The sequence below is a fragment of the Kitasatospora sp. NPDC091207 genome, from assembly GCF_044768625.1.
Lineage (GTDB): Bacteria > Actinomycetota > Actinomycetes > Streptomycetales > Streptomycetaceae > Kitasatospora.
Genome location: NZ_JBIVVS010000012.1, coordinates 1 through 114656 on the forward strand (window position 1 = coordinate 1; position 114656 = coordinate 114656).

Sequence of the window (114656 nt, forward strand, 5' to 3'; positions counted from 1 at the left end):
CGCCCGGTTACATTCCGAACCCGGAAGCTAAGCCTCACAGCGCCGATGGTACTGCAGGGGGGACCCTGTGGGAGAGTAGGACGCCGCCGAACAATCATTGTGAAGAACCCCCACCCGATTTCGGGTGGGGGTTCTTTGCGTTGTGCCGGTGACTTATCGCCAGCGCCAGCAGACCGTGTAGTCGAGGTACGGGTAGTCGGGGACCTGCAACGTTGTCCAGCCGTACTGACCGCAGAAGGAAGTGGCGTGGTAGGCATTGGTGCGTCCGGCGACGACGATGTTGGCGGCCGAGCAGCTGCTGACGTTGGAGAAGACCGGCTTGGTCTCACTGCCGGACTTGAGCAGGCAGGCGCCGGTCTTGGCGTAGCCGATGGCGTCCGGGTAGGTGTAGGAGAGACAGAGCAGGACGTCCAGTGTGGAGTTGCCGGGGACGGTGAAGGTCTTCGACAGGTTGTAGTTCGGCCAGGAGTCGCACTTCGCGTGGTCGGTGGTCCCGCGGTAGCTGGCCAGGACGCTGAACGCGCCGCGTTGGCAGGACGTCTTTCCCCAGGGGCCGGTGGAGTTGGGGCCGTAGACGCAGTCGCCCTGATCCGCGTGGAAGGCGTCGCCTCCCGGGCTCAGGTAGGTGAGGCAGAGGACGAGGTTGTGGTTCCGGGACGACACGCTCTCGTCGTAGTCGGTGATGTTCTTGCAACTGTCCAGATTGGTGGTGCCGTTGAAGATCCGCAGCACCTTGAACGCGCCCGTGGTGCAGGCGGTCGGCGAGAGCTTGGCGACTTCGCTCGTGCCGTTGTCGTAGAAGCAGGATCCGACCTCCGCGCTCTCGTACATGTCGGGAGTGGTCGGTGGGGGCGTGTAGGTGGGTGTGTGGACGGGCGCGGGCGCTGTGTAGGGCGGATCGGCCGGGGTGCTCTTCGGGGGCTTGGGACTGGCGGGTGCGGGGAGCGGGACCGTGCTGTAGCTGGTGGTCACCGTCGGGACGGAGAGGTCCGGGTCCGACCCGGAGTCGTGGCGGGACTGGACGAAGACGATCGCCATGACGGCGGCGGCGAGCAGGGCGATCACGCCGATGCCGACGGCCACGGGGGACTTCGGGGTGGGCGTCGGCGGGGCGGTCGGGCCCTGTGGGGTGCCCCCCGGGCCGGCCGGTGGCGGGCCGGGAGGAGGCCCACCCGGACCGGTCACACCCGGTGCGGCGGCGGGTGCGCTGGATGCCGCGACGGCGGCCACCCCGAGGTGCTCCGCCCACAGGCCCGGCGTGGGCCGTCGGGACGGGTCCGGGTCGAGGCCGGCGAGGGCCAGGTCGCCGAGTGCCGGACTGACCGCGGCCAGGGCGGCGGGGTCGGTGGTGGTCTGGTCACGGGCGAACAGACGGATGGCGAGCAACGCCAGCTTGTGGACGTCTCCGGCCGGGGTGGCCTTCTCCTCGCCCGCCGGGAGTTGCCAGTCCGGCGTCTCGGCCTGCGGCAGGACGCTGGCCCCCCGCAAACGCGTCGCGTCGCAGTCGATGAGGAAGCACTCGGGCCGGCCGGCCGTGGTGAACAGCAGGTTCTTCGGGGACAGGTCGCCGACGGTGATGCCGATGCGGTGCAGCCGGCCGAGGGTGGCGGCCAGGTCGGCCAGCAGCAGCAGCCGGTCCCGCTCGCTGACGGCCAGGCCGATCCCGGCGACGTACGCGTCGTCGTTGAGCAGGAACTCCAGGTTGGCGAGCCGGCGGGTGGTGGCGGCCGGGTTGCCGAGGCTCCGGAGGTCGAAGTGGAAGCGGTCGGGAGCGGCCCGCATCAGGAAGCCGCTGGTGCGGCCCTCGTGCCGGACGACGGCGGCCGGCCAGGCGGTCTTCTCGCAGAGCCACCTGCCCTCGCTCCCGCTCAGGTCGCCGAGCAGACCGACCATGGCGGTCAGGGCGTCGGCGTCGAGCACGGGCAGCAGGGCAGGGTCGTACTCCTTGTAGACGACCTCCCAGCCGTCGCCGTCGGCCTCGTTGATCCGCCGGTTGGCCACCCGGTGGACCACGCCCTGGCCGCCCTGCCCGAGGAGGCGGTCCAGCACGAGGGTGCCGCGGTCGACGGTGGGTGCGGGGGCGGTCATCGCGGGGCCGCCGGGTCGCGGGGCCAGACCGCCAGCAGCGTCCGGTCGTCGTCGAAGGTCTCCCGGGAGAAGTCCAGCACGTGCGCGAGCCAGAGCGGGGGCGGCGGTTGGGCGAGGTGGCGGGCGAAGAGCGCGCCGACCTGGCCGTCGCCGTCGCCGAGCGGGTCGCCGAAGCCGTCGGTGCCGACCAGCAGGGCCAGGTCGGGCGTGAGCCGCGCGGTGGCCTGTTCGAGCCGGTCGGGCACGCTGGGCAATGGGGTCACCTCGTTGGAGACCAGGACGGTGTCCGCGCCGGTCTTCGAGGTGAAGAGCGGGCGGTAGCGGCCGTGCGGGCGGTCCAGCAGCCAGGCGCCCGAATCCCCGACCCGGCACAGCTGGACGACCGGCCCGTCGGGGTGCGGGCGGACCACGCCGGCGACCAGCGTGGTCGCGTACAGGCCGGCGACGTCGGAGGGGTTCGGTGCGGGGGTGTTCAGCCGGCCGCGGGCGAGTCGGTGCAGGCGCTCGGCGGCGTGCCGGGCGACATCCTGGAGGTCCAGGGCCGCGGTGCTCCAGGAGAGTTGGAGCAGCATCCGCTCCAGCGCGGCCCGGCAGGCCTCGACGGCGCCGAGCTCGGCGCTCGTCGCGCTGGAGACGCCGTCGGCGACGGCGAACACGACGGTGCCGCTGGACTCGTGCGACACCGCGCGGGCGGTGTCCTGGCGCGGCTTGCGGTAGTAGCGGTGCTGGGCCCCCCGCACCGAGGCGAGTCGCAGGGTGAGGCCGGGGGTGGACCAGCCGTCGCACTCGGTGTCGGGCACGTCGAAGGAGTCCTCGTCGGGCGGGCGCGACTCGAACTCGACACCGGGCGCACCGACTGCGATCCGCCCCCAGGGCGCGGGGCCGGCCGCGGCACCGGGGGGCGACGGCGGCGGCGGCGGGGCGTCGTCACGGCCGTACGGAATCACAGGCCGACCTCGTCGATGGCCATGGTGAACTGGTCCGGCCGGTTGACGACGAGCTGGGGGCTGGCCGAGCTCAGCGCCCGTGTGGAGGCGACCAGGCTCGCGGTGAGCGAGTGGAAGAACTCGGCGATGGCCCGGCCGATGTCGGTGCCCGCCTTGGCCACGAAGGCGAACTCCGGCCGGGTCGCCACCTCCAGCATGGTCCGGGCCTGCGCGTCGCCGATCCCGCAGGCGATGATGTTCGGGGAGGTGGGGGTACGGACCCGGTCGGTCAGGACGGTGTGCGCGTGCCGCCAGGCGTCCCCGTCGGTCGGCTGGCCGTCACTGAGGAAGAACACCACCGGGCGGTGCACCTTGTACCCCTGGCCGCGCAGCCACTGCACGTCGGTCGGGATGCGCTGCAGCAGGTCGTCGAAGACCGCCTGGTACCTGGTCGTGCCCCGGATGACCACCTGCGGCAGGTTGGTCTCGGTGCGCATGTCGGCGACCGCGAGCCGGACCTGCACGTCGTCGGAGAAGCCGAGGACGGCCAGGCGCAGTTTGGCGGCGATCATCGGTTCGGCCCGCAGCCCCTCGCACAGCGAGATCAGACCGTCCGACAGTTCCTGTAGGTAGGGGCCCATCGAGGCCGATTCGTCGGCCAGCACATAGGCGGGCAGCAGAACACCCCTGGTCTCGGCCATGTGTATCCCCCTTCAGGTCGCGTCGGTGACGCGTGGTTGCGATGTCTGTGCGACGGGACGCGCCGACGGCCGTTCCCCGTCCGTCGGCCCGGCGGTCCCCGCCCGAGTCCCGCCCGCGGTCTGCGCGGTCTCCACCGTTCGTGTCGGCCGCGGCCCCGGGCAGCGGCGCTACGGCAGCAGCGCCCGGACCGCCTCGTCCAGGCCCTGGATCTCGGTGGCGACCGCCGTGGTGACGGCCAGGCCCTGCCCGGCCCGGGTCAGGTAGGCCAGCACCTGCTCCCAGCGTCGCGCCGGCGCGGTCACCGCCTGCTGGAGGTCCGCCGCCGTCCGCGCGGAGGCCGGGTCCGGGCTCTGCCGCAGCTGTTCGGCCAGGGCGAGGACCCGGCGGGCGAGCGCCTCCTCGTCGACCGGCGCCGACGAGGTGTGCACGGTGGCCGAGGAGTTCTCGCCGGCGGCCACCCCCGACCCGGTGATGGTGACGTTGGCGTTGCCGCTGACGTGGAATCCACCGGTGATGCGACGGTCCTCGGTCATCAGCCTTCCCTTCTCCCGCCGGCCGGTGCTCGGCCGGCCCGGTTCATGATCCTGCTGGCGGCTCCGGCGGCCACCGAGGAGTTGACGAAGTTGACGGTGGCGTTGCCGGAGGTGAACACGCCGCCGTTGTAGATCACGTTCTGGCGCTCCCGGAGTTCGGAGATGTCCACCTGGTGGGCCGCCAGGAAGTCGGTGAGCGTGTCCAGGACGCGGCGTTCGACGATCTTGGAGTACATCTGGCTGTCGACCTGCTGGAAGTACCGGTGGAACTGGGGGTCGCTCGCCGTCTCCCGAAGGCTCAGCGCGGCGCCGTAGTTGAACGCGCCGAGGGCGATCTGCCGGCGCTGGTCGCGTTCCTTGCGGCTGTCGGCCAGGCGGCCGGCCACCAGGGCGAGCACCTTGAACGGGGCGGTCGGCAGCCGGAACGGCACGGCGGCGGCGGAGCCGCGCAGCAGGGCCAGCAGTTGCCACCAGGTGGGGCGGTCGAGCAGGTGGTCGACCTGGTGGTAGCGGCGGTGGAGCGGCGGGAGCAGGGAGACGGCGCCCTCGACGAACAGCAGGTCCCGGGCGGGGCTCAGTGAGAAGCGGACCGTCGTGCTGGCCACCAGTTCGCTGTTCCAGCCCGAGACGGTGGTCACCAGGTACGGCCGGGCCCGCCCGGAGCCGTCGTCCCGCAGCCGGTCGAGGACCGCGGGCCCCAGGGCGATCTGCGGCCGGCCCTCGGGGCGGGGGAGCAGGAGCGGGCGCAGCGCCGGGTCCAGGCCCTGGGCCAGGTCCGCGCCGCTGACGAAGACGCGCTCGGAGATCTCCACACCGGGCAGTCCGAGGGCGGCGACCGCCGCCATGACCTCGGTGTCCAGCGTCTTGAGGGTGAACGGGAGCACCTGGTCGAAGGACTCTCCGGGCCGGTCCACGGCGACGGTGAAGTTCCAGCTGTTGAGCAGCCGGCCGTAGCCGAGGAACGGCTCGTAGCCGGAGAAGACCGAGACGTTCCCCTGCTGGTCCTCGGTGGCCAGCCGGCTCAGCAGGTTCTCGTCCTGGGGCCGGGCGCTCGGTGCCCTGGCGGGGTCGAAGGCGTCCCGGCGCAGTTTGGGCCGGAGCACGCTGTAGAACGTGATGAGCCGTTCGACCAGCACGATGCCCCAGGCGACGGCGAGGAGCGGGAGGCCGAGGGGTGGCAGGGGGAGCGGGACGACGGAGGTCGAGGGGTCGGAGAGGGGCTGGTAGGCGAAGGAGGCCAGCAGGGCGATCGCGGTCAGTGCGAGCAGGACCTGGGCGGTGGTCTGCCGGGCGCGTGCGGCGAGCGCGTAGCGCAGGACGCAGACCAGGTCGACGCCGGGTGAGGAGGCGATGGCGCGGTGCGTCTCCTTGAGGACGGACTCGATGGCCCGGTTGCTCAGGTCGCTCTCCAGCTGCACGGCCGCGCAGAGGTAGCGGGTGGCGTCCGTGGCCAGGTGCGGGGCCTGCGGGTGGGGGCCGGGCCGGGGCGCCGGTGTCCAGCTGCTCGACGGCGCGGGCGCCGCGGTACCGCCGGTGGCGGGGCTCGCCGGGGCGAAGGTCGGGGCCGTCGACGGCATGGGCTTCACGGGCCCCGGCACGAGCGGCCCCGGTGGCGGGGGCAGCCCGGGGGACCCGGGGCCCGGGGTGTAGCCTCCCGGGCCGGCCCCGCAGGTGGGGCAGCGGGTGGCGGCCGCCGAGCAGGCCGTGCCGCAGACGAAACAGTTCCACATGTCGAATGTGCTCATCTGACCATCGCCGACCTTCGCGCGACAACGACTTCCCCGTGGGCCCGCGCGGACGCGTCGGCCGGGTGCGGCGGCGGCGTCGCGCGTGCATGCCCACAGCATGTACCTGCCCGGGATGATCCGGCACCATACGCTTTCGCCGTTACCAAACAAAGACGTGATGTTGCGTCAAAGCTAAATGTCCGCAGGCGAGTTGATCATCGCGGCGGGTCGTCGACGTGGTTCGCCGGCCCAGCTCCCGGGCGCTCTGGGTGGTGGGCGCGCGCGGTGGACGAGGTCGTCGCGGCCGCCACCGCCTTCGACCGCGACCCGGGGACCGGCGCCCTGGTGGTCACCGGGTCGGAGAAGGCCTTCGCGGCCGGCGCCGCCATCAGGGAGACGCGGGCGCGGTGCCGGCTGGTCCACGCCGCCTTCGCCGCCGCCGACCAGAAGCAGGGCGTGGCCGCCTTCGCCGAGAAGCGCCCGCCGGGGCTCACCCACCGCCGACCCGGCCCGGGCGGGGGCGCGGCCCGCCGGCCGCACCCCCGGTCCACGGACGAGCAGCGGACCCCGCCCATTCGGGCGGACCCGGGCCGGAAGCCCCCGGGCAATATCCGGTGACCGGGGAATCCCGGTGGCGGTGGAAAGCCGGGGAAGGTGAAACCCCGGTGAAGGTGAAACCCCGGCCCCGGGCCGGTACGCCGGCCGAATGTACCGGCCGTGCTTCGCCCGGTGAATTCGGCGTGACGAATTCGGGTCGACCCAGAATTCGACCGGCCGGCCGGTCCCGATATCCCGGGGGTTCTTCCGGACCGACGCGCCGGTCCGGAAGAACCCCCGGAGGTGCCGAATTCCGGTCCTACGCGGGAACGGCCCCGGCGGTCCTGACGAGGCCGTCGAAGCCGGCCGGGTCGGTGCCGAGGCCGGCCGGTGTCAGCCAGTCGAAGGGCTGGTAGACCGCCGGACCCAGGCCCAGGCTCTCGGCGACCGTCTCCCGCAGGCGGTTGGAGGTGAAGCCGCCGATGACGTTCATCTGCGCGTCCCGGTAGAGGCGTTCCACCTCGTGTCCCCGGGTGACGCCGGCCGCGCCGTGGATCTGCACGGCGCGGGCGGCGACCTCGACGGCCATCTCGGTCGCGTAGATCTTGAGCATGGCGATCGCCTCCCGCGCCGACCGGCCGGCGGCGAGTTCGGTCACCGCCTTGCGGGCCAGCACCCGGGCGGCGTCGATCTGGGCGCGGGACTCGGCGAGCTGGGTCTGGACGCCCTCCATGTGCGCCAGGGGCCGCCCGAAGGAGACCCGCTCACCCGCGTACCGGACCGAGGCGTCCAGGGCGGACTCGGCGATGGCGATGGCCGAGACCGAGATCAGCAGCCACCCCCAGGCCATCAGCTCGGCCAGCTCACCGGCCAGTTCGCCGAAGGGCACGGGCACCACGTCGGCCTCGGAGACCACCGCCTCGGTGAAGACGATGCCGCCCCAGGGCATACCGCGCAGCCCCATCCGCGGCGTCTCGTAGCGGCGCACGCCGGGCTGGTCGAGGTCCACGAAGGCGAGGCACCAGTCGTGGCCCTCGTCCCCGGGGGCCTTCTGCCGGCGGGCGAGCGTCACGGCGACGTCGGCGTCGGGCGCATTGGTGATCTTGGCCTTCTCACCGCTGATGACGAAGCCCTCGCCGGGGGCCCCGGCGGGCCGCACGGTGGTGGTGTAGGTGCCGGCGTCGCTGCCCGCGGGCGGTTCCACGATGGCGAAGCAGGCCAGCTTCTCCCCGGAGATCAGCGGCTTCAGCAGCCGGTCGTACTCGCTCGGCCTGCTGTAGCGGGAGATCAGCTTGCCGCAGAGCAGGCCGGACACGGTGGCGGTCCAGTAGCTGCCGGGGCAGGCCCGGGCCAGCGCCTCCATCGCCGCCAGCTGGGTGAGCCCGTCGGCTCCGGTGCCGCCCGAGGCCGTCGGGTGGAACAGCCGCAGGTACCCGCTGTCGATGATCTCCGTCCAGTTCGGCGAGGGCATCCGGCCCTGCGCGTCGGTCTCGGCGGCCCGGGAGGCGGTGCCCGGGAAGCTGAGGACGGTGCCGTGCGGTGTGTCGGTCATGTCGGTATCAGTCCTCACATCAGCCGAGCCCGAGCAGGGACGCGGCGATCACCGGACGCAGCACCTCGGTGCCGCCGCCGGTCTCCGCGAAGAACAGCGCGTCGCGGTGCGCCCGCGCGATCAGGTGGTCGCTGGTCAGGGCGGCCGGCCCGGACAGCCGGGCGGCCCCCTCGGCGACCGCCCGTGCGGCGGCCGCCACGAAGAGCCGGGCGGTGGCGGCGTCCTGGCGGGTGGGCCGGCCGCCGGAGTCGAACTGCCCGGCGGCCCGGTAGAGCAGCCCGGACGCCAGCTCGCACCGGGTGGCGAGGTCCGCCAGGGTGAACCGGACGGACTGGGCGTGCACGAGGGGCCGGCCGAACACCTGGCGCTCGCCGGCGCCGTCGACCGCGTCCCGGACCAGCGCCCGCATGACGCCGACCCAGGGCGCGCTGGAGAACACCCAGTCCAGTGAGGCCAGCAGCGGCTCGACCTCGGCCCCGGCGCCGCCGACGGTGCCCAGCACCGCCTCGTCCGGGACGTGGCAGCCGTCCAGGACCAGCCGGCCCCAGGCACAGGTGCGCATGGCCGCCGGCGCCGACTCGGTGATCAGCAGGCCGGGCGTGGAGCGGTCCAGGACGAAGGCGGTCCGGCCGCCGCCCTCGTGGGTGGCGACGACCAGGAAGTGGTGGGCCACCGGGCCGCCGGCGACGAGGTCCAGGTCGCCGGTGAGCACCCAGCCGCCCAGCCCCGGCGTGCCGGGCCGGGCCGTGACGGTCGGGGCGAGGGCGGCACCCTGGGTCTGGCGCAGCGACACCGCGCCGATCCAGTCGCCGGAGGCCATCAGGGGCAGGTAGCGCTCGCGCTGGCGGGGGCTGCCGAAGGCGCGCAGCGGCACGGTGGCGAGTACCGCGTGGACGCCGACGGCGAGGGCGAGGCCCGGGTCGCGGGCTCCTTCGCCCAGGCCTTCGAGGAGGGCACAGGTCTGGGTGGCGCTGAGGCCGGCGCCGCCGAGGGCGCGCGGTACCAGCGGCCCGGCGAGGCCGGGGCCGGGCCGGGCGCCGGCCAGTTCGGCGAAGAGGGCCGGGTCCCAGCGGTGGTCACGGTCGCGCTCGGCGGCGGTCGGCCGGGCGATCCGCTCGGCCAGCTCGCGGGCCGCGGCGGCCGACGACGGATCGCCGGCCCCCTGGACGGTGGGCTTGAGTTCCTGTGGAACGACCATCGGAAGTTCTCTCCTTTCTACGGGCCGTGCTCAGATCGGTAAGAGGTCGCTTCCCCCGGTGGCGCGGGGTGCGTTCGTACGGTTGGACCGGTCCGTTCTCACGGTGCCAGGACTCCGTTCTCGGGTCGTGGGGGTGCGGCGGTACGGGGGCGGTACACCGTCGAGGGCGCTCGAACGACTCCCGGGGCATGGCCGCCGGACTCCCGCCGCTCGGCGCGGATTTCGCGCGCTTATTCAGCGATACAGGCCCCCCTGGAGGCCTGTCCAGGAAATTGTCGGCATGCCTACCAGAAGTCCGCACAGCTCACCGTCCATGACGTTCCATCACAGTCCTTGACAAGCTCCTGACATTGCCGGTGTTGTCCCTTCACAACGCGATCGACCACCATATTCGTCGAGCGCACTACGCATCGCCGCTCTTTCGGCCCTGCTTCATTCGTACATGCCGCATCGCGAGAATTCAGGCCGGAGCCGAGGTCAGCGCGAATGGGAACCCGGCTCGGGAAAAGGAGGGAACGCACATGGCACCAGCAGAGCACTTGAAGGAGAACGTGCCCCCGCAGGGGCTGCCCCATCTGTCCGACGCGACGCTGCGGGACTCCGCGCACATGGCCGGCGTCGAGTTCGGCCCCAAGGACGCCGCCCACATCGCCGACCTCCTGGTCCGCACGGGCGTCGAGCTGGTCGAGGTCGGGATGATCTCCGGTCCGTCGAGCAAGGACGCGGACCTCATCCTCGCCACCCACGAGGCGGTGGGCCCGGAGCGCTCGCTGAGCCTGGTCGTGGTGCGGGACCGCCAGCAGGTGGTGAAGGCCCTGGACGAGGCCAAGCGGCTGGGCGTGCGGTCGGTGATGTTCTCGATCCCGACGTCCGAGCAGCACGCGGCCCTCAAGCTGAGCTCGTCCAGCACCAAGTACCTGATCGCGGTGGCCCGGGCGGCCATCGTCGCCGCCAAGGAGCGTGACTTCCACGTCACCTTCAGCGGCGAGGACGGCGCCCGCACCCCGAAGGAGCGGCTCGTCCCCTATGTCGAGGCGGGCTTCGAGGCCGGCGCCGACCGGTTCCGGCTCGCGGAGACCGTCGCCTACCTGTCGCCGTGGCAGATGGAGGAGCAGATCCGCAGCATCACCGCGATCGACGGCTCCGAGATCGAGATCCACTCGCACAACATGCTGGGCATGGCGGTCGCCAACTCGCTGGCCGCCTACCGGGCGGGGGCGAAGTGGATCTCCGCGACGGCCGGCGGCATCGGTGAGCGCGGCGGCAACGCCCCGCTCGCCGAGCTGCTCACCTCGCTGCGGGTCATCTACGGCGACACCCGCTTCGACCTGAGCCACCTCACCGAGCTCACCAACGCCGCGCTGCGCGGCGCCCGGCTCGGCGACGCCTTCCAGTCCGGCCCCACGGCCCCGCACGCCTTCGCCTACGAGCTGCCCGGCCAGCTGACCCACCCGGAGGCCTACGAGACGCTGGCCCCGGAGATCGTCGGGAACTCCCGCGAACTGCGCGTGCGCACCCGGCTGACCTCGCCCCTGGTCACGTGGGCCCTCGACGAGCTGGCCGAGTCCGTCGACGTGGACGCCTTCACGTCCTGGCTCACCGGGCGGCAGGAGCGGGACGACCGCGACCTGCTCGACCGGGACGCGATCCGCAAGGCCGCCGTCGAGTTCCAGGCCCTCTGACCGGTTCCGCGCCGGATCCCCGTTCCGCGCCGGATCCCTGATTCACCGCCACCGAAGAACACCGAAGAACACCCGAGAACGACTACGGAGATGACAATGTCTGCTGGCACGTTGACCGGCCTGTGCCCCGAATGCGAGACCGATCTGACCACCCCGCCGTTGGTGCAGGGCGAGACCATCGCCTGCCCCGAGTGCATGCTGACGCTCCGTGTGGAGGACGTCGTGGAGGGCCGGCTCAGCCTCCAGATGGTCGAGGTGCAGCTCCGCGATTGGGGCCAGTAACCCCATGGAACGCACTGTTGCCATCGTCGCCGACCGGGTCGGCTGGGAAGAGCGCCGGCTGATCGACGCGGCCGCGGGCCTCGGCCTGCGCGTCGAGTGGGTCAATGACGAGTCCCTCGCCCTGGGAGACCAGGAGTCGGCCTCGCTCGGCGGGTTCGCCGCCGTGCTCATCCGCAGCCGCAGCTACACCCGCGGCGGTCTGATCGCCACCGTGGCGGAGGCGGCCCGGATCCCCACCCTGAACACCGTCTCGGCCATCCAGGCCTGTGAGAACAAACTGACGCTGCGCGCCCAGCTGCGCGCCGCCGACGTGCCGGTGCCCGACTACCGTCTCGTGCTGTCCCGGCGGGACTTCGAGAAGGCGCTGGCCGAACTGCCGCCGCCGGTCGTGCTGAAGCCCGTCTTCGGCGGCATGGGCAAGCGCGTCACCCTGCTGCGGGACGCGGACTCCGCGCACTCGGTCTACGACTACGTCGAGGACCTCGGGCACGGCTTCGAGCAGGCCTCGCTGGTCGAGCCCTACCTGGCCGGCGGCTCCTCGCTGCGCTGCTTCGTGGTCGGCCGCGAACTGGTCGCCATCGCCGAGTTCCACAGCGCGGGGACGGACTGGCGCAGCAACGCGGCGCTGGGCAACCGCAACCGCGCCGTCGACCTCGACCCCGAGGTGCAGAAGATCGTCGACGGTGTCCTGGACGTCCTCGGCGAGGGCATCTTCGGCATCGACCTCTTCGCGACGCCCAACGGCTACGTCGTCAACGAGGTCAACCACGCACCGGCCTTCCGCGCGGTGGCCTCGGCGACCGGGGTGGACATCGCCACGGCCATCGGCCGCTACGTACGGGAGGAGATCGGATGATCCGGGTCGGCATCTTCGGAGCCTCCGGGCTCGCCGGCGGTGAACTGATCAGGCTGGTCACCCAGCACCCCGAGCTGGAGCTCACCTTCCTGGGCGGCAACGCCAGCGCGGGAAGGCGCCCCGCCGAGCTCCACCCGGGTCTGCGGCTGGACCTCGGGCTGACCATCGAACCGGTCAGCACGAACCTCGCCGGCCGCTGCGACGTCGTCTTCCTCGCCACGCCCGCCACCGCCTCGGCGGAGCTGGCGGCGCGGCTGGCCGACGAGGTGCCCTGCGTCATCGACCTCAGCGGCGCCTTCCGGATCCAGACGTCGGAGCTGCACGACAGGTGGTACCCGGACGTGCGACGGGCGGACGGCCTGGCCGACCGGTTCGTCTACGGTGTCCCGGAGCTGATCGGCGACCAGCTGCCCGGCGCCCCGCTGATCTCCCTGCCGGGCTGCTTCGCCACCGCGATCACCATCGGGCTCGCCCCGCTGGTGATCGGCCTCGGCCTCAACCTGAGGACCGTGGTGGTGGACGGCAAGACCGGCTCCAGCGGCGGCGGCCTGTCCCTGCGGACCGCCGACCTGCACCCGCTGCGCAACGGCGCCATCGCGCCGTACGCGCCGTCCGGGCACCGGCACGCGGCGGAGGTCAAGGACTTCCTGGAGCGCAGCAAGCCGGGCGGGATCGACTCGCTGAGCATGTCGGCCTACGGCGTCTCGCACGTGCGCGGGCTGATGGCCAGCTCCTACGTGTTCACCGACGACGAGGTGGACGCGCGCACCCTGAGCCGCGCCTTCCTGCGGTTCTACAAGCAGCACCCGTTCGTGCGGGTCCGCCGGCACAACGAGACGCTGATCCCGGTGCCGGACCCGCAGGCCGTCCTGGGTTCCAACTACTGCGACGTGACCGTCCTGCACGACGAGGAGGGCGGCCGGATCGTCGTCCTGGCGGCGCTGGACAACATGGTCAAGGGCGCGGCGGGCCAGGGGATCCAGGTCCTCAACCTCCGCTTCGGCCTGCCCGAGGAGACGGGGCTGACCATGCAGCCGGTGATGCCCGCATGACCGGGACGACCGCCACCGACACCCCGACCGTCGTCAAGCTCGGCGGCAGCACGGTCGACGACCTCGCCGGCACCTGGTGGGACGACCTGGCCCGGTTCGGCCAGGACCGCCCGCTGGTCCTGGTGCACGGCTGGTCCAAGCCGCTGAAGAACCTCAGCCCCCGCTACCACGAGCCCTCGGCGATCCTGCGCGACCGCTACGGCAACCAGAGCCGGTGGACGACCCCCGAGGTCATCGAGGACATCAAGACCGTCAGTGCCGAGCTCGCCGAGGACGTCCTGCGACGTCTGGAGCAGCGCGGCATCACCGCCGAGCGGGCGCTCGGCAGCGACGGCCTGGTGACCGCCGGCGAGGGCGAGCGCTGGTGGTGGAAGGAGAAGCAGCTCGTCGAACTGGAGAATCTCGTCGGCCCCATCACCGGCGTGGACCCGACGGTGCTGAAGAACCTCAGGCCGGGGCACGCGTACCTGGTCACCCCGCTGGCGCGGGACGCGGCCGGTCGCGAGGTGAACACCGACGGCGACCGGGCCGCCGCCGCCGTCGCGGGCGGGATCGGGGCCGAACAGCTGGTCCTCGTCACGGATGTCGCGCACCTGCTGATCGACGATCAGCCGGTGCGCCGGATCACGGCGGAAGCCGCGGCCAAGTTCCGGGACAAGGGCGCCACCGGCGGGATGCGCAAGAAGTTGCGCGCCGCGGGGGAGGCCCTGGACGGAGGAGTGGAACGCGTCGTCATCGGCAGCGCACCCGTGACCGACCTGATCGCCGAGCGCACCGGAACCGTCATCACACGAGCGTGAGGAGCAGGGCACGTGGCGAAATCCCGTGTGCTAGTCGTCAACAACGGAACGCTGTCGCTGAAGCAGCTCCGCGGCCGGTTCGAGGAACTGGGGTCGGAGACGGACGTCGTCCGTGCCGACTCGGTACCCGCCGACCTCGGCGGCCGCTACCAGGCGATCGTCCTGAGCGGCACCAAGGTGCGGGCCTATGACAGCGACTTCTACCGGCCGCTCATCGACCTCGTGATGGGCGCCGACGTCCCGGTCTTCGGGATCTGCGGCGGTATGCAGATCATCGCCGTCGCGGCCGGCGGCCGGCTCGCCGAGGGGCCCCAGCGCGTCGGCGGCTACGAGGTGCAGGTCGACAAGGAGGAGTCGCTCTTCACCCATGTGAAGCCGACGGTGACGGTGTTCCACCGTCACACCCTCTACCTGCAGGAGGCCCCCGAGGGCTTCCGGTCCATCGGCCGCTCGGAGCACGCCCCGGTGGAGTTCATCCGCTCCGACGACGGGCGGATCCACGGGGCCCAGGCACATCTGGAGTTCCGCAGCGACGGCCTGGAGATTCTGCGAGGCTTCGCACAGTTGTATCAGTGACGGTCCGTCAGCAGACGTGCGCGGCCGCGCCTCCCCGGGCGGCCGCCGCGTCTGCGCGGCACACCGTCGGCTCTCTGAACCCACCTAGGTACCGAAGGACTTCGCAATGACCGTGGAAGAGACCCAGGCACCCGCATTCGCCGTTCACCTGAACGGCAGCGGTGGCGCGATCAAGGGCTGGGTGGTCGTCGACTCCCTCGTCGACGGCCTGGCCATGGGTGGCACCCGGATGACCACCGGGGTCACCGAGGAGGAAGTGGCGGGCCTGGCCCGCGACATGACCGACAAGTTCACCCTCGCCGGGCTGCGCATCGGCGGCGCCAAGGCCGGCATCGTCTCCGACGGCAGCAACCGCGAGGAGACCTTCAAGACCTTCGGCCGGACGGTGAAGCCGCTGCTGCACGGCGGCATCCACCTCGGCATCGACATGGGCGTCACCCCGGCGGACCGGGCCGTGTTCTTCGCGGAGGCCGGCTACGACCCGCGCTTCCGGCTGGGCGCCCCGGACATGCCGATCGACTGGCGCACGTACTACGAGCCGCTGATCGACTGCACCGGGCACGGGGTGGGGGTGGCCGCGGTCACCGCCCTGGAGGAGAGCGGCCGCACCGACTCGGCCCGCGTCGTGGTGCAGGGCTTCGGCGCGGTGGGCCGCGCGGTCGCCCGCTTCCTGGAGGACCGCGGGCACATCGTGGTCGGCGTCGCCGACGTCCAGGGCACCATCAGCGCGGACCGGCTGCCGGTGGCCGACCTGGTCGCCATCACCGACGAGTTCGGCCGGATCGACCGCTCCCGCCTGCCGCAGGGTGTCACCCAGTCTGGTGAGCCGGACGCCTGGCTCGACGTCGACGCCGACCTGCTGATCCTGGCGGCGCAGAAGCACGCGATCAACGCCGACAACGCGCACCGGCTGCGCGCGCGCCTGGTGGTCGAGGGCGGCAACCTCGCCTCCAGCGCCGAGGGCAAGGCCAAGGTGCTGGCCGCGGGCTCCACCGTCGTCCCGGGCGTGATCGCCAACATCGGCGGCGCCGGCTCGGCGGCCCTGGCCGTCACCCGGGTCGTCCCGTTCCACCTGGAGGCGGAGGCCCGCAAGGCCTGGGTCTTCGACTGGGTCGGCGACCGGGTCCGGCAGAACACCCGCGACCTCCTGGAGATCGCCGCCGGCCGCGCGGGCGACCCGCTGCCCGAGCTGCTCGCCGCCCGCCGCAAGGAGCGCGGATGAGCGCCGGCACGCCCGCCCGCCCGGAGCGGGCCCCGGCCCGGGCCGACGCGGCCGAGTACCTGCGGCGCGGCTGGTGGCGGGAGGAGACCTTCCTCGACGACCTGCGCCGGCAGGCCCGGCTGCGGCCGCACAAGCTCGCCGTCGCCGGGCGCCGGATCGGGGAGGCCCGGACCGACACCCTCGACTACTCCGAACTCGCCCGGCTGACCGACCGCTTCGCCCTGGCGCTCGCCGAACTGGGCGTGCAGCGCGGGGATTTCGTCGCCGTGCAGCTCCCCAACCGGTGGGAGATGGTGCCGCTGCTGTTCGCCTGCATCCGCGTCGGCGCGGTCATCTGCCCGATCGACCCGGTGTGCCAGGAGGACGAGCTGCGCCACCGCCTGGAGCTCACCGGCGCCAGGGTCTGCATCACCGTCCCGGAGTGGAACGGCTACCCGCTGGCCGCCCACCTCACCGCGCTGAAGGCCGAACTGCCGCTGGAGCACGTGGTGGTGGTCGGCGGCCGGGACGCCGGCACGCTCTCCTTCGACGACCACTTCGTCGGTGTCCCGTGGGAGGAGCAGCGCGCGGCCGAGCTGGACGGGCGCGAACTCGCCCCGGACGACCCGTTCGTGGTGCTGTTCACGTCCGGGACCACCGGGGTGTCCAAGGGGGTGCTGCACAGCCAGAACACCATCCACGCGGCCGTCCGCGGCTACGCCGACACCTTCCTGCTCGACGACAGCCTGGTCGCGGCCGTCACCACCCCGCTCGTCCACTACTCCGGCTTCGGCCAGGGCATCCTGACCGGTGTCATGCTGGGCGCCACCGTCGCCTTCCAGGACATCCGGCGCAACGCCGCCCTGCTCGACCTGGTCGAGCGGTACGGCGCCACGCTCCTCTACGGCCCGCCGTCCACCCTGGTCGACATCGCGCGGTCCCAGCGGGACGATCCCCGCGACGTCTCCACCCTGCGCCACGCCGTCACCGGCTCCGCGCCGGTGCTCCAGGAGCTGGTGGACGAGGTCCGCGAGACCCTCGGGGCCCGCACCTACTCGGTGTGGGGGATGTCCGAGTTCGGGCCCGTCACCATCACCCGGCTCGACTACAACCAGGACTGGGCGGCCAGCAGCAACGGCGGGCCGATCGACTCCATGGAGCTGCGCATCGACGACCGCGACGATCCGGGCAGGCGCGCCCAGGTCGGCCGGCTGCGGGTGCGCGGCGCGGCGCAGGCCCTCGGCTACTACAAGCGCGAGGACGTCTTCGCCGCCGAGTTCAACGCCGAGGGCTGGTTCGACACCGGGGACCTCGCGCGCGACGACGGCCGCGGCGGTGTCCGCATCCTCGGCCGCGCCAAGGACGCCCTGATCCGCGACGGCGTCGTCGTCCCGATGACGGAGCTCGAAGCGATCATCTCGCGGCACCCCGAGGTGACCGAGACCGCCCTGGTCGGATCCACCGGCCGGACCGACGACCCGATCCTCGCGGTGGTCGTGACCGCCGGCGCGCAGCCCGGACTGGACGAGATCCACGCCGAGTTGCGCGCGGCCGGGCAGGACGAGCGCTTCTTCCCGGAGCGCCTGGTGGTCGTCGACGTCCTGCCGAAGACCCTGACCGGCAAGGTCCGCAAGGCCGAGCTGCGCCGCCGCTACGGCGGGCAGTGACCGCCGGACGGTCCGGACCGCCGCCCGGCCCCGATCGGGTACCGGCCCACCCCGGCTGGTACCGATCACGAGCCGATCCGTACCGACCTGCACCGAACCTGCACCGAACCTGTACCGCCCTGTACCGCCCTGTACCGACCCCCTCCGATCCGTGGAGCACACCCATGCCCGAGCCCGCGAAGGTGACGCTGTCGGCGACGCTGGCCGCCGACGAGGCCCTCGCCCGCAGACGCGCCGCCGGCGAACAGGTCCTGATCATGGCCAGCGGGGAGATCGGCCTGCCGGTCCACCCCGAGCTGAAGGCCCGGCTGGCGGCCGCCGCCGACCGGTCCACCTACGGGCCGGTGGCCGGCAGCCCGGAGCTGCGGACGGCGGCGGCCGGCTACTGGCAGCGGCGCGCGCTGGCCGCCGATCCGGAGCTGGTCGTCGCCGGGCCGGGCAGCAAGGCGCTGCTGTTCGCCCTGATCATGGCGGTCGGCGGCGACGTGGTGATCCCCAGGCCCAGCTGGGTCAGCTACGCCGCCCAGGCCGAACTCATCGGCGCCCGCGTCCTCAAGGTGCCCGTCCCGGCGGGCGAGGGCGGTGTGCCGGACCCGGACCTGCTGCGCGAGGCGGTCCTCGCGGCCCGGGCCGCCGGGCACGATCCGCGCTCCGTCGTGGTCACCCTGCCGGACAACCCCACCGGCGCCGTCGCCTCACCCGACACCGTACGGCGTCTGGGGGAGGCGGCCCGGGAGCTCGATCTCGTCATCATCTCCGACGAGATCTACTGCGACCTGGTCTTCGACCCGGCCACCCCGGCGGTCTCCCCGGCCGCGTTCGCACCCGAGCGCACCGTGGTCACCACCGGGCTGACCAAGAACCTGGCCGTCGGCGGCTGGCGCACCGGGGTCGCCCTGCTGCCCGACGGCGACCTGGGGCGGCGGCTGCACGCGCGGCTGCTCGCCATCGCCAGCCAGATCTGGTCCAGCCCGCCCGCCCCCGTCCAGGTGGCGGCGGCCTACGCCTTCGGCGAGCCGCCGGAGATCGTGGCGCACGTGGCCGCCTCGCGCCGGCTGCACGGGATCGTCGCCCGGGCGACCGCGGAGCGGTTCACCGCCGCCGGGGCCTTGCTGGCACCGGTCCGCGCCACCTGTTACCTGTACCCGGACTTCGAGCCGCTGCGGGAGCAGCTCCGCTCCGTCCACGGGGTGCGCACCGGGACCGAGCTGGCCCGGCTGCTCACCGACCGCTACGGCGTCGGCGTGCTGGGCGCCGAGGCCTTCGGGGAGGCCCCCGAGCCGCTCCGGCTGCGCGCGGCGACCAGCCGGTTCTACGGCGAGAGCCCGGAGCAGCAGCACGCCGCGCTGGCCGCCGCCGACCCGCTGGCCCTGCCGTGGGTCCGGGCCGCCGTCGACCGGGTCGACGAGGTCCTCACGGACCTCACCGCCCCGACCACCACCCGGCTCCTGCCGGGCCGATCGCACCAACGAGCCTAGGAGGACCACCGAGATGTCCATACTTTTCGAATGCGAATACCAGGGTGACCGCTACGTGGGCTTCGAGAAGCCCGCGCCGGGCCAGGCCCTGACGCTGTACCGGGTCAACGACGGCCGGCTGCAGGCCGAGTTCATCGCCGCCGAGAGCGCCGAGGACGTCGTCGCCGCCATCAAGGCCGAGGTCGAGCCGATCACCGTCGAGGGCGGCGAGGAGCAGGTCAAGTACCTGCCGCCGCTGCTGCCGGAGGCCAGCGGGAACGCCCTGCTGAGCGGCTTCATGCGCACCCACAAGTCGAAGTTCGAGGGCGAGCCGTCCGAGGACGAGGAGTTCGTGCCGCCGAACTGGTTCTTCAAGGGCTTCGGTTCCTGGCTGCGGCTGCCCGGCGAGCCCCTCGTCGTCCCGGAGAAGTCGGTGGCGCTGATCGAGGAGCCGGAGCTGGCCCTCGTCTACGTCAACGACGACGCGGGCAACCCGCGGTACGTCGGTTACACCTTCGGGAACGACCTGTGCGACATCGGTCTGCACATCCAGAACCCGGGCTGGAACCCGTACTGCAAGCTGTGCGACACCTCGATCACCCCGTGGCTGTTCCTCGGGGAGCCGCCGGCCTCGGTGACCGGCCGGGTCGTCATCGAGCGCGACGGCGTCTCCGCCTGGGAGGGTCCGTTCGACTGCGGCGAGGACGCCCTGTACTTCCGGATCCAGGACATGGTGGACAACCTCTTCGAGTACCCGGCGCTGCGTCGTCCGGGTCTGGTCAACTACGTCCTGCTCGGTGCCGACAAGGCCAGCTACCACGACGGCTTCCGGATCGCCCACGGCGACCGCATCACCATCGACTTCAAGAGCCACGGCGTGGTCCTGGCCAATGAGGTGACGTTCGGTCAGCCCGACGCCCAGGCCTAGGTGCCGCTGGCCGGTTCCCGCTCTTGTGGCGTGATTCACCTGCCCGGCGGGGCTGTTCGCCCCGCCGGGCAGGCGGCTTCCTGCGAAGTGTCCAGCACGTGAGACGCCCTTCGCCGCCGATTCGGTGGCCGGCGGAGCGCCCGCGCGGTGCTCCGTCCGCCTCCCCCCATCGACCGATCGGCGCCTCCGCAGGTCCATGACCTGCGCGTTTGACGATTCGTCAACTCCCTTGAGCCCCAGGTCGAGCGCGGTTCGCCGTAAGCGTGACGGCAGCCGGTTCCGTCAGAACATAAATAAGTCCATCATCTCTGTGGGAAACGGGATGACCTGACGGCCGGCGGTTGTTGCGGCTGGCAGCGCGCTGCGTGGGGCCGGGGGGCTTGGTGTGCACGAACCGCTCTCCGATCCGCAGTCGGCTCACCCCGTTCCGCAGCGTCCTGAATCCGCATTCGTATGAGAGTTTGAGGTAACAAGCATGGCAACCTCCCAGACCGGGCTGTCGGCAAGCTCCCCTCCTGATACGGGGGAGAATCAGAAGCTCCCACTGTCCCCGCTGCTGGCCCTGGCCACGGCCGCCTTCGTCATGGTGCTCACCGAAGCGCTGCCCGCGGGTGTGCTGCCCGAGATGGCGAGCGACCTCTCGGTCAGCGAGTCCGCGATGGGGCAGGCGCTGACGATCTACGCGATCGCCACCGGCGTCTCGGCCATCCCCCTGGCCGCCGCCACGGCCGGCTGGCGCCGCAAGCAGCTGGTCCTGGTGGCGGTGGTGGCGTTCATCCTCGCCAACACGGTCACCGCCATCTCCTCCAACTACATCCTGACGATGGGGTTCCGCCTCGTCGCCGGTGTGGCCGCGGCCGCCGTCTGGGGTGAACTCGTGGTGTACGCGCGCCGACTGGCGCCGCCGCAGCTGGTCGGCCGGGCGATCGCGATCACCATGATCGGCATTCCGCTCGCCCTGTCCCTGGGCATCCCGGCGGGCACCTTCCTCGGCAAGGTGTTCGGCTGGCGTCTGACGTTCGGTCTGATCACCGCCGTCACCGTGCTGCTGCTGCTCTGGATCATCGCGTCGGTGCCGGACCACCCGGGCCAGAAGGCCGGCCACCGTGAGCCGATCCTGCAGGCCCTGCGGCTGCCCGGCGTGTCGATCATCCTGGTCGTGGTGGCCGCCTACGTGCTCGCCCACAACACCTTCTACACGTACATCGCCTCGTTCCTGGACGAGTACAAGATGGGCGACAACCGTGACGTCGTCCTCCTGGTCTTCGGTCTCGCCTCGATGCTGAGCATCTGGATCACCGGCACGCTGATCGACCGCTACCTGCGCGAACTGACCATCGCCAGCTGTGTCCTGTTCACGGTGGCGGCGGTCTTCCTGGCGCTGACGCCCAGCAGCCCGGTGGCCGTCTACGGGTCGATGGTGCTGTGGGGTCTCGGCTGGGGCGGTCTGGCCACCCTGCTGCAGACCGCGGTCACCAACACCGGTGGCAGTCGCGGCCAGGCGCTGCTGGTCACGGTCTGGAACTCGTTCATGGCCGGTGGTGGCGTGGCCGGCGGGATCCTGCTCTCGGCCGCCGGACCGGCCTCGTTCCCGTGGACCGTCCTGGTGCTCGTGATCCCGCTGATCGCCGTGGTGTTCGCGGCCCGGACGCACGCCTTCCCGGCGAAGCGCGCGGCCTGAGCCTCCCGGACAGACGGCAGTGGCTCCCGCCCTTGGGCGGGAGCCACTGCCGTCTGTCGAACCGTGCGGTCGTTCGCGCCGGGTGTCGCGCTTTCGGGGGGCGCCTCGGCCGTCTTTCCAACGACTGCCGGGGAAACAGCAGTTGACGGTTGGTCGGCTGGCGGGTTGCGCTCACGGGGATCCGACGTCGGGTTCGTCCTTGCGGGCTCTGTCCTTGTGGGGCCTGCCTCTTGGGAGTCCGCTCCCGGTGAGGCCTGTCCTGGTGGGGCTGGTCGGCCGTCAGCCGTGGCCGATGCGGTAGCCGACGCCGCGGACGGTGATGACCCAGCTGTTGGCGCCGAGCTTGGCGCGGAGGTTGCGCACATGCGTGTCGATGGTCCGGCTGGAGTCCACCCAGTCGGTGTCCCACACCCGGGCCATCAGATCCTTGCGTGACATGACGTTGCCGGGGTTCGCGGCCAGGGTGTGCAGCAGCTCGAACTCCTTGGCGGTGAGGCTCACCCGCTCGCCGTGCAAGCGGACTTCACGCGTCCTTTCGTCCACGTGGAGGGGGCCGATGGATAATATGCGGATGGGCGCCGGTCTAGGATGAGCCCGACGAAGTACCGCCTCGATGCGCGCTGTCATCTCGCGTGGACCGCAGGATCGGACGACACAGTCGTCCGCGCCCGCCTGGAGGGCGAGCACTCGATCCAGTTCGGTGTCGCGACCGGTGAGAGTGATAATGGGCTTGTCTCCGCTCGCCCGTATCGAACGGCACACTTCGAGGCCGTCGATGTCGGGGAGATCGAGGTCGAGCAGGATCATGTCCGAGTGCTCATGGGTTCTCAGTACCTCGGCGCCGGTGCTGACGAGCCTTGTGAAGTAGCCCTGTCGTCGGAGGTCATGTGCCCTTCCTTCGGCGACGTCGTCGTCATCGGCGACGACGAGTACCCGGATCGCCTGCGGCTCGGAGGTCTTCTCGGCCCGTCGGTACTGGATCGACACCACGGCCCGGGGCTGACCTGGTAGTTCGGTTCGAGAGGTTGCCGTCAGAGTCATAAAGTCCCCCCTGTACACCAGTTCTACACAGGATGCACCACGGGGAGGCGCCCCCGCTACAAAAATAGTGGCATTCTTTTTTTACGCCTATGGTGCGGGTGTATGAACGCCACATCTGACAGGAGCATGATGATGCAAGAGAGGGCGGCCCGGACGCGACAGAACCTGGTCAGCGCGGCCGCTGGCGAGTTCGACCGCGACGGATACGCGGGGGCGTCCCTGGCGCGGATCGCCAGGTCGGCCGGAATCACCACCGGAGCCCTGACCTTCCACTTCCAGAGCAAGGAGGAGATGGCCTCGGTCGTCAGGACCCAGGGGCACGCCGTGACCCAGGCCGTGGTGGGCCAGGTCACGGCGCGGAGCGAACCGCCGGTCCAGTCGGTCATCTCGCTGACCCTGGCGCTGGCCGATCTGCTGGAGCGGGAGGCCGTGGTCCGGGCCGCGGCCCGGCTCGCCAGGGAACAACCCGGCGAGCCGGACTGGTCGTCGACCTGGGCCCCGGTGATCCAGGAACGTCTGCAGGAGACGCACGAGGCCGAGTTGGGCCCCTACGGTGACCGGACCACCCTCGCCACCCTGGCCGGGTACCTGGTCACCGGCGCGGAGTCCTGCATCCGGCAGCGGGCCTGTCGGAAGGAGCCCCTGGACGGTCAGTCGGTGGAACACATCAGCCGCATCTGGGAGCTCATCGGCTGTGGAGAGCAGTGCCTGACTTGAGCCCCTGGGCGAGAGTCCCCCGGCCGGGGCCGGCCCCGGCCTCGCCGCCCCCGTCAGACGGCGCTGCAGCCGCCGTCTACGGGGACGGCACCACCGGTCACGAACGAGGCCTGGTCGCTCAGCAGCCAGGCCGCCGCGCGCGCCACCTCGACCGGTTCGGCGAGGCGGGGCTGGATGGACCTGGCCACCGCGAGCTGCTCCAGCTGCGGTACCTGCCGGATGGCGTCCTCGATCAGCTCGGTGCGGGTCGTCCCGACCACGAGGGCGTTGACCCTGATGCCGCGCCCCCCGTACTCGGCCGCCGCGGCCCGGGTCAGACCGAGCACGGCGTGCTTGGCGGCCACGTAGGGGGAGACCGCGCCGGTGGCGAACAGGCTGGCGGTACTGGCGGTGTTGACGATCGACCCGCCCGACTCCTGCCGCAGCATCACCGGCACCTGGTGCTTCAGGCAGTTCCACACACCGCGCACGTTGACGTCCATGATCCGGTCGTAGACCGCGTCGTCCGTTTCGTGCAGTTCTGATCCGATCGCTCCCCAACCGGCGTTGTTGAAAGCGCCGTTGAGGCCGCCGAAGGCCTCCACGGCGGTGTGGACGGCCCGTTCGACGTCCGTCGTGGCCGTGACGTCCCCCGGCGCCACCTCGACCCGCCCGCCCGCGGCGCGGATCTCGTCGGCGAGGAGGTCGAGCAACTCCTTGCGCCGGGCCACCAGTACGACGGCCGCGCCCTCGGCGGCGAACAGCCGGGCGGCGGCCGCGCCTATCCCGCTGGACGCTCCGGTGATCATGACGGTCTTGTCCCGCAACAGCCCCTGGCCGTGCTCCATGCGCTTCGCCCCCCTGTCCGCGGCGCCGACAGCCCGCGAACCGGTCCTCGGTGTGGTCGAACTCGGATGTGGATCATTGTCCGGACCCACTGGGGGGCGCACCAGTCGGGTCGGTCGACGATCCGGGAAACAGACCGGCGCGGCGGGCGGAACCGTCGGGGCGCTACTCCGGGCGTCCCCGGCACGACGAGAGCTCGATCCGCTTGGCGGTGCTCGGCGTCGCCACGGCCGGCAGCAGGAGCTGCCAGAACTCCACGACGCGCTCCGGGAGATCGGCGCGCCTGGTCTCGATGAACGAGTGCATCTGGGCGCCGGTACACGCGTACACCACCAGCCGGGAGAGGGCCTGGATGTCGGTGCCGGCCCGCAGCTCCCGCCGGCGCTGGGCGACGAGGAGGTCCTCCAGGATGATCTCGGCCCACTGGCGGTGGGAGTTCTCGTCCGGGGAGTTGAACTGCTCCTGCTCCCAGACCAGTCGGGCTCCCGCTTGAAGGATGGGGTTGTCGAGCAGCTGGCAGGCCCAGGTGAGCGACACGTCGACGACGCGCTGCAGGCCCTCCGAGGGGCGCGGGGTCACCACCCACTCGGGCTGCCGGAAGACGATCTCCCGGGCCAGCTCGCTCTTGTTCCGGAAGTGGAAGTACACCGCGCCCAGCGTCATGCCCGCCTCGTCGGCGATCTTCACGACGCTGGTCCCGGAGAAGCCCTGCTCTCCGAAGAGCTTCGCGGCGGCCTGGATGAGGGCGGCCCGCGTCCGCTCGGCCCGCTCCTGCTTCACTGGGCGTCCCACCATGCGACTACACCTCATGTTGCTTGATAAAGAAGAGTATTCTTCATTTTATAGGCTGGGGGGACGATTGCACCGCTCCCGTCCTCCGCCACACTGACTCCGGGGGGAGACGGCTCACATGGAGTCGCGTCCAACGATCGTTCAGCACTCAGCCACCACCCGGCCGGAGGGGCCGCCGGAGATACCGGCACTGGTCGGCAAGTCCGTGGCCGGCGAAGCACTCGTCACCGACTGGGGCGACGTCTCCGGCGCCACCCAGTGGGTCACGGTGCGGTGGCCGCACGACCACCCCTTCTACGCCGAGGGCGGCCGCTACAGCCCCCTGCTGTTCGTCGAGAGCGCGCGCCAGGCGCTCTCCGTGCTGAGCCATGCCGTCCACGGCGTCCCGCTCGGGTACCGCTTCGGTCTGGAGCGTATCCGAACCTCCGTCAACTCCGACGAGCTGTCGACCACGTCCGGCCCGGCCGACATCGATCTGGCCATCACGCACAGCTCGGTCGTCCGCCGGCGGCTCGGCTCCGCCCACGTCGTCTCCCAGGTCGAGGCCCGGCGCGCCGGACGCCACCTGGGGACCGCCGAACTGCACTACACCAGCCACCCGCCGGCCCTGTACGAGCGACTGCGCGGCCGCTCCGCCGACGCGCGCCAGGCCTTCGCCCGGGCGCTCCCCCTGACCCCGCCGGCCCCCGCCGCCCTGGTGGGCCGCCTGCACCCGCGGGACGTGGTCATCTCGCCGACGGGCTCGCCGGGCCGGTGGCAACTGCGCACCGACACCGGCCACCGGGTCCTCTTCGACCACCCGCACGACCACGTGCCCGGCATGGTGCTGCTGGAGGCCGTCGTCCAGGCGACCCGGGCCGCGCTGCCGTACCCGACGGTCCCGGTCGGCTTCGACAGCACCTTCCTGCGCTACGTCGAGTTCGACCAGCCCTGCCTGCTCACCGTCGCCCCCGAGCCCCCCGACGCCGAGGGCCGCCCCCGCACCCGCGTCGACGCCACCCAACAGGGCCGGCCCGTCTTCACCACCACCCTGACCACCGAGCCCCGGCCCAGCTGACGGTCGTACCGCCCCGCGGTCGACCGAAGGCCGGCGACGACCTCCGGCTGCCGGCTCCTGGGCCGGGCGCCTGAAGGCCACCAGGCGCCCCTTGTGACGGTCCGTCTGATCCTGTCAGGATCTCAGTCCGGTGTTTCTCCCACCCCACGCCGGGCGAGATACTCCCGGGACGAAGGAGGAGGAGGCCGGATGGCACGAGTGAACCTGCGGGCGGCGTTCATGAACGGCCTGGAGTCGACCGTCACAGCGCAACAGGTCTTCATCAACCGGGTGGACGAGGTCGCGGCGTTCGAACGGTCCCTGGTCGAGCTGCACCGGGTGCTGGACCAGGCCGAGGTCTCGCCGGTCGTGGACCGTGCCCAGGCGCGTCGCAATGTCCTGACGTTCTACGGCGTGGGCGGGATAGGAAAGACGACGCTCTCCCACGAGCTGGAGCGGCGCCTCCTCGCCGACGCGGCGGCCGGCGACCGCGACGACGTGGTCGCCGTGCGCCTCGACGTGTCCGAGGACGGCGCCTGCGACATCGAGAACCTGCTGCTGAGCCTGCGGGCCGGCCTGGGCCGGCTGGGGGACCACTGGCCGGCCTTCGACCTGGCACCGGCCTCCTACTGGGCCCGTGCCCACCCCGGGGAGGCGCTGCAGGAGTTCCTGGACGCGTCGCCCGCGCTCCGGCGTGCGGCCCGGAGCATCGGCCTCGGTGACCAGATCGCGGAGAGCGTGCGGCAGGTGGACCCGGCCGGTCTGGGGGGTCTGGCAGGGCTCGCCCACCGGGCGGCGCTGGCCACCTACCGTGCGATCCGGGACCGTGTGCGCGAAGGACGCCTGCTGTCCGACTGCGAGCTGTTCGCCGAACTCGTGGAAGCGGACGCCGACTACGAGACCTTGTCGTACTTCCCCTACCTGCTGGCCTGGGACATCGAACAGCAGCCCCGACGCGGCCGCCGGGCCGGGCGGCCGACCGTGTGCGTGTTCCTCGACACCTTCGAGGTGGTCAACGGCCGGACGGACCGCGCACTGGAACGGTTCGTGCAACGCTGTGTCTATCTAATGCCCAATGTGCTGTTCGTGATCACCGGACGGAACCGGATCGACTGGGCTGACACCGGTGCGGGCAGTGAGCTGGACTTCACCGGACTCCAGTGCTGGCCCAATCTGCACTTCAGCAACGACACGATCGAGCCGAGGCAGCACCTCGTGGGCTACCTCTCGGATTCCGACGCCGACAGCTACCTCAGCGAGGCGCTCACCCGGGACGGCCGGCCCGCGATGTCGGCGGCGATCCGGGACCGCATCATCGCCGGGGGACAGGGACTTCCCCTGTACCTGGACCTCTCGGTGTCGCACTTCGCCGAGCTCCTGGCGCGTGGTGGGCAGCCGGCGGTCACGGACTTCGGCGGGTCGTTCACGGCCGTCGCTACCCGGTCGATCAGGGACCTCCCACGTGACGAGCGCGACCTGGTCCGCACGGCGGCGCTCATCGACCGGGTCGGCGCGGAGTTGCTTCGGGCCGGCCGGCCCGGAGTCCCGGACGGATCCGTGGCCCGTTTCCTGCGGCGACCGTTCCTGACCCACGACGACGCCTACGAGCGGCCGTACGCCCTGCACACGGCGCTGCGCCAGGCCATCGGCGAGGCGGACCGGACGCTGCCGGACGGCTGGTCCGACCGGGACCGCCGGGAGGCCGCCGTCCGGCTGCTGACCTGGCTGGGGGAGCGCGTGGGAGCCTCCAGCGGGCGCGTCGCGACTGCTCAGGCTCTCGAATCGGGGCTCAAGCTGGCCGCCGAACACGGGGTCTTCGACGACTGGATGGCCCGGGCCACGCAGCGGCTCGTCGAGGCGGGCCAGTGGACCGAACTCGGCGCCGGGCTCATCACCGCCCCGGCGGAAGGGCCTGAGTACCAGTCGATCCGGGCCGCCATACAGGGAGTCCGGCTGCGTCGTGCCGGAAAGGTGGAGGAGGCGGTCGCGGTACTGAGCGACGCCGCCGCGGTGGCGCGGTCCGGGAGCCTGACGGCGCAGCTGGTGCGGGTCCACCTCGCACACGCCCTCCGCAACCACGGCGAGTACACGCAGGCCTCGGCGATCTACCAGGGCCTCCTGGGAGGTGAGTTCGACGCGGCGGCCCGGTACTGGCTCTGCGACTACGACTACCTCAACGGCCGGTTCGCGACGGCACTCGCTTCACTGCGCGGGCAGCAGAGCCGGAGGCCGGAGGACGAGGGCGAACGGCTCCGGCTGCTGGGACACATCTGGCGGGTCAATGCCCGCTTCGGCGAGGCGGCCGCCACCTATCGTGACGCCATCGCCCTGGCCCGGTCCGAGGGGCTGGCCGCAGCCGAGGCGAAAGCACTGGCCAACCTCGCCCAGACGGCGTGCTGGTCCGGGGACATGACCACCGTCGCCGAGGCCGCAGCCCGGGCCCGGGAGCTCCTGGACCTGGTGCCCAACCCCGTGGAGCTGGTCAAGATCAGGTCTGCCGAGGCAGTGGCCCATGCGATGGCCGGCTCCTCCGGAGCAGCGCGGGCAGCGGTCGGTGACACCCGGCAGTTGGCCGACAGGATCGCCTACCGGGGCGGCCATACTCTGGCGGACGTGGCCGAGATCCTCCTCGGGGCACTCGCCGGCGACCGGGCCGAGGCCTGTCGCACACGAGCTGCGCTCGACCAGCGCACGCGTACCTCGGGGGGCAACATCTACTGGGTTCCCATCGTGAGCTGCTGGATCGACGGTCCCGCGACCGCGGCGGAGGACGGCCCCGTGGTCGACTGGGTGGACGGGCCGGTGGCGGCGCTCGGGCGCTGGGCCGACGTGGTGGCGGGCCGGTGACGGCTGCCGCCGTGGGCCGTCGGCCGAAACGGACGAGGAGAGCACGGGTTCATGACTGACGCTGTACGTGTGGGGCTGGTCGGGCTGGGCACCATCGCGCGGACCCACCTCGCGGTGCTGGCCGAATGGGACGAGGTGTCACTGGAATTCACCGTCGATCCCCGTCCGGAGGGGCCTCCCTCCTTCAGGGGAGTCAGACCGCCGCACTACGCCGCCCTCGCGGACGCCCTCGAAGAGCACCGGCCCGACCTCGTCGTGCTGGCCACGCCGACCGAGACGCACGCGGAGCTGGCCGGTCAGGCCCTCGTCCGGTCCGCGGCCCGGGTGCTCGTCGAGAAACCCCTTGTCCATGATCTCGCCTCGCTGGCCGGGCTGCGGGCACTGGAGGAGTCCGTCGACCTGCGGGGCCGGCTGTTCACGGCGCACCACTTCGCGTTCTCGCCGGAGGTGGACTGGGCAGCGGAGCTGATCGTCGGACATCCCGAGTGGGGGCCGGTGACGGGTATCACCTCGGCGTTCTACGACCCGTACGTGCTCAAGGGTGCCGAGGCCTTCGCCTCGTACACCTCCAGTTGGACGGACTCGGGGGTGAACCAGCTCAGCATGCTCACCCGATTCGTCGACCTCGGGGCGCTCGGCTCCGCGCAGCAGGCGGACGACGGTGCGAGTGCCTGGTGCACCGCCGAGTACCGGTCGCGGGGCGTGGTCGGGACGGCGCGGTTGCGCAGCAGCTGGCTCACCGGCTCCAGCAGCAAGGAGAGCAGTCTCGTCCTCGGGGACTCGGGCGTGGAGATCTGGATCGACCACACGGCCATGACCGGGTTCGCGGCCCGGGGCCGCGACCTGATCGCCACCTACGGCAATGACGGGCGGACGCCGCGGAAGGTCGCGCACTACCGGCCCCTCTACGAGAGCCTGCTGTCCGGCCGGCCGGACCCGGTGCTCGGCTTCGACGCCACGGTGACCATCACGGAGATCCATCAGGCGATGCCCGGCCTCGGGTAGCTCGGGAGCTGTGCGCGGGCGGCGGCCGCGCGGCCCCACCGGGCCGCCGTGGGGGGAAATCCCTGCTCGGGTGGGTCCGGCTGAGAGGCCAAAGTGGCTCAAAGCTAGCATGGAGGCATTCGCCTAGCTCGAAAGATGGACCTGTGACTGTCAACGAAGACGTGTTCACTAACTGGATGAACCGCGAGGAGATCGCGGAGTCGATGATCCCGATCATCGGGAGGCTGCACCGGGAGCGGGACGTCACCGTTCTGCTGCACAGCCGTTCCCTGGTGAACAAGTCGGTGGTCAGCATTCTGAAGACTCACCGGTTCGCCCGCCAGATAGCCGGTGCGGAGCTCTCGGTCACCGAGACGCTGCCGTTCCTGCACGCGCTCACCGCGCTGGATCTCGGCCCCTCCCAGATCGACATCGGCATGCTCGCCGCGACGTACAAGGCCGATGACCGCGGTCTGTCGGTGGCGGAGTTCACCGCGGAGGCGGTGGCCGGCGCCACGGGTGCGAACAAGCTGGAGCGCCGCGGGTCGCGGGATGTCGTGCTGTACGGGTTCGGCCGGATCGGCCGGCTCCTGGCCCGGCTGCTCATCGAGAAGGCCGGCTCGGGCAACGGCCTGCGGCTGCGTGCCATCGTCGTCCGCAAGGGTGCGGGCGACGACCTGGTGAAGCGCGCCTCGCTGCTGCGGCGCGACTCGATCCACGGCCAGTTCAACGGCACGATCACCGTCGACGAGGCGAACAACACGATCATCGCCAATGGTCACGCGATCACGGTGATCTACTCCGACGACCCGACGAAGGTGGACTACACCGAGTACGGGATCAAGGACGCCATCCTGATCGACAACACCGGCCGGTGGCGCGACCGCGAGGGGCTGTCGAAGCACCTGCGCCCCGGGATCGAGAAGGTCGTGCTGACCGCGCCGGGCAAGGGCGACGTCCCGAACATCGTGCACGGTGTGAACCACGACATGATCAAGCCGGACGAGCAGATCCTGTCCTGCGCCTCCTGCACCACCAACGCGATCGTCCCGCCGCTGAAGGCGATGGCGGACGAGTACGGCGTGCTGCGCGGCCACGTGGAGACCGTCCACTCGTTCACCAACGACCAGAACCTGCTGGACAACTACCACAGCTCGGACCGCCGGGGCCGTTCGGCGCCGCTGAACATGGTCATCACCGAGACCGGTGCCGCCTCCGCCGTCGCGAAGGCGCTGCCCGACCTCGACGCGAAGATCACCGGCAGCTCCATCCGGGTGCCGGTGCCGGACGTCTCGATCGCGATCCTCAGCCTGCGTCTCGGCCGCGAGACCACCCGTGAGGAGGTCCTCGACTACCTCCGGGAGGTGTCGCTGACCTCGCCGCTGAAGCGCCAGATCGACTTCGTCACCGCCCCCGACGCGGTGTCGAGCGACTTCATCGGTTCGCGCCACGCCTCGATCGTGGACGCCGGCCCCACCATGGTCGACGGCGACAACGCGATCCTCTACCTGTGGTACGACAACGAGTTCGGCTACTCGTGCCAGGTCATCCGGGTCGTCCAGTACGTCTCCGGCGTGGAGTACCCGACCTTCCCGGCCCCGGCGCTCTGAGCCCGGTGCGCCGACCCCGGCCCGAAGGCCTCGCGGCCGGGCGCCCGCACACGCGGCACGGAGGCCCGCTCCACCTCGGTGGAGCGGGCCTCCGCCGTCGTGAGGGCGGGCCGTCCGGCGGTCAGGCGCGGCCGGCGGCCTTCTGGGTGCGGCGGGCGAGGGAGTCGACGACCACCGCGGCCAGCAGCACGGCACCGGTGATCATGAACTGGATGGCGTTGCTCAGACCCTCGATGTTCATGCCGGACTGGATCGAGCCGATCACCAGCGCGCCGAGCAGGGCCGACCAGGTCTTGCCACGGCCGCCGAAGAGGCTGGTGCCGCCGATGACGGCGGCCGCGATGGCGTTCATCAGGAGGTTGCCGCCGCCGGAGGTCTGGCTGGCGGACTGGATCTGGGCGGCCAGGAAGAGGCCGCCGATGCCCGCCATGGTGGAGCAGATGATGAATACGCTGATCCGGATCCACGAGATGTTGATACCGGCGCGGCGCGCGCCCTCGATGTTGCCGCCGAGCGCGAAGATCTGGCGTCCGTAGGTGGTGCGGCGCAGGACGAAGTCCAGCACCACGATGAAGATCAGGAAGATCAGCAGGGCGAGCGGCAGCCCCTTGTACTGGTTGAGGGTGTACGCGGCGAGGAAGGCGACGACGGCCAGCGCCGTCGTCCGCAGCACCAGGTCGGCCACCGGCCGGTAGGGCACGCCGGCCGCCCGTCGCCGCCTGGTGTCGTACAGCGAGGCGGCGACGAAGAGCAGCACGCCGGCGGCGGCGGCGCCGTAGGCGGCGAGCTGCTGGCTGTAGATCGTGCTGTAGAGGCGGGAGACGATGTCCGTGCCGGGGAGGTTGACGGTGCCGCTGGCGCCGAGGATCTGCAGCATGGCGCCGTTCCAGCCGAGGTTGCCCGCGAGGGTGACGACGAAGGCCGGTACGCCGACCTTGGCGAAGAAGACGCCCTGGATCAGGCCGACGACCGCGCCGCCGAGGACGGCGGAGAACAGCGCCACCCACTGGTTGACCCCGTGGGTGACGTCGAGGACGGCGTAGATCGCCGCGCACAGGCCGCTGACCGAGCCCACCGAGAGGTCGATCTCGCCGAGCAGCAGCACGAAGACCACGCCGATGGCGATCATGCCGGTGCCGACGATCTGCTGGGACAGGTTGGAGAGGTTCTGGGCGGAGAGGAAGGTGCTGTCCAGGCTGCCGAAGACGGCCCAGATCACGACCAGCGCCAGGACGACGGGCAGCGAGCCGAGTTCGCCGCTGCTCAGCCGCCGGCGGAACTCGCCCAGGTAGCCCTTGAGGCCCTCCTGGCGCACGATCAGCCGCGGGTCCACGGCCGGGGTCGCGGACGCCGCCACCGGGACGGTGGCGTTGACGCCGCCCTTGGGCATGCTGTCCTCGGGCAGGGGGTGGTGGTGGCGGCCTTCGTCGCCGCCCGGGATGTTGTCGGTCACTGGGAGCCCTCCGTGCCGCGGGCCTGTCGGCGGGTCACCGCGTTGTCCGTGGCACCGGTGATGGCCGAGATGATCTGTTCCTGGTTGGTGGCGCGCCGGTCGAAGACGCCGTTGTTGCGGCCGAGGCGCAGGACCGCGACGGTGTCCGCGACCGCCATCACGTCCGCCATGTTGTGGCTGATCAGGATCACGCCGAGGCCCCGGTCGCGCAGCCGTTCGACCAGGTCCAGGACCTGGGCGGTCTGCTCGACGCCGAGGGCGGCGGTCGGCTCGTCCAGCATCACGACCTTGGGCGACCCGATCAGCGCGCGGGCGATCGCCACCACCTGGCGCTGACCGCCGGAGAGCGAGGCGATCGGGATCCGCACGCTGGGGATGCGGATGGAGAGGGTGTCCAGCAGCTCGCGCGAGCGCTTCTCCATCTCGACCTCGTCGAGGACGGTGAAGCGCTTGATCTCGCGGCCCAGGAAGAGGTTCCCGACCACGTCGAGGTTGTCGCAGAGCGCGAGGTCCTGGTAGACGGTGGCCACCCCCAGGTGCTGGGCGTCCTGGGGGCGGTGGATGGACACCGGGTGGCCCTGCCACTCGATGACGCCCTCGTCCGGCTGGTGCACCCCGGCGATCGCCTTGACCAGGGTGGACTTGCCGGCGCCGTTGTCGCCGACCAGCGCGACCACCTCGCCGGTGCGCACCTCCAGCTCGATGTCGGTGAGCGCCTGGACGGCGCCGAACCGTTTGGAGACCCCGCGCAGGGCCAGTACGGTCTCACCTGCCACAGTGACCAACTCCCTTGCCCCGCCTTCGGGGAGAAGGCGGGGCGTGTTCGGCTTCGGGGTGCCTACGGCTGCGAGCGGCCTTCGGCGGTGAGGGGCGGCCGGGTCCCGCGGGTGCCGGGCCGCGGACGGCGCCGGCGACCCCGGGCCCGGCGGCTAGGTGAGGCCGGCGGCGGTGCAGGCGGCGGCGTAGTCGGGCGTGCAGATCTGCGCGACGGTGTAGAGGCCGTCGGCGACCACCGTGCTCTTGATGTTGTCCTTGACCAGCACCACCGGGGTGATCAGGTCGGCCGGCACCTTGTTGCCGCTGCCGTTGGTCACCGTGACGGGCACCAGCGAGGCCTCGGGGGACGCGCCCTGGGCGAAGGCCACCGCCATCCGCGCGGCCGCGTCGGTCTCCGGCTTGAACGGCTTGTAGATCGACATCGTCTGGGAGTTCACGAGGATTCGCTGCACCGCGTCCAGCTGGGCGTCCTGGCCGGTCAGCGGCACGCTGAGGCCGGCCGCCTTCAGCGCGGTCGCGATACCGGCGGCCATGCCGTCGTTGGCCGAGTAGACCCCGACGACGTTCGGCGCGCCGATCGCGGTGATCGCCGCGGAGGCCTCCTGGTTGGCGTTGTTCGGGTCCCAGTTCGGCGTGTCGTACTCCTTGCCGATCTTGAGCTTCCCGTCGATCGCGCTGTGCGCGCCCGCCTTGAAGTCGGCCGCGTTGGGGTCGGTGGGCGAACCGTTGATCATGATGATCGACCCGGAGTTCGCCTTGTCGCCGACGGCCGCCACCAGGGCCTGCCCCTGCAGTTCGCCGACCTTCTTGTTGTCGAACGACACGTACGAGTCGACCGGCCCCTGCGCCAGGCGGTCGTACGCGATCACCTTCACGCCCGCGTCGTGCGCCTTCTGGACGGAGGACTGGATCGACTTGGAGTCCACCGCGTCCAGGATCAGGACCGTGTCGCCCTTGGTCAGCGCGGTGTCCACCTGGGTCTGCTGGGTGGTCGCGTTCTCGTTGGCGTTGTAGTAGTCGATCTGCGCGTTCGGCGCCAGTTCCTTGATCTTCTGCTCGATCAGCGGGCGGTCGAACTGCTCGTACCGGGTCGTCTTGGTCTCCGGGAGCAGCAGTCCGATCTTGACCGCCCCTCCCGCGCTCGCGCTCGCACTGCCCGAGGACGTGGTTCCGGTCGACTGCTTGGCGCTGCCGCACGACGCCAGGCCCATTCCGACCGTCACCACTGCGGCCACCGCGACGACGCGGCGAAGCCCGATGCTCATGAGGATGCCTCTCCGGTTGAGTCCACCCCCGCCTCCGAGTCTGTGAACACCGGGGCCCCGGCACGATCCGGGCTGCGCCGAACGGGTGGCACGTCCGTCCGTCCGGGGGAGTGGGCGCAGTGGAGCGGGTGGAGTGGAGTGGGCGCGGTGGAGTGGACGGCGGGGCGCCGCGGACGGCGCGGGCGGCGCGGCGCCGACGGGTGCGGGGCGCGCGGACCCCCGTGGATGTTGGACGACTGTTAACCCCGCCGTGACCTGCTGCTTCCCGCCGCGCCCCGGCCGGGACGTTCGAATGATCAAGGGGTGGGCGCGGGGCCGGCCGGAGGGTGTCCCAGGTCACGGACGACCGGGAAAATGGTCTATACCAATACGGTACTGTGGCCGTGGAGCTGTCAGAAACGCGGCTGTGGGGGCCTCATGACTGTCCAACATCTTCCTCAACCTCCTTCCGATCAGGAGCTGTACTGGTACTTCGGACCACAGCGCCGCTGGGTGCTGGTTCTCACCTCGCTGGCCTTCGTCTTCACCGCGGCGACCATGTTCACCTTCTCGCTGCGCACCCCGGCCCTCTGGGGCTTCCTCGCCGTCCTCGCGCTCAACGTGGTCGCGCTCGGGCTCTCCTCGGTCAACAGCCTCCGCCAGCGGCGGCTGACCAGGCAGTCGCACGAGGTCCTGGTGCACGCCTGGAACCCCGGTGAGCTGCCGACCGTCGACCTCTACCTGCCGACCTGCGGCGAGCCGCTCGACGTCCTGGAGAACGCCTACCGGGCGGTCCGGGCGCTCGACTGGCCGGGCGCGCTGACCGTCTGGGTGCTCGACGACGCCGACCGCGCCGAGGTCGCCGCCCTGGCGGCCGCGCACGGCTACGCGTACGTGGTGCGCCCCGACCGGGGGCACCTCAAGAAGGCGGGCAACCTCAACCACGCGCTCACCCTGAGCCGTGCCGAGTACATCGCCATCCTGGACGCCGACTTCGCGCCCCGGCCGGACTTCCTGCGGCACCTGGTGCCGTACTTCGCCGACGCCCGGATCGGCATCGTGCAGAGCCCGCAGTGCTTCGACACCGATGAGTCGATGGGCTGGATCCAGCGCGCCGCCGGTTCGGCGCAGGAGTGGTTCTTCCGCTGGATCCAGCCGTCCCGGGACGCCAGCGACGCGGCGATCTGCTGCGGCAGCAACGCGGTGTACCGGCGTGCGGCGATCGACGCGGCCGGCGGCTTCGCCCGGCTCGACCACAGCGAGGACCTCTTCACCGGCCTCGGCCTGTACGAGAAGGGCTACCGGACGCTCTACGTCCCGGTCCTGGTCGCCAAGGGCACCTCGCCCGACAACCTCGCCTCCTTCGTCAACCAGCAGTACCGCTGGGCGATGGGCAACCTGCACCTGCTCGGCTCGCCCGTCCTCAAGCAGATCCGGGCGCCCTGGCGGATGCGGCTCTGCTTCTACGAGGGCATCGTCGGCTACCTGGCCGCCGCGGTGAACCTCTTCGTGGCTCCGCTGCCGCCGCTGGTGATGATGTTCTGGTACCCGGACCAGATCCGGCCCTGGCACGTCCTGCCGCTGCTCGCGCCGCTCTGGCTCTGGCACGTCCTGCTGCCCAGGATCAGCCGGACCCGCTGGCGGATCGAGGTGGTCCGCTCCAACGTGCTGATGAGCGTGGCCGCCGGCGCCGCCTTCTGGCACACCCTGCGCGGTCGCAGCGCGGCCTGGGTGCCCACCGGCGCCGGCCGGGCGAAGCCGGGCGGGCTGGCCCGCCGGGTGGTCCTGGTCTCGCTCGGCTGGCTCTGCGCCTCCGTCGGCGCGGCCGCCGCGGGCCTCGCCCTGGCGGTGGCCCGCAACGGCTGGGAGCCCAACTGGGGCCTCGGCCTCTACCTGGCCGTGCAGTGCCAGATCGGTCTCCCGCTGATCCGCGACCTGGTCGGCGAGCTCCGCCCGGGTACCGGGAGCGCGGCCGCCCCGGCCCGCCCCGGCGCGCTGCGGCGGCTGCTGCCCCCGCGCGCGGCACGGACCGGCATGCTGCCCAGGCGCTGGCCCGAAGCGCTGGCCGCCACCGCCACTCTCGTGCTCACCGCCCTGCTCGCCTCCGGCTGGGTCCGCCCGATGCTGCCCTGGCTGGGTTGAAAGGTCGTCACACCGATGTCCCCGACCACGGGTCCGGACCTCCTGCCGGACACCTACACCATTCCCGGTCCGCCGCGCGGCGGCTCCGGCTCCCGGGGCTCCGGCAGCCCGGGGCCGGGCTCCCGCGAGGCCGGCTTCCGTCCCGACATCGAGGGCCTGCGCGCGGTGGCGGTCCTCGCGGTGCTCGCCTTCCACGCCTCCGTACCCGGACTGGCCGGCGGCTTCGTCGGCGTGGACGTCTTCCTCGTCGTCTCCGGCTACCTGATCACCGGCCTGCTGGTGCGCGAGGCCGTCACCACCGGCCGGATCCGGCTGGGGGAGTTCTTCTCCCGCCGGGCCCGCCGGCTGCTGCCCTCCGCCGCGGTGGTGCTCGGCGCGGTCGCGTTGGCCGGCGCCTGGCTGACCGTCCCGCTGCGCCGCGCCGACCTGGAGCACGACGTGCTCGCCGCGGCGCTCTCCGTCGCCAACTGGCGCTTCATCTCCGAACAGACCGACTACCTCGCGGCCGGGCGCGACCCGAGCCCGCTGCTGCACTTCTGGTCGCTCGCGGTGGAGGAGCAGTTCTACCTGTTCTGGGCGCCGCTGGTCGCGCTGATCGTGTTCCTGGCGGCCCGGGCGGTCCGCCGCGGCCGGGCCGTCCGGACGGCGGCGGCCGTGGTCGCCGGAGCGCTGACGCTGGCCTCCTTCGCCCTGTCGCTGCACTGGACGCGGGGCTCGGTCTCGCTCGCCTACCTCGGCACGCCGTCCCGCGTCTGGCAGTTCGGGGTCGGGGCGCTGCTCGCCCTGCTGCCCTGGCACCGGCTGCGCGGACCGCGCCCGCTGCGCCTGCTCACCGGCTGGGCCGGGCTGCTGGCCATCGGCTGGTGCGTCCTCGCCTACGACGCCGGCACCCCCTACCCGGGGTACGCCGCGCTGGTCCCGACCGTCGCCACCGCCGCGATCATCCTGGCCGGGACGCCCGACCGGCGCGCCGACCGGGGGGCGGCCGCCCCCGGCCACGGGGTGGACCGGCTGCTGGGCCTGCGCGCCCCGCGCGCGATCGGGCGGCTCTCCTACAACCTCTACCTGTGGCACTGGCCGGTCCTGGTGCTCGCCGAGGCCCGGCTCGGGACGCTCGGCTGGCCGGCCAAGGTGGCGCTGAGCGCGGCGGCCGCGCTGCCCGCCGCGGCGGTGCTGCGCTGGATCGAGCAGCCGCTGCGCCGCAGCCGGACCGTCTCCGAACTCCCCAGGCGGGGGCTCTCGTTGGGGCTGACCGCGGTGATCGTCCCAGTGGTGCTGGCGCTGGTCGTCGGCACCGGGACGCTGCGACTGCTCGGCCCGGCCGGACCGGTGGACCTGCTCGGTCTGCCACCCGGTTCGCCCGACGGCACCTCGCTGCTGGTGCGCACCGCCGCCGCGCCCACGAGCGGCCCGGTCGTCCCGGCCGCGGCGCAGGCGCGCAAGGACTTCCCGCCGGACGGCGAGTGCGAGGTGGCGCCGAGCGCCGTCACCAGCCCCGCCTGCCTGTTCGGCGACACCACGAGCCCGGACCGGATCGTCCTGCTCGGCGACTCGCACGCCGGCCAGTGGTTCTCCCCGGTGCTGGCCATCGCCGCCCAGCGCCACTGGGCGCTGGAGGAGCTGGTCAAGCAGGGCTGCCCGCTGCCGGAACTCGACGTGGTCAACCCGCAGTTGGGGCGGACCTACTGGGAGTGCGACAGCTGGCGGACGGCCGCCCTGGAGCGGCTGAGGAGCGGGCCGAAGCCCAAGCTGATCGTCGTCTCCGCGCTCAACCGCTACACCGACGACCGCCGGGTCCTGCTGGACGGCTGGGAGCGGACGCTGGCGCCGCTGCGCGCGCTCGACGTGCCGATCGTCTACATCCAGGACACCCCGATCCCCGGGACGGACGTCCCGGCCTGCGTCTCCGGGCACACCGAGGATCCGGCCGCCTGCGAGTTCCCGCGCGGCCGGGCGCAGTGGCCCGACCCGCTCGCCGAGGAGATCGCCGCCGGGCGGATGCCCGGTGTCCGGTCGGTCGAGCTGAACTCGGTGCTGTGCCCCGGCGCCGGGCGCGGCTGCCCGGCCGTCCTGGAGCGCATCCTGCTCTACCGGGACGACGCGCACCTGACCAACGTCGCGGCCGTCGTCCTCACGCCCCGGCTCGACCGGCTGCTGACCGAGGCCGGGCTGGTGCCCGCCACCGGTGCTCCGGGCGGCGCCGCCACGGGTACCGGGGGCACCGACGGCTGGACCCCGGTGCTGCGGGACGACTTCGACGGCCCGGCCGGCAGCCGCCCCTCCGCCGACCACTGGCAGTACGACCTGGGCACCTGCTACCCGGGCTGCCCGGCCCCCCAGTGGGGCACCGGGGAGATCGAGACGATGACCGACTCGACCGCCAACGTCCGGCTCGACGGCCGGGGCGCGCTGGAGATCGTCCCCACCCTGGAGAACGGCCGCTGGAGCTCGGGCCGGATCGAGTCCCGCCGCTCCGACCTCGCGCCGCCGCCCGGCGGGGTGCTGCGGATCGAGGCCTCGATCGCCCTGCCCGACGTCACCGGGCCGGCCGCGGCCGGCTACTGGCCGGCCTTCTGGACCCTCGGCGGCGAGCTGCGCAACGGCTACACCGGCTGGCCCGCGATCGGCGAACTCGATGTGATGGAGCAGGTCAACGGCCGTGACTCGGTGTTCGGCACGATGCACTGCGGCACCCTGGACGGCGGCCCCTGCCAGGAGCCGAAGGGCCTCGGCTCGGGCGACCGGCCGTGCGGCGCGGACTGCCGCACCGGCTTCCACCGGTACGCGGTGGAGGTCGACCTCACCCCCGGAGCCGAGCAGGTCCGCTGGTACCTCGACGGCCGTGAGCACCACCGGGTGACGGCCGACCGGATGGACCGGGCGACCTGGGACAGGGCCGTCAACCACGGCCTGTTCCTGATCCTGAACGTCGCCGTCGGCGGCAACCTGCCCGCCGCGCTCGGCGCCACCCCCGGACCGGCCACCGAGCCCGGCCACCCGATGCGGGTGGACTACGTCGCCGTCTCGACCCGGGGAGGCAGCCGCCCCTGACCCCCGCCCGGCCGGAGGCCGCCCCAGCCTGTCGGCGGGGGCGGCCTCCGCGCGTTCCGGGCCCGGCCGCGACCGGGCGGTGGGCGGTTCGGGTGACGGGCGGCGGTGTGTCCGGGCTGCGCGCGGGCCCGGCGGCGGTGGCCGCTGTGTATACGTGGCAGTCGGGTCCGACCCCGCACTGACCGCTTCGGAAGGGATGGCCATGACCCAGTCGCACGCCAGGGCCGCGAAGAGCATCGACGAGGTGATCGGGCGGATGCGGGCGATCGAGGCCCGGCTGGACCCGGCGGACGGCGTGGCCTGCTTCAACCGGATGTACCTGCGGGTCGTCGAGCTGACCGGCCGGCAGCTCGCCGCGGGCTCCTTCCAGGACCGGGCGTTCACCGAGGGCCTGGAGGTGTTCCTCGCCCACCAGTACGTCGACGCGGTGGACGCCGCCGACGGGGGCCGCCCGGTCAACGAGGCCTGGCAGCCGCTGTTCGAGGCCCGGGGCGACCGGGCGGTCCGGCCGATCCAGTTCGCGTTCGCCGGGATGAGCGCCCACCTCAGCCACGACCTCCCGCTGGCCCTGGTGGCCACCTGCATCGAGCGCCGCACCACGCCGGACACCCCGCCGGTGCACGCCGACCACCTCAGGGCCGCCGAGCTGCTCGAACAGGCGGAGGCCGAGGCCCGCGCGTCCTTCGGGGCCGAACTCACCGCGCCGGACGCCCGGGCCGCCGAGTCGCTGCGGCACCTCGTCGGCAGCTTCTCCGTCGCCCGCGCCCTGGACGCCGCCTGGGCCACCACCCAGACGCTCTGGCACGAGCGCAATCTGCGCCCCTTCCACGACGCCACCCTGGCCGCCGTCACCGGCGGCGCGGTGCTGGCGGCGCGGCTGCTGGTCACCCCGGTCCTGCCGCCGGTCGAGCCGCCGGCCGAGTCGCCGGTCCTGCCGCCGGTCGAGCCGCCGGCCGACGAGGACTGACCCGCCCCGGCCGCCCCACTCGCGCGGTCGGCCCAGCCCGACGGGCGGCGCCCCGGCCGTGCGGCTGGACTGGTGGGCGACCGCCTCCTCCGAAAGGGCCGCCGATGTCCACCTCGCCCCGCACCTACGACGACCTGAGCGCGCTGGTCGTCAACTGCACCCTCAAGCGCTCACCCGAACGCAGCCACACCCAGGGCCTGATCGACATCAGCACCGGCATCCTGCAACGCCAGGGCGTCCAGGTCGACGTGCTCCGGGCGGTCGACCACGACATCGCCACCGGCGTCTGGCCGGACATGACCGAGCACGGCTGGGAGACCGACGACTGGCCGGTCCTCTACAGCCGGGTGATGGCGGCCGACATCCTCGTCCTGGCCGGCCCGATCTGGCTCGGCGACAACTCCTCGGTGATGAAGCAGGTGATCGAGCGGCTCTACTCCTGCTCCTCGCTGCTCAACTCCGAGGGCCAGTACGCCTACTACGGCCGGGTCGGCGGCTGTCTGATCACCGGGAACGAGGACGGCGCGAAGCACTGCGCGATGAACGTCCTCTACTCGCTCCAGCACCTGGGCTATGTGATCCCTCCGCAGGCCGACGCCGGGTGGGTCGGCGAGGCGGGCCCGGGGCCGTCCTACCTCGACGCGGGCTCGGGCGGTCCGGAGAACGACTTCACCAACCGCAACGCCACCTTCATGACCTGGAACCTGCTGCACCTCGCCCGGATGCTCAAGGACGCTGGCGGCATCCCCGCCCACGGCAACCAGCGCTCCGAGTGGGACGCCGGCTGCCGCTTCGACTTCGAGAACCCCGAGCACCGCTGAACGGCCGCCCCAGGTGGTGGCCTCCGGGACCGGTCAGCCGATGAGGCCGATCCGCCGTCCGCCCCGCTCGTGCAGGCGCCTCAGGAAGGACAGCACGCCGGCGGAGCCGCCGGCCCAGGTGGCGCTCGACCCGGTCAGGCCGGCGTCCGGGAACACCGGGCGGGCCGGGGCGCCGCCGCTGCGGCTCAGGATGATCGAGGCGACGGTCCCGGCGGCGTCCCGGAACTCCTCCGACCCGGACGCCCCGGCGACGTCCAGCAGCAGGTCGCCCACCCCCGACAGCCCGCAGCACTGGCCGGTCAGCGGCATACGGGGTACCAGGGCGACGCAGGTCCGCGCGGCCCGCCGGGCGAGGTCGAGGTGGCCGGGTTCGCCGAGGCGGTCGGCGGCCCGGACGAGCACCGCCCCGATCCCGGCCAGGCCCCGGCACCACGAGCCGTAACGGCGGGTCGCGCCCGGGAGGCCCGCCGCCGCGATGATGCCCGGGGTGAGGGTGGCGAGGTGCGCGCAGGCCTGCCGGGCCCGGCGGACGGCGGCGGGATCGCCGGTCGCGCTCGCGTACTCGACCAGGAAGTAGGCGACGCCCGCCTCGCCGTGCGCCAGCCCCTCGCGCAGGGCGGCGCTGCCGCTCGTGCCGGCGCCCGCGGGCGTCAGCCGGGCCCGGTCGGAGGCCAGCATGCGGGCGCACGCGGTGGCGACGGCGAGGTGCCGGTCGGCGAGCGGGGCGGCGCCGGCCGCGCGGGCGTGCCGGGCGAGCAGCAGCCGGCCGACGCCGATACCGGCGACGCCCTCGATCAGGTCCGCCTCCGGCGGTCCGCCGTCCGGCCCCCGGGTGGGCAGCGCCGGGTGGCCGGTCGGTCCGGCGGTGGCCGCCGGGTCCGCGTCCGCGCTGCCTTCCGCTGTCGCCGCTGCGGTCGATGTCGTCGCTGTCGCTGTCGCCGTCGCCGCCGTCGCCTCGGCGAGGAAGAGGTCGACGCCGGTGCGGCCCGCGTAGAAGCCCGGGGACAGGCTCCGGGCCTGGCCCGCCGTCCACCGGGCCAGGGCGTCGACGGCGTCGCGCACCCCCGGTCGGTGGAGGTGGTGAAGGAGCTCCAGACCGAGCCCGGAGCTTCCGCCGTAGACGTCGACCGGGGTCGGGATCTTCGCGCGGGCGGCGAGCACCGGGTCGGCGATCCGGTGGGCCTCGGTGACGCAGTACGCCGTCGTGTGGTCGATGATCTCCGCGAGCAGGTCGTCGTCGAGCCGGGGCCGGCCGGGCCCTTGGGGCGGCCGGGGAGCCCCGGAGGGCCGGAACACCCGGGGTGCCCCGGTGCGGAGCCGGTCGGCGCCGGCCGTCCGCACGACCGGGTCGAAGCTCGTCAACTCGGCGACGGCCGACCGGATCCAGCGTTGGTCCTCGCCCGGAAGCGCCCAGGCCAGGCCGGCGAGGGTGCGGTCCCGGTTGACGGCGGTGTCGGTGTCGACGACCACCGGGTCCATGCCGGTGGCGGCGAAGCAGAGGGTGGCGCCCAGGGCGTAGTAGTCGTCGGCGGGCTCGGCCGGTCCGGCGGCGCGGCGGACCGGGTCGCTGTAGCCGGGGGTCGAGCCGTCCGGACCGACGCCGGCCAGCGCGCTGATCCCGAAGTCGACCACCCGGCACCGGCCGCGGTCGTCGAGCACGACGTTGTCGGGCTTGAGGTCGCGGACGACCACGCCCCGGAGGTGGATCTCGTCCAGGACGTGGAGCAGCCCGGCGGCCAGCCCGGAGAGCGTGCGGGACGGACGGGCCGGGTCCTCGCGGTACGGGCCGTGCTCCTGGACGTCCCGCCGCAGGTCCCGGTCGCCGCAGCTGCTCATCACCAGGTACTCGTCCGAACGGTGCCGGAAGTAGTCGAGCGCGCGGGGCACCCCGGTGACGGTGTCGAGCGCGGCCAGGACCGCGCGTTCGTTGCGCAGCCGGTCGCGGGTGTCCGCGCCGGACTCGTCCTCGGCCACGAAGGCCCGCGCCTGCTTGACGACCACCGGCTCCCCGGTGACCTGGTCGACCGCGCGGTAGACGTTGCCCTGCGGTTTGCGCGCGATGCCGCGGGTGACCCGGTAGCGGCCACCGCCGAATCCGGGGGAGGCGAGCGGCCGGGGGCGGTGTTCGAAGGGGTCCTCGGCCCAGGGCGGGCACCGGTACGACCCGCCGGCCAGGCCGTCGAAGGCCCGGCCGTCCGGGCCCGTCATGACCGACTCCAGCCGCCCGCTCCGACCGGTCCGGTAGTCACCGGTGAAGGGGCCGTAGCGGTAGTAGACGGGGGAGTCCGGGTCGACCCGCCGATCGCTCACGACCTGCGGACCCTCCCGGCCGCGCAGCACGGCGACGAGTTCGTCGGCGAGCCCGACGACGCCACCGGGCGCCGGGTAGACGGTGACCGCCTTGCCGACGGCACCCGCGCTCGACGCGCCGGAGTTGAGCGCCCGCAGGGTGTCCGGGTTCCTGGCCCATTTCGCGTGGCAGACGTGTCGCAGCAGCACCGGCAGGACGAGGCCGGTCACGGCGTCCAGCTCGTCCGGCCGGGTGGAGACGTGCAGTTTCCAGCCGTGGTCCACCGCCGGCATCCGCGGATCGTTCAGGTACGACCAGGTGTCGTCGGACCACCCGCCGCGGCCGGCGATGGACCCGGTCACCGCTAGGAGTTGAAGTCGCAGGCGAAACGGGTGGTCGCGGTGACCCACGGGTCGGCGAGACACGCCGTGACCTCGTGGTCCTTGCGGTCGTCGTCCTCGAACAGGATGGCCTCGTCGTCGACCACCAGCGGACCCGCGTCGCGGATCTCGTCCATCATGGCTACGGGCATGTGACGCCTCCAGGTCTTGTCGTACGGCGGTACGTCGGTACGGCCGTACGTCCTGCGACGGCGGGGGATCCGGCCGTCGCGAAACCGCCGGGCCCGGTGGGGCCGGGGGTCCTGACCCCCGAAGGTAGGTAGGAATGATTGGCCTGACAAGGGGTCAGGACGCACGAGGTTCACGGGGTCAACACATGCGTGGAGGCCTGGTGTGCACCGTTGGGGCTCCCGGGGCCGCCGCGGCCCCGGCCGCCCCCGCCGCCGATCCACCGTTCGGGACGCAGGCCCGGATCGGCCTCTGCGCCCCGTCCCGGCCGGGTGGGCGGTGATCGCCAGCGGCTCCAACTCCTCCTGCTCCTACCAGGATCTGCGCCACCCCTGACCCGCGCTGCCGGGCGGCCGCCCGGCAGCGCTCCTCAGCGTCCGCCGCAGAACGCCTCCTCCAGGAAGGCCCGCATCGCGGTGAGCTGGGCCTCCTCGTCCTTCGCGTCGCCGCGGCCGGTGTAGGAGAGCGCGACCTGGCGGTCGGCCGTGCCCCAGAGCTGGGTGTCGTACCCGAAGATCCCGCCGTTGTGGCCGAGGACCGGCCCGCAGGAGAGCTGGTACCGGGCCAGGCCCAGGCCGTAGTCGAGCTGGTGCGACCCGGGCTCGGTCGGCACCGCGGAGGTCATCTCCCGCATCAGCCGCGGCGGCAGCAACCGCCCGTCGAGCAGGGCCCGTTCGAAGCGGGCCAGGTCGGCGGTGGTGGAGATCAGCTCCCCGGCGGCGCCGGCCCAGGAGGGGTTCTGCTCGGTGACGTCGACATAGGTCTTCCGGACCGGCGCCCCCTCCTCGACGATCGTCCAGTACCCGTGGGCGTGCGGGCCGGGGATCGTGCTCGCGGTGCCCGGGAACGAGCTGCCGGTCATCCCGAGCGGGCGCAGGATGCGCCGGGTGATCTCCTGGCCGTAGTCGTGGCCGGTGGTCTTCCCGATCAGCAGGCCGAGCAGCGCGTAGTTGGTGTTGGAGTACCGCCACTCGGAGCCCGGCGGGAAGTACGGCGGGTGGGCCGCCGAGGCCGCGACCAACTCCCGGGCGGTGACGGTGCGCTGGAGCCCGCCGTCGGCGTACCAGGCGCGGAACACCGCCGGGTCGAACAGCTCGGGGAAGATCCCGCCGCTCTCGTTGGTCGGATCCCACAGGCCCGAGGTGTGGTTGAGCAGCTGGCGTACGGTGATGTCCGCGCCGCCGGGCACCAGGCCGGGCAGGTGCTTCTCGACGGAGTCGTCCAGGTCGAGGCGGTGCTCGCCGACCAGTTGGAGCACGGTGGTGGCGACGAACATCTTGGTGACGCTGCCGGCCCGGAAGCGGCCGTCGGCACGGGCCGGCGCTCCGGTCGCCAGGTCGGCCACTCCCGAGGCGCCGCGCCAGACCCCGCGGCGGTCGTGGATCTCGGCGATCGCGGAGGCCGCCCCGGCGTCGGTCAGCGCCGTCAGGGCCTGCCGGCGCTTCTGGGCGGCGGAGCCCCGGTCGGCCTGGTCGTCGGCGGCGCCCGAGGAGTCGGCCGGCGGCGCGCCCGCCGGTGCCGCGAGCGCGGGGGCCGCGGGCGCGGCCAGGACGAGACAGACCGCTGCGGCCACGGCGTAGGCGAGACGGCGCTTCATTGGGTTCCTCCCCGGCTGTGGGCGGACCGCGTCCGCCTCCTGCCTCAGCCTTCCGGCCGCCCGCCGCCGGATCGTCACCCTGGCTGAGGAGCCGCCTCTCGGTCTGCGGAGGTATCCGGGTACGCCGCCGGAAGGAGGTCGGGTGCGTACCGACGCAGGTGGCCGCCGTGGACCGGGGAGGGTGGCGGGAGTCCAGCCCGGTCAGCGGTGCGGGCTCCGGGCCGAGTGTGCCGCGTTGCAGGCTTGTTGACGAAAAGTCAGCAAGTTGCCCCGCAATGCCTTGACGGTGCATCGACACGGTTCTACAACGTAGTCAGCTCCCCGATCCCCACCCCGGGAGCAGCGCGCGTTCGCCTTCTCCATTCCCCCTCATCGAGGAAGAGGCCCTGCCATGCGCCTTCGTCGTCACCGTGCGGTCGTCGTCACCGCCGTCCTCGCCGCGACCGCCGCCCTCGCGCTGGGCGCGGCTCCCGCGTCCGCGGCGCCCGGTCCCGTCGCCGCCACCGCGGTGCTGACCGCGGGCGGTACCGCGGTCGGAGTGGGCGACGCGCTCGCCGCGCCGCTCGCCGCGAACACCCGCGCCACCTTCTACTCGACCGCGACCAGCACGACCGGCGTCACCTGCGCCGTCTCCCAGCTCGCCGCCACGGTGCTGACCAACCCGGCCGCGCCCGGCACGGCGACCGAGTCGCTGACCGGGCTGACCTTCGGCTCCTGTACCAGCAACGTCACCGGGGTCACCTCGGTCCGCAGTCTGACGGTCGGCAACCTCCCGCACGTCGTCGCCGTCGACGACGGCCCGGGCCTGCCGGTCACCCTCACCGGCGGAGCCGCCGGACCGATCCAGGCCACCGCCGTGCTCAACAGCTGGTTCGGCACCCTCACCTGCACCTACCAGCTCAGCGGCGCGTTCACCGGCAACGCCGACAACGCCACCCACGGCATGGCCTTCCGCAACGAGCACTTCGCCAAGAGCGGCGGCTCGTCGCTCTGCCCCGCCGACGGCTACTTCTCCGCCGCGTACGCCCCCGTCACCGACACCACGCTGCCGGGTGGCCCCGCGGTCCTGGTCAACTGATCCGTGCCGCGGGCCGCTCGGCGGCCGGCCGCCGAGCGGCCCGCGGCACCGGCAGGCGTGGTGGCCGGCGGGAGGGGGCGAGGACGCTCCTCCCGCCGGTGTCCGGTGGCCGGGAGGGGATTGACACTGGCGGGTAACAAAGCGCAATCTGATCAGGCCCACCGGCGTGGGCGGGGTCGAGCGTGGCTGGTTCCGTGGTCAACACGCTTCGCGGTGCGATGAGTTGTGGCATCGCGCACTCGGCTCACAGGTGGGGGGACGACCGGTTCCGCCTGCCCGCACACGCCCCTGGGGTGTGCGGTGGGGGCGCGTCGAACAGGCGTGCCCCGAGGGGGAGAGGCGCGGGCTGGGGAGCCCGGCGGCTCGACGGCGGTGTGCGGGGCGCGGTCCGACAGGGGCCCGGTCCGCCGCGGCGCGGTGCCCCGGCGGCGCACCGATCGCTTGCCCCCGTCGCCCAGGAAGGACGCCCGTATGGCCGAACCGCCCGCCGCGCCCGTCAAGGGCCCCGCCGCCGTGGCGAGTCCGCCCGCCGGTCCGCCCGTGCGAGCGGTGCTGCTCTGTTGTCTCGGGGCCTTCGTGGCCTTCCTGGACAGCACCATCGTGAACGTGGCCTTCCCCAACATCGCCAAGACCTTCTCCGGCTCCGACCTGCCGACGCTCTCATGGGTGCTCAACGGCTACAACGTGGTGATCGCGGCCTTCCTGATGCCGGCCGGCCGGGCTGCCGACCGGCTCGGCTGCCGGCGGTCGTTCGCGGTCGGGCTCTCGCTCTTCACCCTGGCCTCGGTGGTCTGCGGCCTCGCCGGTTCGGCGGCGGTGCTGATCGCGGCCCGGCTGGTGCAGGCGGTGGGCGCCGCGATCCTGGTGCCGACCTCGCTCGCCCTGCTGATGCCGATGTTCCCGATGGCCCGGCGGCTGATCGCGATCACCATCTGGGGCGCGGCGGCGGCGCTGGCCGCCGGCATCGGGCCCGGCCTCGGCGGGCTGCTCGCCGAGCACTGGTCGTGGCGGGCGGTCTTCCTGGTGAACATCCCGATCGGGGTGCTGGCCGTGTGGGCCTCCCGGTCCCTCGCCGAGCAGCGCGAGCGTGGCGGTCCGACCCCGGACGTACTGGGCGCGGCGCTGCTCGGCGGCGCGCTCGGCCTGCTCGCCCTGGGGCTGGTCAAGGGTCCGGACTGGGAGTGGACGAGCACCGGCACCGTCGGCGCGCTGGCCGGTGGCGCGCTGCTGGCGGTGGCGGCGGTGCTGCGCAGTGGCCGCCATCCGGCGCCGGTCATCGCGCTGGATCTGCTCCGTTCGCGCGGGGCGATCGGCGGCAACCTCGGATCGATGCTGTTCTCGGTGACCTTCTACATGGTCATTCTGAACAACATTCTCTTTCTGACCGGGAATTGGCACTGGTCGCTGATCACGGCCGGGTTGGCCACCACGCCACCGCCGATCGCCACCGCGCTGGTCGCCCGCCCGGCGACCCGGCTCGCGGAGCGGTTCGGCGACCGCCCGGTGGTGATCGCCGGCTGCCTGACCTACGTCTGCGGGACACTGCTGTTGCTCCGGGGCGGTGGCCGGGGGCCCGACTTCCTCGCGCACTGGCTGCCCGGCGCGGTCGTGATGGGTACGGGGGCCGGCCTGGTCTGGCCGGTGCTGGGCGCGGTCGCGCTGGCCGGGGTCGAACCGGCCCGGCTGGCCACCGCGAGTGCGGCGAACGCGGCGTTCCGGCAGCTCGGGGCGGTACTCGGGACGGCCCTTGCGGTCTCCGTGGTGACCGCCTCGGCGGCCGACACGCTCGGTGCGGCGCGCGACACCTGGTACCTGGCGATCGGGTTCGCGCTCGCGGTCGCGCTGCTCGCCGCGGTGACGATCCGCCGGAGCCCGGCCGCGGCGGCGCCCGCCGATCTGGCGGGCGCCGGGTAATTCCGGTCGAATTCCGTGGCCGATTACCGATGCGAGCCCCCCGTTCCGGCCGGGGGCCCAGCGGTGCTGGCATTGGGCGTTTCTGACGATCCGTTAACTTCCTTGTAACTGTGATCACTTGGCCCGTTCAATCGCCAACTTGTATGATTCTGAGCCATGGTGACGCCCGAAGTTGAGACCTACATCCGGCAGAAATTCGGCGAGCACGCCGGCCTCGCGGACGAGGAAGTGTTCGCCGACGACGTGACGCTGGCCGAGGTGATCGGCCGCAGCCCCACGATGACCAACAGCATCGACCTGATGGAGGCGTTCGCCCGGACGGCCAACGGCCTCCGCAAGGACTACGGCGTGCGGGTACGGCTGCCCGCGCTGCCCCTGGACACCCCGACCCCGATGGTGCTGAAGGTGTTCCTGGAGGAGTTCGAGAAGCAGAAGGCGAAGGAGGCGGCCGCGTGAGCGTCACCGAGTCGGACCTCGCCGGTCCGGTCGTCCGGAAGGCCGTCGTCCCCGCCGAGCCGCCGGCCATCATCACCGACCTCTGGGACGCGCTGACGGTGCGCGGGATGTCCCTCGTCGACGTGACCTGGGAGCAGCAGCGGCTTCACGAGTCCCGTCGGTGGAGCGTCGTCGAGATGCTCTCCGCCGTCGACCTGGACAGCCTGACCCCGCTCGACCGCAACCTGGTCTGGAACGCCGGCCGGGCCGAGCTGACCACCAAGCCGGGCGCCGACCGCCTGGAGCGGCAGGCCGAGGCCGAGGTGCGCCGTTGGGAGAAGAGCAATCCGGCGCTCGCGGCGGTCATGGAGTCGTGCGGCACCTGGAGCCGCTACTGGAACGAGGAGGAGGCCCACCACGAGACGGTCTTCAACCGGCTGGCGGACGTCAGCGGGATGGAACCGATCGACGACGAGACCTTCCTCGCGTTCCGCAAGGTGTTCCCGGACGACGACATGCTGCGCACCCTGGTGCTGCTCGCGATCTCCGAGATCACGGCCGCCGTCAACTACGGCCAGTGCCAGCACGTGATCCAGGACGACGGCCTGCGCCGGATCTTCAAGCAGGTCGCGGCCGACGAGATCCAGCACCGCAACTACTTCGTCTCGTTCGCCAAGGCCCTGGTGGACAGCGGTGAGTACCACGCCAAGGACGCCTTCGCGGTGGCCCACCTCTTCCTCCGCGAGGACGGCGAACTCCTGGGCAGCGCCCGGGACCAGAAGGAGGACCGGGGTACCCACGTCAACTGGTGGGACCACCTGGACACGGCCGACACCGGCTACCGCCCCGAGGCGATCGAGAAGAAGGAGCAGCTGGTCTGCGGCGCTCTGAAGAAGATCACCGGGATCGAGGTGCACTCGCGCGAGGAGGTCGAGGACACCTGGATGGACCTCCTCGACAGCTGACGCCGGGCCCCCGCGGCTCCCGCACGGCGCCCCGCGCGCCGAGGGGACCCCGCCGGGGCGCCGGTGGGGGTGCGGCCGCCCGGCTCGGCCCACCCGCACGCCTCCCGGCCGCCCGGCCGGCCGCGCGTTCCCGGCCGCCCGGCCGGCCCTTTCGGCACGATCAAACGGACGGTCCGACGTGTTCTTCGGTGAATCACGCCTCATGCTCCCGGTGCGCCCCAACGACCTCGACGCGCTGGGGCACGTCAACAACGCGGTCGCGCTGGAGTACCTGGAGGCCGGGCGGTGGGACTGGCTCGGCCGGCAGGGGTTCGTCCACGGCGACCGGTTGATCGCGGTGGTCGCCCGCACCGAGATCGACTACCTGGCGGAGATCCCGCGCGGCCGGGTCGAGGTGCGGACCGTGCTCGCGTCGCCCTCGGAGGAGGAGTGGGACGAGGAGGGCATCACCTTCCGGGCCCGGTTCCGGCAGCGGATCCACCTGCCGGAGGCGGACCGGCCGGCGGTGGACGCGCTGGTGACGGTGGCCTTCCTGGACGCGCGGCAACGCTGCCTGGTCTCGCTCCAGGACTTCCTGGAAGCCTCCACGCCGGTCTGACGACACGCCAGGACGGCTTGTCCGCAGGCGCGGTGCAGTAGCCAATCGACGAACGACCAGGAGGGGACCGGTGCTCGAACACATCCAGCGCAACCAGGAGTGCCCGCCCGAGCGGGGGCTCCATCTGTACGAGAAGTACGGCGAGCCGGCGGAGTTCACCTCCTACCGGGACTTCCCCGAACAGATCGCCGCCTGCGCGGACTTCTTCCGGGACCAGGGGGTCGGACCGGGCACCCGGGTGGTCTTCCCGTTCGAGACGTCCGTCCCGGTGGTCTTCGCGTTCCTGGCGCTGATGGAGATCGGCGCGGTGCCGCTCTCGGTCAAGCCGTTCGTGCTGAACACGCCGAAGGCGGGCTACCAGGAGTTCCTGGCCCGGGTCGCGGCGGACTTCGACGCCGCCCGGATCCTCGACGTCCCCACCCTGGCCGACGTCGACCGGCCGGTCGAGGTGCTGGCGATGCCCCCGGCGGGCCTGCGCCGGGCCGGCGCCCGGCTGCGGACGCCCGGCGACGACGAACTGGCCTTCGTGCAGTTCTCCTCCGGGTCGACCTCCTTCCCCAAGGGCATCCCGGTGACGCACGGGCGGCTCCGGGCCAACCTGACCATGATCACCCGTACCGACGGCCGCCGGCCCGAGGAGCGGGTCAGCAGCTGGCTGCCGCTCTACCACGACATGGGGCTGGTCGGCGGCATGCTGTCCTGCTTCGCGGTCGGCTGCGACCTGCTGCTCGCCGAGCCGGTGACGTTCCTGTTCGACGCGCGCGGCTGGTGGGAGCACATGGGCCGGGAGGGGGCCGTCGGCACGGTCATCCCGAACTTCGCCGTCGACTACTCGCTCAAGCTGATGCAGGACCTCGACGCCGAGGAGATCGCCGGGATCGACGTCTCCGGGATGCGGTCGATCTACCTCGGCAGCGAGCCGATCAACCTGCCGAACCTGGAGGCGTTCCTCGACCTGATGGCGCCCGCCGGTCTGCGGCGCGACGTCTTCATGCCCTGCTACGGCATGGCCGAGGCCGTCCTGCTGGTGGCCAGCCGGCCGGTGGGATGCGAGGTCCGGGTGGCCACCTCGCCGTCCGGGGTCCCGGCGATCTCGGTGGGCCGGCCGATGGCGGAGTTCGCCGTCCGGCTGCGCGGCGAGGACGGGCGGGTCTGCGGCGAGAACGAGCTGGGTGAGATCGAGCTGGCCGGCGGCAGTCTCGCGGAGGCCTACTTCGACCGGCCGGGGTCGATCGGGGGGCCGGACGGCTACTACGCGACCGGCGACACCGGCTTCCTGGACGCCGGGGAGCTGTTCATCACCGGCCGGATCAGCGACCGGATCAAGGTCGGCGGCCGCAGCCTGTTCGCCGCCGACTTCGAGCAGGCGGTCGAACAGCTGCCGTTCGTCCGCGAGGGCCGGACCGCGGTCGCGCAGATCGGCACCCACATCATCGTCCTGACCGAGGTGGACCGCGAGGCCCGGGAGGACGTGCCGGGCACCCGGGCGCGGGTCGTCGAGCACCTGGTGCGGGCGATCGGCGTCACCGTGCGCGCGGAGGACGTGCACTACCTGAAGCCCGGGCAACTGCCGCGCACCAGCAGCGGCAAGCTGCAGCGGCGCGCGATCGTGGCCGCCTACGAGCAGGGGCGGCTGCAGGGGTTGACGCTGGCCGGGCCCGGGAGCTGACCCGGCGGCCGGGCCGGCGGCGCGGCGGCTCCCGGCCACCGCGCCCGTCGGCCGGCCGCCGTCGGCGGTCATCGGAGCCCCGCCCGCGGCCGCGGGCGGGGGACGTCACGACGCACGACGCGAAGGAGCGACGCATGCCGAAGCTGGAGCGGGACGGCGAGGTCTTCGTCCTGCATCTCGACCCCGACGACGAGAACCTGTTCCATCCGGACCGGCTCACCGGGCTGGAGGCGGCGCTCGACGAGGTGGAGGGCGCGCAGGGGCCGCGCGCGCTGGTCACGGCGGGCAGCGGCAAGTTCTGGTCGAACGGCCTGGACCTCGGCTGGCTGCTCGACCACGGCGACCAGTACACCGGCTACCTGGACCGGGTGCACGCGCTGCTCGCCCGGACGCTGGCCTCGCCGGTGGTCACCGTCGCGGCGCTCAACGGGCACACCTTCGCGGCCGGGGCGATGTGGGCGCTGGCCCACGACGTCCGGGTGATGCGGGCCGACCGCGGCTACTTCTGCCTGCCCGAGGTGGATCTGGACCTGCCCTTCCAGCGCGGCATGTCGGATCTGATCCGGGCCCGGCTGACGCCGCAGGCCGCGCACGAGGCGATGACCACGGGCCGCCGCTACGGCGGCGGGGACGCGCTCGCGGCCGGGATCGTCGACGAGGTCGCCGACCTCGACGGGCTGCTCGGACGCGCCGTCGAGCGGGCCCGCGCGCTGGCCGGCAAGACCCGGCCGGTCCGGGGGCAGATCAAGGAGACGCTGTACGCGGAGACGCTCGCCTCGCTCCGCACGCCGACGGCCGGGTGAACACCTGACGGCAGGCCGATCCCCGCGCGTACGGGGGCCGGCGCGCCGGTTGGCGGTACCCCGGGGCCGTCCGGCCCCGGGGTACCGCTGTTTCGTGGGGGCGGGGCTCCGCGTGGAAGGCCTCGCCGCCGGACCGGGCGGTGCGCGGGGCCCCGACGGCCGGGGGCGGGCCCAGCGGCAGGGCGGCTGCTCGGGTCGGCCGAGTGCGGGCCAGGGGCCGGCCGCGCACCGTCGCCGATCTGCCGCCCGCCCGCCGGCCCGGGCGCCGCGCTCGGCCCGGTGGGGGAGACCGCGGCCCGGGTGGGCCCGCCGGACGGCCTCGCGCGCGCCGTGCCGCCGGTCCGTCGAACAGCCCCGCCGGTCTCGGTGGCGGCCGGCCCCTCGCCCGCCCCTCGCCATCTCTGTGCCGGGCCCCGCACGGCGCCTCCGCCATTCGTCCGCCCGATACCGCACAGGGGTATGCCGACCCGTCGTGACCTGGGCTTCGAGCTCGGGCTGGCCGACGGGATGTCAGGTGCCCGTGATATGTACTGCCTCTGGGGCGGCCAGTGTGCGGCCATGTGAAAGATGCCAATGCTGTTCGAGGGGGCCACACCATGTCGTTCTTCCGACGCCGTTCCGGCGAGGGTGCCGCGGGAGGCGGAGCCGACGGCCGCCGGGGCTTCGGCTTCGGCATCGGCCGGCGCTCCGCGGCGCCCGCGGGCGTGCTGCCGGTGCTCGACCCGGCCGCCGGTGACGAGGAGCTGCGGCTGATGCTCGCCCACGCGGCCGCGGGGGACTGGGCCGCACTGCGCCCGGCCCTGGCCGCCGTCACGGACGGGGCCGAACTCACCTGGCTGCTGGTGGCCCTCTCCGACGTCGCCGGCGTGCAGGACTGGGCGGCCGAGGCCGCCGCCGCGCAGCCCGACGACGCGCTGCCGTTGCTGCTCTCCGGCGCCCGGCACGTCTCCTGGGCCTGGGAGGCGCGGACCCGTCAGCGGGCCGAGTTCGTCACCGAGGAGCAGTGGGAGCTCTTCCATCAGCGGCTGGACACCGCCGAGGAGCAGCTGTTCGCGGTGGCCGAGCGCGAGCCGCGGTGGCTCGCCCCCTGGTACTTCCTGCAGATCAGCGGCCGTGGCGTCTCGGTCGGTCCGGACGTCTCCCGGTACCGCTTCGAGGCCGCCCTGCGCCGCGGCCCCGGCCACCTCGGCTCGCACAAGCAGCGCCTCCAGCAGCTCTGCGCCAAGTGGGGCGGCTCGCACGAGGAGATGCACGCCTTCGCCCGTTCCGCGATGCTGGCCGCCCCCGAGGGCAGCCCGCTGGGTGAGCTGGTCGCCCTCGCGCACCTGGAGCACTGGCTGGACCTCCCGGACGGCGAGGACCACGCCTACCTGACCGGCCCCGCCGTGCTGGCCGAGCTGCAGGAGGCGCTGCGGCGCTCCGTGCTGCACGCCGACCATCCGCGCCCGCGCGGCTGGCAGGGCGCCTTCAACACCTTCGCGATGGTCTTCTCGCTGGCCGACCAGCCGAGGACGGCCCACCTCCTGTTCGAGGCACTCGACGGCGCCGTCACCGAATCGCCGTGGAACTACCTGGCCGGGGACCCGGTCGAGACCTTCCGCGTCCACCGCGACCGCTGCGCACGCTAGCCCACCGGCCCCACCGGCCCGCCGGCCCCGCCGGATCACCGGCCTGCGCCGGGCCGACCCCCGGCCGGCGCCCCGGACCTCCCGCCACACCCGATGCGATCGAAAGAGCCTGCGGTGTCCCCTTCCGAGAACCCGACGAGTGCGCACACCTTCCAGGTGGACCTGCGCGGCCTGGTGGGCCTGCTCTCCCACCACCTCTACTCCAGCCCCCGGGTCTACCTGCGCGAGCTGCTGCAGAACGCGGTGGACGCGATCTCCGCCCGGCAGGCGCTCGACCCGTCCGCGCCGGCCCGGATCACCGTCCACGCCGACGAGGACCTCACCGTCACCGACACCGGGATCGGTCTCACCGAGGCCGACGTGCACACCTTCCTCGCCACCATCGGCCGCAGCTCCAAGCGCGACGCCGACGGCCGGATCGACGGCGCCGGCCTGGCCCGCGCCCGCGGGGACTTCATCGGCCAGTTCGGCATCGGGCTGCTGGCCTGTTTCGTGGTGGCCGACGAGATCACCGTGGTCACCCGTTCCGCCGCCACCCCGGACGCGCCGGTCATCGAGTGGCGCGGCGGCTCCGACGGCCGCTACACCATTCGCACCCTGCCGTCGGAGGCCCGGCCCGAGCCCGGCACCACCGTCCGGCTGGCGCCGCGGGCCGACGCCGCCGAGTGGACCAGGTCCGACCGCGTCCTCTCGCTCGCCCGCGACTTCGGCAGCCTGCTGCGCCACGAGGTGACGGTGGTCGACGGCCGCGGCACCGCCACCCGGGTCAACCGCACCCCGCCGTGGGCCGAGCGGCACGGCTCCCCGCTGGCCCGCCGCGAGGCGCTGGCGGCGTACTGCCGCACCACGTTCGACTTCACCCCGCTGGACACCATCGAGCTGGACCTGCCGCTGGTGGGCCTGCGCGGCGTCGCCTACGTCCTGCCGGACGCCGTCCCGCCGTCCCGCCGCTCCGGCCACCGGGTCCACCTCAAGGGCATGCTGCTCTCCGAGCAGGCCGACGAACTCCTGCCGGACTGGGCGTTCTTCGTCCGCTGCGTGGTCGACACCGACAGCCTGCGCCCCACCGCCTCCCGCGAGGGCCTGTACGCGGACGAGACGCTCGCCGCCGTCCGGGACGCCCTCGGCGCGCGCATCCGCGACTGGCTCACCGGCCTCTCCGCCAGCGACCCGGCGCTGTTGCACCGCTTCATCTCGGTGCACCACCTCGCCGTCAAGGAACTCGCCCGCTATGACGACGAGTTGCTACGGATGCTGCTGCCCTGGCTGCCGTTCGAGACCACCGACGGCAACGTCACCCTGGACGAGTTCGCCCGCGCCCACCCGGTCGTCCTGGTGACGCGGACGGTCGAGGAGTTCCGCCAGGTCGCCCCGATCGCGGCCGCCGCGGGCCTCGGCGTCGTCAACGGCGGCTACACCTACGACCGGGACCTCGTCCACCGGCTGCCGGAGATCCGCCCCGGCACGTCGGTGGCCGACCTCGACCCGGGCACCGTGACCGCCCACCTGGACACCGTCGACCCGGCGGCCGAACTGGCCGCGGCGGCGTTCCTCACCGTCGCCCGCGAGGTGGTCGGCCGGTTCGACTGCGATGTCGCCCTGCGCAGTTTCCACCCCAGCAGTGCGCCCGCGCTGCTGCTGGACAACCGCGAGGCCCGGCACGAGCGCACCCGCGCCCAGCTCGCGGACGAGGCCGACGGGCTGTGGGCGGACATCCTCGGCTCGCTGCGCGCCGAGGTGCCCCGGGCCCAGCTGGTGCTCAACCACCTCAACCCGCTGGTCCGCCGGGCCGCCTCGGTCGGGGACCGCGAACTGACCGTCACCGCCGTCGAGGCCCTGTACGGGCAGGCCGTCCTGCTCACCCGCCGCCCGCTGAAGTCCAGTGAGAGCGCCCTGCTCAACCGGTCGTTCATCAGCCTGCTCGACCACGCCATGCTCGGCCACGAGTCGGCCGGGCGTCCGGCCGCCGGCCGTGACGCGGCCGACCCGCAGAAGGAGTCCTGACCGTGGACGTGCTGGACAGTGTCGACGCGGTGATGGCCGCGCTGCGCGAGAACGACGCCCGCCCGTACGGCCGGCAGCGGACCGTGACCGCCGAGGAACTCGTCGATGCCGCCGAGCAGTTCGACGACACCGCGATCCGGGCGATGGCCCTGCTGGAGCTGATGGAGGCCTACGAGTACGACGGTGAGCGCAGCAAGGCCCCGGTGGTCTTCGCCCGGGTGCTGAAGCTCTGGGACACCGACCGGGACGGCTTCGGCGAGTGGGCCGGCCAGCAGGTGTTCTGGCGGTTCAAGTGGGTGGCCACCGCGCTGCTCGGCACGCCCGACGTCCCGCTGGCCGCCGTCCGCCGCTGGCACACCGAGATACGCGACCGCTACCGCGACGCCGGGCACGGCCTGCAGCCCTACTACGCGCAGCGCTACCACCTGGCCGCGCACACCGGGGTCGACACCGAGAACGCCTTCGAGCTGTGGGCGGCCCGCCGGCGCGGCGAGCTGAGCGACTGCCGGGCCTGCGAGATACGCGCCCAGGCGGACCACCACGTACGGGCCGGGGACGACCGGCGCGCCCTGGAGGCCTGGCGGCCGGTCTTCGAGGGCGAGAGCACCTGCGCCGAGGAGCCCTACCTCAGCCACGCCCACGCGCTGCTGCCGCTGCTGCGCGAGGGCCGGCCGGACGAGGCGCGCTCCAGCCACCTGGTCGGCTACCGCTTCGCCCGGGGGAAGTCCGGGATGGCCCGCGCCGTCGGCCTGCACGTGGAGTTCTGCGCGCTGTCCGGGAACGAGCCGCGCGGTCTGGAGATCCTCGCCGAGAACCGCGACCTGTTCGCCGTCACCGGGGATCCGGCCGGCCGGCTCGACTTCCTGACCGGCGTCGAGGTGCTGATCGCCGGGCTGGCCCGGGGCGGCCACGGCGGGCTCACCGTCAGCGGCCCGCCCGGGACGGCCTGGACGGTGGATTCGCTCCTCGCCCACCTGCGCACCGAGGCGGACGCGCTGGCCGCCCGCTTCGACGCGCGCAACGGCACCGACGCGGTGAGTGCGCGCCGCCGGGTGCGGCTGGAGCGTCGCCCGCTGCTCGCCGAGCCGCTGGCGCTCGGGGTGCGGGCCGCGGCGGTGCCGGAGCCGGCGGCCGCGCCGGCCACCCCGCCGGTGCCGTCGCGCGCGCCCGAGCCGGAGCCGGCCGACTTCGCCGCGCTGGTCACCCGGGCCCGGGAGCTGGACCTGCTGGGCCACCCGGACGGGGACCGGCTGTGGCAGCGGGTCGCCGAGCGCTTCACCGCCGCCGACTACGTCCACGCGGAGGGTACCGGGGCCGGCAGCGCCGGGCGGTTGCGGGCCGAACTCGCCCAGCAGCGCGCCCATCTGGCGCTCGACGCGGACGACTGGTCGGGCGGCCGGGCCGCGCTGCTGGAGGCGGGCGGGCTGTTCGAGCAGGAGGGGCTGGCCGGGCAGGCCCTGATGGTGCGCACCCGCGCCCTGGTGGTGGAGCTCGGTGACGTCGAGGGCGCGACCTCGGACTGGCCGGCCCTGGACGCGGCGCTGGCCGCCGCCGAGGCGCTGCTGGCCGCCGGCGGGGAGCCCGGTGGCGGGGTGTCCGGTGGCGGGGTGTCCGGTGCCGGGGAGCCCGGTGGGGCGTCCGGTGCCGGGGAGCCCGGTGCCGGAGAGGCCGTCGGCGGGGCGGCCATCACGGTCGACGACTACCTGATCGTGCTGCAGTGCCGGGCCTTCGCGGCCCACCACGACCTGGTCCGGGCCCTGCCCGAGCCCCCGGCCGAGGCGGTGGAGCGCTTCGAGCGCGCCGTTGCCGCCTACCGGCGGGAGAGCACCGACCGGGGCTCGCTGCGCCGTTCGGCCACCGCCCGCCAGTACAGCGCGGACGTCGCGGCCCGGCAGGGGAACACCGCCGAAGCGGTGGCCGAACTGCGGGGAGCGCTGGCACAGTTGGACGCCGCCGAGCTGCCCTGGCAGACACCGCGGGTGCTCGGTCTGCTCGGCCAGGTGCTGCTGAAGGGCGGCGAGCAGGCCGAAGCCGTCGAGGTCTTCCACCGGGCGCTGGCCGAGGCCACCCGCTGGGCGGACGACTCGTACCCGTTCGGGGCGACGTACATGATGCTCGGCCACGCCTGTGCCCACCTCGGGGACAACGGCGCGGCCGTCCGGGCGCTCTCCCAGGCCGCGGCGCGGTTCGACCGGAAGGGTCCGGCGGGCGCCGAGGAGGCCGCCCAGGCCCGGCTCCAGCTCGCCGACCTGCTGCGGGACGCCGGCCGGGCGGCCGACGCGGTCGCCGTCCTGGAGTCGGTGCTGCTCGACCCGGCCGCTCCCGACCTGGACGAACGGATGCTCGCCCAGGCCCGGCTGGACCTCGCCCGCGGACTGTTCGCGCTGGAGGAGTTCCGCGACGCGGCGGAGGAGTACCTGCGACTCGCCGACGAGGTGGCCGGCTGGGAGGAGCGGCACACCCACACGGTGGTCGCCGGCGAGGCCGTGCTCGCGCTGGCCGAGGCGGGCCGCTGGGAGGCCGCCCACGCGGCCCGTGAGCGCGCCCTGGCCTCCCACGCCGAGGCACCGCGGCCGGACCAGATCGCCGGCATGCTGCGGGAGTTCGCCCGGCTCACCATGCGGGAGGAGGGCCCGGACGGGCTGGACTCGGCGCTGGAGCGGCTGGCCGAGGCGGATGCCGTCCGGGAGGCCGCCGAGCGCGACGGCGAGCCGCACGCGCCGTGGTACCTGCGCGGCGCCGCCCACTACGAGCGGGCCCGGGTGTACGCGGTGGCCGGGCGGTACGAGTCGGCGCTGGCCGAGGCCGAGCTGGCGGTCACCGCCTACGAGGCGGGCGGCGAGCCGGCCGAGACGCCGCGCGCCGAGGCCGTCCGGCTGGCCGGCCTGATCGAGGGCACCGACCTCGGCCGCACCGAGGCGGCCCGCGCCCGGCTGGCCGCCGCCGCCGAGCGCTGCCGGGGCTTCGGCCTGCACGAGGCGGCCGCCATCCTGGCCGGCCTGCGGGAGCGGATCGGTCAGCAGGAGCGGTGACGGTGGGCCCGGTCAGCAGGGGCCGTCGTCGGACCAGACGCCCCACTGGCCGCCGGCGGCCGGGTTCTCGTTCAGCGTCCACCACTTGGCGTGGTACTTGTGGCCGTTGTACGACACCTTGCCGCCGCTGGTGTAGGTGGTGGTGGCGCTCCACGCCGGGTCGGTGCAGGCCCCCGGCGGCTGGCTGGTCGGCGGCGTGGTGGGTGGCGTGGTCGGCGGCGTCGTGGGCGGTGTGGTGGGCGGTGTGGCGCCCGCGAACCGTGCGGTGAACTTGGTGAAGTCCCAGTCGTTCTGGGCCACGCTGGAGCAGGACCCGGACAGCCCCGGGTCGACCGTCCCCGGGCACTGGCGGTCGCGGTTGACCGACCAGTAGGTGTACCGGGCCAGTTGGTGGGCGAGGGCGAAGTCCAGCACGGTCTGGAAGTCCGCCTGCCGGAAGTACTCGGCGGCGTCCGTGCGCCCGTTCATCAGCGAGACGCCCTCGTGCGCGTAGGCCTGGGCCTCCGTCCAGCCGAAGGTGGTCCGGAGCAGCCCGTTGAACTTGACCAGGGCGTCGGTCTGCGCGGCCGCGCCGTTGAACCCGCCGTCGAACGGCATGATCGAGTAGTTGTCGGGGGTGAAGCCCTGTGCCTTCGCCTCGTTGAGCATCTGCTGCCCGAACCACCCGGTGCCCGCCCCCGTCCCGGCGGTGGTGATCGAGACGTAGAGCCCGGGGTTGTTCTGCTGCAGGATCCGGGCCGCCCCGATCTCGTTGTGGATGGCCGCCGTGTTCTCGTACTCCGGCTCCTCCAGGTCGAAGTCGACGGCCTTCAGCTGGTACTTGGTGATCACCTTCTGGTAGCCGGCCGCGGTGGCCTCCGGCGTGCCGCAGCCCTGGCCGAGCTTGTTGCCGCCGTAGCCGCCGACCGAGACCGAGACGTCGCCGCCCTTGGCCCGGATGGTCTGGATCACCGCCGGCATGGTGGTGTCGGTGTCGATCGGCGAGGTGCCGCCCCAGGCCGGGGTGCAGCCGCCCTTGTCCAGGATGAACGCCAGTTGGAAGGCCTTCTGGCCGGTCGCGTCCATCACCGCCGCGGCGTCCGGCGGGCTGTTGTCCTCGGGCATCAGGTACGGCGCCGAGGCGTACCAGTTGCTGCCCAGGCCGGCGGCCGGGGCGGTGACGTCGGCCGCGGCGGCACCGCCGCCGCCCAGCGTGGCCGCCGCGCCGGCGATCAGCCCGAGCGCCCCGGCCACCGCGACCGCGGCCCGGCGTGTCCGGGGTCCGCGGTGCCGGTGCCGCTCGGTCCGCGGGGTGAGCTGCTGTGGGGTGAAGCGCTGTGGGGGAAGAGCACGTTCCATCGGAAACCTCTCCAGGAAACGGCGGGGGACGGCCCGTCCGCGTCGAGGTGGGGGAGACGCGTCGGACTCGCCGGCCGTGCCACGAGGGGGAGCGTGCGGACGGCCTCCACTGGTATAGACCTGTCGGGAAACCGCAGTCAACCAATGGGACGGTCAAGCCTTGGCGGGCCGCCCGTGGCGCGGTGCGGGCCGGTCCGGTCCGGTCCGGTCCGGCGTCCGGCCGTTCGTCGGGGGTGGCCCGGGATGCCCGATCGTCGAGTGTTCTCCTTTGTCGCCCCCCTCCCGATTCCCTCGCAATGCCCGCTCTGCCCCCCTCTCGGCTCATTCGCGATTCGCTTCGTTCGGAACCGGATGCTCCCGTTCCGAATTCGATTTCGAGCGTGATCGAAGTTGGTCTAGACAAGCTGTTCATGTGTCGGTTACGTTTCCCGACGCGAGATCTCGTCAGTAAGTGCACAGCCGCTCGTATCCATCTACCGCAGCGTGGAGGAACAAATGGTTCAGGCGATTCTCAACCTGGTGGACCGCACCTTCTCCCGGGGCCTCAAGGAGGAGGCCGCGGACGCGTACTGCCAGTGCCCCGCGGGCACCAGCTCGTGGTGCTCGAACGAGATCCTGTACGTGCGCACGTGCTGCTCCTGGAACTGCGCCGTCGCGCCGTCCTGTGAGACCTACGGCATCATCGGCGGCTGCTGATCCCCGTCCTGGCGATTCATTCGTCCTGACGAAATCGGTCGACTGACACACAAGTCCGCCGGCACCCCCGCCCACCCGGGCGGGGGTGCCGGTGACGGGGGAGCCATGACTGCATACCTGCTGCTCGGCGGTCGCTGCGTACTCGCGGCCGTGTTCGCCGTCTCCGCCCTGGCCAAGTTCCGGGCGCCGCGCGAGTTCGCCTCCGCGCTGCGCGCGATGGCCGTCGTGCCCGAGCGGCTGGCCGGTGTCACCGCGGCCGCCGTCCCGGTGGTGGAAGTGGCCGCTGGCCTCCTGGTGTGGGCGCCGATGCCCATCGCGACCTGGGGGTTCGTGCTCTCCGGCGTCATGTTCGCGGTCTTCGCGGCGGTCCTGGTCTCCGTCCTGCGGCGCGGGCTCGACATCTCCTGCTCGTGCTTCGGGGCGTCCGGGGTGCCCGTGAGCCGGGCCCATGTGGGCCGCAACCTGATCCTGCTCGGCATCGCCGGAGCGGGCCTGACCGCGAGCGTCGGGTCCGGTCCCGGCGGCCTCGGAGCCGCCGGCGTGGTGGTCGTCCTGCTGGTGGCGATCTTCGCCAGCATCCTGATCATCGCCACCGACACGCTGGTCGAACTCTTCTCGACCGCCCGCTGACCCGCTGTTCTCCCGGCCTTTCCGGCCGCCCCTATCTCCGTTCGTACGAACGCGCGCTGGAACGAGGAACAGATAACCATGACCACGGTCTCCGTCATTCTGGTCGGCTGTCTTTCGGTATTCAATCTGGTATTGACCCTGGCATTGGCCAGGAAACTCACCCAACTGTCCCACGCCGGTTCGCACGGGAATTCCCACGGGGCGTCCCACGGCGGTTCTGCCGGAAGTATCCTGAGCGGTGTCTCGATTCCGGACAACAGGTTGCCGGACGGCGCCCCGATGCCCGAATTCCGGACGGTCTCGCAGGCCGACGGTCCGATATCCGGCCATGACCTGACCGGTGACCGGGCGGTCGTCGGATTCTTCTCCACGACCTGCGGATCGTGCCTCGAACAGGCCCCGGACTTCGTCAAGGCCGTCACCGCGTACCCCGGTGGACGGGAGCGGGTGCTGGCCGTGGTCAAGGGCACCGGCCCGGTGGGCGACAACCTCGTCGCGATCCTCGAACCGGTGGCGCGCGTGGTGGTCGAGCCGGCCGGCGTCAGTGAGGGCTCGGTGGCCGAGGCGTTCGGCGTGGTCCGCTGGCCGAGCTACGTGGACATCGACGCGGCGGGGCGGATCACCAACCGCCTCCTTCCGGCCGAACTCGCCGTCGCCCCCGCCGCGCTGTGACCGGACCCGGGGCCGCCGCCGCGCCCGGCCCGCCGTCCGCGCCGTCGTCCGGCCCGCCTTCTGGCTCGCAGAACGGCCCGCCGTCCGCGCCGTCGTCCGGCCACCGGCCCGCCGTCCCGGCGGAGGGGCGGCGGGCGCTCCGCTCGGGCGCTGCCGCCTGCGCGCTCGCCTGGCGCGCGAGCCCGTCCGCGCTGCTGGTGTCGCTGCTCGCCAGTCTGGTCGCCGGTCTGCTGCCGGCCGGTACGGCGCTGCTGGTCAGCGACCTGTTCGACGCCCTCACCGGCGCCGCCGGCGCGGGCGCCCCGTCGGGCGTGCCGGTCCGGACCTGCGTGCTGCTGATCGCGGCGAGCCTCGGCCTGGCGCTCGCCCCCGCGTTCGGCGAGTTCACCCGGGCCCGTAGCAGCCGGGCCGTCCGGCTGCGGGTGCAGCAGGAACTGTTCGACGCCGTCAACCGGTTGCCCGGCCTGCGGCGCTTCGAGGACCCGCGGTTCCAGGACGAGCTGCGGCTCGCCCAGCAGGCCGGCGGCATCGCGCCCGACCTGCTGGTCGGGTCGGCGTTCAGCAGCCTGCAGGCCCTGCTGACCGTCGCCGGCTTCCTGGCGACCCTGTTCGTCGTGAACCCGGCCCTCGGCGCGCTCACCCTGCTGCTGACGCTGCCGCTGATCCGGGTCCAGCTCGCCGCCGGCCGCCGCCGGGCGGCCGTGCTGCGCGAGACCATGCCGCGCAACCGCCGGCAGATGTTCTACGGCAGCCTGATCGCGGACGTGGACGCGGTGAAGGAGATCCGGCTCTTCGGCCTGCAGGACTTCTTCAAGCAGCGGGCCCGGACCGAACTCGTCGCGGTCGCCGAGGCGGAGAACCGGACCGACCGGCAGAACCTCACCCGCCGGCTGCCCGCCCTGCTGCTCGGCGTCGCGGTGTACGGGCTGGGTCTGGTCTGGGCCGTCCGGGCCGCCGGCGAGGGCGCGTTGTCGATCGGTCAGGTCTCGGTCTGCGTGGCGGCCGTCGCCGGTATCCAGGCCGGTGTCGGACAGCTGGCGAGCACCGGTGCGGCCGCCTACCAGGCGGCCATCACCTTCGCCCACTACCGGGCCCTGGGCACCGTCGAACCGGACCTCGCCCTGCCCGCGGTGCCGTCGGTGCCCGGCCGGCTCGGCGGCACGATCGAGTTCCAGGACGTCTGGTTCCGCTACCACGAGGACGCGCCGTGGACGCTGCGCGGTGTCGACCTGACCGTCCCGGCCGGCTCGGTGACCGCGCTGATCGGGCTCAACGGCGCGGGCAAGAGCACCCTGGTCAAACTGCTCTGCCGGCTCTACGACCCCGGGCGCGGCCGGATCCTCTGGGACGGCGTCGACATCCGGGAGTTCACCCCGGACGCCTACCGGGAGCGGATCGGCGCGGTCTTCCAGGACTACTGCCGCTACGACCTCACCGCGGGCGAGAACATCGGCCTCGGGCGGCTCGACCACCTCCAGGACGCCGACCGGATCGCCGGGGCGGCCCGGGCGGCCGGCGTGCACGCGCGGATCGACCGGCTGGAGGGCGGCTACGACGCGATGCTCAGCCGGATCTTCCTGCCTGAGGGCGCGGGCACCGGCTGGGGTCACTCGCTCTCCGGTGGCGAATGGCAACGGCTCGCCGTGGCACGGGCGTTCATGCGGCGGGACGCCGACCTGATGATTCTCGACGAGCCCAGCGCCGGGCTGGACGCGGCCGCCGAGAAGGAGGTCCACGACAGCCTGCGCGAACTGCGCCGGGGAGCGACCAGCATCATCGTGTCGCACCGGCTCGCCGCCGTCCGCGACGCCGACCGGATCGTCGTCCTCGCCGAGGGGCGGGTGACCGAGGAGGGCACCCACGCGACGCTGATGGCGCTCGGCGGCCGCTACGCGGAGCTGTTCACGCTCCAGGCCGAGGGCTATCAGCCGGACCACCGGCAGCAGGCCCACCCGGAGGCCCAGCCGTACGCGGAGCCCCACCCGCACGCGGCCCCCGGCCCCGCGGCCGTCCCGGCCCACTAGGGCCCGTCCCCACGGAGGAGTCCCCGTCATGCACCTGCTCCTCGCCGTCGGCGGCACACTCGCCGCCCTCACGGTGGCGGCCGCCGTCCTGGCCCGCGCCGCCCTGTCGGTGGTCAGGATCTCCGGGCCCAGCATGGCCCCGGCCCTGCGGCCGGGGCAGCGGGTCCTGGTCCTGCGCCGGGGCTGGGCGCGGCTGCGGCCGGGCCGGATCGTGGTGGTCTCCCCGGCCGCCCTGGACCTGCCCGCCGACCCGTCCGGCCGCCGCCCGCAGCGGCTCCTGGTGAAGCGCCTCGCCGCCCTGCCGGGCGACCCGGTGCCCGATCCCGCCCGCGCCGCGGTCGGCGCCCCGGTCGTCCCCGGCGGCCGGGTGGTCCTGCTCGGCGACAACCCGGCCTTCAGCACCGACTCGCGCCTGTGGGGCGCCGTCCCGACCGCGAGCGTCGTGGGCGTCGTCCTCGACGGCGTCACCCTGCGCGGCTGACCGCCGGCCGTCCGGTCGGCGGGTGGGCGGATCGGGTCACCGTCCCGCCGACCAGGCGGCGAACTGGGCCGAGAGCGTGGTCTGCGGGAACCCGGGGAGGCCGGACCCGAATTCCCGCAGTCTCCGGTAGGCGTCCTTCAGAGCCGGAGCGGTGGCGAAGCAGCCGGCGTGAATCGCCAGGACCAGGACGTCCTCGATGGTGGCACAGACCAGGTTCCGGGCGGCTGCCATGGCGAGCCCGCCGGCATCGTCCATCAGTAGGGTGACATCCTCGCCCTGCTCCTGGCGCTGCACCCCGTGGGCCACGACCACGCATTCGCCGAGGTCTCTTCGCTCGCGGACGGCCTGCTCGAACTCCGCCTCCCTGAGTTCCTCCAGTACCTCCACCGCCCTCGCCCGGGCGCTGTCGCCGAGCCGGAGCATGGGGAGGACGCGCAGGTGAGGACTGCGCTCCAGGGCGGCCCACCGCTTCGCCAGGCCCGGGTACTTGGCGTCCTTCCGGCGGACTTCGCCGCACACCTCCTCGGGCACGAGAATCACCCATCCGGCGAACTCCAGCGCCGCGGTCAGGACTCGGTTCAGGTTCGCTCCGGCGAAATGCACGCAGACGACCGCGTCGAGGATGCAGACCGGGCCGTCGGCCCGGCTGGTCCTCGTCTCGCCTCGCTGCTCGGACGGGCCGGTCACTCCTCGGCGCCTCCGCTCGCCTCGACGGTGCCGGCCGGCGGCGTCCCACCCGTGCGCCGGGTGATCAGCGCAGCCACGTCCAGGCGGCGGACGGCGGCGGGTGGTGGCGGTGCGATGCCGGCCTCGGCCAGCTCCCGCTCGGTCGCGCAGGGGTCCTGATCGCTGAGCGCCGCCACGGCACGGACGCCGATGCCGCCCGTTCGGTAGGCCTCGATGGCGCGCTCCAGGATCCGTCGCGGGGGCCGCACCCGGGAAGCCGCCTCGCAGGCCGCGCTGTACTGCGGCCCCCACCCGAATCTCCAGGCGAGCTGCCGGCCGGTCGGACCCTCCAGGCCGTTCGCCGCTGCCGCGCTGAGCAGGCCGAGGCCCTGGCACTGGATGAGGGAGACCTTGAGGCTGATGCCGTAGTGGCGGGCGAGCATGGCGCACTCACGCAGGCCCGGGGCGCCTACGGCGTTCTCCGCCATCCACCGCCGTACTCCCGGCGCCGGGGCCAGGAGGTGGCGCGCGAAGGCATCGCAGCGCGTCTCCTGCGGAGTGCGGTCGCCGTTGAGCCGGTGAGCCTCCATGCCGTCCCTGAACAGCAGGTGGCCCAGCTCGTGGGCCAGCGTGAACCGCTGCCGTTCGGGGACGTCACCCGCGTTGATGAGTACGAGGACGACGTCGCGCACCGGATCGGACGCACTGAAGCCCGAGACCCGCTCGGGCAGATCGATGACGGCGGTGTCGATGCCGAGCGCGGATTCGGCGGTCTCCGTCAGATCGAGGATCGGGCCCAGCCCCAGGATCAGCCTCTCCCGGACAGCCTCGGCCAACTGTCTGCCCTGGGCCTCCATCGAGAGGTCGGCTGCGGGAAGTCCACAGGGCGCGTCCTGGGACGCGACCGGCCGGCGGAGCCGTACCGTGCCGCTCATCGAGTCCATCCGGTCGTCCAGCGCGAGGATCTCCTCCGCGCGGCGCGTGGCCGAGCGGAGGTCGTCCGCCGCTTCAGGAACCGCCCGGGCCGCCACCTTGATGCGGCTCCGTACGGGGTTCCCCCTGGTCAGGTGGGTGAGCGGAACATCCAGGACACGGGCGATCCGATCAAGTTCGGCAAGGGCGACGTTCGGACGCTCGCCCTTCTCGATCCGGGCGAGCGTCGGCTGGCTGAGCTCGGCGCGGTCGGCCAGCTCCCGCTGGTTGAGTCCTACGTGTGCGCGCTCCTGGGCAACGCGCTGCCCGATTTCCTTGATGTCCATCCCCCGCACCTCCGTGAATCAAGTGTAGTTGCCTGATTCAGAGTGTTCCAGGCGGTTTCCGGCCGAAGGGAGGCGCGGGGGCGTCTCCTGCGGGTGTCATCCGGTCGGCACTGGTCGTGCCGCAGCGGGCCGGGTGCGGCAGCCTCGGCACTCTCCCGAACGGCGGGCTCGCTGAGCGGGGAGCAGGCACGGACGGCGGTTCGGGCGGCTCACGGCGGGTCAGGGCAGGTCAGGGGCGTTCGGGGGTGGTCGGTTAGGGTGGCCGGGTGGGTGTGGAGCGGGGGGTGGCGGACGGGCGGCAGGCCGTGGCGGTCTGGGCGGCCCTGCGGGCGCGTCCGCTGCGGTTCCCGTTCACCGCCGGCCCGTGGCGCTGCTGGGGGCATCTGCTCGGCGGTGCGCTGCTCGGGCCGCTGGTGGCGGCGGTGCTGGCGGTGCTGCTGGTGGTCGGCCTCGGGCTGTCCGTCGTCGGGGTCGGTCTGCTGGTCCTGCTGGGCGTCGCCCTCGCCGGTGTCCCGGTCGGCGCGCTGGAACGCCGCCGCCTGCGGCTGGTCGAGCCGGTGCCGGTGCCCGGTCCGCACCGTCCGCTGCCCGGGGTCGGCCGGCGGGCCCGGGTGCGGACCAGGCTGCGGGAGCGCGCGACCTGGCGCGAGCTCGGCTACACCGCCCTGTTCGCCCTGGTGCTGAGCGCCGTCGATCTCGCCTTCACCGCCCTGCTGGTGTTCTGCGGGACGCTGGTCGTCAGCCCGGTGGTGGTCTGGGCGCTGGCTCCGGAGACGGTGATGCTGATCCCCGGGCGGGTGGTCGCCGGCCCGGTCGGGGCCCTTCCGGCGACTGCCGTCGGGCTCGCCGGTCTGCTGCTCTGCGCCTACGCGGGCGCGCTGCTGACCACCGCCCGGGTGCGGCTCGTCCGGGCCCTGCTCGGGCCCCGGCCCGAGGGTCTCGGCCGGCAGGTCCTCGAACTCACCCGCTCGCGGGCCCGGCTGGTCGACGCCTTCGAGGCCGAGCGCCGCCGGATCGAGCGCGATCTGCACGACGGCGCGCAGCAGCAGCTCGTCGCGCTCAGCATGACCCTGGGGCTCGCCGCGTACGAGCTGCGCGGGCGGGCCGGCGACGATCCGGCCGTCGCGCTGGTCGACCGGGCGCGCGGCGAGGCCCGGCTGGCGCTCGAACAGTTGCGGGACCTCGTCCGGGGCATCCACCCGCAGGTGCTGACCGACCACGGGCTGGCCGCCGCCGTCGCCGAGGTCGCGCTGCGCCACCCGATCCCGGTCGACGTGGACATCGACCTGCCGGACCGGTTGCCCGGACCGGTCGAGACGACGGCGTACTTCACCGTCACCGAGGCGCTCACCAACGCCGCCAAGCACAGTGGCGCCACCGCGATCACCGTCCTCGGCCGGATCGCGGACGGCCGTCTGGTGCTCCAGGTGACGGACGACGGCCGCGGCGGGGCCGATCCGGCCGCCGGGGCCGGGCTGCAGGGGCTCGCGGACCGGATCGCGATTCTGCGAGGGAGGTTGCTGGTGACCAGTCCGATCGGGGGGCCGACCAGGCTCCGGGTGGAGGTGCCGTGCTCCGGGTAGTCATCGCCGAGGACGCCGTGCTGCTGAGGGCGGGGCTGGTCGAACTGCTCACCCGGGGCGGCCATCAGGTGGTCGCCGCCGTCGGCGACGCGGACGCGCTGGCCGCCGCCGTGGACGCGGACCGGCCCGACATCGTGCTCACCGATGTCCGGATGCCGCCGGGCTTCCACGACGAGGGCCTGCGCGCCGCCCTGGACCTGCGGGAACGCCACCCGGGCCTGCCGGTACTGGTGCTCTCCCAGTACGTGGCCACCCCGTACGCCACCCGGCTGCTCGGCGCCGCGGGCGCGCAACCGGCCGGGCTCGGCTACCTGTTGAAGGACCGGGTGGGCGAGGTGGCGGAGTTCCTGGACGCGCTGCACCGGGTGGCGGCCGGTCAGACCGTGATCGATCCGGAGGTGGTCCGGGTGCTGCTCCGCCAGCAGGCGGCGGACCGGCCGCTGGCCCGGCTGACCCCGCGCGAGCGGGAGGTGCTGGCGCTGATGGCCCAGGGGTTGAACAACCAGGCCGTCGCCGGGCGGTTGAGCATCACCGAGGCCTCGGTGGTCAAGCACTGCGGCAACATCTTCATGAAGCTGGACCTCGACCCGGCCGAGGGCAACCGCCGGGTGCTCGCGGTGCTGGCTCACCTGCGGGGGGAGTAGCCCTCCGGGGGAGCGGGCCTGCGGGGGGAGCGGGACTCCGGGGCCGCGGCGGCGTCCCCCCGGTCGCCCGCCTCCCCGGGGTCGAGCAGCTCCGCGAGGCGGCGGGCGGAGGCCTCCCAGGACCACTCCGCCCGGACCCAGCGCCGCCCCGCCGCCCCCATCCGGGCGCGGTCGGCCGCCGGGGCGCCGAGGATCCGGCCGACCGCCGCCGCGACGGCGGCCGGGCTCCGGCCGTCGACGACCGCGCCGGTGACCCCGTCGAGGACGGCGTCGGGCGCGCCGCCGGAGCGGCCCGCGACCACCGGCAGCCCGGCGGCCGCGGCCTCCAGGAAGACGATGCCCAGGCCCTCCGCCTCCAGCCCGGCCCGCCGGGTGCGGCACGGCATCGCGAAGACGTCCGCCGCCGCGTAGTACGCGGGGGTCGCGGCGTGCTCCCGGCCGCCGGCGAAGACCACCGAGCCGGGCTCGGTGTGGCGCCGGGCGAGGGCGCGCAGCCGCCGTTCGTCCGGGCCCCGGCCGACCAGCACGAGGACGGCCCCGGGAGCCGTCCGCCGGATCAGCGGGAGGGCCCGGATCAGGGCGTCCTGCCCCTTGCGGGGGACGAGTCGGGCCACGCAGAGGATCACCGGCGCGGCCCGGTCGGCGCCGGCCGGGCCGGACCGGTCCGCCGCCGCCGCGGCTGCTTCCGCCCTCGCCGCTTCCGCCCCGGCCGGGCGGAAGCGCTCCGCGTCCACGCCCGGGACGAGCCGCTCCAGCCGGGCCCGGGGCCCGAGCGCGGGGGCGATCCGGGCCCGGGTGTACTCGCCGAGGTAGGTGACCACGTCGACGGAGTCGCCGATCCGTCGCAGCAGCCGGCGCGCGCCGGGGGTCCGGGCCCACCAGATCTCGTGGCCGTGCGTGGTGGCGACCGTCCGGGCTATCCCGGGGGCCTGCCGTCGCAGTCCGGGCGTCATCGCGGCGAGCGGGGCGGCGGCGCCGAACCAGACCCGGTCGCAGTCGTGGGCGCGGGCGATCTCGGCGGCCCGCCGGGTGGTCCGGCCGGTGGGCAGCAGCATCCGGGAGCGGTCCCGGATCACCGGGAAGGGCAGGGCCGCGTCGTGAGCGGCCGCGCCGGGCTCGTCCGAGGTGAGGACCACGACCTCGTCGGCGGGCAGCCGGGTGGCCAGGGCGTGGACGAAGGTTTCGATGCCGCCCTGTCGGGGCGGGAAGTCGTTGGTGACGATCAGTGTGCCGGCCATGGGGTCGGTGCAACCTCGCTTCGGGGATCGGTCCGTGGGGCGCTGAGGGACGGGACGAGGGGAGCGGCGCGCGGGAGGGCGCGGACGGCGCGGTCGGGGTCGGCCGGGCCGCCACCGCCGTCCGGGCGGGTCCGCAGCCGGGCCCAGAGGGTGAGTACGAGCGGCAGCGCGAGATAGCCGAACCGCCCGGCGGGGGCGAGCAGGAAGGCCAGGCAGAGCCCGAGCGCCAGCCGGTCGGCGGCGCCGACGGCATCGCGCGGCGGGCGCAGCACCAGCGAGGCCGCGACGGCCAGCCCGCCGAGCAGCAGCAGGGCCACGGCCGCGTACCAGCCCGTCGGGCCGAGGTCCGCGAGCAGGCGGCCGGGCAGTGGGCTGCCGGCCGGGGTGGGCAGCGCGCCGCGCCCGGTGGGGAACGCGAACACCTGGCGGACCATCGGGCCGGGCGAGCGCAGTGCCCCCGGCAGGACGAGGACGGCCGCGCCCGCGACCGCGACCGCCGTACCGCGCAGCGCCGCCCGCCGCCCCGCCGTGACGGCCAGCAGGGCCGCGACGACCGCGACGGCGGGCCAGGCCGTCCACTTGAGCGCGCAGGCCACGGCGAGCGCCGTCCCGGCGCCGCCCGCCCGGCCACGGGCCGCCAGGGCGAGCGCCAGGCAGCAGAGGCCGGTCATCGGCAGGTCGACCCCGCTCACACAGAGCGGCAGCGCGACCAGCGGTGAGGCGGTGAGCGCCGCGAGCCCCGGCCGGTGCCGGCGGCCGGTGGCGAGCAGGCAGCCCAGGAACACCGCGGCGCACCAGAGCCGGGCGTCGCCGAGCAGCCGGGCCGGCCACTCCTGCGTCCCCAGCACCGCGCGCGGCAGCCCGAACAGCGCCATGCCCGGCAGGTAGGGCGTGTACTCGGACACGGTGCGCGGCTCCGCGAGGTACGGCGTGCCGTGCCGGAGCAGCAGCCCACCGGACCGCTCGATCACGGCGACCTCGCTCTGTCCCTGACCGGTCAACACCAGCCAGAGCAGCGGGGCCGCCAGGGCGCCGGCGAGCGCCACCGCCACGGACCAGGAGCGGGCCCGCCGCCACGGCAGCGCGAGCACCGTGACGGCCGCCGCCAGGTAGCCCGTCGCGGCGATCACGCCCCAACCGCGGTGCGGCCCGAGGCCGGAGACGAGCGGGAAGGCCGCGGCCCAGCCGGCCGCGAACAGCCAGCCGGCGCACCAGGTCGTCCGGCGGTCGAACCGCCGCCACCCGGAGGGGAGTTCGCGGTCGCCCGGCCCGGAGTGGCCCCGGTGGTCCCGGTGGTCCCGGCGCTCCTGGTCGCGGTGGGCACGACGGCCTCGGTGATTCAGCACCCCTTCATTCCAGCGGCGCGGTTCAACGAGGTCATGACGGCCAGGTCGAGACCTGGGGTCGGGTTTCCCCTACCATCGTCGCCCGGCGCCCCACCGGGCCCGGGCCTCGTCCCCGTCCCCGTGCGCACCGCGGGCGGGCGGCTGGGAGACTCGGGGGATGGCTGAGATCGAGATCGACGGCGCGCCCGCCGACCCGGGGCAGCTGGCCGCCCTGGGGCTGCTGAACTACGGGCACTTCACCACCCTGCGCGTCGAGTCCGGCCGGGTGCGCGGCCTGGCCCTGCACCTGGACCGCCTGGTCCGGGACTGCCGGACGGTGTTCGGCGCCGAGCTGGACCGGGAGCTGGTCCGGCAGCGGATCCGCCGGGTGCTCCCGGCGGACGGCGCTCCGGTGATCGTCCGGGTCACCGTGTTCGACCCGGCGCTCGGGCTGGAGCGCCCGGCCGCGCCCGCCACGCCGCGGCTGCTGGTGACCACCCGCCCGGGGCCGTCGACGGCCCCGGGCCCGCTGCGGGTGCGGACCGCCGCGTACCGGCGCGAGCTGCCGGAGGTGAAGCACGTCGGCCTGTTCGGCCTGGTGGCTCTGCGCCGACGGGCCCAACTCGACGGCTTCGACGACGTGTTGCTGGTGGATGAGGACGGCCGGATCACCGAGGGCGCGACCTGGAACATCGGCTTCCACGACGGTCGGCGGCTGGTCTGGCCGGACGGCGCCGCGCTGCCCGGCGTCACCGCCGCCCTGCTCGCCGCCGCCCACCCCGGCCCGCAGCGGCGCGAGCGCGTCGACCCGGCCGGCCTGGACCGTTTCGTGGCGGCCTTCGCGGTCAACGCGGGCGTCGGCGTGCGGCCGGTCGCCGCGATCGACCGGACCGCGTTCGACCCCGCCCACCCCGTCCTCGCCACGCTGCGCGAGGTGTACGGGCGGATCGAGGGCGAGCAGGTCTGAGGGGGCGCCGGCCGCGACGACGGCGGTGCGACGGCGGTGGTGGGGACCGGTGTCGGGGCAGGGCGCGGCAACGGGGTGGGGATAACCCCCGGGCCGGTCCGCCGGTGGCCTCCATGGTTCGCGCAGCCCGCTCTTCCTAGCCTGGAACACGTCGACGACCAGCGACGATTCCCTAAGGAAGGCCCACCATGGCACGCCGCCAGCACCCCCGGACCGAGCCGTACGGGCGCCCCGCCGCCCACGCAGCGATCGAGCTGCGGGCGGTACGGCGCACCTACGGCCGCGGCGGCGAGGCCGTGCACGCCCTGCGGGGCATCGACCTGTCGCTCGACCGGGGCAGCTTCACCGCGGTCATGGGTCCGTCCGGCTCCGGCAAGAGCACCTTCCTGCAGTGCGCGGCCGGCCTGGACCGCCCGGACGGCGGCGAGGTGTACCTCGGCGGCGAGGAGATCTCGCGGCTCAGCGAGAACCGGCTCACCAAGCTGCGCCGCAGCCGGATCGGCTTCATCTTCCAGTCCTTCAACCTGCTGCCCTCGCTGACGGTCCAGCAGAACGTGCTGCTCCCGCAGCGCCTCGCCGGTGAGCGCCAGGACCGCGCCCGGGCCCGGGAGTTGCTGGCCCAGGTCGGTCTCGGCGAGCACGGTGGCCGACGGCCCGGCCAGCTCTCCGGCGGCCAGCAGCAGCGGGTCGCGATCGCCCGCGCGCTGATCACCGCGCCGGACGTGGTCTTCGCCGACGAGCCGACCGGAGCGCTGGACACCCGCACCGCCCACGAGGTGCTCGGCCTGCTGCGCCGCGCCGTGGACACCATGGGCGCGACCGTGGTCATGGTCACCCACGACCCGGTGGCGGCCTCGTTCGCGGACCGCGCCGTCTTCCTGGCCGACGGCGCGCTCGCCGGCGAGCTGTACCACCCGGACCCGAACGCCGTCGCCGAGCGGATGGTCACGCTGGCGGCGCGCCCGGTCGGAGCGGCGGCATGAGCAACGGACTCGCGCGCGCCTCGGTGCGCTTCAGGCCGGCCTCCTTCGTCGGCACCTTCCTCGCCCTGCTGCTCGGCGCGGCCGTGGTGACGGCCTGCGGCACCTTGCTGCAGACCGGCCTCACCGCGAGCCTGCCGCCGACCCGCTACGCCGCCACCCCGGTGCTGGTCGCGCCCGACGCGACCGTCGAGATCACCGTCAAGACCGGCCAGGAGACGGACACCCAGTCGCTGCCCGTCCCCGAGCGGGCCCGGGTGGCCGCGGCGCTGGCCGGGCGGATCTCCGCCCAGCCCGGTGTCGCGGCCGCCCGGCCGGACACCGCCTTCCCGATCCCGGCCGATGCCGCCGCCGGCCTGCCCGGTCTGACCGGCCGGGGCATCGCCGCCCTCGGCATCGCCGGGCCGGGCGAGAAGCTGGTCGAGGGCCGCGCGCCCGGCGCCGGTGAGGTCGTCCTGGACGCGGACACCGCGCGCGCCGCCCACCTCGCGCCGGGCGCCACCGTCGCCCTGACCGCGCCCGGCGGCGCCGGCGGCTACCGGATCTCCGGCCTCGCCGCCTCGCCCGCGGCGGGCCCGCAGCAGCCGGCCGGCACCGCCTGGTTCGCCGACCCCGTCGCCGACCGGCTCTCCGGCCACCCCGGCCGGGTCGACGCGATCGCCGTGACCCCCCGCGACGGGGTCGACCCCAAGACCCTGGCCGGCCAGGTCCGCCAGGCCGTCGGCGGCGAGGCCGAGGTGCTCACCGGCAACGCCCGCGGCGGCGTCGAACAGCCCGCGCTCGCCGAGAGCCGGACCATGCTCACCGCCCTCGGCGGCTCCTTCGGTGGCATCGCCACCATGACCGCGGTCTTCGTGGTGATGAGCACCGTCGCCCTGGCCACCGGCCAGCGCGCCCGGGAGTTCGCCCTGCTGCGCGCCATCGGCGCCACCCCGCGCCAGATCCGCCGCACCATCGCCACCGAGGCGATGCTGGTGGCACCCGTCGCCGGCGCCCTCGGCATCCTCCCCGGCCTGGCCCTGGCCCGGTGGTGGTTCGGCGAGCTGTCGGACCGCGGCGCCGTCCCCGAGGCCCTGTCGCTGGACGTCGGGCCGATCCCGATGCTCGCCGCCGTGGCCACCTGCACGCTGGCCGCGCTGACCGCCGGCTTCTTCGCCTCCCGCCGCCCCTCCCGGCTGCGGCCCAGCCAGGCCCTCGGCGCGGCCGCCGTCGAGCCCGGCCGGCCCGGCGTGGTGCGCACCGTCATCGGGCTGCTCTTCGCCGCCGGCGGTGTCGCGCTCGCCGCCGTCGCCGCCGGACTCGACGGTTCGAACGCCGCCAACACCGCGCTCGGCGTGGTGATGTGCTTCCTGGTGGCCGTCGCGCTGCTCGGCCCCTGGGTGGCCGGGATCGCCGCCGGGCTGTTCGGTGTCCCGCTGCGGGCCGGCGCCGGCGCGCCCGGCTCGCTGGCGGCCGACAACACCCGGGCCAACGCCCGCCGGCTGGCGTCCGCGATCACGCCGATCGTCATGGTCACCGCCTTCTGCGGCACCCTGCTCTTCATGCAGAGCACCATCACCCACGTCACCGGCGAGCAGGTGCGCACCGGCATCACCGCGGACCACGTGGTCGGCCCGACCGGCCCCGGTCTGCCCGCCGGCACCGCCGACCGCGCGGCACGGGTGCCCGGTGTGGACGCCGCCGTCGGCGTGCTGCGCACCAGCACCGTCTACCGCGACGGCAGTGTCCTCGGCACCGCCAACACGCTGGGCGTCAGCGGCGATCCGGCGAAGCTGCCCCGGGTGCTCGACCTCGGGGTGCGGAGCGGCTCGCTGGCCGAGCTCGCCCGCTCGGCCGACACCGTCGCCCTGGACACCGGCCTCGCCGACGCCCTCGGCGTCAAGGTCGGCGACCGCGCCCCGCTCTGGCTCGGCGACGGCACCCCGGTCAAGCCGACGGTGGTGGCCACCTATGCGCGCGGCCTCGGCTTCGGCCAGGTGCTGCTGCCCCGGGCGGCCGTCGCGGAGCACGTCACCGCCGGCTACGACAGCCAGGTGCTGGTCGCGGACGCCCCCGGTGCCGACCGGTCCGCCGTCGCCGCCGGGCTGAGCGGTCTCTCCGGTGCCGGTGCGACCACCGTCACCGACCGGGCCGGCTTCGCCGCCCAGGCCGACAAGGCCCGGGATATCGGCGCCTGGGCGAACACCGTGATGGCCGGTGTGCTGGGCGGATTCGCCGCCGTCACCGCGGCCAACACGCTGGCGATGACGGTGCTGGACCGCCGTCGCGAGGTGGCCCTGCTCCGCCTGGCCGGGACGACCCGCCGGCAGGTGCGCGGCATGATGCGCTGGGAGGCGCTGCTGGTCGCCGCGACCGGGCTGGCGGTCGGCGCGGTGATCGCCTGGATCACCCTGCTGCCGATCACCCGGGGCATCGCCGGCTCCGCGCCGCACGTCCCGGTCGGCCTCGCCCTGCCGCTGGCCGCCGGAGCCGTACTGCTCTGCCTCGGCTCCACCGGTCTGCCGGCCCGCCTCCTGCTCCGGGCCCACCCGGTGGCGGCCGGCGGCGGCCGGCAGTAGCGGGCGGGGCGGGCAGGACCTCTCGGCCGTAGGTCTCGGCCGAGAGGTCCTGCCCGGGTGTCCTGGCAGGTCGGGCGGTGCGCGAGGGTGGCGCACCGCCCGTTCGGGTGAGGGGCCGGGGCCTCGGCCGGCGCAACGGAGTGGTGATCGCGGTCAACCCGGTCCGGTGCCGCTGATCGTGATGTCGGATCAGTTACGCTCTCGGCCGCGCCGTCCGGGGCCCTGCCGCCTCCGGAGGCGCTTCCCGTGCCCGCCCCCGGACTCCAGACGCGTTCCCGCGGCCGACCCGAACCCGATCCCGCACCGTTCCGGCACTCGCCCGCACCCGTTCCCGCCTCACGGCCGAGCAGAGAGAAGCCCACCCATGAGCAGTCCTCCCGTGGCCCCCGCGCCCCGCCGGCCGCTGATCCTGCTGCGGACGAGCACCACCGCGCTGGCCGCCCTGGCCCTCCTGCAGACCGTGCTGGCCGCCAGCTACCTCAACGGCCACTACGACTCGCTCGCGCTGCACGCGGGCACCGCGACGGCGCTGGCCGCCACGGCGCTCTGCCAGCTCACGGCCGGGGCCCTGGTCCGGCTGGGCGGCCGTGACCGGCGCGGCCCGCGCGGCCCGCTCCGGCTCGCGGCGCTCGTCACGGCGGCGGTGATCCTGCAGACCGCCCTCGGCTACCAGCGCGCGATCGGGCTGCACGTGCTGCTCGGCGTGCTGCTGGTCAGCGGCGTCCTGTTCGGCCTGGTCGACGCCTGGCGGCTGCCGCTGCCGGCCCGCGCGGGCGCCGTCGTGCCCGACCCCGACGGCGCCGGCCGGCTTCCCCGGCCGGGCGGACCGCTGGAGGTCGCCCAGTGAACCGCCGCCGGTTCCTGGGGATCGGCGCGGCGGTGGTCGGCACCGGTGCGATGGGGGCCTTCGCCGGTCCCTCGGCCGCCCGGCTGCTGGCCGAGGGCCGTCCGGGCCGGCTGCTGAGCAGCGCGGCGCAGCTGCCCGCGGCGTTCCAGCTGCCGCTCCCGCTGCCGCCCGTCCTGCGGCCGGTCCGCAGCGACGGCACCACCGACTACTACGAGATCACCCAGCAGACCGCGCGGCTGGAGATCCTGCCCGGCCTGCGGACCGAGGCCTGGACGTACGGCGGCAGCTTTCCGGGCCCGACGCTGGCCGTCCGCGCCGGCCGGCAGAGCGTGGTGCGCCACCGCAACCAGCTGCCGGTGCCCTCGGTGGTCCATCTGCACGGCGGTCACACCCCGGCGGACAGCGACGGCTACCCGGTCGACCTGCTGCTGCCGGTCGGGGGCGGTGGCGCCCGGGCTGCCCAGGGCATGGCCGGGATGGCGGGGATGCCCGGGATGGCCCACCCCGCGGACCTGCTCGCCGACCCGTCGGCCGCCCCCGTCGGCCGGACCGCCGAGGGCGAACGCACGTACACCTATCCCGGCCGGCAGCGGGCGGCCACGCTCTGGTACCACGACCACCGGATGGGCTTCACCGGCCCCGGGATCTGGCGGGGGCTGGCCGGCTTCCACCTGGTCCACGACGACGAGGAGGACGCGCTGCCGCTGCCGCGCGGCGAACGCGACCTCCCGCTGATGCTCGCCGACCGCTCCTTCGCCGAGGACGGCTCCTTCAGCTACCCGGCCCTCGACGCCACGCTGGCCGTCCCGGGCGTCACCGACGACTACATGACCGGTGTGCTCGGCGACGTCATCCTGGTCAACGGCGCCCCCTGGCCCCGGCTCACGGTGGACCGCGCCCGCTACCGGCTGCGCCTGCTGAACGCGTCCAACGCGCGGCTCTACCGGCTCGAACTCGACCCGCAGCCCTCCGGCGGCGACGCGCTGGTGCAGATCGGCGGCGACGGCGGCCTGCTGGAGGCCCCGGTGGCACACGACGCGGTGGAGATCGCCCCGGCCGAGCGTTTCGACGTGGTGGTCGACTTCTCCCGCTACCCCCCGGGGACGACCGTCCGCCTGATGAACCGGTTCGGCAGCGACCGGACCGCCGAGGTGATGCTGTTCGACGTGTCGTCCCGTACCGTCACCGACGACTCGACCGTCCCCGAGCGGCTCTGCACCCTCGAACGGCTCGACCCGGCCGCGGCCGTGACCACCCGGACCTTCGGCTTCCGGCGCAGCCGCGACAACGGCTGGACGATCAACAACCAGCCCTACGAGCCCGGCCGTTCGCTGGCCCGGCCGGCCCTCGGCAGCACCGAGATCTGGCGCTTCTTCACCGACGTCCACCACCCCGTCCACCTGCACCTGGACCCCTTCCAGGTGCTCTCGCGCAACCGCGGCGCACCCGGCCGCTACGACGGCGGCTGGAAGGACACCGTCGACCTGCGGCCGGCCGAGACGGTGGAGGTCCTGGTCCGCTTCACGGACTACCCCGGGACGTACATGCTGCACTGCCACAACCTGGAGCACGAGGACATGGCGATGATGGCGGACTTCGTCGTGGAGTAGGGCGCGGACCTGGTCCCGGGGCCGTGCCCTCCTGTTCCTCCCGTCCACACCGTCACCCGGACGGCCGAGCGCCGGCGGGCGTGCCACACGCCCGCCGGCGCTTCGACATGCCGGGTCCCCGCGGTTGACCTAGCGTCGCGAGAAGGCACACCAGCCCCGTCGTCCGACCGAGGAGCGAGCGCATGACCAGTCCCGCCGAACGCCGCCGGCGCGGCCGGGCCGCCCGCGAGCGGGTCTCGCGCTCCGCCCAGGGCCGCTGGATCCCCGCCGCGGACCGGCCCGACCCGATCGCCGTCCTGGAGCGGCAGGCGGCCGACCGGGTCGTCGAGCTGCTGCCGATCCGCTACGGCCGGATGGCCGACTCCGCCTTCGCCTTCCTGCGCGGCGCGGCCGCCGTGATGGCCGCCGACCTCGCGGCCGTGCCCGACTCCGGCATCACCGTCCAACTCTGCGGTGACGCGCACCTGGTGAACTTCGGCATGTACGCCTCGCCCGAGCGCGCCCTGCTCTTCGGCCTCAACGACTTCGACGAGACCTACCCCGGCCCGTTCGAGTGGGACGTCAAACGGCTCGCCGCCAGCGTCGCCGTGGCGGCTCGCGACAACGGCAACGACGAGGACCAGGCCCGCCGGGCCGCGCTCACCGCGACGCAGGGCTACGCCGCCGCGATGCGGCAGCTGGCGGCGATGAGCGAACTCGACGTCTGGTACGCCCGGATCGACACCGAGGACCTGCTCCCGCTGATCGGCAAGGCCAAGCGCCGCAAGCGGGTCGAGGCCGGCATGGCACACGCCCGGCGCCGCACCAGCATGCAGGCGTTCGGCAAGCTCACCGAGGAGCGGGACGGCACGCGGCACATCATCAACGATCCGCCGCTGATCCAGCCGCTGGCGAAGAACGAACTCCGCAGCGTCGGACAGATCTTCAGTGACTACCGGGCCACCCTCAGCGAGGACCGCCGGGTCCTCCTCGACCGCTTCCAGTTCGTCGACGCGGCGCGCAAGGTGGTCGGCGTCGGCAGCGTCGGCACCCGCTGCTTCATCCTCCTGCTGGAGGGGCGGGACGCCCGTGACCCGCTGTTCCTGCAGATCAAGGAGGCCACCAGCTCCGTCCTGGAGGAGCACCTGCCCTCCGGTGCCCGGGCCGACGCCGAGGTGACCGCCTCCCACGGTGGCCGCCGGGTCGTCGTCGGCCAGCACCTGATGCAGGCCACCAGCGACATCTTCCTCGGCTGGACCACCGGCCCGGCCGGCCGTCACTACTACGGCCGCCAGCTGCGCGACATGAAGGGCTCGGTCGAGGTCGCCGACATGACGACCTCCGGCCTGCGCGCCTACGCGGACCTCTGCGGCCGCGCCCTGGCCCGCGCCCACGCCCGCTCCGGCGACCGGCTCGCCATCGCGGGCTACCTGGGCGCGTCCGACTCCTTCGCGGAGGCGATCGCCGACTTCGCCGTCCGCTACACCGAACAGACCGCGGCCGACCACGCCGCCCTGCTGACCGCCATCGACGACGGGGTGATCACGGCGAAGCGGGGCATCTGACCGCGGGCGCGCTGCTCCGCGTCTCGCCGGCCTGCGGCCCGCCGGCCTGTGCCTCGCCGGCCTGTGCCCCGGGCCGGTCAGGCCAGGTCAGGTCAGGTCGGGGAGCAGGGCGGCGAGCCGTCGGAGCTGGTCGCGCTGGGAGGGGAGGTCGAGCGCGCCGGGCTGGACGACGACATGGCGCGCGCCCGCGTCCCGGTACCGGGAGAGACCGGCGACGACGTCCTCCGGTGTCCCGGTGACGACCGCCTGGATCCGCTCCAACTCCTCCAGCGGCAGGCCGTAGTTGGCGTGCGCGTAGGCGTCGAGGGCCCGGCGGCCGTCGGCCACGCTGTCGTCGACGCGGACGGACCCGAAGAGCGCGGGCGTGATCGCCTCCGGGGCCCGGCCGGCCTCGGCCGCCGCCTTCCGCACGTCCACCTCCAGCCCGCTCCCGACCGGCTCGCCGCCGTCCACCGGCACCATCTCCCAGCTGAACCTGACGCAGTCGCGGAGCCGGACGGCGGTGTCCCGGGCCCGGAAGGTGAACTCGCCGGGGGCGACGAACTCCCGGTGGCTGCGGGTGACACGGGCGTCGATCGCGCGTACCCCGCCGCCTCCAGCACGGTGTCGTCGAAGCCGAGCGCGGCCGCCCGGTCGCGGATCTCGGCGGGCGGCTGGAGGAGGTGGACGGCACCCGGTGCCCAGACCCGCTCGATCGCCGTACGGCGCCGGGCCGGGTCGGACTCGGTCCACAGGGCGATGTAGCGGTCGGCGATCTCCTGTGCGGTGGCGGTGGTCATGGTGTGCTCCTCGCGGTGTGTCGACGGCGTGCCCGGTCGGCAGCCATCCTGCGGGGGAGGGGTGAGGGCGACAATTCCCGGCAGGGTATGGCCCGGCCGACCGGCGGGGGTGGACACCCGCCGGTCGATGGATTGCTGCGGTCCGGACACCCGCCGAAGGTCCGGAGCGGTGGTGCTGTGTCCATCCAACGCGGCTGATTCTGAGTGAAGTTGATGGATCCTCACCATTCGTTCACCGTTTGCATGTCTTCGACAAGCTTATTTCCCGTCAGTAACATGTCACGGGAGCGGCCGTTCTGGCCGCCGCTGAAGCCACTGGTCCCGGGCGCCCGCGTGCGCGTCCGCCGCTTCGAAAGAGCTTCGTTGAAGAGTCCCCTCGGCACGGCGGTCCGCCCTGCCCTCGTTTCACTGGTGCTGCTCGGTGTCGCTGCGTGCGGCCCGACCTCGGGCACCCAGCAGGCCTCCCAGGCCGTCCCCCTCGAAGCCGTCGGCGCCGCCGCTCCGGCGACCGGGTCCCCCATGGCGGGCCCGGCGGCGGTGCGGCCGTCCGGTCCGCCGCAGGCCCGGGCCGCCGGCCCCGCCACCGCCCCGCCGCGGTCTCCCGCAGCCAGCGGCGGCGCCGCCACGGCCACCGCCGAGCGCCCGGTGGCCGCCACACTGCCGGTCGCCGCCGCCCAGCCGGGCGTCCAGCAGGCCGCCATCGGCACGCCCGGCAAGGACGGCGCCGCCGTCGCCCCGGAGGCGAAGAACCTCCAGGTCAGCGCCTACGATCCGGCCGCCGGTACGGCCGTGCTGTCGGCGGTGCCGGCCGGTCCGGCCGCCGCGCCCTCGGCCACGGCATCCGCGACGTCCCCGGCGCCCACCACCGCCCCGGCCGAGGCCGTCAAGGCCGGCCAGTTGCTCGCGAGCCCGCCCACCGCCGCCGCGCCGCAGGGCGCGCTGGTCGCGGTGACGGCCGTGAAGTCGGCGGGCGGCGGCAGCGTCACCGTGGCGACCCGCCCGGCGACCCTGTCCGAGCTGCTCGGCACCAGCGAGGCGGACGGCCAGGTCCCCGTGGACCCGAGCGCGATCAAGGTCACGCCGCTGGTCAAGGACGTCAAGGCGACCGTCTCCCGGGAGAACGGCACCACGAAGGCCGACGCCTCCGGCACGCTGGAGGTCGACGTCAACGCGCCGATCCCGCTGCCCGAGGGACTGAGCGCCGCGGCCTCCGCCTCGCTCCAGCTCCACCCGGCCCTGCGCTTCGCCTACCACGGCGCCGGCGGCGGCAGTCCGCGCACCGCGTCGATCGGCTTCGACCTGGGCGCGCACGCCCGCTGGAAGGTCACCGGCGACCTCGCCCGCAGCACCGGCGCCACGCCGATCCGCCTGCCGTTCGCCAAGCTCCAGGCCAGCCCGGTCATCACGGTGGCCGGCCTGCCGGTCGTGGTCAACCTCGGCCTGACCTGTTACCTGGAGATCGGCGCGGATGGAACGGTCCACGTCGAGGCCGAGCAGGAGATCACCGGCGACTGGGCCGTCCACGCCGACTACACCGGTGGCCGCGGCTGGACGTCGTCCACCGACGCCGCCGACACCAAGGTCTCCCCGGTGCACGTCCGGCTCGCCGGCAAGGCGGCCGTCCGCGCCGCCCTCGCCGCCGAGGTCAGCGTCGGCCTCTACGACACGGTCGGCGTCGAGGCCACCGTCGCCCCCTACCTGCAGGCCCGGGCGGACGGTTCGCTCACCGTCGACGTACCCGGCGGAACGCCCCAGGTGCAGGGCAGTTGGGCGCTGCTCGGCGGCGTCGAGCTGAACGGCGCGCTCACCGCGCACCTGAAGATCTTCGGCACCCCGATCGTGGAGGGCAGGCTCCCGCTGCCGCCCTTCCACCGGGAGTGGCCGCTGCTGGGCGGCGCCCTGCCGTCGGCGGCACCGTCTTCGGCTCCGGTCTCGGCTCCGGTCTCGCCGAAGAGCTGAGCCCGCTCTCGGCGTCAGTGAACCCCGGGCCGGTGGCCCGGGGTTCACCTGTGCTCGGGGGCGGGGTCAGGTGCCCGCGCCGCGTTCCTCCGTCGCCGCGTCCTCGCCGCGTCCTCGCCGGCGCTCGCCGGCGCGAGGCCGCTGAGGGTGTTCGCCGGCGGCAGGTAGTCGTAGCTGCCCGCGCCGCTGTGCGAACCGCCGGCGGGGCAGACCCCGTTGGTCGGGTTCCCGTTGAACCAGAGGCCGTAACATTGCTTGCAGTAGTGCCAGTTGGACTGACCGACGATGGCCATGGCGCTTCCTTTCCGGACGGCTTCCCGCGCTTCGGGCGGGCGCCCTGGGCACCTGGGGCCCGGGTCCCGGCTCGGCCCGTCGGCGGTCCTGACGCCCTGTGGGCGCGGCGGGCTCAACCGGTGGGGATGGCGCCCGACTTCACCGCCCGGATGAACGCGGCCCAGGCCACACGGTCGAAGAGAAGCACCGGCCCCGCCGGGTCCTTGGAGTCGCGGACGGGTATCGCGTCCGCGAGCCCGTCGGACACCTCGACGCATTCGCTCTGCGCGCCGGAGTACGAGGACTTGCGCCATATCAGCTCGGACCGGTCCCAGGGGCTCGTCATGCTTTAGATCATTTCCTTTGCCAGTCGGGTGATGAGCTGGATGGAGTCCGTGCGAGGCAGCGACTCGGCCAAAGTGCGCCGGAAGAGCTGGGCGTACTGGAAGACCTCGGCCGGCTCTTCGACATAGATCGTGCTGAGCAGGCTGTCGACGTAAGCCACATCGGTCTCGGCCGGATCGGGGAAGCTGAGTATGGTGACCGGTCCGAACAGGGTGGCGTGCGTCTCGGAGGACTCGGGGAGGATCTGGATGTTGATGTTCGGGAGCTCTGCGGCCGAGGCCAGGTACTCCAGTTGGGCGCGCATCACGGACGCTCCGCCGATGTGGTGCCTGAGCGCTGATTCGGAGAGTACTGCCCAGGTGCGGAGTGGTGACTGTCGGAACAGGAGTTCTCGCCGCTCCTGACGGACCTTGGTGAGTGTCTCGACCTGGTCGGGAGTAGCGTCCTCGATCTGCGCGCGGACCACAGCCCGGGTGTAGTCCTCGATCTGAAGCAGGCCGGGGACGAGTAGCGTCTGGATGCTGTACATGTCCGAGGCATCAGCCTCCAGCGCGATGTAGTCGGCATAGCTCGGGGAAAGCGTGTCCGAGTAGCGGTCCCACCATCCCCGAAGCCGCCCCTCGCGAGCGAGGACCTCAAGACGGCCACGTGTCTCCGGATCTCGCACCTCGTACAGGTCCAACAGAAGGCGCAGGTCGACCAGGCGGACGCCCGACTGTGCTCCCTCGATCCGGCTGATCTTGCTCTCTGCGCACGCAAGGTGCTCGGCAGACTGCGCGATCGTGAGGTGTCGAGATGTCCGAAGCTCCTTCAGCGTTCTGGCCAGGCGTCGTTGGCGAACGGTCGGATTCCGGTTGACGGGCATCGTTGCTCCTCCCCTGCTGCTGTGCGGGTGTCAGTCTGCCTGCCCGTCGATCCTCGCAACAATCTTGGGTGGAATCTGAAGTAGGGACTTGCACCATAGAAGTCATTACGTCACGCTACAACCAGTAGTCGTTCGGTTCACATTGGTGATCGGTGAGGCTCGGCCGCCCAGGCATCCCCATGTCCCTGTGGGGGTTCGCGGTGCCACGGATCTCCGGAAGTGGGCCATGCGTGGAAGGGGCTTTCGCCGTGCCCGAGACGTTGACGAATCCGTCCGACCTCCCCACCCATGAGCACTCGTGCTGGCTGCCGCGCCGGCGGAAGTCCGTGACCATAGCCCGGCTCGACCTCCGTGCGTTTCTCGCCGGTCTCGCGGGCGGTGAACGGTTCGGTGATGTCGGTGAGTTGCTGCTCACCGAGCTGGTCGCCAACGCGGTGGACCACGCCCGTGTCCCCAGCGACCGGCTGATCCAGACGCGCTTCCTCCTGGCGGGCGACAGTCTCCGTATCGAGGTGCACGACGCGAGTGCCGAGAGGCCGGCGCTCCGCACTCCCGAGGACGGCGACGAGTCCGGGCGTGGACTCTGGCTGGTCGACCAGTTCTCCGAGGAGTGGGGGTGCGCTCCCCGCCCGGACGCCATCGGCAAGGTGGTCTGGTGTCTGATCTCCCCTGCCGAAGGTGATCTGCCGCCGGATCTGCCGCAACGGGAGCACCGCTCGGACACTTCCGGCGCGGTGGTCGTCGAGATCGAGGGAATCACCGTCCCGGCCACCTTCGGCCGACTGCCCGACGCGCTCACCGCCGTCTGGGACTCGCTCCGCGTGCTGCCCCTCGGCGCCGTCCAGTACGACGCCTTCGGCCACGTGCTCTCCGGGCCCGAGGCCGTCGGTCGCGCGGCCCGGATGATCCGGCGGGAGGGCGGGCTGATCCTCTCCTTCGCGATGAACGGCCGGGCGCACCTCGTGTCGGTGCGCCCGGTCTGAAGGCCCGCAGGCCCCGGCCGCCCGATGTCACCGTCGGGCGGCCGGGGTGTCAGTGGTCCGTGTCAGAGTGGAGGAATGTTGGCGATCGCGGTACGCACGGAGAACGACGAGCGGCATCCGAGGGTGACCGCCGAGGCGCTGGCTTCGCTGATCCGCGGGATCGGCGGGCGGCGGGACCGTTTTGTCGTCATAGAGCGTCTCCCGGACGTTCCGGACTTCTACATCCAGGTCTGGCACGAGGCCGGCGGCGAGTACACGCTGGAGCACCGGGCCGGTTCTGCCGAGTACCACTATCAGGTACGACTCGACGGCCCGGAGCCGGTGATCGCCGCGATGACGGGCTGGGCCCGACTCCAGGACGGCTGGGACGCGGGGCTGGAGTGGACCTTGCTGGATCTGGCGGACGGGCCGGGCGAGTAGAAGGGAAAGCCGACCGGCCGGATGACGTCGGTCCCGGCCCGGGTCCGTGGACATCCCGGCGGGGGCCCGGGAGGATCGCCCCATGACTGCTGACGGACCGTTGACCGAGGAAGACCTCAGTGCGATGGAACGGCGGGCCGCCGCCGCGGCACCGGGACCGTGGGCCGCCTGGCTGGAGGGGCGGCACGGCATCGGCGGCGACAGCTTCATCCAGGTCCGGCCCGAGGCCGACCAGGACGACGAGATCTACGTCAGCCGGTTCGTCGAGGGCGCCCAACTGCCCGGCCAGGACCCGAGGCTGGACGCGGACATCGACTTCATCGCGGCCGCCCGCCAGGACGTCCCGCGCCTGATCGCCGAGGTGCGGCGCCTGCGGGCGGCGGCGGAGCGCTCACGCGGCTGGTGAGCCGTGCGGGGCCCGGTGCTCAGCTCATCGCCCAGACCGTGGGGTCGTGGGGGACGGGTGGGCGCGACACGGTCGCGCCGGGCCCGGGACGGGGCGGCCGGGTGGGCGAGGGGTCGGAGTGGAGCGCCAGGGCGTTCACCACGTCGGTCTCGTCCACCCGGCGGCTCGGGGCCGCGTTCTCGATCAACGCTCTCCGGTGGTCGGCGAAGACGGTGGCCAACCGCGCCAGCTCGCGCCCGTGATGGGCCGCCCGGTCGAGATCCTGGGCGGAGATCGCGGCATCGCGGTGCGTCCGTTGCTCCGTGATGTGCTGTTCGTACTCCTTGCCGAGGGCGTCGATCGCCACGCCCGCACCACGGGCACCTGCCTGGGCACCCGCCTCGTCGAGCAGGTCGATCGCGGAGCCGGGCAGCGCCTGGCCGGGGAGGTGCTCCTGCGCCAGGGTGGCGGCGGTCCACAGCGCCGCGTCGACGATCGCCACGCCGTGGTGCTCCTCCAGCCGGGGCCGGGCGGCGCGCAGGATCTCCAGGACCTCCTCCATCGGGGGTTCGCCGACCTCTACCGGCTGGAGCAAGCGGTAGAGGCCGGAGTCCGGTGTCCACCGGTGGAATTCGGCGGTGGTGCAGGCGGCGATGACATGGACGCCGGGTTCTTCGAGGACGGGGCGCAGGAAGGCGATTGCCTCGGCACCGCCGTCCTGGGTGCGCAGCAGGGTGAGGGCGTTGTCGAGGAAGAGGACGAGGTCGTCGCTCTGCCGGAGCTCGGTGATGAGCGCGCTCATGAGTTCGGCGAAGCGGCTGCGGAGCTGGGAGTTGGTGAAGACCGCGCCGAGGTCGAGCGAGCGGACGGTCCGGTCGGCGAAGGCGGCCGGGACGGTGCCGGCGGCGATCGCGTGGGCGAGCCCGGCGACGATGCTGGTCTTGCCCACGCCCGGCTCGCCGATGAGGAGGGGGACGTTTCGCTGCCTCCGGGCGAGGATCTGGGTGAGGCGCTCGATCTCCCGGGTTCGGCCGACGACGCGGTCGGTGTCAGCCGTGGTCACCTCCTGGCTGAGGGCCCGGGTGTGTGGGTTACGCCTTGGGTTGTGGTGCGCCGTCGGTTTCGGAGCGGGAGCGGAAGTCCGGCCGGGCAGGACGCTCATGACCTGTTGGCGCACCTGGTCGAGGTCTGTACCGAGTTTCACGAGCATCTGGGCGGCGACGCCCTCGCCTTCGCGGACCAGCCCGAGCAGGAGGTGTTCGGTGTTGACGCGGCTGTTGCCGAGTTGCAGGGCTTCCCGGAGCGCCAGCTCCAGGATCTTCCTCGCCCTGGGGGTGAAGGGAATGTGTCCGGCCGGGGGCTTGATGCCTTGGCCGATGATCTCCTCGACCTGCTGGCGGGCTACGGCCAGGGAGATCCCGAGACCCTGCAGGGCCCTGGCGGCGTTGCCTTCACCTTCGTGGATCAGGCCGAGCAGGAGGTGCTCGGAGCCGATGTAGTCGTGGTTGAGTATCCGGGCCTCTTCCTGAGCCAGGACGACAACCCGCCGCGCGCTGTCGGTGAATCTCTCAAACAATGCCTTCTCCTCCCTGCACCGCCGTCAGGTCCGTCCGTGCCCGTTGGGTGTGCGGGTGCTCGCTCCCCAGGAGCCGCTCCCGCTCCGCCACCAGTTGCCGCAGCAGCGCCACCGCCTCGCCGCCGTTCCCGCTGAGCGCGAGGTTGCGGGCGAGCATGTGCCGGGTTCTCAGGGTGTGCGCGTTCTCGGCGCCCAGCAGGCGGCTGCGGTCGGCGAGCAGCACGCGCAGCAGGGCGACGGCCTCCTCGCGGTGGCCGGCCTCGCCGAGGTTGACGGCGAGGAACTGCCGGGTGCGCAGGGTGTCCTGGTGGTCGGGGCCGAGCAGGCGGGCCTGGTCGGCGAGGAGGTGCCGCAGGGCGCGCGCGGCCTCGGCCGGGTCCCCGGCGGCGCCGAGGCTGTGTGCCTGGGACTGGCGGCCGAGCAGGGTGTCGGCGTCCTCGGGGCCGAGGATCCGGGTCGACTCCTCGACGATGCCCTGCAGCGTCTCCGCCGCCTCCTTCCAGTGGCCGTCCTTGCCCCGTTCGACCGCCGCGACGCGCTGTTCGCGCAGCTCGGGGCCGGCGGTGGCGGCGAAGGCCCGGTTGACGCCGAGGGCGATCAGACTGGCCGTCCGGGTGCCCCGGTTGAGGGGGGTCGGCAGGCCCTCGGCGGCCATGGTGGTGGTGAGCCGCTGGTAGAGGTCGTCGACGGTGAGGAGTTCGGCGCCGCCGACGATGCCTTCCCGGAGCAGGCGGATCAGCCGTCCCGAGAAGGCGGTGTGGTCCTCGCCGGGCAGCGAGAGGGCGACCTGGTCGCGGTGGGCGGAGGTGAGGACGTAGGTGCCGGCGATTTCGAGTTGGCTGAGCTTGTCGTCGTCGGGTGCCATCGAATCGGTGACGACGCGGCCGGAGAAGCAGCAGTCCAGGACGATGAGTTTGGCGGTGGCGGGACTGTCGAGGACGGCGCCGCGCAGCTTGTCGTACTCCAGGGCGCTGAACTCGGGCGCCACGAAATCGCTGTCGGGCAGGGCGAGATAGAGGTCGTGGCGGCGTCCGGCGACCAGGCCGTGCCCGGTGTAGTAGACCAGCAGGAGGTCCTCCGCCTCCTGCACGGCGGTGCGCAGCCGTTGGCCGACCGTTCGCAGGTCGCCGTCGTCGAGCAGGACGGTGCAGTGGTCCGCAGGGACGAGTCCGTGCGAGGGGTCGGTGAGGATCGCCGCGAGGTCGGTGATCGTCGAGGGGACGGCGGGGAGGTCGAGAAGGTGCGGATCGCTGTAGGTGCCGGCGCCGATCAGGACGATCCGGGAGCGCTGGGGGTCCGGAAGGCGCACGTCACTCCTGTTCGGGCGCGGCGCTGTCCGGTACCGGGCCGCGGTCCAGCACCTGGCGCAGGACGGCCTCCAGCTCGGCGGCGCTCACCCGCTTGGCGTCGAGTTCCACCGACTCGCCGTCCGGGCGACGGATCTTGAGCCGGACGTCGCTGCGCCGGGGGTGGGCGAACCAGGTGCGCAGCGAGGCGGCCAGCACCGAGAGTCCGCCGCCGGCGCCGACCGCCACCGTCAGGACGTCCAGGGCCGTGCCGAGTTCGCCGGGCCGGGGTGCCGCGCCGGTGAGGTGCACGGTGCCGGCGAGTTCGGGTTCGCCCCGCAGCCAGTCGGTGAGCGATTCCGCGTCCGGGGCGGGCTGCCCGCCGGTCACCGAAAGGTGCAGGTCCACGGCTGTCCCCCGAGATTCACCTGAGAACGAAAGGAGTTGAGGCCAGGAGTCTACTGAAACCGGTGCGGCCCGTGCCCGGGAAAGGCGGGAGATAGCCTGAGCGGATGATCATTCAGTTGCCCCCGGGCGAGTTCCGCGCCTACCTGTTCGACTGCGACGGCACCGTCGCCGACTCGATGCCGCTGCACTACCGGGCGTGGAAGCAGACGCTCGACGAGTGGGCCTGCGTGTTCTCCGAGGAGCTCTTCTACGCCTGGGGCGGCCGGACGGTCGCGGACATCATCGCCCAGCTCAACGTGGAGCAGGGGCTGGCGATGCCGGTGGAGGCCGTCGCCCGTCGGGCCGAGGCGCTCTACCAGGCGCTGCTGCCGCAGCTCACCGCCGTCCCGGGCATCGTCGCGCACATCGAGGACGCCCGGGAGCGGCGGATCCCGAGTGCCGTCGTCTCCGGCAGCACCCGGGAGTCCGTCACGGCGTCGCTGACGGTGCTCGGCCTGCTGGACCGGTTCGACACGCTGGTCTGTGCCGGCGACTACCCGAGGGCGAAGCCCGCCCCCGACGCCTTCCTGCTCGCCGCCGACCGCCTCGGCGTGCCGCCGGGGGAGTGCCTGGTCTTCGAGGACTCCGCGCTGGGGATCGAGGCCGCGACCGCCGCCGGCATGGCCTGCGTGCGGGTGCCCGGGCCGGCGGTCGGCCCCGGAGCCGCTTCCGGTGACGTCTCCGGTGTCGTCTCCGAAGACGGCTCGCCGCAGTGAGGCAGGCCGTCGGCGGTCAGGCCGGGGTCGGGGCCGGGGTGAGCAGCCGCAGGGCGGCCGGGACGGCTTCGACGTCGATCGGCAGGGCGGCCATGAATTCGCCGTCGGCGTAGGCGGTGATGCCGGGGGAGTCGATCCGCAGCGAGGGCGTGCGGTGGGTGGTGACCTCCCGGCGTTCGACGTGGGTGCCCTTGAAGAGGGTGGGGAAGAACCGGGCGATGCGGTGGCGGGGCATGGCGTCGACGAGGGTGACGTCGAGCAGGCCGTCGGCGGGGTCGGCGGTGGGGCAGATGAGCATGCCGCCGCCGTAGCTGGTGGTGTTGCCGACGGCGGCGAGGGTGAGGTCGCGGGCGATGACGGTGCCGTCGGCGAGGGTGATCCGGAAGGGCAGCGGGCGCAGATTGGCGAACTCGACCACGATCGCCAGGTTGTAGCGCATCCGGCCGTGCGGCCAGCGCAGGCGGTTGGTGCGGTCGCTGACCAGGGAGTCGAAGCCGCTGGCGAGGACGGAGCCGAACCAGCGCTGCGACCCGTCGGCCGCCGTCACCCGGCCTAGGTCCACCGTGCGGGTGTGGCCGGCGGCGACCACCTCGGCCGCCGCCTCCGGTGCGCCGCGCGGCAGTCCGTACGCGCGGGCGTGGTCGTTGCCGGTGCCGGCCGGGACGACACCGAGCGGGACACCCGTCCCCGCGGTCGCCTGGAGGCCGAGGTTGATCATGCCGTCCCCGCCGACCACCACCAACGCGTCGCAGCTGCCGGCGGCGACGGCCGCGCGGGCCAGGGCGAGCGACTCCTCGGCGGACGCGCCCGTCCGGGCGTCGACCTCGACACCCAGGTCACGCAGTCGGGCGGTGGCGCGGCGGGCCGCCGGCTCGGCGTGGCCGGCGGCCGCGGCCGGGTTGGCGAGGAGAACGACCCGGCTGACGGTTCTCCGACCGGTCATGCGCCCACCTCGCTCCGCCCGGCGGGGGCATGCGCCCACGCGGTGTCCGACAGCCCGTCCGGTCCGCCGCTCAAGGGATCAGCTTGCCGGGGTTGAGGATGCCCGCCGGGTCCAGCTCGGCCTTGACCGCGCGCAGGATGCGGACGCCCAACTCGCCGATCTCCTCGGCCATCCAGGGCCGGTGGTCGGCGCCGACGGCGTGGTGGTGGGTGATGGTGCCGCCGGTGGCCAGGATGGCGTCCCCGGCGGCGCGCTTGGCGACGGTCCACCGGGCGAGCGGCTCCTCGCCGAGGGCGGCGACGACGGTGAAGTAGAGCGAGGCGCCGGTCGGGTAGACGTGCGAGATGTGGCAGAGCACGAGGGCGCCGGGCAGGGTGGTCGTCAGCGCGGCGGTGACCGCGGCGCGCAGGTCGGCGAGCCGGCGCCAGTCCGTCGCGGTCTCCAGGGTCTCGCAGAGCGCCCCCGCGGCGAGCAGGGAGTCGCGCAGGTAGGGCGCGTTGAACCGGCCGTGCTCCCAGGCGCGGGCCGGTGCCTCGCCGAGGGAGGTGCCGCCGGCCGCCGCCAGGACGGCCCGGGTCAGCTGGTGACGGGCGGCGACCTGCTCGGCGGAGCCCTCGAAGACGGTGACCGCCAGGCAGCCGGTGACGGCGGGCTCGCCGCCGATCTTCTCCGTCATCGCGAGGTTGACCATGGTCTCGGCCTCGTCGGAGAGCCGGATCACCGTCGGCCCGGTGCCCTGCTGCTCCACCGCGCGCAGGGCGGCCGCGCCGGTGGCGAAGTCGGGGAAGGACCACGCCTCGTAGGCCTTCACCGCGGGCAGCGGATGGATCCGGACGCGGACGGCGGTGATCACGCCCAGCGCGCCCTCCGAGCCGAGGAAGAGCTCGCGCAGGTCGGGGCCGGCGGCGGAGGCGGGGGCGCGGCCGAGGTCCAGCACGCCCACCGGGGTGATGACGCGCAGGCCGCGCACCATCTCGTCGAAGCGCCCGTACCCGGCGGAGTCCTGGCCGGAGGAGCGGGTGGCCGCGAAGCCGCCGATGGTGGCGAACCGGAAGCTCTGCGGGTAGTGGCCGAGTTCGAAGCCGTGCTCGGCCAGCAGCGCCTCCGCCGCCGGCCCGGTGAGGCCCGCCCCCAGGACGGCCTCGCCGGAGGTCGCGTCGAGGTCGAGCAGCCGGTCGAAGCGGCGCAGGTCGAGCGAGACGACGGCGGTGAAGCCCCCGCGCTCCGGGTCCAGTCCGCCGACCACGCTGGTGCCGCCGCCGAACGGCACCACGGCGATGCGGCGGTCGGCGCAGAGCGTGAGCAGGGCGGCGATCTCGTCCTCGCTGCCGGGCAGCAGGACGGCGTCCGGCGCGTCCTGCGGCTCGCGGCTGCGGCGGCGCAGCAGGTCGGGGGTGGACTTGCCGCCCGCGCGCGGCAGGCGGTCCGCGGCGGCGGCGCTGACGTACGCCTCGCCGACCACGGCGGCCAGGGCCTTCAGGTCCGCCTCGGCCAGCTGCGAGGGCCGCAGCGCGACCTCCTCGGCGGCGGGCCCGGGGGCCGCGTCGCCGGTGACGCCGAGGGCGGCGGCCAGCAGGGCCTTGATGTCGGCCGACAGCTCCTTGGCGAGCGCCGGGTCGCCCCAGGCGTCCCACTTCATCGGGGGGAGCGGCAGCGCGGCGTGGGCCGGTCCCGCTTGCGTCTCAGGTGCCATGCGTTACAGTTTCACACATCATGTCAAGTAGTAACGCTGGCCCGGTCGCCCCCGAGGTGACCCCCGAGCCCCGCAGCACCGATGACGTCATCCTCGACGCCGCCGCCGAGCTGATCGTCCATCTCGGCGTGCGCCGAACGCAGTTGGCCGAGATCGCCCGGCGCGCCGGGGTCAGCCGGCCGACCGTCTACCGGCGCTGGCCGGATGTCCGGGCGGTGATCGGGGCGCTGCTCACCCGCGAGATCCTCGCGACCCAGGGCACCGTCCGGCTCACGGGCGAGGACCGCGCCGCCTTCGTCGAAGGCGTCGTCGAGGTCGCCGTCCGGCTGCGTGACCACCCGGTGCTCGGCGCCCTGCTGGCCTCGGCCGACTCCGACACGCTCTTCGAGTACGTCGTCGAGCGGCTCGGCGCCAGCCAGCGCGGTCTGCTGGAGGCGCTGCGCGCGGGCATCGAGCAGGGCCAGGCGCACGGCTCGATCCGGGCCGGCGAGCCGGTCGAGCTGGCCGCCATGGTGCTGCTGATCGCCCAGTCCACCGTCCAGTCGCACCGCATGGTCGCGCACCTCCTGCCCGAGGCGGCCTGGCGGCGCGAACTGGCCAGGGCGCTGAACGGATACCTCGCGCCGTGAGCGGTCGCGGCTCGGTCGCGCGCGCCGTGAGTGGTCGCGCCGTGACCGCTGCGCCGTGCGGGCTCGCGCCATGCGGGCTCGCGCCGGGCAGGCTCGCGCCGGGCAGGCTCGCGCCGAACGGATACCTCGCGCCATGACCATGCACGCCGTGACGAACGGATACCTCGCGCCATGACGACCAACGCCGGGCCTTTCGCCGGAACCTCCCGACTCACCGCCCGGCGGCGGGAGGTGGAGCTGGACGCGCTCGCCGCCGCCCCGTCCGTCGACCTGCTGGTGATCGGTGGCGGGGTGACCGGCGCCGGAGTCGCGCTGGACGCGGCCGCGCGCGGGCTCCGCGTCGCCCTGGTGGAGGCCCGCGACCTGGCCTTCGGCACCAGCCGGTGGAGTTCCAAGCTGGTCCACGGCGGTCTGCGCTACCTCGCCTCCGGGCGGATCGGCGTGGCGCGGGAGAGCGCCGTCGAGCGCGGCGTGCTGATGACCCGTACCGCCCCGCACCTGGTCCGTTCGCTGCCCCAACTCGTCCCGTTGCTCCCGGGGTTGCTGCGGCCCGGGCAGGCGTCGTTGGTCCGGGCCGGTTTCCTCGCGGGGGACGCGCTGCGGCTGAGCGCCGGTACGCCGGGCGCGCTGCTGCCCCGGATGCGCCGCATCGACGCCGCCCGGGCCCGCCAACTGGTGCCCGCCGTGCGGGCGGAGGGCCTGGCGGGCGCGTTGGTCGCGCACGACGGCCAACTGGTCGACGACGCACGGCTGGTGGTGGCGCTCGCCCGGACGGCCGCGCAATACGGTGCCACCGTGCTCACCCGGGTCCGGGCGGAGGAGGTCACCGGCACCTCGGCCCGACTGGTCGACGGCCTCACCGGGCAGTCCCTCGTCCTCACCGCCGGCGCGGTCGTCAACGCCACCGGCGTGTGGGCCGGCGAGGTGGACCCGTCCATCCGGCTGCGGCCCAGTCGGGGCACCCACCTGCTGGTCGACGCGGCCGCGCTCGGCCACCCGGTCGCCGCGCTCACCGTGCCCGTGCCGGGCTCCACCAGCCGGTTCGTCTTCGCACTGCCGCAGCAGCTCGGGCGGGTGGCGATCGGGCTGACCGACGAGGACGCGCCCGGGCCGATCCCGGACGAACCGCGGCCGACCGAGGCCGAGCTCGACTTCCTGCTCGACACCGTCAACGCGGCCCTGACCACCGCGCTGACCAGGGCGGACGTGCGCGGCGCGTACGCCGGGCTGCGGCCGCTGATCGACACCGGCGGCGGCAGTACCGCCGACATCTCCCGGCAGCACGCGGTGCTGGAGTCCCCGTCCGGGGTGATCACGGTCGTCGGTGGCAAGCTCACCACCTACCGGCGGATGGCCGAGGACGCGGTGGACACCGCCGTCCGCCTGCGCGGCCTGCCGGCCCGCGCCTGCTGGACGGCCCGGTTGCCGCTGGTCGGCGCGCCGGGGCACCGGGACAGCCGGCCGGCGCCGGCCGGCGGGGTGCCCGCCTCGCTGGTCGCCCGGCACGGCGGAGCCGCCCGTGAGGTCCTGGCGGCGGGCGGTGCCGAGCCGATCGCCGAGGGCATCGACGTGACCCGGGCCGAGATCGTCTACGCGGTGACGCACGAGGGCGCTCTGGACACCTCCGACGTGCTCCACCGCCGGACCAGGATCGGCCTGGTGGCGCAGGACGCCGACCGTGCCCGTGCGGGGGTGGAGGAGATCGTCGCCCAGTGCCGGACCCGGTAGCGCGGGGTAGCCGCCGACGTCGCTCCGCGGCTCAGCGGCCGACGCGCTCGGGCGCCGGGTGGACCGTGCCGCCCAGGTCCACCGTGCAGGCGAGCGGGTGCTCCGCCGAACCGGTCCGCTCCAGCCGGACGGAGAGCGGCGGCGCCGGCTCCTCGGGAAGCCGGGCGGTCAGGGTGAGCGGGTAGACGCCGTGCCCGTGCACCCGGTGGAAGGCGCACTCCTTGCCGTCCACCAGCAACTCGGTCTCGGTGATCCAGCCCGAGCGGACGTTCACCGTGACGGACCGGCCGGCCCGGTCGAGGTGGAAGCTGTACCGGTGGCGCATGGCACCTCCCGCGCGGGGGTCCTCGCCCGCACGACCAGTCTAGGCCGGGCCTGGGCGGCCCGGCCCGGCCGCCACCCGCCGGCCCGGACCGTGCCGGACCTCGCCCGGCGCGTCGGTACCCCGTCCGGTACCGGTCCGCAGCGCGCCGCCCGGGGCCCGATCCTTCGGCTCCTGCCGGGTGTCGCGGGGGCGGCGCCCGGCCCTCGGGAGTCGGGAGCCACACGCTGACCGAGGGCCCGGACCCCGGCCCCCTACAGGCGTCGGGGGCCGGCGCCGTCCTCGGCGAGTGCGTCACTGGGGTTCAGCAGGGCGCAGGCCTTCATCGAGAGGCAGCCGCAGCCGATGCATCCGGTGAGTTCGGCCTCCAGTCGTTCGATGGTCTGCCGGCGCTCCTCCAGACGGCGCTTCCAGTCGCGGGAGGCGCGCTGCCACTCGTGGTGGCTGGGTGGCCGGTCGAGCGGTACGTCGGCGAACGCCTCCCGAAGGTCCTGCAGGGGGATGCCGATCCGTTTCGCCACCGAGATCAGGGCTACCCGGCGCAGCATGTGCCGGGGGTAGCGGCGCTGGTTGCGCTCGTCGCGTTCGGACGCGATCAGGCCGAGTTCCTCGTAGAACCGCAGGGCGGACACCGCTGTACCGGTTCGCGCGCTGACCTCGCCGATGGCGAGCCAGTCGTCGGGGGTGGCCTTGGCGCCGCCGGGCCGATGGGTCGTCATGCACCGCCTCCTGTTGACCTCAAGTTTACTTGAGGCCCTACGGTCGGTCGTGCCAGAGCGGCAAGCAGCACCGACCCGGAGAGGACGGCAGCTCGATGACGTTTGTGATCGCCCTGCCCTGTGTGGACGTCAAGGACAAGGCATGCCTGGACGAGTGCCCCGTCGACTGCATCTACGAGGGGGAGCGGATGCTCTACGTCCAACCCGACGAGTGCATCGACTGCGGCGCCTGCGAGCCGGTCTGCCCGGTCGAGGCGATCTACTTCGAGGACGACACCCCGGAGCCGTGGTGTGCGTTCAACACGGCGAACGCCGAGTTCTTCACCGACCTCGGCTCCCCCGGCGGCAGCGCGAAGCTCGGCCTGATCGAGAAGGACCATCCGATGGTGGCGGCGCTGCCGGTCCAGGACACCGTCTGACCCATCGGGGCGCCGGGCCCTCTCTTCCCGGGACCTTCCCGGACCTTCCCGGATCTTGCCGGGACCTTGCCGGAGGGGCGTGTCGCCGGGCGCCCGGCAAGGTCCGCGAGAAAGGCTCCGGGACCCCTCAGACCAGGCGGCCGCCGCCGTCCACGTGCAGGACCGTCCCCGTGACGAACGGGCTGGCCATCGAGAAGAGGACGGCGCGGACCAGGTCGTCCGTGCTGCCGACCCGGCGGGCGGGGTTGCGTTCGGCGACCGCGCGCAGGAACGGTTCCTTGTCGGCGCCCATCCGGTCCCAGGAGCCGCTGTCCACGATGCCGGGGGAGACGGCGTTGACCCGGACCGGGGCGATCTCGACGGCGAGGGCCTGGACGAGGAAGGCGAGCGCGCCGTTGGTGGCGGCCATCACCGTGCGGGCGGGGGCCGGGCGCCAGGCGGCGACGCCGGAGAAGAAGGTGAACGAGGCGCCGTCGGGACCGTCGGTCGCGGCCTGGCCGGCCAGGTGCTTCGCGAGCAGCAGCGGTCCGACCACCTTGGCGGCGAACGCGCGCTGCACGTCGGCGAGTTCGAGTTCGGCGAGCGGGCCGTTGGCGGGCATCGCCGCGGTCGAGACCAGGTGGTCGAAGCGGCCGGTGGCGGCGGCGAGCGCGGCGATCGAGGCCTCGTCGGTGAGGTCCACCGGGACGACCCGGGCCGGGCCGGCCAGCTCGCCGGCGGTCCATTCCAGCTTGCGCGGGTCGGGGCCGGCCAGGACCAGTTCGGCGCCGGCGGCGGAGGCGGCGTGGGCGAGCGCGCGGCCGGTGTTCGAGCCGGCGCCGACCACGACGACGCGGCGGCCTTCGAGGGCGGCGGAGGCGGGCGTGGGTACGGGCGTCTCAGCGGTCATGACGTGGCTCCTGAGGAGGTGGGGTGTCTTCGTCGTCCACCCTCCGTCGAGCTGCGGTGATGCGTCCAAGGCTTGTCTTCTCCCACAGCCATAAACTCTGTGCATGGCCACGCTCCGACAGCTCGAATACCTGGTGACCGTCGTCGACACCGGCTCGTTCACCCGGGCCGCCGAGTTGCTGCACGTCACCCAGCCCGCCCTCTCGCACCAGGTGCGGGCGCTGGAGCGGGCCGTCGGCGGCACGCTGCTGGAGCGGCTGCCGCGCGCCGTCCGGCTGACGCCGATGGGCCGGGCGGTGCTGCCGCACGCCCGCGCCGCGCTCGCCGACGCCGAGCGCCTGCGCACCGCGGCGTGGCTCACGGCCGGCCTGGACGGCGGCGAACTCGAGCTCGCCACCGTCTACTCGATCAGCCTCGGCATCCTGCCGCCGGTGCTGCGGGCCTGGCGCCGGCTCCACCCGCGGGTGCGGATCCGGCTGCGCGAGTACGCCCACAACGACGAGCTGCGCGCGGCGATGGCGGCCGGGCAGGCGGACGTCGCGGTCGGGACGCCGCCGCCGGACTGGGAGGGGCCGATCCGGGAGCTGGGCGTCGAGGAGTTCGTGCTGGCGCTGCCCGCCGAACCGGACGAGGTGACGGAGGGCCGGACGGTCCGGCTGGCCGACCTGTCGGGGCGCGACTGGGTGCACTACGCGCCCGGCAACGGCCTCGCCGACCTGCTCGACGAGGCCTGTGCGGAGGCCGGGTTCCGGCCGCGGGCGGCGGTGCGGACCGAGCAGACGGCGGCCGCGCCGCTGCTGGCCGCGGCCGGGCTGGGGCCGGCCCTGGTGCCCGCCAATATCGTCCCGACGGGCTTCGACGGCCTGGTCCGCCGCCCCGAGCCGCCGGTGCGGCGCCCGCTCGCGGCGTACACCCGGACCAGGCCGGATCCGCTGACGGCGGCCTTCGTCGAGCTGCTGGCCCGGCAGGCCTGTCTGCTGCCGCCGCACGTCGCCGAGTTGCTCGGGGGCGAGTGAGCCCGGGGGCGGCCCCCGGTGGCGCTGTCCGGGGGCGGGGCGGGGACGCATCGCGCGGTGGCCGGGGGCGGGGCGGGGGCGCATCGGGCCGGATGGATTCTCGTGATCTCTACAGTGTTGTAGATTCTTCTGGAGGGAGAGCAACCGAGGAGGGCATCGTGGGAGTTTCGCTGGCCAAGGGTGGCAATGTCTCGCTGACCAAGGAGGCGCCGGGTCTGACCGCCGTCATCGTCGGTCTCGGCTGGGACGTGCGGACCACCACCGGGGCCGACTACGACCTGGACGCGAGCGCGCTGCTCTGCAACGCGGTCGGCAAGGTGGTCTCGGACCAGCACTTCGTCTTCTTCAACAACCTGCGCAGCCCGGACGGTTCGGTCGAGCACAGCGGCGACAACCTGACCGGCGGCGGCGACGGCGACGACGAGCAGATCAAGGTCGACCTGGACGCCGTGCCCGCCGGGGTGGCCAAGGTGGTCTTCCCGGTGTCGATCTACGACGCCGACGCCCGTCTGCAGAGCTTCGGCCAGGTCCGCAACGCGTTCATCCGGATCGTCAACCAGGCCAACGGCCAGGAGCTGGCGCGCTACGACCTCTCCGAGGACGCCTCGACCGAGACCGCGATGGTCTTCGGCGAGCTGTACCGCAACGGCGCCGAGTGGAAGTTCCGCGCCATCGGCCAGGGGTACGCCTCCGGCCTGCGCGGCATCGCGACCGACTACGGCGTGAACGTCTGAGACCGCCCGTCGGGCCGTGCGACGGCCTGAACGTCCGAGACGATCCCTCGGGTCGTCTCGGACGGTGCCGGTCGGGCCGAACACCCTTTCCGGTCAGTCGGCCTGACGGTGGGTCGGCGGGCGCCCGAGGGCGTGTCCGCCGAACCCGCCGGTTCCGGCGACCTGTTGGCGCCACCAGGCGGTCATCGAGCCGTCGTCCATGGCCGACCAGTCCGGCGCCTCGGTCACCTGGGCCCGCCCGAGCCGCCGGCCGACCTCGACCATCTCCCGCCCCACCGCGCCGCGTTCGCGGTCGTACGCGGGCAGCAGCTCGGCCCAGGAGCCGGCCGCCCGCCAGGCGTCCTCGAAGGCGCAGGCGTCCTGCACGGCCTTGACCGCGCCGCTGGTGTTGTGCGGGCGGACCACGGTGGCCGCGTCCCCGGCGAGCAGCAGCCGCCCGGCGGTCCGGCGCGGAGCCGCCAGGTCGTAGATCGGCTGGATGAAGGTCCGTTCGCGGGGGGAGAGGGCGACCACCCGGGCCCAGTACGGCGGCAGGTGCCGCTCGGCCAGCTCGGCCAGTTCCTCGAACTGCCCGGTGGTGAGCGCCCCGGCCGGCACGCTGGTCGGGTCACCCGGTCGCAGCCAGGCCGGGGTGGGCGCGTAGAAGACGAAGTTGACCTGGGTGGAGCCCGGGGTCAGGCCGGGGATCCGGTACAGCACCACCTGGCCGCCGGGGTAGCAGACCGTGATCACCTCGTGCTCCGGCCAGAGCGCCGCGCCGCCGGGCAGCTCCGCGAGCAGCCGGGCGTCGAAGCTGCCGCGCCAGCAGACGTAGCCGGCGTACTCGGGCCGGGCCTCGGGGCAGACGGCCTCGCGGACCACCGAGCGGTAGCCGTCGGCGCCGATCACCAGGTCGTACCGGTCCGGTCCGCCGCCGGAGCCGGTCAGCCGGGCGTGGTCGCCGTCGCCCGCCACGGCGGTGACCGCCTCGCCCAGCCGGAACTCCACGCTGTCGGGGGTGCGTTCGCGCAGGGCCTGCCAGAGCACGCCCCAGTGGTAGGAGCGGAACGGCATCTCCTGCGCCCAGAGCAGCCGTCCGCGCGGTCCGGCCGCGCCGTCGGGGTCGTGGGCCAGCCAGTGCCGCTGGGTCAGCCGGTGCCAGCGGATGCCGTCGTCGAGGTGGCCGGCGCGGGCCAGTTCGGTGTAGCGGTCGTGGAGCACGCAGAGGCCGACGCCGCGGTCCTCCAGTCGGCCGGGGCTGCGTTCCAGTACCACCACCCGGTCCGCCCCGCCCCGGGCGGCCGCCCGCGCGAACGCGCACCCCGCGATGCTGCCGCCGACCACGGCTATCGATCCGCCTCGCACTGTCGTCCCCTCCCCGGGGATTCCTCCGAACCCCCCTTCGGGGAACGACCATACGCACATTCCGCGCCGACCTGACGGGTGGTCAGGCATATTGGACGCGGCCGTCGGGTGGGGTTCGGTGGGCGGTCGGCCCGGAGGTGGCCCGCGGCCGGCCCGCGGGTGGCGCCGTTCGGCGGGCGCCCGGTTATGCAACTAGTTGCATAGGACGCGCCACGTCCCCTACCGTGTGGTAACAACGAGCCGCCGCACGCCGTACAGGAGACGCCGATGAGCACCGACCCCCAGCGGGCCCAGACGCCGTACCCGCACCTGCTCAGCCCGCTCGACCTCGGCTTCACCACCCTCCCCAACCGCGTGATCATGGGCTCCATGCACGTCGGCCTGGAGGAGGCGCCGAACGGCTTCGAGCGGATGGCCGCCTTCTACGCCGAGCGCGCCCGCGGCGGCGTCGGCCTGATCGTCACCGGCGGCATCGCCCCCAACGAGGCCGGCCGGCCGTGGGGCGGCGGCGCCATGCTCACCACCGAGGCGGAGGCCGACCGCCACCGCGTCGTCACCGACGCCGTGCACGCCGCCGGCGGCCGCATCGCGATGCAGATCCTGCACTTCGGCCGCTACGCCTACCACCCCGACCTGGTCGCCCCCAGCGCCGTCCAGGCCCCGATCAGCCCGTACGTGCCGAACGCCCTCACCGCCGGGCAGGTCGAGCAGACCATCGAGGACTTCGCCCGCTGCGCCGACCTCGCCCGCCGGGCCGGCTACGACGGCGTCGAGATCATGGGCTCCGAGGGCTACCTGATCAACGAGTTCACCGCCGCCGCCACCAACCATCGCGAGGACGCGTGGGGCGGCGCGTACGAGAACCGGATGCGCTTCCCGGTCGAGATCGTCCGCCGCGTCCGCGAGCGGGTCGGCCCCGACTTCATCCTGATCTACCGGCTCTCCATGCTCGACCTCGTCCCCGGCGGCTCCACCCTCCCCGAGGTCGTCCGGCTCGCCCAGGCCGTCGAGGCGGCCGGCGCGACCATCATCAACTCCGGCATCGGCTGGCACGAGGCGCGGATCCCCACCATCGCCACCTCCGTCCCGCGCGGCGCCTACGCCTGGGTCACCAAGAAGGTGATGGGCTCGGTCGGCGTCCCGCTCGTCACCAGCAACCGCATCAACACCCCCGAGATCGCCGAACAGCTGCTCGCCGACGGCTGCGCCGACCTGGTCTCGCTGGCCCGTCCGCTGCTCGCCGACGCCGACTTCGTCGACAAGGCGCGGGCCGACCGCTCCGACGCCATCAACACCTGCATCGGCTGCAACCAGGCCTGCCTGGACCACACCTTCAGCGGGCAGATCACCTCCTGCCTGGTCAACCCGCGCGCCTGCCACGAGACCGAACTCGTCCTCGCGCCGACCAGGCTGCGCAAGCGGATCGGCGTCGTCGGCGCCGGACCGGCCGGCCTCGCGTTCGCCGTCTCCGCCGCCGAACGCGGCCACGCCGTCACCCTGTTCGACGCCGCCGACACCGTCGGCGGGCAGCTGAACGTGGCCCGGCGCATCCCCGGCAAGGAGGAGTTCGACGAGACCCTGCGCTACTACCGCACCCGGCTGGCCGAGTTGGCGGTCGAGCTGCGGCTCGGCACGCTGGTGGAGGCGGAACGGCTCGTCGCCGAGGGCTTCGACGAGATCGTCCTCGCCACCGGCGTCACCCCGCGGCGCCCGGCCGACCTCCCGGGCATCGACCACCCGAGCGTGCTCGGCTACCTGGACGTGCTGCGCGACGGCGCGCCCGTCGGCGAGCGGGTCGCCGTCCTCGGCGCCGGCGGCATCGGCTTCGACGTCGCCGAGTACCTCACCGACCAGGGCGACGCCGCGAGCCTCAACCCGCCGGTGTTCCACCGCAAGTGGGGCATCGACCCGGAGTACCGCGAGCGCGGCGGCCTGACCCGCCCCGAGCCGCCCCGGCCCCCGCGCAGCGTCCACCTGCTGCAGCGCAAGGCCACCAAGGTCGGGGCCGGCCTCGGCAAGACCACCGGTTGGATCCACCGCACCGAACTCAAGCACCGCGGCGTCACCATGGTCGCCGGCGCCGGCTACGAGCTGATCGACGACGCCGGCCTGCACTTCGTGGTGGACGGCGAGCGGCAGCTCCTGCCCGTGGACACCGTCGTCCTCTGCACCGGGCAGGAGCCGCGCCGGGAGCTGGACACCGCCCTGCGCGCGCTCGGCATCACCCCGCACCTGATCGGCGGCGCCGACGTCGCCGCCGAACTGGACGCCAAGCGGGCCGTCAAGCAGGGCACCGAGCTGGCGGCCGTGATCTGACCGGCCGCCCGGCGGCGCCGGTTCAGGGGCTGACGTCCAGTGCGGTGCCGTAGAGCCGGTGGACCCGCAGCCTGACCACCAGGCGCCGTTCGGCGACCTGTTCGGCCAGGAACTGCCGAGGGTCCGCCGGCCGGAACTCGGCCGGGAGCATCGCCAGCAGCTCCTGCCCGACCGCGTCACCGGGCTCGGTCGACTTCTCGGAGATCTCCGCCTCGCCCTCCGCGACGGCGAAGGAGAACGGGTCCGGCCCCTGGACGTGCAGCGCCGCCCGGGGATCGCGCCGCAGGTGGCGGACCTTGACGCGGTCGGCGGTGGTGGAGAACCGCACCGTCCGTCCGGCCGGGTCCCACTGGTAGAGCATGGTGGTCAGGTGCGGGTGGCCGCTGGCCTTGACGGAGGCCAGGGTGCCGAACTGCTGGGCGGCGAGCAGGTCCGAGGCGGCCTGGTCGGAGAGCGGGCGGGGGGTCGGTCGTTGAGTCATGACCGGTAGAACTGCTCGGCGCCCGAAAATGTTCCGTACTGGATTACCTGCATGTGGACTACTTTTCGCCGGCGTCGGGAGTCTGGTGTCGGGCGTCGGGAGTCCTGCGTCCTGTGTCGGGAGTCCTGCGTCCTGTGTTCTGTGTCCGGCCGCCCCCGGCGCTGCCGTCGTCCGGCCCGGCCTACGATCGGTCCATGTCCCTGCCGCACGCCATCCTCACCGCCCTGCTGGAGAAACCGTCCTCGGGGCTGGAACTGACCCGGCGGTTCGACAGGTCGATCGGGTTCTTCTGGTCCGCCACCCACCAGCAGATCTACCGGGAACTGGGCCGGCTGGAGACCGCCGGCCTGATCCGGGCGCTCCCGCAGGACGGCCCGGTGCGCGGTCAGAAGAAGGAGTACGACGTCCTGCCCGCCGGTCGCGCCGAACTCGAACGGTGGACGGCCCGCGGGGACGACCCGAAGGCCGTCCGCGAACCCCTGCTGCTGCGGCTGCGCGCGGCGGCGGTGGTCGGCACGGCCGGACTGGACGCCGAGCTGGCCCGCCACCTCGCCCTGCACCGCGCGCAGTTGGCCGACTATCGGGAGATCGAGCGGCGGGACTTCCCGGCGGCCGACGGGGCCGGGGGTGACCGGTCCGGCGGGGGCGTGGCCGACGGGGACCGGCTCCGGCACGCCGTGCTACGGGCCGGCATCGGGCTGGAGACCTTCTGGGTCGAGTGGCTCACCGAGACCCGCGCCACCCTCCCGGCGGAGCCCTCCTGACCCGCCTTACCCACCCTGACCTGCGATGACACCGCGCTGGCGGGCGGGGTCGCAGGGCCGGTGGGACACTGAGTGCCTGTCCCTGCCCGACTCCCGATCGGGGGCCGTATGTCGCACCCGAGGCCTCTCCTTGCCCTCACCGCAGCAGCCGTGGTCACCGTGGTCGCCCTCGGGACGGCCGGCCTCACCACGGGCTCCGCCGCCGCCCCACCGGCCGTCTCGCTCCAGGCCGCCGCCCCGGCCGACCGGCTCCCCACGAACGAGCAGCTGAAGGCGGCGCTGCTGAGCACCGCCGAACTCGGCCCGAACTTCACCGAAGTCCCGGTCGGCCAGAGTTCCGCATCGACGGGCGGCGGCGCCTCCCCGGTCGCCGGCTGCGACGCGCTCCGCGCCCTGCTCAACGGGACCGGAGCCGGACCGTCGCCACAACTCCCGCACCAGGAAGTCGAATTCGACGGCCCCGACGGCAACCCCATGGTGACCGAATCCCTCACCGCCGAGGACGCCACCCAGCTCACCAGCGACTTCACCGTCGTCACCGACGCGTTCGCCGGCTGCCACAGCCTGACCTTCAACGACGGCACCGACGCCTCCGTGACCTTCACCGTCACCCCCGTCACCCTGGGCGACCGCCAGGGAGCCCCCGCCGTCCGCCTCGACGGCACCCTGGCCGGCGTCCCGCTCAACGGCTACATCGCCGTCGAACGCTTCGGCACCGTCGCCATGTCCTACGGCTTCTTCCAGCGCGACGACGCCTCCTCCCAACTCGCCTCCCTCTACTACCGCGCCGCCGTCGCCAAGGCCGAACGCACCCTCAGCACCCCCGCCGGCACCGCCACCGCCCCACCCGCCTCCGTCTGATCCGACCGACGCGACCACCACGACCGACCCCCGCCGAGCGCCCGCCCGGCGGGGGTCAGCTGTCCTGCTGCCGGCAACGTTGGTCCGCGGACCGGCGAGCCGCCGCCCTGTCCTTCTGCCAGGGAGGCGTTCTGCACCTGGTTGTCCGGTGATGGTGTCAATGAACTCCGTTTCGGCCACGGCCTCGCTCGGGTAAGGTCGTTCGTCAGCTCCTCGTGATCGTGTGGGGTGCCCGCGGATCGGCTCCAGTCGATTTGCGGACGCGTCCTTGCGGTGCGATCCGACTGATGTGGAGGCCTTGCGCAGTGGATTTCCTGGTGCTTCTGGTCCCCCTGCTCGCAGGCATCGCCATCGTCACGGACTTCCGGGGCATCAGCAGGATCTTCATGCAGCCGAGCAGAAGGTCCCCGTCGGCGAAGGGGATGGCAGGCCCTCACCTACTCGCGGGATGGTTCTTCATCGTCCTGTCCGCGCTGGGTCTGCTGCTCGGTTTCATCGGACTCGTCGCGGGCTGACCGGGCACCGAATCACGCGCAGCGGAGCCATCTGTGCGGAACATCGGTCGCACTGCCACGTTCGATCTCTTCGAGGGGTTCCGGGGGCTAATCAATGAGATTCTCCAGTGGGCGATACGTCGGCACCTTATGTGCTGCCATCATTGCAGTGACTGGAATCGCCTTGGTGCTGACTGTTTGTTCGGGTGGCGTCCTGAGAGTTCCTTCCGCTGACCGCCGTTCCGTCATTGGCGGGCGTGCCGAAATAAGTCATTTTGATACGACGAATCCGGCAGGGGAAGAAGAATTCGAGATATCGTATCTTTTGTTCCCTGCGATGGGGGGATCCGGCTGATTCGGTTGCATTGGAGGTGTCCCGGCTGCAGGGCGCGGGGTGGAGGTCTTCGCATTCGGTCGAGGGTCAAGGTGTCTCACTCCTGAGTCCGACCGGGAAGAGTGTGGCAACGCTTGAGCTTGCAGGGGTCTTCCTTGGGAATCCCTCTGATGACAGGAGCATCGAGCCTGTTCTGCAGAAGATGGGGGATGAATTGCGGAGGAATCCTGAGGCTGTTGTCATCGCACTGGAGCGAGTGTCCCGCTAGCAGCCCGGGGGGCTGGTTCAGGATTCGCGGAGGGCAGCGTCAGCTCCGGAAGCCGCTCCGGGAATCGGTATACCCGCTGTGGAGACGTCGACCGAAAGGATTCGGGTCTCGGCCGGTCTGGCTCGGCCGATTCGGTTAGGGCGGGTCAGGCTCGCGCATGTGGGCAGACGATCTCGCGCACGGCCGTCACGATGAGAGCCCCTTGCTCCTCGGTGATGAAGAAGCTTCCGTCTCCCGCAAAAGCCGCCATCGCGTAACGGAGAGTGCCTGCTTCGTCCGATCCCCTGCTAATTTCGGTGCATACCTTTCGAGCGCTCAGTCCGGGAGTCCCGTAGCTGCTCAGTTCGGGTTCGATTTCCGCCAAAGCTTTGGTCAGCCTCGCGAGGGTGTCAGCGTCAGGCGGGGGCCATGGCGTTCCGGAGCGGGTAGGGCTTGGAACGTCGGCGGCGTTCGGTGAAGTCTCCTGCCCTCGTTGGTCGAGAACCATGCGGCCAACGAGATGACCGCTACTGCTGCCAGCGCCGTCGTGAGGGCGACAACAACCTGATAGATACGAGACGGCATGGCACCATGCTTCCAGGTCGGAGCTCGGAGGAGAACAGCACCATTCGGCGGGGTGGCCAGTGGATGGTGTCGACTGCTCAGCGGTTCGTTGGAAATGAAGCCTTTTGTACGGGAGCGGCGTTGACGCTGTGGCATGGGCTCAGCTATCCGTGAGCCGGGGGCCGATCGCGTTCGCCGACTGCCACAGCCTGACCGTCAACGACGGCGCCGACGTCTCCGTGACCTTTACCGTCAGCCCCGACCCGACCGGCGCTGCCCGGACACGGCAGCGGCCCCCGCCGAGCAACCGCTCGACGGGGGCCGGACGTGCGGTCAGCGGTTGAACCGGGGGTCAGCCGGCCTGCGCCTCCAGGAACCAGCGCTGATTGGCCTTCCCGTTGCACTGCCAGACCCCGAGCGCGGCTCCGTTGGTGGTGCTCCACCCGGGCAGTTCCAGGCAGGTGTGGGAGTCCGGGTTGTAGAGCGACCCGTCGTACTGCCGCACCCAGGTCTGCGCCGCCGCGTCTCCGCAGGCCTGGAAGGTGACGTTGGTCCCCCAGTGCACCGGCTTGTCCTTGGTGCCCAGGCAGCGATCGGTGCCCGGGACCTTGAGCTGGTTCTTCTCGGTGAGCGTGAAGTGCTGGTGGTCGCCGTTGTAGCAGTCGTACACGGCGGCGGTTGCGCCGAGCGCGCCACCCCAGTTGTCGACGCACTTCCCGGGGTTGTAGGCACTGTGGATCTGAACGCTGGCCGCGGTGGTGGCCAGCGCGTTGACCTGCTGGTCGGTCAGCGCGTACGGATAGAGCCGGACATCGCTGACGGCACCGTTCAGCCGGTTGCCGGGACCGGGGTAGCGGGAGGTGACGTCGCCGCCGATGTTCACCGTGCCGTTGGTCTTCCAGACCGCAGGGATGGTCGCGGACCCGGCGGCCCGGCCGTTGACGAACAGCGTCGCGACACCGGAACCCGCGTTGTACGTCCCCACCAGATGGGTCCAGACACCGGTCAGAGGCGACGGCCGCTCGCCCCCGTCCACCGCCGCGTAGTACGTGTGGGCGTTGTAGTTGTCCGCCTCCGGGAAGACGAAGGCCCACTTGCCGTATTTGGCCGAGTACTGGAGGTAGAACGGGCTGCGCTCCTGGCCGGCCAGCGAGACGACGGTCTGGTAGTCGTTGGTGTTGTCGAGCTTCGCCCAGGCGGCCACGCTGTAGCTCTGTGTCGTGTCCAGGCCGGGCTTGTCGGCGGTGGGGCCGACGGGGGCGGTCGAGCGGTACACCTTGGTGCCGTTGAACGCGGTGGCCTTGTTGGCGACCCCGTTGTGGTCCGCGGTGAGCGCGATGGTGTTCGTCGGGTACAGCGGGTTGGTGTCGCCGGTGTCGCCACCGGTGCGTCCGTCGAGTGCCCACCAGAGGGGGTTCACCTCGGTGTTTCCGATCGCCTCGGGGCCGACCTGCCAGGTGAATCCGGCGTTGGCGGTGCCGGGATCGGTCGCCAGGCCCGTCCAGATGTCGATCCGACCCTCCGCGGTCTTGCCCCACAGGGTCGGCTGCCCGGAGCCGGTGAGGTCGCCGTCGGAGCCGAGGACCGGCCAGCCGGTCACGGGCACCGCGCCGATCTTCGTCGAGGTCGCGATCTGGGTCAGGGTCGGCACCGTGAGGGTGGCGCCGGCGCCGTCGACGACCGGCTGGCCCTGCTGGTCGGTGGCGACCACGGTGCCGGTGGTGAAGGTGTAGGCGAGGAGGTCTCCCTGGGCGCCGTCGGGCGCGGCCTGAAGGTTGCGCGCCCAGAGGCCGGGGTGGCCCTGCTTCGCCCAGTCGCCGGGGGTGAGGAGCTCCTTGTCCTTCCACCCGGAGGCGGCCAGCCGGACGGGCTTGCCGAGGGTGTTGGACTCGGTCGCGGGGTAGTACCAGAGTGCCGCGTCCGCCCCGTTGTTGATGCTCTCGACGGTGAGGAGGCCGGTCTTGTTCTTGAACTTCAGGCCGGCGTCGAGGTCGGTGCTGACGGGGTCCCCGATTGCGGCGATCCGCAGGGTGGTGGACCAGTCGTTCGGGTTGTAGCCGGGAGCGGTGCGCCAGGCGCAGTCCGCGGGCGGCTGGCACCCGGGCTTCAGAAGCGGTCGCTTCTTGTTGATCCGGCCGACGACGCCGTCGTTGTTCGGGTTCTGGTAGGCGAAAAGGTTGGCGTCCCCGGGAGCGTGTGCGATGACGTCGTCCACGTTGTGGCCACCGGTCAGGGTGCCCCGGTGTGTGATCTGGACGTTGTTCCAGCCCTGACCCGTCGGCGCGTCCGTCGCGGTGGCGGCGACTGCCACGGCCGGGCTGGTCGCGTGCGGGTTGCCCGGGGCGTTGTAGGTGCGCAGGTAGCCCGACGGATCGGCGGTCAGGATGTCCGGCGCGCTGTCACCGGTGAGGTCGCCGAAGACCGGCGGGGGGCCGTCCGGGTTCCACGGGACGTAGAAGGCGTACTGGGCGACCGGCGACAGGTTGCGCGCGTTGTCCATCACCTGGAGGTACAGGATGTTGGTACCCCAGTGCGTCGGCAGGACGCCGATGCCTCCCTGCGGGAACGAGGAGCCGCAGGACCAGGAGGCGCCGGACAGCTGCGGGTTCCAGGACCACCGGGCGCAGACCAGGCCGGATCCGGATCCGTTGTTCGGTGCCGGGTCCGTCGCCGAGAACGGGACGACGCCCCACTCGCCGGAGCGCTTCTTGGAGACCTGCCCGTTGCCGGACGGCGGGAACCGGGTCGCCAGGTCGGCATCGGACAGCTGGCTGTAGACGTTCGGGACGCTCAGGGTCGGCGGCGTGAGGTCGATGCCGAAGCGGCAGGTGGGCGTCGCGCCGGACTTCGCGTTGATCAGTTCGTCGTAGGAGTGTGCGCCCCACCCGTAGACGTGGCCGTCCTTGAGCACCTGGGACGGCACCTGGTAGCTGGCGACCGCGCCGTTGGCGACCTCCGAGGAGTAGCCCTCGGCGACGTCCGGGCTGCCCGGTAGCGAGTAGTCCCAGAGATGGGTCCAGGACTTGAGCGTGTTCTGCATGGGGCTGTGCACGTTGGCGTTCAACGAGACGTTGCCGTTGTACCCGGCGGAGGAGTTCATCCAGCCCACGGACGAGCCGTCGCAGCCCTGGTTGTCGGCCCACGGCACGGCCGTGTTGGGGACGGGCCAGGCGTTCGGGTTGGTGGGAGTCTCCGGGTAGCGGTCGTACTCGATCACGACGACCGGCCGGTAGTCCATCCGCTTGAACGCGTACTTGTTCGTCTCGTCGCGGGCGACGAGGGCGAAGGTCAGCGTGTTCTGTGACGGCGCGTAGTTCTGGTAGACGGAGGTGACGTTGTACTGGAACTCGTGGTTGTCATAGCAGCCGGGAGATCCGGATCCGGGCACATCGGCCTCGTCGACACGGCCGCCGATGAAGCTCGGGGGGTTGTTCCAGGTGGTCCAGTTGTTGATGGCACCGGTCTGGTACAGGTCCACGGTGTAGGGCTTGGCACAGTTGTGGTCCGAGGACTCGTACTCCCAGACCGACATGACGGCGCTGTGGATGACGATGTCGTTGTACCAGCGGGTGTCGAACTGGAAGTAGGACCGTTCGACACCCTTCTCGATCTGCCACCCCTGGTAGCCGACCCCGGGGTGGGAGTACTCGTCGCCGTCGCCGCTGGCGGTGGTCTTCAGGTAGTTGGAGGTCGTCGCGTGCGCCGACTGGGTCCAGGTCCAGGCGTTGCCCTCGCGCCGGTCGGGCTGCCAGACCGGGTCGATGTACCAGGGCCCCTGGCCCTTGCCGAGGACGGCCTGGTCGGGGACCACCTCGATGCCGTCCGCAGTGGCGGAGGTGGCCATCGTGACGACCTTGGCGTCGATACCCGGGCCGTCCGCACTGCTGGTCCGGGGCGACTTGTCGGGCGCACCCGAGCCGGCGTCGTCGCCGCCCGCGGTCGGCGCGGCCTGGGCCGACTTGCCGGCCGGGGCGGTGGTCGCGACGGAGCTGTCCCACATCTGGGGGGTCGGGGCATGCCACTTGACGGTGCCGTCCGGGGCGGCGGCGTTGAGGTTGCCGCCCGCGTCGGCCTTCACCGTCACGCCCTTGGTGGTGGTGCCGAAGCGAACCTTCTGGAGCTTCGGGTCGGCCGCCGCCGCAGGGGTCTTGACGATGAGGACGGTGCTGAGACCGCCGGTGGCGCCGGCGGTCACCTTGAGGTCGACACCGGGGGAGACCTCCGGGTAGACCAGGCCGTCGCCGTCCTCGTCCACGGTGGGCGTGGTGAGCGGGAACGGCGATTCGATCGCGAGGGTCTCGCCCTCGGGGCCGGTGAGCGTGCCGAGCGGGCCGGGGCCGCCGCCCGAGAGGTGGACACCGGAGGCGGCGACCTTGGGCCGGTAGCCGCCCCCCGGCTCGGCGACGAGTGTCGCGTCGAGCTTGGCCCAGGAACCGTCCTGTTGCTTCGCCCGCTGCTGGTCGGTGTGCTGGCTCCGGGACAGGTGGCCCTGCGGAGTGGCGACGGTCTCGCTGAACTCGTCGGTCAGTTCCGGTACGGGGACAGGCTTTCCGGTTGCCTTGGCCTGGGCTGACGCCTTCTCGGCGGCTCGGGCGGCGTCGGCGCTGGTTGTGGTCGCGGCGAGGCCGGGCGAAGAGGCGGACGGGGGAGCAGGTGTCGAGTCGGCGAAGGCGACCGGTGCCACGGAGGTCAACGCGAGGAGAAGGCCGACGGCAGCGGCGGCCGATCGCCGGGACGGGTAGGTGGAACGGCGCGCGCCGGAGCGCGCTCCGGGCGGAGCGGCAGGCATGGTGAGTCCCCCACGGAAGTATCGGATCGGCTGCGCATGGACGATCTGTGAGGTTCATGCGCAGAGGCCGGACAGCAAGCTGACCCGCAGGCAAAAGGTTCGTCAACCGCTTATTCGTACTGCTGTCCGATTTGTAGTCGCCGCTCCCGTTAACTCACCGTGTGATGTCCATCACTCAGGTGATAGGTCGACAATGCGCTCGACCGGGGGGCGGCGGAGGGCCTACTCTCCGCCACAGTCATCCATCCGTACCCGATGTGTGGTGCGGTAGAGCCTGTGGGGGGTCGAGGTGTCAGTTCGTCATGTCCGTTTCTCCTGGTTGATCGGGAGGGGGAGTCCGTCACCGGGGAGGCGGAGATCCCGTGGAGCACTTGTGAGTTCCCTGGTGATCCTCAGTGCGCTGGTCTCGCCGATGGCGCCGGCGTTCGCCGCGCCCCAAGCGGACGACAAGGACAAGATCTGGTCGCCGCCGAACACACCACTGCCGAAGACGGCGTCGGTGCCCGGCAAGGCGGAGGCACCCAAGGCGGCGCCGCCGGCCACCGGTTCGCCGAACTGGGTCCCGCCGAAGAGGCCCGCGCAGGCACCGCACGGTGCCGCACTGGCGACCCTGGAGGCGACTCCGCCCGCGGGCTCCGTCACGACGCGCAAGGACGCGGGCGGGGCCGAGATCCGTGAGCCCTCCGCGGGTGCGTCGCGGCAAGCGGGCGATCTGCCGGTCTGGCTCGCCCCGCTGGCGCCGGATGTGACCGCGGGGAAGGAGGTGGAGAGCGCGCCCGCCGGTGCGGCGACTGGGGCCGTGCGCGTGGAGGTGGCGGACGCCAAGGCGGCCGACGCGCTCGGCGTTCAGGGCACTCTGTTGTCGCTCTCCCGCAGCGACCGGGCCGGGGTGGCCAAGATCCGCGTCGCACTGGACCTCGCTGGCGTGGGCTTCGGTGGTGACTTCGCCGAGCGTGCGCGGCTGGTGGCGCTGCCGGCCTGTGCGCTGACGACGCCCGAGGTGCCCAGCTGTCTGGTGCGCACCCCCGTGCCGTCCCACTACGACGTCCAGGCGAAGAAGCTGGTCGCGGACGTCGAGCTGCCGGCGGTCGACGCGCCACTGACGGCTGGTGAGCAGGGTGTGGCCAAGTCGGCGGAGCTCGCTCCGTCCGCCGCGCCGTCGTCCGCCCCGCTCGCGCCGATGGTTCTGGCCACCGAGGGGACGCCCTCCAGCGGCACCGGCACCTACAGCGCGACCTCGCTCTCGTCGAGCCAGGCGTGGACGGCCGGCAGCGCGTCGGGCTCGTTCAGCTACAGCTACCCGATCCAGTCCCCGCCGACCATCGGCGGAGCGGCGCCGCAGCTGGCGCTCGGCTACGACTCGGCCTCGGTGGACGGCCGGACGGCCTCCACCAACTCCCAGGCGTCCTGGGTCGGTGACGGCTGGGACCTCAGCTCGGGTTTCGTGGAGCGGTCCTACAAGCCGTGCGCCAAGGCCGGGATCCCGGGCTCCGCCGACCAGTGCTGGGGTGGCGCCAACCTCACGTTGTCGTTGGGCGGCCACTCCGGCGAACTCGTCCCGCACGACGCCTCGTGCGTCACGACGGACACCCGGTTCGAGCAGTCCAAGTGCACCTGGCGGCTGAAGAACGACGACGGCACCAAGGTCGAGTTCCTGACCGACGCCGCCAACGGCACCTGGAACGAGTCGTACCTGAAGGTCACCGACACCTCGGGCACGGTGTACTACTTCGGCCTCAACCAGGTGCCGACCGTCGCGGGCACGCCGAGCAGGACCGGCCCCGAGAGCAAGTCCGCCTGGACGGTGCCCGTCTACTCGCCGAACGCCGGTGACCCCTGCTACGACGCGGCCAAGGGCAAGGGCTCCTGGTGCCAGATGGCGTGGCGGTGGAACCTGGACTACGTCGTCGACCCCCACCACAACCTGACCACCTACGGCTA

General features: G+C 73.2%; 95 protein-coding genes and 1 rRNA gene (1 of these 96 running past the window's edge). 60 read left to right on the top strand and 36 right to left on the bottom strand.

Features of this window, described 5'->3' with window-relative positions; all coding sequences use genetic code 11:
• Positions 1-92, top strand: a 5S ribosomal RNA gene (rrf, locus tag ACIQTO_RS20525); the annotation flags it as partial.
• Positions 93-153: 61 nt separating this feature from the next.
• Here the strand turns inward: rrf and ACIQTO_RS20530 are convergent.
• The 5 genes from ACIQTO_RS20530 to ACIQTO_RS20550 all read right to left on the bottom strand — a co-directional run bounded on the left by ACIQTO_RS20530 (position 154) and on the right by ACIQTO_RS20550 (position 5826).
• A complete protein-coding gene (locus ACIQTO_RS20530) occupies positions 154-2088 on the bottom strand; it encodes a hypothetical protein (protein WP_402389762.1) in 1935 nt (644 codons plus the stop codon).
• Positions 2085-2888 carry a protein phosphatase 2C domain-containing protein gene (locus ACIQTO_RS20535; protein WP_402389764.1) on the bottom strand — a complete coding sequence of 268 codons (804 nt, stop codon included), beginning with the start codon at positions 2886-2888 and terminating at the stop codon, positions 2085-2087. The genes ACIQTO_RS20530 and ACIQTO_RS20535 overlap by 4 nt, the downstream gene beginning before the upstream one ends.
• Before the next feature lie 143 nt (positions 2889-3031).
• Positions 3032-3715 (bottom strand): VWA domain-containing protein, encoded by a 684-nt coding sequence (locus ACIQTO_RS20540; protein WP_402389766.1) that lies wholly within the window; start codon positions 3713-3715, stop codon positions 3032-3034.
• A 168-nt stretch (positions 3716-3883) separates the two neighbouring features.
• Positions 3884-4249 carry a hypothetical protein gene (locus ACIQTO_RS20545; RefSeq protein WP_402389768.1) on the bottom strand — a complete coding sequence of 122 codons (366 nt, stop codon included), beginning with the start codon at positions 4247-4249 and terminating at the stop codon, positions 3884-3886.
• Positions 4249-5826 carry a hypothetical protein gene (locus ACIQTO_RS20550; protein ID WP_402389771.1) on the bottom strand — a complete coding sequence of 526 codons (1578 nt, stop codon included), beginning with the start codon at positions 5824-5826 and terminating at the stop codon, positions 4249-4251. The genes ACIQTO_RS20545 and ACIQTO_RS20550 overlap by 1 nt, the downstream gene beginning before the upstream one ends.
• 435 nt (positions 5827-6261) lie before the next feature.
• Here ACIQTO_RS20550 and ACIQTO_RS20555 point away from each other — a divergent pair, with 435 nt between their 5' ends.
• Positions 6262-6594, top strand: a complete 333-nt coding sequence (locus ACIQTO_RS20555; protein ID WP_402389774.1) for a hypothetical protein — start codon at positions 6262-6264, stop codon at positions 6592-6594.
• A gap of 238 nt (positions 6595-6832) precedes the next feature.
• Here ACIQTO_RS20555 and ACIQTO_RS20560 read toward each other — a convergent pair whose 3' ends face one another.
• Together ACIQTO_RS20560 and ACIQTO_RS20565 are read right to left on the bottom strand one after the other, a co-directional pair.
• Positions 6833-8065, bottom strand: a complete 1233-nt coding sequence (locus tag ACIQTO_RS20560; protein WP_402389776.1) for an acyl-CoA dehydrogenase family protein — start codon at positions 8063-8065, stop codon at positions 6833-6835.
• Between the two features lie 19 nt (positions 8066-8084).
• Complete coding sequence (locus ACIQTO_RS20565; protein ID WP_402389779.1) at positions 8085-9263, bottom strand: acyl-CoA dehydrogenase family protein; 1179 nt, start codon at positions 9261-9263, stop codon at positions 8085-8087.
• 521 nt (positions 9264-9784) lie between these two features.
• Between ACIQTO_RS20565 and ACIQTO_RS20570 the strand changes: the two genes are divergently transcribed.
• The 11 genes from ACIQTO_RS20570 (at position 9785) to ACIQTO_RS20620 (ending at position 21445) form a co-directional block, all read left to right on the top strand.
• Positions 9785-10945, top strand: a complete 1161-nt coding sequence (locus tag ACIQTO_RS20570) for an isopropylmalate synthase (RefSeq protein ID WP_402389781.1) — start codon at positions 9785-9787, stop codon at positions 10943-10945.
• 96 nt (positions 10946-11041) lie between these two features.
• Positions 11042-11227 (top strand): lysine biosynthesis protein LysW, encoded by a 186-nt coding sequence (locus tag ACIQTO_RS20575; protein ID WP_380572082.1) that lies wholly within the window; start codon positions 11042-11044, stop codon positions 11225-11227.
• 4 nt (positions 11228-11231) lie between these two features.
• Positions 11232-12083 (top strand): RimK family alpha-L-glutamate ligase, encoded by an 852-nt coding sequence (locus ACIQTO_RS20580; RefSeq protein WP_402389785.1) that lies wholly within the window; start codon positions 11232-11234, stop codon positions 12081-12083.
• The gene (gene argC / locus ACIQTO_RS20585) at positions 12080-13135 is read left to right on the top strand and encodes an N-acetyl-gamma-glutamyl-phosphate reductase (RefSeq protein ID WP_402389788.1); all 1056 of its coding nucleotides are present in this window, start codon (positions 12080-12082) and stop codon (positions 13133-13135) included. The genes ACIQTO_RS20580 and argC overlap by 4 nt, the downstream gene beginning before the upstream one ends.
• Complete coding sequence (locus ACIQTO_RS20590; protein ID WP_402389791.1) at positions 13132-13935, top strand: acetylglutamate kinase; 804 nt, start codon at positions 13132-13134, stop codon at positions 13933-13935. The genes argC and ACIQTO_RS20590 overlap by 4 nt, the downstream gene beginning before the upstream one ends.
• A 12-nt stretch (positions 13936-13947) precedes the next feature.
• A complete protein-coding gene (locus ACIQTO_RS20595) occupies positions 13948-14511 on the top strand; it encodes a type 1 glutamine amidotransferase (protein ID WP_402389794.1) in 564 nt (187 codons plus the stop codon).
• A 106-nt stretch (positions 14512-14617) separates the two neighbouring features.
• Entirely contained in the window at positions 14618-15733 is a 1116-nt protein-coding gene (locus ACIQTO_RS20600; RefSeq protein ID WP_402389797.1) for a Glu/Leu/Phe/Val dehydrogenase dimerization domain-containing protein, read from the top strand.
• Positions 15730-17379, top strand: a complete 1650-nt coding sequence (locus ACIQTO_RS20605; RefSeq protein WP_402389799.1) for an AMP-binding protein — start codon at positions 15730-15732, stop codon at positions 17377-17379. The genes ACIQTO_RS20600 and ACIQTO_RS20605 overlap by 4 nt, the downstream gene beginning before the upstream one ends.
• Positions 17380-17543: 164 nt before the next feature.
• Positions 17544-18857, top strand: a complete 1314-nt coding sequence (locus ACIQTO_RS20610) for a pyridoxal phosphate-dependent aminotransferase (protein WP_402389802.1) — start codon at positions 17544-17546, stop codon at positions 18855-18857.
• A 13-nt stretch (positions 18858-18870) separates the two neighbouring features.
• A complete protein-coding gene (locus ACIQTO_RS20615; RefSeq protein WP_402389804.1) occupies positions 18871-19764 on the top strand; it encodes a fumarylacetoacetate (FAA) hydrolase in 894 nt (297 codons plus the stop codon).
• Between the two features lie 475 nt (positions 19765-20239).
• The gene (locus ACIQTO_RS20620) at positions 20240-21445 is read left to right on the top strand and encodes an MFS transporter (RefSeq protein WP_402389806.1); all 1206 of its coding nucleotides are present in this window, start codon (positions 20240-20242) and stop codon (positions 21443-21445) included.
• 279 nt (positions 21446-21724) lie between these two features.
• On the opposite strand, the gene ACIQTO_RS20625 is transcribed toward ACIQTO_RS20620, so the two are convergent.
• The gene (locus tag ACIQTO_RS20625) at positions 21725-22435 is read right to left on the bottom strand and encodes a winged helix-turn-helix domain-containing protein (protein ID WP_402389808.1); all 711 of its coding nucleotides are present in this window, start codon (positions 22433-22435) and stop codon (positions 21725-21727) included.
• Between the two features lie 183 nt (positions 22436-22618).
• On the opposite strand from ACIQTO_RS20625, the gene ACIQTO_RS20630 reads away from it, so the two are divergent.
• Entirely contained in the window at positions 22619-23203 is a 585-nt protein-coding gene (locus ACIQTO_RS20630) for a TetR family transcriptional regulator (RefSeq protein ID WP_402389811.1), read from the top strand.
• A 53-nt stretch (positions 23204-23256) separates the two neighbouring features.
• On the opposite strand, the gene ACIQTO_RS20635 is transcribed toward ACIQTO_RS20630, so the two are convergent.
• Positions 23257-23991, bottom strand: a complete 735-nt coding sequence (locus ACIQTO_RS20635; protein WP_402390231.1) for an SDR family NAD(P)-dependent oxidoreductase — start codon at positions 23989-23991, stop codon at positions 23257-23259.
• 202 nt (positions 23992-24193) lie between these two features.
• Positions 24194-24823 carry a ScbR family autoregulator-binding transcription factor gene (locus tag ACIQTO_RS20640; RefSeq protein ID WP_402389814.1) on the bottom strand — a complete coding sequence of 210 codons (630 nt, stop codon included), beginning with the start codon at positions 24821-24823 and terminating at the stop codon, positions 24194-24196.
• A gap of 115 nt (positions 24824-24938) precedes the next feature.
• Between ACIQTO_RS20640 and ACIQTO_RS20645 the strand changes: the two genes are divergently transcribed.
• From ACIQTO_RS20645 to ACIQTO_RS20660, 4 genes are all read left to right on the top strand, one after another.
• On the top strand, positions 24939-25877 hold the full coding sequence (locus tag ACIQTO_RS20645) for a ScbA/BarX family gamma-butyrolactone biosynthesis protein (RefSeq protein WP_402389815.1): 939 nt from the start codon (positions 24939-24941) through the stop codon (positions 25875-25877).
• Between the two features lie 189 nt (positions 25878-26066).
• Entirely contained in the window at positions 26067-28703 is a 2637-nt protein-coding gene (locus tag ACIQTO_RS20650) for a hypothetical protein (protein ID WP_402389817.1), read from the top strand.
• A 51-nt stretch (positions 28704-28754) separates the two neighbouring features.
• Positions 28755-29708: a Gfo/Idh/MocA family protein gene (locus tag ACIQTO_RS20655; RefSeq protein ID WP_402389819.1), complete on the top strand. Its 954-nt coding sequence runs from the start codon at positions 28755-28757 to the stop codon at positions 29706-29708.
• Between the two features lie 143 nt (positions 29709-29851).
• Positions 29852-31297, top strand: a complete 1446-nt coding sequence (locus tag ACIQTO_RS20660; RefSeq protein ID WP_402389821.1) for a glyceraldehyde-3-phosphate dehydrogenase — start codon at positions 29852-29854, stop codon at positions 31295-31297.
• 121 nt (positions 31298-31418) lie between these two features.
• Here the strand turns inward: ACIQTO_RS20660 and ACIQTO_RS20665 are convergent, their stop codons facing one another.
• From ACIQTO_RS20665 to ACIQTO_RS20675, 3 genes are all read right to left on the bottom strand, one after another.
• Positions 31419-32687 (bottom strand): sugar ABC transporter permease, encoded by a 1269-nt coding sequence (locus ACIQTO_RS20665; RefSeq protein WP_402390234.1) that lies wholly within the window; start codon positions 32685-32687, stop codon positions 31419-31421.
• A 59-nt stretch (positions 32688-32746) separates the two neighbouring features.
• Positions 32747-33526, bottom strand: coding sequence for an ATP-binding cassette domain-containing protein (locus ACIQTO_RS20670; protein WP_402389823.1), 780 nt, complete (start codon positions 33524-33526; stop codon positions 32747-32749).
• 153 nt (positions 33527-33679) lie between these two features.
• Entirely contained in the window at positions 33680-34792 is a 1113-nt protein-coding gene (locus tag ACIQTO_RS20675) for a substrate-binding domain-containing protein (protein WP_402389825.1), read from the bottom strand.
• Between the two features lie 417 nt (positions 34793-35209).
• Between ACIQTO_RS20675 and ACIQTO_RS20680 the strand changes: the two genes are divergently transcribed.
• From ACIQTO_RS20680 to ACIQTO_RS20695, 4 genes are all read left to right on the top strand, one after another.
• Positions 35210-36913 (top strand): glycosyltransferase family 2 protein, encoded by a 1704-nt coding sequence (locus ACIQTO_RS20680; RefSeq protein WP_402389828.1) that lies wholly within the window; start codon positions 35210-35212, stop codon positions 36911-36913.
• A gap of 15 nt (positions 36914-36928) precedes the next feature.
• The gene (locus tag ACIQTO_RS20685; RefSeq protein ID WP_402389831.1) at positions 36929-39964 is read left to right on the top strand and encodes an acyltransferase family protein; all 3036 of its coding nucleotides are present in this window, start codon (positions 36929-36931) and stop codon (positions 39962-39964) included.
• A gap of 202 nt (positions 39965-40166) precedes the next feature.
• The gene (locus ACIQTO_RS20690) at positions 40167-40931 is read left to right on the top strand and encodes a DUF5995 family protein (RefSeq protein WP_402389833.1); all 765 of its coding nucleotides are present in this window, start codon (positions 40167-40169) and stop codon (positions 40929-40931) included.
• 104 nt (positions 40932-41035) lie between these two features.
• Positions 41036-41752, top strand: a complete 717-nt coding sequence (locus ACIQTO_RS20695; RefSeq protein ID WP_402389836.1) for a flavodoxin family protein — start codon at positions 41036-41038, stop codon at positions 41750-41752.
• Positions 41753-41785: 33 nt separating this feature from the next.
• Here the strand turns inward: ACIQTO_RS20695 and lanL are convergent, their stop codons facing one another.
• The 3 genes from lanL to ACIQTO_RS20710 form a co-directional block, all read right to left on the bottom strand.
• Positions 41786-44404, bottom strand: a complete 2619-nt coding sequence (lanL, locus tag ACIQTO_RS20700) for a class IV lanthionine synthetase LanL (RefSeq protein WP_402389839.1) — start codon at positions 44402-44404, stop codon at positions 41786-41788.
• A gap of 2 nt (positions 44405-44406) precedes the next feature.
• Positions 44407-44574 (bottom strand): SflA family class IV lanthipeptide, encoded by a 168-nt coding sequence (locus ACIQTO_RS20705; RefSeq protein WP_380572126.1) that lies wholly within the window; start codon positions 44572-44574, stop codon positions 44407-44409.
• Positions 44575-44981: 407 nt separating this feature from the next.
• Positions 44982-46208 carry a serine hydrolase domain-containing protein gene (locus ACIQTO_RS20710; RefSeq protein WP_402389841.1) on the bottom strand — a complete coding sequence of 409 codons (1227 nt, stop codon included), beginning with the start codon at positions 46206-46208 and terminating at the stop codon, positions 44982-44984.
• A gap of 391 nt (positions 46209-46599) precedes the next feature.
• Here ACIQTO_RS20710 and ACIQTO_RS20715 point away from each other — a divergent pair, with 391 nt between their 5' ends.
• The 10 genes from ACIQTO_RS20715 (at position 46600) to ACIQTO_RS20760 (ending at position 60334) form a co-directional block, all read left to right on the top strand.
• Positions 46600-47286, top strand: a complete 687-nt coding sequence (locus tag ACIQTO_RS20715) for a Tat pathway signal sequence domain protein (protein ID WP_402389843.1) — start codon at positions 46600-46602, stop codon at positions 47284-47286.
• A gap of 471 nt (positions 47287-47757) precedes the next feature.
• Positions 47758-49200, top strand: a complete 1443-nt coding sequence (locus ACIQTO_RS20720) for an MFS transporter (RefSeq protein ID WP_402389846.1) — start codon at positions 47758-47760, stop codon at positions 49198-49200.
• Positions 49201-49356: 156 nt separating this feature from the next.
• Complete coding sequence (locus tag ACIQTO_RS20725; protein WP_402389849.1) at positions 49357-49656, top strand: hypothetical protein; 300 nt, start codon at positions 49357-49359, stop codon at positions 49654-49656.
• Entirely contained in the window at positions 49653-50600 is a 948-nt protein-coding gene (locus ACIQTO_RS20730; RefSeq protein ID WP_402389851.1) for an acyl-ACP desaturase, read from the top strand. Before ACIQTO_RS20725 ends, ACIQTO_RS20730 begins: the two co-directional genes overlap by 4 nt.
• A gap of 202 nt (positions 50601-50802) precedes the next feature.
• Positions 50803-51198, top strand: coding sequence for an acyl-CoA thioesterase (locus ACIQTO_RS20735; RefSeq protein WP_402389854.1), 396 nt, complete (start codon positions 50803-50805; stop codon positions 51196-51198).
• Between the two features lie 70 nt (positions 51199-51268).
• A complete protein-coding gene (locus tag ACIQTO_RS20740; RefSeq protein WP_402389857.1) occupies positions 51269-52867 on the top strand; it encodes an AMP-binding protein in 1599 nt (532 codons plus the stop codon).
• A 134-nt stretch (positions 52868-53001) separates the two neighbouring features.
• Entirely contained in the window at positions 53002-53670 is a 669-nt protein-coding gene (locus ACIQTO_RS20745) for an enoyl-CoA hydratase/isomerase family protein (RefSeq protein WP_402389859.1), read from the top strand.
• A 596-nt stretch (positions 53671-54266) separates the two neighbouring features.
• The gene (locus ACIQTO_RS20750) at positions 54267-55298 is read left to right on the top strand and encodes a hypothetical protein (RefSeq protein ID WP_402389862.1); all 1032 of its coding nucleotides are present in this window, start codon (positions 54267-54269) and stop codon (positions 55296-55298) included.
• Positions 55299-55391: 93 nt separating this feature from the next.
• Positions 55392-57302, top strand: coding sequence for an HSP90 family protein (locus tag ACIQTO_RS20755; protein WP_402389864.1), 1911 nt, complete (start codon positions 55392-55394; stop codon positions 57300-57302).
• A gap of 2 nt (positions 57303-57304) precedes the next feature.
• Positions 57305-60334: a hypothetical protein gene (locus tag ACIQTO_RS20760; protein ID WP_402389867.1), complete on the top strand. Its 3030-nt coding sequence runs from the start codon at positions 57305-57307 to the stop codon at positions 60332-60334.
• Between the two features lie 12 nt (positions 60335-60346).
• Here the strand turns inward: ACIQTO_RS20760 and ACIQTO_RS20765 are convergent, their stop codons facing one another.
• Positions 60347-61672: a carbohydrate-binding protein gene (locus ACIQTO_RS20765; RefSeq protein ID WP_402389869.1), complete on the bottom strand. Its 1326-nt coding sequence runs from the start codon at positions 61670-61672 to the stop codon at positions 60347-60349.
• Between the two features lie 495 nt (positions 61673-62167).
• Here ACIQTO_RS20765 and ACIQTO_RS20770 point away from each other — a divergent pair, with 495 nt between their 5' ends.
• From ACIQTO_RS20770 to ACIQTO_RS20790, 5 genes are all read left to right on the top strand, one after another.
• Complete coding sequence (locus ACIQTO_RS20770; protein ID WP_380572169.1) at positions 62168-62368, top strand: hypothetical protein; 201 nt, start codon at positions 62168-62170, stop codon at positions 62366-62368.
• Positions 62369-62473: 105 nt separating this feature from the next.
• The gene (locus ACIQTO_RS20775) at positions 62474-62998 is read left to right on the top strand and encodes a MauE/DoxX family redox-associated membrane protein (RefSeq protein WP_402389872.1); all 525 of its coding nucleotides are present in this window, start codon (positions 62474-62476) and stop codon (positions 62996-62998) included.
• A gap of 78 nt (positions 62999-63076) precedes the next feature.
• Positions 63077-63670 (top strand): TlpA family protein disulfide reductase, encoded by a 594-nt coding sequence (locus ACIQTO_RS20780; protein WP_402389875.1) that lies wholly within the window; start codon positions 63077-63079, stop codon positions 63668-63670.
• Entirely contained in the window at positions 63667-65694 is a 2028-nt protein-coding gene (locus tag ACIQTO_RS20785) for an ABC transporter ATP-binding protein (protein ID WP_402389878.1), read from the top strand. The genes ACIQTO_RS20780 and ACIQTO_RS20785 overlap by 4 nt, the downstream gene beginning before the upstream one ends.
• A gap of 28 nt (positions 65695-65722) precedes the next feature.
• Complete coding sequence (locus ACIQTO_RS20790; protein WP_402389881.1) at positions 65723-66175, top strand: S26 family signal peptidase; 453 nt, start codon at positions 65723-65725, stop codon at positions 66173-66175.
• Between the two features lie 36 nt (positions 66176-66211).
• Here ACIQTO_RS20790 and ACIQTO_RS20795 read toward each other — a convergent pair whose 3' ends face one another.
• Together ACIQTO_RS20795 and ACIQTO_RS20800 are read right to left on the bottom strand one after the other, a co-directional pair.
• Entirely contained in the window at positions 66212-66862 is a 651-nt protein-coding gene (locus ACIQTO_RS20795; RefSeq protein WP_402389883.1) for a hypothetical protein, read from the bottom strand.
• Positions 66859-68100: a helix-turn-helix domain-containing protein gene (locus tag ACIQTO_RS20800; protein ID WP_402389885.1), complete on the bottom strand. Its 1242-nt coding sequence runs from the start codon at positions 68098-68100 to the stop codon at positions 66859-66861. The genes ACIQTO_RS20795 and ACIQTO_RS20800 overlap by 4 nt, the downstream gene beginning before the upstream one ends.
• A gap of 266 nt (positions 68101-68366) precedes the next feature.
• On the opposite strand from ACIQTO_RS20800, the gene ACIQTO_RS20805 reads away from it, so the two are divergent.
• Entirely contained in the window at positions 68367-69683 is a 1317-nt protein-coding gene (locus tag ACIQTO_RS20805) for a sensor histidine kinase (protein WP_402389887.1), read from the top strand.
• Complete coding sequence (locus ACIQTO_RS20810; RefSeq protein WP_402389890.1) at positions 69671-70327, top strand: response regulator; 657 nt, start codon at positions 69671-69673, stop codon at positions 70325-70327. The genes ACIQTO_RS20805 and ACIQTO_RS20810 overlap by 13 nt, the downstream gene beginning before the upstream one ends.
• On the opposite strand, the gene ACIQTO_RS20815 is transcribed toward ACIQTO_RS20810, so the two are convergent.
• Both ACIQTO_RS20815 and ACIQTO_RS20820 read right to left on the bottom strand, forming a co-directional pair.
• The gene (locus ACIQTO_RS20815; protein WP_402389893.1) at positions 70309-71565 is read right to left on the bottom strand and encodes a glycosyltransferase family 4 protein; all 1257 of its coding nucleotides are present in this window, start codon (positions 71563-71565) and stop codon (positions 70309-70311) included. The genes ACIQTO_RS20810 and ACIQTO_RS20815 overlap by 19 nt on opposite strands.
• Entirely contained in the window at positions 71550-72911 is a 1362-nt protein-coding gene (locus ACIQTO_RS20820) for a hypothetical protein (RefSeq protein ID WP_402389895.1), read from the bottom strand. The genes ACIQTO_RS20815 and ACIQTO_RS20820 overlap by 16 nt, the downstream gene beginning before the upstream one ends.
• Before the next feature lie 157 nt (positions 72912-73068).
• Between ACIQTO_RS20820 and ACIQTO_RS20825 the strand changes: the two genes are divergently transcribed.
• From ACIQTO_RS20825 to ACIQTO_RS20850, 6 genes are all read left to right on the top strand, one after another.
• On the top strand, positions 73069-73857 hold the full coding sequence (locus ACIQTO_RS20825) for an aminotransferase class IV family protein (RefSeq protein WP_402389897.1): 789 nt from the start codon (positions 73069-73071) through the stop codon (positions 73855-73857).
• Positions 73858-74045: 188 nt separating this feature from the next.
• Positions 74046-74840, top strand: a complete 795-nt coding sequence (locus ACIQTO_RS20830) for an ABC transporter ATP-binding protein (protein ID WP_402389899.1) — start codon at positions 74046-74048, stop codon at positions 74838-74840.
• Positions 74837-77395, top strand: a complete 2559-nt coding sequence (locus ACIQTO_RS20835) for an FtsX-like permease family protein (protein WP_402389902.1) — start codon at positions 74837-74839, stop codon at positions 77393-77395. Before ACIQTO_RS20830 ends, ACIQTO_RS20835 begins: the two co-directional genes overlap by 4 nt.
• A 364-nt stretch (positions 77396-77759) precedes the next feature.
• The gene (locus ACIQTO_RS20840; RefSeq protein ID WP_402389904.1) at positions 77760-78242 is read left to right on the top strand and encodes a hypothetical protein; all 483 of its coding nucleotides are present in this window, start codon (positions 77760-77762) and stop codon (positions 78240-78242) included.
• A complete protein-coding gene (locus tag ACIQTO_RS20845) occupies positions 78239-79852 on the top strand; it encodes a multicopper oxidase family protein (RefSeq protein ID WP_402389906.1) in 1614 nt (537 codons plus the stop codon). The genes ACIQTO_RS20840 and ACIQTO_RS20845 overlap by 4 nt, the downstream gene beginning before the upstream one ends.
• A gap of 182 nt (positions 79853-80034) precedes the next feature.
• Positions 80035-81396 (top strand): DUF2252 domain-containing protein, encoded by a 1362-nt coding sequence (locus ACIQTO_RS20850; protein WP_402389909.1) that lies wholly within the window; start codon positions 80035-80037, stop codon positions 81394-81396.
• Positions 81397-81483: 87 nt separating this feature from the next.
• On the opposite strand, the gene ACIQTO_RS20855 is transcribed toward ACIQTO_RS20850, so the two are convergent.
• Positions 81484-81858, bottom strand: coding sequence for a hypothetical protein (locus ACIQTO_RS20855; RefSeq protein WP_402389911.1), 375 nt, complete (start codon positions 81856-81858; stop codon positions 81484-81486).
• Positions 81859-82538: 680 nt separating this feature from the next.
• Here ACIQTO_RS20855 and ACIQTO_RS20860 point away from each other — a divergent pair.
• Complete coding sequence (locus tag ACIQTO_RS20860; RefSeq protein WP_402389913.1) at positions 82539-84134, top strand: hypothetical protein; 1596 nt, start codon at positions 82539-82541, stop codon at positions 84132-84134.
• Positions 84135-84178: 44 nt separating this feature from the next.
• On the opposite strand, the gene ACIQTO_RS20865 is transcribed toward ACIQTO_RS20860, so the two are convergent.
• From ACIQTO_RS20865 to ACIQTO_RS20875, 3 genes are all read right to left on the bottom strand, one after another.
• Positions 84179-84427, bottom strand: coding sequence for a hypothetical protein (locus ACIQTO_RS20865; RefSeq protein WP_402389916.1), 249 nt, complete (start codon positions 84425-84427; stop codon positions 84179-84181).
• Between the two features lie 113 nt (positions 84428-84540).
• Positions 84541-84753: a DUF397 domain-containing protein gene (locus ACIQTO_RS20870; RefSeq protein ID WP_402389919.1), complete on the bottom strand. Its 213-nt coding sequence runs from the start codon at positions 84751-84753 to the stop codon at positions 84541-84543.
• A gap of 3 nt (positions 84754-84756) precedes the next feature.
• Positions 84757-85617 (bottom strand): helix-turn-helix domain-containing protein, encoded by an 861-nt coding sequence (locus tag ACIQTO_RS20875; protein ID WP_402389921.1) that lies wholly within the window; start codon positions 85615-85617, stop codon positions 84757-84759.
• A 248-nt stretch (positions 85618-85865) separates the two neighbouring features.
• Between ACIQTO_RS20875 and ACIQTO_RS20880 the strand changes: the two genes are divergently transcribed.
• The 3 genes from ACIQTO_RS20880 to ACIQTO_RS20890 all read left to right on the top strand — a co-directional run bounded on the left by ACIQTO_RS20880 (position 85866) and on the right by ACIQTO_RS20890 (position 87426).
• Complete coding sequence (locus tag ACIQTO_RS20880; protein WP_402389923.1) at positions 85866-86600, top strand: ATP-binding protein; 735 nt, start codon at positions 85866-85868, stop codon at positions 86598-86600.
• 75 nt (positions 86601-86675) lie between these two features.
• A complete protein-coding gene (locus ACIQTO_RS20885) occupies positions 86676-87020 on the top strand; it encodes a hypothetical protein (protein WP_402389926.1) in 345 nt (114 codons plus the stop codon).
• Positions 87021-87102: 82 nt separating this feature from the next.
• Entirely contained in the window at positions 87103-87426 is a 324-nt protein-coding gene (locus ACIQTO_RS20890; protein WP_402389928.1) for a hypothetical protein, read from the top strand.
• A gap of 19 nt (positions 87427-87445) precedes the next feature.
• Here the strand turns inward: ACIQTO_RS20890 and ACIQTO_RS20895 are convergent, their stop codons facing one another.
• From ACIQTO_RS20895 to ACIQTO_RS20905, 3 genes are read right to left on the bottom strand one after another with little or no spacing between them, the layout of a single operon-like run.
• Positions 87446-88981: a Clp protease N-terminal domain-containing protein gene (locus tag ACIQTO_RS20895; protein WP_402389931.1), complete on the bottom strand. Its 1536-nt coding sequence runs from the start codon at positions 88979-88981 to the stop codon at positions 87446-87448.
• Positions 88974-90290, bottom strand: coding sequence for a tetratricopeptide repeat protein (locus ACIQTO_RS20900; RefSeq protein WP_402389933.1), 1317 nt, complete (start codon positions 90288-90290; stop codon positions 88974-88976). Before ACIQTO_RS20900 ends, ACIQTO_RS20895 begins: the two co-directional genes overlap by 8 nt.
• 1 nt (position 90291) lies before the next feature.
• Complete coding sequence (locus ACIQTO_RS20905; RefSeq protein ID WP_402389936.1) at positions 90292-90675, bottom strand: hypothetical protein; 384 nt, start codon at positions 90673-90675, stop codon at positions 90292-90294.
• A 104-nt stretch (positions 90676-90779) separates the two neighbouring features.
• Between ACIQTO_RS20905 and ACIQTO_RS20910 the strand changes: the two genes are divergently transcribed.
• Positions 90780-91430 (top strand): HAD family hydrolase, encoded by a 651-nt coding sequence (locus tag ACIQTO_RS20910; protein WP_402389939.1) that lies wholly within the window; start codon positions 90780-90782, stop codon positions 91428-91430.
• Between the two features lie 16 nt (positions 91431-91446).
• Here the strand turns inward: ACIQTO_RS20910 and ACIQTO_RS20915 are convergent, their stop codons facing one another.
• The gene (locus ACIQTO_RS20915) at positions 91447-92373 is read right to left on the bottom strand and encodes a diacylglycerol kinase (RefSeq protein WP_402389942.1); all 927 of its coding nucleotides are present in this window, start codon (positions 92371-92373) and stop codon (positions 91447-91449) included.
• A gap of 70 nt (positions 92374-92443) precedes the next feature.
• Positions 92444-94066, bottom strand: a complete 1623-nt coding sequence (locus ACIQTO_RS20920) for an FAD-binding oxidoreductase (RefSeq protein WP_402389945.1) — start codon at positions 94064-94066, stop codon at positions 92444-92446.
• Between the two features lie 20 nt (positions 94067-94086).
• On the opposite strand from ACIQTO_RS20920, the gene ACIQTO_RS20925 reads away from it, so the two are divergent.
• On the top strand, positions 94087-94695 hold the full coding sequence (locus ACIQTO_RS20925; protein WP_402389946.1) for a TetR/AcrR family transcriptional regulator: 609 nt from the start codon (positions 94087-94089) through the stop codon (positions 94693-94695).
• Between the two features lie 171 nt (positions 94696-94866).
• Positions 94867-96423 carry a glycerol-3-phosphate dehydrogenase/oxidase gene (locus ACIQTO_RS20930; RefSeq protein ID WP_402389949.1) on the top strand — a complete coding sequence of 519 codons (1557 nt, stop codon included), beginning with the start codon at positions 94867-94869 and terminating at the stop codon, positions 96421-96423.
• A gap of 31 nt (positions 96424-96454) precedes the next feature.
• On the opposite strand, the gene ACIQTO_RS20935 is transcribed toward ACIQTO_RS20930, so the two are convergent.
• Together ACIQTO_RS20935 and soxR are read right to left on the bottom strand one after the other, a co-directional pair.
• Positions 96455-96748, bottom strand: coding sequence for a hypothetical protein (locus ACIQTO_RS20935; RefSeq protein ID WP_402389951.1), 294 nt, complete (start codon positions 96746-96748; stop codon positions 96455-96457).
• 251 nt (positions 96749-96999) lie between these two features.
• Positions 97000-97464 carry a redox-sensitive transcriptional activator SoxR gene (gene soxR, locus ACIQTO_RS20940; protein ID WP_402389954.1) on the bottom strand — a complete coding sequence of 155 codons (465 nt, stop codon included), beginning with the start codon at positions 97462-97464 and terminating at the stop codon, positions 97000-97002.
• Positions 97465-97559: 95 nt separating this feature from the next.
• Here soxR and fdxA point away from each other — a divergent pair, with 95 nt between their 5' ends.
• The gene (gene fdxA / locus ACIQTO_RS20945) at positions 97560-97883 is read left to right on the top strand and encodes a ferredoxin (RefSeq protein WP_402389957.1); all 324 of its coding nucleotides are present in this window, start codon (positions 97560-97562) and stop codon (positions 97881-97883) included.
• Positions 97884-98010: 127 nt separating this feature from the next.
• Here fdxA and ACIQTO_RS20950 read toward each other — a convergent pair whose 3' ends face one another.
• Complete coding sequence (locus ACIQTO_RS20950) at positions 98011-98772, bottom strand: SDR family oxidoreductase (RefSeq protein ID WP_402389960.1); 762 nt, start codon at positions 98770-98772, stop codon at positions 98011-98013.
• A gap of 103 nt (positions 98773-98875) precedes the next feature.
• Between ACIQTO_RS20950 and ACIQTO_RS20955 the strand changes: the two genes are divergently transcribed.
• Positions 98876-99787, top strand: coding sequence for a LysR substrate-binding domain-containing protein (locus tag ACIQTO_RS20955; protein ID WP_402389962.1), 912 nt, complete (start codon positions 98876-98878; stop codon positions 99785-99787).
• Positions 99788-99945: 158 nt separating this feature from the next.
• A complete protein-coding gene (locus ACIQTO_RS20960) occupies positions 99946-100521 on the top strand; it encodes a TerD family protein (protein WP_380572216.1) in 576 nt (191 codons plus the stop codon).
• Positions 100522-100614: 93 nt separating this feature from the next.
• Here ACIQTO_RS20960 and ACIQTO_RS20965 read toward each other — a convergent pair whose 3' ends face one another.
• Positions 100615-101865 (bottom strand): FAD-dependent monooxygenase, encoded by a 1251-nt coding sequence (locus ACIQTO_RS20965; RefSeq protein WP_402389965.1) that lies wholly within the window; start codon positions 101863-101865, stop codon positions 100615-100617.
• Between the two features lie 267 nt (positions 101866-102132).
• Here ACIQTO_RS20965 and ACIQTO_RS20970 point away from each other — a divergent pair, with 267 nt between their 5' ends.
• On the top strand, positions 102133-104181 hold the full coding sequence (locus tag ACIQTO_RS20970) for an FAD-dependent oxidoreductase (RefSeq protein WP_402389967.1): 2049 nt from the start codon (positions 102133-102135) through the stop codon (positions 104179-104181).
• A gap of 22 nt (positions 104182-104203) precedes the next feature.
• Here the strand turns inward: ACIQTO_RS20970 and ACIQTO_RS20975 are convergent, their stop codons facing one another.
• Entirely contained in the window at positions 104204-104662 is a 459-nt protein-coding gene (locus ACIQTO_RS20975; RefSeq protein ID WP_402389969.1) for a pyridoxamine 5'-phosphate oxidase family protein, read from the bottom strand.
• A 194-nt stretch (positions 104663-104856) separates the two neighbouring features.
• Between ACIQTO_RS20975 and ACIQTO_RS20980 the strand changes: the two genes are divergently transcribed.
• The 3 genes from ACIQTO_RS20980 (at position 104857) to ACIQTO_RS20990 (ending at position 106802) form a co-directional block, all read left to right on the top strand.
• Positions 104857-105426 carry a PadR family transcriptional regulator gene (locus ACIQTO_RS20980; RefSeq protein ID WP_402389972.1) on the top strand — a complete coding sequence of 190 codons (570 nt, stop codon included), beginning with the start codon at positions 104857-104859 and terminating at the stop codon, positions 105424-105426.
• A gap of 150 nt (positions 105427-105576) precedes the next feature.
• The gene (locus ACIQTO_RS20985; protein WP_402389975.1) at positions 105577-106287 is read left to right on the top strand and encodes a hypothetical protein; all 711 of its coding nucleotides are present in this window, start codon (positions 105577-105579) and stop codon (positions 106285-106287) included.
• Positions 106288-106604: 317 nt separating this feature from the next.
• Positions 106605-106802: a hypothetical protein gene (locus ACIQTO_RS20990; protein ID WP_402389977.1), complete on the top strand. Its 198-nt coding sequence runs from the start codon at positions 106605-106607 to the stop codon at positions 106800-106802.
• Positions 106803-108278: 1476 nt separating this feature from the next.
• On the opposite strand, the gene ACIQTO_RS20995 is transcribed toward ACIQTO_RS20990, so the two are convergent.
• The gene (locus ACIQTO_RS20995; RefSeq protein WP_402390237.1) at positions 108279-112610 is read right to left on the bottom strand and encodes a LamG-like jellyroll fold domain-containing protein; all 4332 of its coding nucleotides are present in this window, start codon (positions 112608-112610) and stop codon (positions 108279-108281) included.
• A 478-nt stretch (positions 112611-113088) separates the two neighbouring features.
• Between ACIQTO_RS20995 and ACIQTO_RS21000 the strand changes: the two genes are divergently transcribed.
• Positions 113089-114656 carry the start of an RHS repeat-associated core domain-containing protein gene (locus ACIQTO_RS21000; protein ID WP_402389979.1) on the top strand. It continues 5488 nt past the right edge of the window, so the window shows 1568 of its 7056 coding nt (coding positions 1-1568); it begins with the start codon at positions 113089-113091; the stop codon falls past the right edge of the window.

Coding starts and splice junctions, on each gene's coding strand:
- ACIQTO_RS20530 (WP_402389762.1), bottom strand. CDS start 2,088: ATGACCGCCCCCGCACCCACCGTCGACCGCGGCACCCTCGTGCTGGAC.
- ACIQTO_RS20540 (WP_402389766.1), bottom strand. CDS start 3,715: ATGGCCGAGACCAGGGGTGTTCTGCTGCCCGCCTATGTGCTGGCCGAC.
- ACIQTO_RS20545 (WP_402389768.1), bottom strand. CDS start 4,249: ATGACCGAGGACCGTCGCATCACCGGTGGATTCCACGTCAGCGGCAAC.
- ACIQTO_RS20550 (WP_402389771.1), bottom strand. CDS start 5,826: ATGCCGTCGACGGCCCCGACCTTCGCCCCGGCGAGCCCCGCCACCGGC.
- ACIQTO_RS20560 (WP_402389776.1), bottom strand. CDS start 8,065: ATGACCGACACACCGCACGGCACCGTCCTCAGCTTCCCGGGCACCGCC.
- ACIQTO_RS20565 (WP_402389779.1), bottom strand. CDS start 9,263: ATGGTCGTTCCACAGGAACTCAAGCCCACCGTCCAGGGGGCCGGCGAT.
- ACIQTO_RS20570 (WP_402389781.1), top strand. CDS start 9,785: ATGGCACCAGCAGAGCACTTGAAGGAGAACGTGCCCCCGCAGGGGCTG.
- ACIQTO_RS20575 (WP_380572082.1), top strand. CDS start 11,042: ATGTCTGCTGGCACGTTGACCGGCCTGTGCCCCGAATGCGAGACCGAT.
- ACIQTO_RS20580 (WP_402389785.1), top strand. CDS start 11,232: ATGGAACGCACTGTTGCCATCGTCGCCGACCGGGTCGGCTGGGAAGAG.
- argC (WP_402389788.1), top strand. CDS start 12,080: ATGATCCGGGTCGGCATCTTCGGAGCCTCCGGGCTCGCCGGCGGTGAA.
- ACIQTO_RS20590 (WP_402389791.1), top strand. CDS start 13,132: ATGACCGGGACGACCGCCACCGACACCCCGACCGTCGTCAAGCTCGGC.
- ACIQTO_RS20600 (WP_402389797.1), top strand. CDS start 14,618: ATGACCGTGGAAGAGACCCAGGCACCCGCATTCGCCGTTCACCTGAAC.
- ACIQTO_RS20605 (WP_402389799.1), top strand. CDS start 15,730: ATGAGCGCCGGCACGCCCGCCCGCCCGGAGCGGGCCCCGGCCCGGGCC.
- ACIQTO_RS20610 (WP_402389802.1), top strand. CDS start 17,544: ATGCCCGAGCCCGCGAAGGTGACGCTGTCGGCGACGCTGGCCGCCGAC.
- ACIQTO_RS20615 (WP_402389804.1), top strand. CDS start 18,871: ATGTCCATACTTTTCGAATGCGAATACCAGGGTGACCGCTACGTGGGC.
- ACIQTO_RS20620 (WP_402389806.1), top strand. CDS start 20,240: ATGGCAACCTCCCAGACCGGGCTGTCGGCAAGCTCCCCTCCTGATACG.
- ACIQTO_RS20630 (WP_402389811.1), top strand. CDS start 22,619: ATGCAAGAGAGGGCGGCCCGGACGCGACAGAACCTGGTCAGCGCGGCC.
- ACIQTO_RS20635 (WP_402390231.1), bottom strand. CDS start 23,991: ATGATCACCGGAGCGTCCAGCGGGATAGGCGCGGCCGCCGCCCGGCTG.
- ACIQTO_RS20640 (WP_402389814.1), bottom strand. CDS start 24,823: ATGGTGGGACGCCCAGTGAAGCAGGAGCGGGCCGAGCGGACGCGGGCC.
- ACIQTO_RS20645 (WP_402389815.1), top strand. CDS start 24,939: ATGGAGTCGCGTCCAACGATCGTTCAGCACTCAGCCACCACCCGGCCG.
- ACIQTO_RS20650 (WP_402389817.1), top strand. CDS start 26,067: ATGGCACGAGTGAACCTGCGGGCGGCGTTCATGAACGGCCTGGAGTCG.
- ACIQTO_RS20655 (WP_402389819.1), top strand. CDS start 28,755: ATGACTGACGCTGTACGTGTGGGGCTGGTCGGGCTGGGCACCATCGCG.
- ACIQTO_RS20665 (WP_402390234.1), bottom strand. CDS start 32,687: ATGCCCAAGGGCGGCGTCAACGCCACCGTCCCGGTGGCGGCGTCCGCG.
- ACIQTO_RS20675 (WP_402389825.1), bottom strand. CDS start 34,792: ATGAGCATCGGGCTTCGCCGCGTCGTCGCGGTGGCCGCAGTGGTGACG.
- ACIQTO_RS20680 (WP_402389828.1), top strand. CDS start 35,210: ATGACTGTCCAACATCTTCCTCAACCTCCTTCCGATCAGGAGCTGTAC.
- ACIQTO_RS20685 (WP_402389831.1), top strand. CDS start 36,929: ATGTCCCCGACCACGGGTCCGGACCTCCTGCCGGACACCTACACCATT.
- ACIQTO_RS20690 (WP_402389833.1), top strand. CDS start 40,167: ATGACCCAGTCGCACGCCAGGGCCGCGAAGAGCATCGACGAGGTGATC.
- ACIQTO_RS20695 (WP_402389836.1), top strand. CDS start 41,036: ATGTCCACCTCGCCCCGCACCTACGACGACCTGAGCGCGCTGGTCGTC.
- ACIQTO_RS20705 (WP_380572126.1), bottom strand. CDS start 44,574: ATGCCCGTAGCCATGATGGACGAGATCCGCGACGCGGGTCCGCTGGTG.
- ACIQTO_RS20710 (WP_402389841.1), bottom strand. CDS start 46,208: ATGAAGCGCCGTCTCGCCTACGCCGTGGCCGCAGCGGTCTGTCTCGTC.
- ACIQTO_RS20715 (WP_402389843.1), top strand. CDS start 46,600: ATGCGCCTTCGTCGTCACCGTGCGGTCGTCGTCACCGCCGTCCTCGCC.
- ACIQTO_RS20720 (WP_402389846.1), top strand. CDS start 47,758: ATGGCCGAACCGCCCGCCGCGCCCGTCAAGGGCCCCGCCGCCGTGGCG.
- ACIQTO_RS20725 (WP_402389849.1), top strand. CDS start 49,357: ATGGTGACGCCCGAAGTTGAGACCTACATCCGGCAGAAATTCGGCGAG.
- ACIQTO_RS20735 (WP_402389854.1), top strand. CDS start 50,803: ATGCTCCCGGTGCGCCCCAACGACCTCGACGCGCTGGGGCACGTCAAC.
- ACIQTO_RS20745 (WP_402389859.1), top strand. CDS start 53,002: ATGCCGAAGCTGGAGCGGGACGGCGAGGTCTTCGTCCTGCATCTCGAC.
- ACIQTO_RS20750 (WP_402389862.1), top strand. CDS start 54,267: ATGTCGTTCTTCCGACGCCGTTCCGGCGAGGGTGCCGCGGGAGGCGGA.
- ACIQTO_RS20755 (WP_402389864.1), top strand. CDS start 55,392: ATGCGATCGAAAGAGCCTGCGGTGTCCCCTTCCGAGAACCCGACGAGT.
- ACIQTO_RS20765 (WP_402389869.1), bottom strand. CDS start 61,672: ATGGAACGTGCTCTTCCCCCACAGCGCTTCACCCCACAGCAGCTCACC.
- ACIQTO_RS20770 (WP_380572169.1), top strand. CDS start 62,168: ATGGTTCAGGCGATTCTCAACCTGGTGGACCGCACCTTCTCCCGGGGC.
- ACIQTO_RS20775 (WP_402389872.1), top strand. CDS start 62,474: ATGACTGCATACCTGCTGCTCGGCGGTCGCTGCGTACTCGCGGCCGTG.
- ACIQTO_RS20780 (WP_402389875.1), top strand. CDS start 63,077: ATGACCACGGTCTCCGTCATTCTGGTCGGCTGTCTTTCGGTATTCAAT.
- ACIQTO_RS20790 (WP_402389881.1), top strand. CDS start 65,723: ATGCACCTGCTCCTCGCCGTCGGCGGCACACTCGCCGCCCTCACGGTG.
- ACIQTO_RS20800 (WP_402389885.1), bottom strand. CDS start 68,100: ATGGACATCAAGGAAATCGGGCAGCGCGTTGCCCAGGAGCGCGCACAC.
- ACIQTO_RS20815 (WP_402389893.1), bottom strand. CDS start 71,565: ATGGCCGGCACACTGATCGTCACCAACGACTTCCCGCCCCGACAGGGC.
- ACIQTO_RS20825 (WP_402389897.1), top strand. CDS start 73,069: ATGGCTGAGATCGAGATCGACGGCGCGCCCGCCGACCCGGGGCAGCTG.
- ACIQTO_RS20830 (WP_402389899.1), top strand. CDS start 74,046: ATGGCACGCCGCCAGCACCCCCGGACCGAGCCGTACGGGCGCCCCGCC.
- ACIQTO_RS20835 (WP_402389902.1), top strand. CDS start 74,837: ATGAGCAACGGACTCGCGCGCGCCTCGGTGCGCTTCAGGCCGGCCTCC.
- ACIQTO_RS20840 (WP_402389904.1), top strand. CDS start 77,760: ATGAGCAGTCCTCCCGTGGCCCCCGCGCCCCGCCGGCCGCTGATCCTG.
- ACIQTO_RS20850 (WP_402389909.1), top strand. CDS start 80,035: ATGACCAGTCCCGCCGAACGCCGCCGGCGCGGCCGGGCCGCCCGCGAG.
- ACIQTO_RS20855 (WP_402389911.1), bottom strand. CDS start 81,858: ATGGTGCCGGTGGACGGCGGCGAGCCGGTCGGGAGCGGGCTGGAGGTG.
- ACIQTO_RS20865 (WP_402389916.1), bottom strand. CDS start 84,427: ATGGCCATCGTCGGTCAGTCCAACTGGCACTACTGCAAGCAATGTTAC.
- ACIQTO_RS20870 (WP_402389919.1), bottom strand. CDS start 84,753: ATGACGAGCCCCTGGGACCGGTCCGAGCTGATATGGCGCAAGTCCTCG.
- ACIQTO_RS20875 (WP_402389921.1), bottom strand. CDS start 85,617: ATGCCCGTCAACCGGAATCCGACCGTTCGCCAACGACGCCTGGCCAGA.
- ACIQTO_RS20885 (WP_402389926.1), top strand. CDS start 86,676: ATGTTGGCGATCGCGGTACGCACGGAGAACGACGAGCGGCATCCGAGG.
- ACIQTO_RS20890 (WP_402389928.1), top strand. CDS start 87,103: ATGACTGCTGACGGACCGTTGACCGAGGAAGACCTCAGTGCGATGGAA.
- ACIQTO_RS20910 (WP_402389939.1), top strand. CDS start 90,780: ATGATCATTCAGTTGCCCCCGGGCGAGTTCCGCGCCTACCTGTTCGAC.
- ACIQTO_RS20915 (WP_402389942.1), bottom strand. CDS start 92,373: ATGACCGGTCGGAGAACCGTCAGCCGGGTCGTTCTCCTCGCCAACCCG.
- ACIQTO_RS20920 (WP_402389945.1), bottom strand. CDS start 94,066: ATGGCACCTGAGACGCAAGCGGGACCGGCCCACGCCGCGCTGCCGCTC.
- ACIQTO_RS20925 (WP_402389946.1), top strand. CDS start 94,087: ATGTCAAGTAGTAACGCTGGCCCGGTCGCCCCCGAGGTGACCCCCGAG.
- ACIQTO_RS20930 (WP_402389949.1), top strand. CDS start 94,867: ATGACGACCAACGCCGGGCCTTTCGCCGGAACCTCCCGACTCACCGCC.
- ACIQTO_RS20935 (WP_402389951.1), bottom strand. CDS start 96,748: ATGCGCCACCGGTACAGCTTCCACCTCGACCGGGCCGGCCGGTCCGTC.
- soxR (WP_402389954.1), bottom strand. CDS start 97,464: ATGACGACCCATCGGCCCGGCGGCGCCAAGGCCACCCCCGACGACTGG.
- fdxA (WP_402389957.1), top strand. CDS start 97,560: ATGACGTTTGTGATCGCCCTGCCCTGTGTGGACGTCAAGGACAAGGCA.
- ACIQTO_RS20950 (WP_402389960.1), bottom strand. CDS start 98,772: ATGACCGCTGAGACGCCCGTACCCACGCCCGCCTCCGCCGCCCTCGAA.
- ACIQTO_RS20955 (WP_402389962.1), top strand. CDS start 98,876: ATGGCCACGCTCCGACAGCTCGAATACCTGGTGACCGTCGTCGACACC.
- ACIQTO_RS20970 (WP_402389967.1), top strand. CDS start 102,133: ATGAGCACCGACCCCCAGCGGGCCCAGACGCCGTACCCGCACCTGCTC.
- ACIQTO_RS20975 (WP_402389969.1), bottom strand. CDS start 104,662: ATGACTCAACGACCGACCCCCCGCCCGCTCTCCGACCAGGCCGCCTCG.
- ACIQTO_RS20980 (WP_402389972.1), top strand. CDS start 104,857: ATGTCCCTGCCGCACGCCATCCTCACCGCCCTGCTGGAGAAACCGTCC.